The organism is Ruegeria sp. BB9, from assembly GCF_056539345.1.
Genome location: NZ_JBQFUU010000005.1, coordinates 55,711 through 166,231 on the forward strand (window position 1 = coordinate 55,711; position 110,521 = coordinate 166,231).

Annotated in this window: 118 protein-coding genes, 1 tRNA gene and 1 riboswitch (2 of these 120 running past the window's edge); of the genes, 73 read left to right on the forward strand and 46 right to left on the reverse strand. The window is 61.3% G+C overall.

All coding sequences use genetic code 11. The annotated features are described in order from the left end of the window. Positions 1-306, reverse strand: partial view of a DUF599 domain-containing protein gene (locus ACR0FC_RS15935; protein ID WP_170342504.1) — the 5' end (the start) only. It extends 405 nt beyond the left edge of the window; only the first 306 of its 711 coding nucleotides appear in the window; the start codon lies at positions 304-306; its stop codon lies beyond the left edge, outside the window. Between the two features lie 81 nt (positions 307-387). Between ACR0FC_RS15935 and ACR0FC_RS15940 the strand changes: the two genes are divergently transcribed. The 6 genes from ACR0FC_RS15940 (at position 388) to ACR0FC_RS15965 (ending at position 6,607) form a co-directional block, all read left to right on the forward strand. Next, complete coding sequence (locus ACR0FC_RS15940; RefSeq protein WP_170342502.1) at positions 388-1,836, forward strand: FAD-linked oxidase C-terminal domain-containing protein; 1,449 nt, start codon at positions 388-390, stop codon at positions 1,834-1,836. 25 nt (positions 1,837-1,861) lie between these two features. Next, positions 1,862-2,962, forward strand: a complete 1,101-nt coding sequence (locus ACR0FC_RS15945; protein WP_170342500.1) for an FAD-binding protein — start codon at positions 1,862-1,864, stop codon at positions 2,960-2,962. Positions 2,963-2,966: 4 nt separating this feature from the next. Continuing rightward, a complete protein-coding gene (gene glcF / locus ACR0FC_RS15950; protein WP_170342498.1) occupies positions 2,967-4,289 on the forward strand; it encodes a glycolate oxidase subunit GlcF in 1,323 nt (440 codons plus the stop codon). A 119-nt stretch (positions 4,290-4,408) separates the two neighbouring features. Next, positions 4,409-5,200 carry a trypsin-like serine peptidase gene (locus ACR0FC_RS15955; RefSeq protein ID WP_367646371.1) on the forward strand — a complete coding sequence of 264 codons (792 nt, stop codon included), beginning with the start codon at positions 4,409-4,411 and terminating at the stop codon, positions 5,198-5,200. Next, on the forward strand, positions 5,197-6,015 hold the full coding sequence (locus ACR0FC_RS15960; protein WP_170342494.1) for a trypsin-like serine peptidase: 819 nt from the start codon (positions 5,197-5,199) through the stop codon (positions 6,013-6,015). The genes ACR0FC_RS15955 and ACR0FC_RS15960 overlap by 4 nt, the downstream gene beginning before the upstream one ends. A gap of 124 nt (positions 6,016-6,139) precedes the next feature. Then, positions 6,140-6,607, forward strand: coding sequence for an Hsp20 family protein (locus ACR0FC_RS15965; RefSeq protein ID WP_170342492.1), 468 nt, complete (start codon positions 6,140-6,142; stop codon positions 6,605-6,607). A 142-nt stretch (positions 6,608-6,749) separates the two neighbouring features. On the opposite strand, the gene ACR0FC_RS15970 is transcribed toward ACR0FC_RS15965, so the two are convergent. Beyond that, entirely contained in the window at positions 6,750-8,225 is a 1,476-nt protein-coding gene (locus ACR0FC_RS15970) for an NAD-dependent succinate-semialdehyde dehydrogenase (RefSeq protein ID WP_170342490.1), read from the reverse strand. A gap of 289 nt (positions 8,226-8,514) precedes the next feature. Between ACR0FC_RS15970 and ACR0FC_RS15975 the strand changes: the two genes are divergently transcribed. The 8 genes from ACR0FC_RS15975 to ACR0FC_RS16010 are packed head-to-tail and all read left to right on the forward strand — an operon-like array spanning position 8,515 to position 16,156. After that, positions 8,515-9,594, forward strand: a complete 1,080-nt coding sequence (locus ACR0FC_RS15975) for a coiled-coil domain-containing protein (RefSeq protein WP_170342489.1) — start codon at positions 8,515-8,517, stop codon at positions 9,592-9,594. A gap of 6 nt (positions 9,595-9,600) precedes the next feature. Next, positions 9,601-9,975: a hypothetical protein gene (locus ACR0FC_RS15980; RefSeq protein ID WP_170342487.1), complete on the forward strand. Its 375-nt coding sequence runs from the start codon at positions 9,601-9,603 to the stop codon at positions 9,973-9,975. A gap of 33 nt (positions 9,976-10,008) precedes the next feature. Beyond that, positions 10,009-11,127 (forward strand): hypothetical protein, encoded by a 1,119-nt coding sequence (locus tag ACR0FC_RS15985; RefSeq protein ID WP_170342485.1) that lies wholly within the window; start codon positions 10,009-10,011, stop codon positions 11,125-11,127. 21 nt (positions 11,128-11,148) lie between these two features. Then, complete coding sequence (locus ACR0FC_RS15990; RefSeq protein ID WP_170342484.1) at positions 11,149-13,080, forward strand: AAA family ATPase; 1,932 nt, start codon at positions 11,149-11,151, stop codon at positions 13,078-13,080. Then, positions 13,081-13,896 carry a hypothetical protein gene (locus ACR0FC_RS15995; RefSeq protein WP_170342482.1) on the forward strand — a complete coding sequence of 272 codons (816 nt, stop codon included), beginning with the start codon at positions 13,081-13,083 and terminating at the stop codon, positions 13,894-13,896. Beyond that, positions 13,896-15,233 carry a DUF6638 family protein gene (locus ACR0FC_RS16000; RefSeq protein ID WP_170342480.1) on the forward strand — a complete coding sequence of 446 codons (1,338 nt, stop codon included), beginning with the start codon at positions 13,896-13,898 and terminating at the stop codon, positions 15,231-15,233. The genes ACR0FC_RS15995 and ACR0FC_RS16000 overlap by 1 nt, the downstream gene beginning before the upstream one ends. Before the next feature lies 1 nt (position 15,234). Continuing rightward, positions 15,235-15,501 carry a hypothetical protein gene (locus ACR0FC_RS16005; protein WP_093963662.1) on the forward strand — a complete coding sequence of 89 codons (267 nt, stop codon included), beginning with the start codon at positions 15,235-15,237 and terminating at the stop codon, positions 15,499-15,501. Between the two features lie 10 nt (positions 15,502-15,511). Then, positions 15,512-16,156: a DUF1523 family protein gene (locus ACR0FC_RS16010; protein WP_093963661.1), complete on the forward strand. Its 645-nt coding sequence runs from the start codon at positions 15,512-15,514 to the stop codon at positions 16,154-16,156. 50 nt (positions 16,157-16,206) lie between these two features. Here the strand turns inward: ACR0FC_RS16010 and ACR0FC_RS16015 are convergent, their stop codons facing one another. The 6 genes from ACR0FC_RS16015 to ACR0FC_RS16040 form a co-directional block, all read right to left on the reverse strand. Further along, positions 16,207-17,301, reverse strand: a complete 1,095-nt coding sequence (locus ACR0FC_RS16015; protein WP_170342478.1) for a flagellar basal body P-ring protein FlgI — start codon at positions 17,299-17,301, stop codon at positions 16,207-16,209. After that, on the reverse strand, positions 17,298-18,305 hold the full coding sequence (locus ACR0FC_RS16020; protein WP_170342476.1) for a flagellin: 1,008 nt from the start codon (positions 18,303-18,305) through the stop codon (positions 17,298-17,300). Before ACR0FC_RS16020 ends, ACR0FC_RS16015 begins: the two co-directional genes overlap by 4 nt. Before the next feature lie 2 nt (positions 18,306-18,307). Next, a complete protein-coding gene (gene flgK, locus ACR0FC_RS16025) occupies positions 18,308-19,753 on the reverse strand; it encodes a flagellar hook-associated protein FlgK (RefSeq protein WP_170342474.1) in 1,446 nt (481 codons plus the stop codon). Between the two features lie 32 nt (positions 19,754-19,785). Beyond that, positions 19,786-21,081, reverse strand: coding sequence for a flagellar hook protein FlgE (locus ACR0FC_RS16030; protein WP_170342472.1), 1,296 nt, complete (start codon positions 21,079-21,081; stop codon positions 19,786-19,788). Between the two features lie 97 nt (positions 21,082-21,178). Next, positions 21,179-22,018, reverse strand: a complete 840-nt coding sequence (locus ACR0FC_RS16035; protein WP_170342470.1) for a flagellar motor protein MotB — start codon at positions 22,016-22,018, stop codon at positions 21,179-21,181. 93 nt (positions 22,019-22,111) lie between these two features. Beyond that, the gene (locus ACR0FC_RS16040; RefSeq protein WP_170342469.1) at positions 22,112-23,449 is read right to left on the reverse strand and encodes a FliI/YscN family ATPase; all 1,338 of its coding nucleotides are present in this window, start codon (positions 23,447-23,449) and stop codon (positions 22,112-22,114) included. 87 nt (positions 23,450-23,536) lie between these two features. Here ACR0FC_RS16040 and ACR0FC_RS16045 point away from each other — a divergent pair, with 87 nt between their 5' ends. The 9 genes from ACR0FC_RS16045 to ACR0FC_RS16085 are packed head-to-tail and all read left to right on the forward strand — an operon-like array spanning position 23,537 to position 28,100. Beyond that, on the forward strand, positions 23,537-23,926 hold the full coding sequence (locus ACR0FC_RS16045) for a FlgB family protein (protein ID WP_170342467.1): 390 nt from the start codon (positions 23,537-23,539) through the stop codon (positions 23,924-23,926). 10 nt (positions 23,927-23,936) lie between these two features. Next, positions 23,937-24,323 (forward strand): flagellar basal body rod protein FlgC, encoded by a 387-nt coding sequence (gene flgC, locus ACR0FC_RS16050; RefSeq protein WP_170342465.1) that lies wholly within the window; start codon positions 23,937-23,939, stop codon positions 24,321-24,323. A 12-nt stretch (positions 24,324-24,335) separates the two neighbouring features. After that, a complete protein-coding gene (fliE, locus tag ACR0FC_RS16055; RefSeq protein WP_170342463.1) occupies positions 24,336-24,626 on the forward strand; it encodes a flagellar hook-basal body complex protein FliE in 291 nt (96 codons plus the stop codon). A gap of 3 nt (positions 24,627-24,629) precedes the next feature. Beyond that, the gene (locus ACR0FC_RS16060; protein ID WP_093963653.1) at positions 24,630-24,902 is read left to right on the forward strand and encodes a flagellar biosynthetic protein FliQ; all 273 of its coding nucleotides are present in this window, start codon (positions 24,630-24,632) and stop codon (positions 24,900-24,902) included. Then, positions 24,902-25,612: a flagellar hook-basal body complex protein gene (locus ACR0FC_RS16065; RefSeq protein ID WP_170342461.1), complete on the forward strand. Its 711-nt coding sequence runs from the start codon at positions 24,902-24,904 to the stop codon at positions 25,610-25,612. The genes ACR0FC_RS16060 and ACR0FC_RS16065 overlap by 1 nt, the downstream gene beginning before the upstream one ends. Before the next feature lie 24 nt (positions 25,613-25,636). After that, on the forward strand, positions 25,637-26,422 hold the full coding sequence (gene flgG / locus ACR0FC_RS16070; RefSeq protein WP_093963652.1) for a flagellar basal-body rod protein FlgG: 786 nt from the start codon (positions 25,637-25,639) through the stop codon (positions 26,420-26,422). After that, positions 26,422-26,838 carry a flagellar basal body P-ring formation chaperone FlgA gene (gene flgA / locus ACR0FC_RS16075; protein WP_170342459.1) on the forward strand — a complete coding sequence of 139 codons (417 nt, stop codon included), beginning with the start codon at positions 26,422-26,424 and terminating at the stop codon, positions 26,836-26,838. Before flgG ends, flgA begins: the two co-directional genes overlap by 1 nt. Before the next feature lie 2 nt (positions 26,839-26,840). Further along, positions 26,841-27,569: a flagellar basal body L-ring protein FlgH gene (gene flgH, locus ACR0FC_RS16080; protein WP_170342457.1), complete on the forward strand. Its 729-nt coding sequence runs from the start codon at positions 26,841-26,843 to the stop codon at positions 27,567-27,569. 12 nt (positions 27,570-27,581) lie between these two features. After that, positions 27,582-28,100 carry a flagellar basal body-associated FliL family protein gene (locus tag ACR0FC_RS16085; protein WP_254437841.1) on the forward strand — a complete coding sequence of 173 codons (519 nt, stop codon included), beginning with the start codon at positions 27,582-27,584 and terminating at the stop codon, positions 28,098-28,100. 28 nt (positions 28,101-28,128) lie between these two features. On the opposite strand, the gene ACR0FC_RS16090 is transcribed toward ACR0FC_RS16085, so the two are convergent. The 8 genes from ACR0FC_RS16090 to ACR0FC_RS16125 all read right to left on the reverse strand — a co-directional run bounded on the left by ACR0FC_RS16090 (position 28,129) and on the right by ACR0FC_RS16125 (position 35,290). After that, on the reverse strand, positions 28,129-28,515 hold the full coding sequence (locus ACR0FC_RS16090) for a hypothetical protein (protein ID WP_170342453.1): 387 nt from the start codon (positions 28,513-28,515) through the stop codon (positions 28,129-28,131). Further along, the gene (gene flhB / locus ACR0FC_RS16095) at positions 28,512-29,597 is read right to left on the reverse strand and encodes a flagellar type III secretion system protein FlhB (protein WP_170342452.1); all 1,086 of its coding nucleotides are present in this window, start codon (positions 29,595-29,597) and stop codon (positions 28,512-28,514) included. Before flhB ends, ACR0FC_RS16090 begins: the two co-directional genes overlap by 4 nt. Beyond that, a complete protein-coding gene (locus ACR0FC_RS16100) occupies positions 29,594-30,367 on the reverse strand; it encodes a flagellar biosynthetic protein FliR (RefSeq protein ID WP_170342450.1) in 774 nt (257 codons plus the stop codon). Before ACR0FC_RS16100 ends, flhB begins: the two co-directional genes overlap by 4 nt. Continuing rightward, complete coding sequence (gene flhA / locus ACR0FC_RS16105; protein WP_217358671.1) at positions 30,364-32,391, reverse strand: flagellar biosynthesis protein FlhA; 2,028 nt, start codon at positions 32,389-32,391, stop codon at positions 30,364-30,366. Before flhA ends, ACR0FC_RS16100 begins: the two co-directional genes overlap by 4 nt. Before the next feature lie 63 nt (positions 32,392-32,454). Beyond that, positions 32,455-33,159, reverse strand: a complete 705-nt coding sequence (locus ACR0FC_RS16110) for a transglycosylase SLT domain-containing protein (protein ID WP_170342446.1) — start codon at positions 33,157-33,159, stop codon at positions 32,455-32,457. 72 nt (positions 33,160-33,231) lie between these two features. Next, a complete protein-coding gene (locus tag ACR0FC_RS16115) occupies positions 33,232-33,660 on the reverse strand; it encodes an Lrp/AsnC family transcriptional regulator (protein WP_093963783.1) in 429 nt (142 codons plus the stop codon). 56 nt (positions 33,661-33,716) lie between these two features. After that, on the reverse strand, positions 33,717-35,036 hold the full coding sequence (locus tag ACR0FC_RS16120) for an MFS transporter (RefSeq protein WP_170342444.1): 1,320 nt from the start codon (positions 35,034-35,036) through the stop codon (positions 33,717-33,719). Further along, positions 35,036-35,290, reverse strand: a complete 255-nt coding sequence (locus tag ACR0FC_RS16125; protein WP_170342441.1) for a metal-sensing transcriptional repressor — start codon at positions 35,288-35,290, stop codon at positions 35,036-35,038. The genes ACR0FC_RS16120 and ACR0FC_RS16125 overlap by 1 nt, the downstream gene beginning before the upstream one ends. 132 nt (positions 35,291-35,422) lie before the next feature. Here ACR0FC_RS16125 and ACR0FC_RS16130 point away from each other — a divergent pair, with 132 nt between their 5' ends. From ACR0FC_RS16130 to ptsN, 7 genes are all read left to right on the forward strand, one after another. Continuing rightward, a complete protein-coding gene (locus tag ACR0FC_RS16130; protein ID WP_093963642.1) occupies positions 35,423-36,037 on the forward strand; it encodes a ribonuclease D in 615 nt (204 codons plus the stop codon). Continuing rightward, the gene (locus ACR0FC_RS16135; RefSeq protein ID WP_170342439.1) at positions 36,034-37,002 is read left to right on the forward strand and encodes a KpsF/GutQ family sugar-phosphate isomerase; all 969 of its coding nucleotides are present in this window, start codon (positions 36,034-36,036) and stop codon (positions 37,000-37,002) included. Before ACR0FC_RS16130 ends, ACR0FC_RS16135 begins: the two co-directional genes overlap by 4 nt. A 12-nt stretch (positions 37,003-37,014) precedes the next feature. After that, positions 37,015-37,614 carry an LPS export ABC transporter periplasmic protein LptC gene (gene lptC / locus ACR0FC_RS16140; protein ID WP_093963640.1) on the forward strand — a complete coding sequence of 200 codons (600 nt, stop codon included), beginning with the start codon at positions 37,015-37,017 and terminating at the stop codon, positions 37,612-37,614. A 3-nt stretch (positions 37,615-37,617) separates the two neighbouring features. Then, a complete protein-coding gene (locus ACR0FC_RS16145; RefSeq protein WP_367646370.1) occupies positions 37,618-38,109 on the forward strand; it encodes an LptA/OstA family protein in 492 nt (163 codons plus the stop codon). After that, a complete protein-coding gene (lptB, locus tag ACR0FC_RS16150; RefSeq protein WP_093963638.1) occupies positions 38,109-38,867 on the forward strand; it encodes an LPS export ABC transporter ATP-binding protein in 759 nt (252 codons plus the stop codon). The genes ACR0FC_RS16145 and lptB overlap by 1 nt, the downstream gene beginning before the upstream one ends. Positions 38,868-39,119: 252 nt before the next feature. Beyond that, positions 39,120-39,683: a ribosome hibernation-promoting factor, HPF/YfiA family gene (gene hpf / locus ACR0FC_RS16155; RefSeq protein WP_170342438.1), complete on the forward strand. Its 564-nt coding sequence runs from the start codon at positions 39,120-39,122 to the stop codon at positions 39,681-39,683. Positions 39,684-39,739: 56 nt separating this feature from the next. Beyond that, on the forward strand, positions 39,740-40,204 hold the full coding sequence (gene ptsN, locus ACR0FC_RS16160; RefSeq protein ID WP_093963782.1) for a PTS IIA-like nitrogen regulatory protein PtsN: 465 nt from the start codon (positions 39,740-39,742) through the stop codon (positions 40,202-40,204). A 61-nt stretch (positions 40,205-40,265) separates the two neighbouring features. Here ptsN and dalA read toward each other — a convergent pair whose 3' ends face one another. Next, positions 40,266-40,784: a divisome-associated lipoprotein DalA gene (gene dalA, locus ACR0FC_RS16165; protein ID WP_093963636.1), complete on the reverse strand. Its 519-nt coding sequence runs from the start codon at positions 40,782-40,784 to the stop codon at positions 40,266-40,268. 169 nt (positions 40,785-40,953) lie between these two features. Here dalA and ACR0FC_RS16170 point away from each other — a divergent pair, with 169 nt between their 5' ends. Beyond that, positions 40,954-41,553, forward strand: a complete 600-nt coding sequence (locus ACR0FC_RS16170; protein ID WP_093963635.1) for a L,D-transpeptidase — start codon at positions 40,954-40,956, stop codon at positions 41,551-41,553. Between the two features lie 138 nt (positions 41,554-41,691). Further along, positions 41,692-41,874: a hypothetical protein gene (locus ACR0FC_RS16175; protein WP_005979327.1), complete on the forward strand. Its 183-nt coding sequence runs from the start codon at positions 41,692-41,694 to the stop codon at positions 41,872-41,874. Between the two features lie 74 nt (positions 41,875-41,948). On the opposite strand, the gene hemH is transcribed toward ACR0FC_RS16175, so the two are convergent. Then, positions 41,949-42,998: a ferrochelatase gene (gene hemH, locus ACR0FC_RS16180; RefSeq protein WP_170342436.1), complete on the reverse strand. Its 1,050-nt coding sequence runs from the start codon at positions 42,996-42,998 to the stop codon at positions 41,949-41,951. Between the two features lie 55 nt (positions 42,999-43,053). Then, on the reverse strand, positions 43,054-43,884 hold the full coding sequence (locus tag ACR0FC_RS16185; RefSeq protein ID WP_170342434.1) for a methyltransferase domain-containing protein: 831 nt from the start codon (positions 43,882-43,884) through the stop codon (positions 43,054-43,056). Here ACR0FC_RS16185 and ACR0FC_RS16190 point away from each other — a divergent pair. Genes ACR0FC_RS16190 through ACR0FC_RS16205 form a run of 4 tightly spaced genes read left to right on the forward strand, consistent with a single transcriptional unit; the run spans position 43,865 to position 46,209 of the window. Next, complete coding sequence (locus ACR0FC_RS16190; RefSeq protein ID WP_170342432.1) at positions 43,865-44,629, forward strand: ComF family protein; 765 nt, start codon at positions 43,865-43,867, stop codon at positions 44,627-44,629. The genes ACR0FC_RS16185 and ACR0FC_RS16190 overlap by 20 nt on opposite strands. A gap of 37 nt (positions 44,630-44,666) precedes the next feature. After that, a complete protein-coding gene (gene grxC, locus ACR0FC_RS16195) occupies positions 44,667-44,924 on the forward strand; it encodes a glutaredoxin 3 (protein ID WP_170342430.1) in 258 nt (85 codons plus the stop codon). Continuing rightward, entirely contained in the window at positions 44,924-45,754 is an 831-nt protein-coding gene (locus tag ACR0FC_RS16200) for a carbon-nitrogen hydrolase family protein (protein WP_170342428.1), read from the forward strand. Before grxC ends, ACR0FC_RS16200 begins: the two co-directional genes overlap by 1 nt. Positions 45,755-45,768: 14 nt before the next feature. Further along, positions 45,769-46,209, forward strand: a complete 441-nt coding sequence (locus tag ACR0FC_RS16205) for a MarR family winged helix-turn-helix transcriptional regulator (RefSeq protein WP_005979313.1) — start codon at positions 45,769-45,771, stop codon at positions 46,207-46,209. Positions 46,210-46,212: 3 nt separating this feature from the next. On the opposite strand, the gene ubiG is transcribed toward ACR0FC_RS16205, so the two are convergent. Then, complete coding sequence (gene ubiG, locus ACR0FC_RS16210; RefSeq protein WP_170342426.1) at positions 46,213-46,959, reverse strand: bifunctional 2-polyprenyl-6-hydroxyphenol methylase/3-demethylubiquinol 3-O-methyltransferase UbiG; 747 nt, start codon at positions 46,957-46,959, stop codon at positions 46,213-46,215. 48 nt (positions 46,960-47,007) lie between these two features. Between ubiG and pip the strand changes: the two genes are divergently transcribed. From pip to infB, 6 genes are all read left to right on the forward strand, one after another. Beyond that, positions 47,008-47,985 carry a prolyl aminopeptidase gene (pip, locus tag ACR0FC_RS16215; protein WP_170342424.1) on the forward strand — a complete coding sequence of 326 codons (978 nt, stop codon included), beginning with the start codon at positions 47,008-47,010 and terminating at the stop codon, positions 47,983-47,985. Beyond that, positions 47,982-48,803: an ABC transporter substrate-binding protein gene (locus tag ACR0FC_RS16220; protein ID WP_170342423.1), complete on the forward strand. Its 822-nt coding sequence runs from the start codon at positions 47,982-47,984 to the stop codon at positions 48,801-48,803. Before pip ends, ACR0FC_RS16220 begins: the two co-directional genes overlap by 4 nt. 182 nt (positions 48,804-48,985) lie before the next feature. Beyond that, positions 48,986-49,576, forward strand: a complete 591-nt coding sequence (gene rimP / locus ACR0FC_RS16225) for a ribosome maturation factor RimP (RefSeq protein ID WP_170342422.1) — start codon at positions 48,986-48,988, stop codon at positions 49,574-49,576. Continuing rightward, positions 49,576-51,195 (forward strand): transcription termination factor NusA, encoded by a 1,620-nt coding sequence (gene nusA, locus ACR0FC_RS16230; RefSeq protein WP_093963624.1) that lies wholly within the window; start codon positions 49,576-49,578, stop codon positions 51,193-51,195. Before rimP ends, nusA begins: the two co-directional genes overlap by 1 nt. Before the next feature lie 22 nt (positions 51,196-51,217). Next, positions 51,218-51,841: an RNA-binding protein gene (locus tag ACR0FC_RS16235; RefSeq protein ID WP_170342420.1), complete on the forward strand. Its 624-nt coding sequence runs from the start codon at positions 51,218-51,220 to the stop codon at positions 51,839-51,841. A gap of 8 nt (positions 51,842-51,849) precedes the next feature. Beyond that, complete coding sequence (gene infB / locus ACR0FC_RS16240; protein ID WP_170342418.1) at positions 51,850-54,336, forward strand: translation initiation factor IF-2; 2,487 nt, start codon at positions 51,850-51,852, stop codon at positions 54,334-54,336. A 52-nt stretch (positions 54,337-54,388) separates the two neighbouring features. On the opposite strand, the gene ACR0FC_RS16245 is transcribed toward infB, so the two are convergent. From ACR0FC_RS16245 to ACR0FC_RS16270, 6 genes are all read right to left on the reverse strand, one after another. Next, entirely contained in the window at positions 54,389-55,216 is an 828-nt protein-coding gene (locus tag ACR0FC_RS16245) for an alpha/beta hydrolase (protein WP_170342416.1), read from the reverse strand. Between the two features lie 3 nt (positions 55,217-55,219). After that, positions 55,220-56,107: a tryptophan 2,3-dioxygenase gene (locus tag ACR0FC_RS16250; protein ID WP_170342415.1), complete on the reverse strand. Its 888-nt coding sequence runs from the start codon at positions 56,105-56,107 to the stop codon at positions 55,220-55,222. Between the two features lie 64 nt (positions 56,108-56,171). Continuing rightward, positions 56,172-57,200, reverse strand: a complete 1,029-nt coding sequence (tdh, locus tag ACR0FC_RS16255; RefSeq protein ID WP_170342614.1) for an L-threonine 3-dehydrogenase — start codon at positions 57,198-57,200, stop codon at positions 56,172-56,174. A 20-nt stretch (positions 57,201-57,220) separates the two neighbouring features. Beyond that, positions 57,221-58,171 (reverse strand): PLP-dependent cysteine synthase family protein, encoded by a 951-nt coding sequence (locus ACR0FC_RS16260; protein ID WP_170342413.1) that lies wholly within the window; start codon positions 58,169-58,171, stop codon positions 57,221-57,223. Then, positions 58,171-59,355: a glycine C-acetyltransferase gene (locus tag ACR0FC_RS16265; protein WP_170342411.1), complete on the reverse strand. Its 1,185-nt coding sequence runs from the start codon at positions 59,353-59,355 to the stop codon at positions 58,171-58,173. The genes ACR0FC_RS16260 and ACR0FC_RS16265 overlap by 1 nt, the downstream gene beginning before the upstream one ends. A 117-nt stretch (positions 59,356-59,472) precedes the next feature. Further along, positions 59,473-60,039, reverse strand: coding sequence for a helix-turn-helix domain-containing protein (locus ACR0FC_RS16270; RefSeq protein ID WP_170342409.1), 567 nt, complete (start codon positions 60,037-60,039; stop codon positions 59,473-59,475). Between the two features lie 117 nt (positions 60,040-60,156). Between ACR0FC_RS16270 and ACR0FC_RS16275 the strand changes: the two genes are divergently transcribed. Continuing rightward, the gene (locus ACR0FC_RS16275; RefSeq protein WP_170342407.1) at positions 60,157-61,332 is read left to right on the forward strand and encodes an acetyl-CoA C-acyltransferase family protein; all 1,176 of its coding nucleotides are present in this window, start codon (positions 60,157-60,159) and stop codon (positions 61,330-61,332) included. A gap of 95 nt (positions 61,333-61,427) precedes the next feature. Here the strand turns inward: ACR0FC_RS16275 and ubiB are convergent, their stop codons facing one another. Together ubiB and ubiE are read right to left on the reverse strand one after the other, a co-directional pair. Next, positions 61,428-62,957 carry a 2-polyprenylphenol 6-hydroxylase gene (gene ubiB, locus ACR0FC_RS16280; protein ID WP_170342406.1) on the reverse strand — a complete coding sequence of 510 codons (1,530 nt, stop codon included), beginning with the start codon at positions 62,955-62,957 and terminating at the stop codon, positions 61,428-61,430. Between the two features lie 3 nt (positions 62,958-62,960). Further along, positions 62,961-63,713, reverse strand: a complete 753-nt coding sequence (gene ubiE / locus ACR0FC_RS16285; protein ID WP_170342404.1) for a bifunctional demethylmenaquinone methyltransferase/2-methoxy-6-polyprenyl-1,4-benzoquinol methylase UbiE — start codon at positions 63,711-63,713, stop codon at positions 62,961-62,963. An 86-nt stretch (positions 63,714-63,799) separates the two neighbouring features. Between ubiE and mutM the strand changes: the two genes are divergently transcribed. The 7 genes from mutM to recF all read left to right on the forward strand — a co-directional run bounded on the left by mutM (position 63,800) and on the right by recF (position 70,425). Then, entirely contained in the window at positions 63,800-64,651 is an 852-nt protein-coding gene (mutM, locus tag ACR0FC_RS16290; RefSeq protein ID WP_170342402.1) for a bifunctional DNA-formamidopyrimidine glycosylase/DNA-(apurinic or apyrimidinic site) lyase, read from the forward strand. Between the two features lie 66 nt (positions 64,652-64,717). Beyond that, positions 64,718-65,494, forward strand: a complete 777-nt coding sequence (locus ACR0FC_RS16295; RefSeq protein WP_170342400.1) for an enoyl-CoA hydratase — start codon at positions 64,718-64,720, stop codon at positions 65,492-65,494. 230 nt (positions 65,495-65,724) lie between these two features. Then, positions 65,725-65,988 (forward strand): 30S ribosomal protein S20, encoded by a 264-nt coding sequence (rpsT, locus tag ACR0FC_RS16300; protein ID WP_170342398.1) that lies wholly within the window; start codon positions 65,725-65,727, stop codon positions 65,986-65,988. A 238-nt stretch (positions 65,989-66,226) separates the two neighbouring features. Further along, positions 66,227-66,436: a hypothetical protein gene (locus ACR0FC_RS16305; RefSeq protein ID WP_170342396.1), complete on the forward strand. Its 210-nt coding sequence runs from the start codon at positions 66,227-66,229 to the stop codon at positions 66,434-66,436. Between the two features lie 94 nt (positions 66,437-66,530). Beyond that, positions 66,531-67,922 (forward strand): chromosomal replication initiator protein DnaA, encoded by a 1,392-nt coding sequence (gene dnaA, locus ACR0FC_RS16310; protein WP_170342394.1) that lies wholly within the window; start codon positions 66,531-66,533, stop codon positions 67,920-67,922. 221 nt (positions 67,923-68,143) lie between these two features. Further along, positions 68,144-69,265 carry a DNA polymerase III subunit beta gene (gene dnaN, locus ACR0FC_RS16315; RefSeq protein ID WP_170342392.1) on the forward strand — a complete coding sequence of 374 codons (1,122 nt, stop codon included), beginning with the start codon at positions 68,144-68,146 and terminating at the stop codon, positions 69,263-69,265. Between the two features lie 59 nt (positions 69,266-69,324). Then, positions 69,325-70,425, forward strand: a complete 1,101-nt coding sequence (recF, locus tag ACR0FC_RS16320; RefSeq protein WP_170342390.1) for a DNA replication/repair protein RecF — start codon at positions 69,325-69,327, stop codon at positions 70,423-70,425. A 5-nt stretch (positions 70,426-70,430) separates the two neighbouring features. Here the strand turns inward: recF and ACR0FC_RS16325 are convergent, their stop codons facing one another. Next, positions 70,431-70,997 (reverse strand): carboxymuconolactone decarboxylase family protein, encoded by a 567-nt coding sequence (locus tag ACR0FC_RS16325; protein ID WP_170342388.1) that lies wholly within the window; start codon positions 70,995-70,997, stop codon positions 70,431-70,433. Positions 70,998-71,094: 97 nt separating this feature from the next. On the opposite strand from ACR0FC_RS16325, the gene ACR0FC_RS16330 reads away from it, so the two are divergent. Together ACR0FC_RS16330 and gyrB are read left to right on the forward strand one after the other, a co-directional pair. Next, the gene (locus ACR0FC_RS16330; RefSeq protein ID WP_170342386.1) at positions 71,095-71,667 is read left to right on the forward strand and encodes a TetR/AcrR family transcriptional regulator; all 573 of its coding nucleotides are present in this window, start codon (positions 71,095-71,097) and stop codon (positions 71,665-71,667) included. 125 nt (positions 71,668-71,792) lie between these two features. Beyond that, positions 71,793-74,210, forward strand: a complete 2,418-nt coding sequence (gyrB, locus tag ACR0FC_RS16335) for a DNA topoisomerase (ATP-hydrolyzing) subunit B (protein WP_170342384.1) — start codon at positions 71,793-71,795, stop codon at positions 74,208-74,210. A gap of 191 nt (positions 74,211-74,401) precedes the next feature. Here gyrB and ACR0FC_RS16340 read toward each other — a convergent pair whose 3' ends face one another. Continuing rightward, positions 74,402-75,316: an SdiA-regulated domain-containing protein gene (locus ACR0FC_RS16340; RefSeq protein ID WP_170342382.1), complete on the reverse strand. Its 915-nt coding sequence runs from the start codon at positions 75,314-75,316 to the stop codon at positions 74,402-74,404. A 195-nt stretch (positions 75,317-75,511) separates the two neighbouring features. Here ACR0FC_RS16340 and ACR0FC_RS16345 point away from each other — a divergent pair, with 195 nt between their 5' ends. Next, complete coding sequence (locus ACR0FC_RS16345) at positions 75,512-76,270, forward strand: DUF4956 domain-containing protein (protein WP_170342381.1); 759 nt, start codon at positions 75,512-75,514, stop codon at positions 76,268-76,270. Here ACR0FC_RS16345 and ACR0FC_RS16350 read toward each other — a convergent pair whose 3' ends face one another. The 10 genes from ACR0FC_RS16350 to ACR0FC_RS16395 all read right to left on the reverse strand — a co-directional run bounded on the left by ACR0FC_RS16350 (position 76,271) and on the right by ACR0FC_RS16395 (position 82,981). Then, positions 76,271-77,134: a metallophosphoesterase family protein gene (locus ACR0FC_RS16350; protein ID WP_367646667.1), complete on the reverse strand. Its 864-nt coding sequence runs from the start codon at positions 77,132-77,134 to the stop codon at positions 76,271-76,273. 67 nt (positions 77,135-77,201) lie between these two features. Continuing rightward, positions 77,202-78,635: a hypothetical protein gene (locus tag ACR0FC_RS16355; RefSeq protein ID WP_170342377.1), complete on the reverse strand. Its 1,434-nt coding sequence runs from the start codon at positions 78,633-78,635 to the stop codon at positions 77,202-77,204. Between the two features lie 19 nt (positions 78,636-78,654). Further along, on the reverse strand, positions 78,655-79,299 hold the full coding sequence (locus ACR0FC_RS16360; protein WP_170342375.1) for a protein-tyrosine phosphatase family protein: 645 nt from the start codon (positions 79,297-79,299) through the stop codon (positions 78,655-78,657). A gap of 118 nt (positions 79,300-79,417) precedes the next feature. Beyond that, entirely contained in the window at positions 79,418-79,591 is a 174-nt protein-coding gene (locus ACR0FC_RS16365; protein WP_170342373.1) for a hypothetical protein, read from the reverse strand. 42 nt (positions 79,592-79,633) lie between these two features. Next, on the reverse strand, positions 79,634-79,939 hold the full coding sequence (locus tag ACR0FC_RS16370; protein WP_170342371.1) for a hypothetical protein: 306 nt from the start codon (positions 79,937-79,939) through the stop codon (positions 79,634-79,636). 52 nt (positions 79,940-79,991) lie between these two features. Then, the gene (locus ACR0FC_RS16375; protein ID WP_170342370.1) at positions 79,992-80,606 is read right to left on the reverse strand and encodes a hypothetical protein; all 615 of its coding nucleotides are present in this window, start codon (positions 80,604-80,606) and stop codon (positions 79,992-79,994) included. Positions 80,607-80,661: 55 nt separating this feature from the next. After that, positions 80,662-81,024, reverse strand: coding sequence for a hypothetical protein (locus ACR0FC_RS16380; protein WP_170342368.1), 363 nt, complete (start codon positions 81,022-81,024; stop codon positions 80,662-80,664). Then, positions 80,997-81,263 carry a hypothetical protein gene (locus ACR0FC_RS16385; RefSeq protein WP_170342366.1) on the reverse strand — a complete coding sequence of 89 codons (267 nt, stop codon included), beginning with the start codon at positions 81,261-81,263 and terminating at the stop codon, positions 80,997-80,999. Before ACR0FC_RS16385 ends, ACR0FC_RS16380 begins: the two co-directional genes overlap by 28 nt. Before the next feature lie 61 nt (positions 81,264-81,324). Further along, complete coding sequence (locus ACR0FC_RS16390) at positions 81,325-81,624, reverse strand: hypothetical protein (RefSeq protein ID WP_170342363.1); 300 nt, start codon at positions 81,622-81,624, stop codon at positions 81,325-81,327. Positions 81,625-82,306: 682 nt separating this feature from the next. After that, positions 82,307-82,514, forward strand: a riboswitch (cobalamin riboswitch). A gap of 377 nt (positions 82,515-82,891) precedes the next feature. Next, positions 82,892-82,981, reverse strand: a tRNA-Ser gene (locus tag ACR0FC_RS16395). A 708-nt stretch (positions 82,982-83,689) separates the two neighbouring features. On the opposite strand from ACR0FC_RS16395, the gene ACR0FC_RS16400 reads away from it, so the two are divergent. Both ACR0FC_RS16400 and ACR0FC_RS16405 read left to right on the forward strand, forming a co-directional pair. Next, a complete protein-coding gene (locus tag ACR0FC_RS16400; RefSeq protein WP_342355393.1) occupies positions 83,690-84,475 on the forward strand; it encodes a FecR family protein in 786 nt (261 codons plus the stop codon). Between the two features lie 38 nt (positions 84,476-84,513). Then, positions 84,514-86,748, forward strand: coding sequence for a CHASE2 domain-containing protein (locus ACR0FC_RS16405; protein WP_367646666.1), 2,235 nt, complete (start codon positions 84,514-84,516; stop codon positions 86,746-86,748). A 233-nt stretch (positions 86,749-86,981) separates the two neighbouring features. Here the strand turns inward: ACR0FC_RS16405 and hemC are convergent, their stop codons facing one another. Next, the gene (gene hemC, locus ACR0FC_RS16410; RefSeq protein WP_170342361.1) at positions 86,982-87,944 is read right to left on the reverse strand and encodes a hydroxymethylbilane synthase; all 963 of its coding nucleotides are present in this window, start codon (positions 87,942-87,944) and stop codon (positions 86,982-86,984) included. Positions 87,945-88,050: 106 nt separating this feature from the next. Here hemC and hemE point away from each other — a divergent pair, with 106 nt between their 5' ends. Further along, positions 88,051-89,085 carry a uroporphyrinogen decarboxylase gene (gene hemE, locus ACR0FC_RS16415; protein WP_170342359.1) on the forward strand — a complete coding sequence of 345 codons (1,035 nt, stop codon included), beginning with the start codon at positions 88,051-88,053 and terminating at the stop codon, positions 89,083-89,085. A gap of 54 nt (positions 89,086-89,139) precedes the next feature. On the opposite strand, the gene ACR0FC_RS16420 is transcribed toward hemE, so the two are convergent. Next, entirely contained in the window at positions 89,140-90,234 is a 1,095-nt protein-coding gene (locus tag ACR0FC_RS16420) for a CaiB/BaiF CoA transferase family protein (protein ID WP_170342609.1), read from the reverse strand. 185 nt (positions 90,235-90,419) lie between these two features. On the opposite strand from ACR0FC_RS16420, the gene ACR0FC_RS16425 reads away from it, so the two are divergent. From ACR0FC_RS16425 to uvrC, 8 genes are all read left to right on the forward strand, one after another. After that, positions 90,420-91,694 (forward strand): TAXI family TRAP transporter solute-binding subunit, encoded by a 1,275-nt coding sequence (locus tag ACR0FC_RS16425; protein WP_170342357.1) that lies wholly within the window; start codon positions 90,420-90,422, stop codon positions 91,692-91,694. Positions 91,695-91,779: 85 nt separating this feature from the next. After that, positions 91,780-92,304 (forward strand): SRPBCC family protein, encoded by a 525-nt coding sequence (locus ACR0FC_RS16430; protein WP_170342356.1) that lies wholly within the window; start codon positions 91,780-91,782, stop codon positions 92,302-92,304. A 91-nt stretch (positions 92,305-92,395) separates the two neighbouring features. Next, positions 92,396-93,325 (forward strand): ABC transporter ATP-binding protein, encoded by a 930-nt coding sequence (locus ACR0FC_RS16435; protein ID WP_170342354.1) that lies wholly within the window; start codon positions 92,396-92,398, stop codon positions 93,323-93,325. Beyond that, positions 93,322-94,083 carry an ABC transporter permease gene (locus ACR0FC_RS16440; RefSeq protein WP_093963579.1) on the forward strand — a complete coding sequence of 254 codons (762 nt, stop codon included), beginning with the start codon at positions 93,322-93,324 and terminating at the stop codon, positions 94,081-94,083. Before ACR0FC_RS16435 ends, ACR0FC_RS16440 begins: the two co-directional genes overlap by 4 nt. 104 nt (positions 94,084-94,187) lie before the next feature. Continuing rightward, entirely contained in the window at positions 94,188-94,985 is a 798-nt protein-coding gene (locus ACR0FC_RS16445) for a S49 family peptidase (RefSeq protein ID WP_170342352.1), read from the forward strand. A 168-nt stretch (positions 94,986-95,153) separates the two neighbouring features. Beyond that, positions 95,154-96,104, forward strand: a complete 951-nt coding sequence (locus ACR0FC_RS16450; protein WP_170342350.1) for a calcium/sodium antiporter — start codon at positions 95,154-95,156, stop codon at positions 96,102-96,104. Between the two features lie 22 nt (positions 96,105-96,126). Next, positions 96,127-96,906, forward strand: coding sequence for an SDR family oxidoreductase (locus ACR0FC_RS16455; RefSeq protein WP_170342348.1), 780 nt, complete (start codon positions 96,127-96,129; stop codon positions 96,904-96,906). A gap of 290 nt (positions 96,907-97,196) precedes the next feature. Further along, complete coding sequence (uvrC, locus tag ACR0FC_RS16460; protein ID WP_170342346.1) at positions 97,197-99,071, forward strand: excinuclease ABC subunit UvrC; 1,875 nt, start codon at positions 97,197-97,199, stop codon at positions 99,069-99,071. On the opposite strand, the gene ACR0FC_RS16465 is transcribed toward uvrC, so the two are convergent. Further along, positions 99,056-99,955, reverse strand: coding sequence for a DMT family transporter (locus tag ACR0FC_RS16465; protein WP_170342344.1), 900 nt, complete (start codon positions 99,953-99,955; stop codon positions 99,056-99,058). The genes uvrC and ACR0FC_RS16465 overlap by 16 nt on opposite strands. A 191-nt stretch (positions 99,956-100,146) precedes the next feature. Here ACR0FC_RS16465 and pgsA point away from each other — a divergent pair, with 191 nt between their 5' ends. The 3 genes from pgsA to ACR0FC_RS16480 are packed head-to-tail and all read left to right on the forward strand — an operon-like array spanning position 100,147 to position 101,512. Beyond that, a complete protein-coding gene (gene pgsA, locus ACR0FC_RS16470) occupies positions 100,147-100,815 on the forward strand; it encodes a CDP-diacylglycerol--glycerol-3-phosphate 3-phosphatidyltransferase (protein ID WP_170342342.1) in 669 nt (222 codons plus the stop codon). 3 nt (positions 100,816-100,818) lie between these two features. Beyond that, the gene (gene moaD / locus ACR0FC_RS16475) at positions 100,819-101,064 is read left to right on the forward strand and encodes a molybdopterin converting factor subunit 1 (RefSeq protein ID WP_093963573.1); all 246 of its coding nucleotides are present in this window, start codon (positions 100,819-100,821) and stop codon (positions 101,062-101,064) included. A gap of 4 nt (positions 101,065-101,068) precedes the next feature. Further along, complete coding sequence (locus tag ACR0FC_RS16480; protein WP_170342340.1) at positions 101,069-101,512, forward strand: molybdenum cofactor biosynthesis protein MoaE; 444 nt, start codon at positions 101,069-101,071, stop codon at positions 101,510-101,512. Between the two features lie 3 nt (positions 101,513-101,515). On the opposite strand, the gene ACR0FC_RS16485 is transcribed toward ACR0FC_RS16480, so the two are convergent. The 3 genes from ACR0FC_RS16485 to ubiA all read right to left on the reverse strand — a co-directional run bounded on the left by ACR0FC_RS16485 (position 101,516) and on the right by ubiA (position 104,785). After that, a complete protein-coding gene (locus ACR0FC_RS16485) occupies positions 101,516-101,836 on the reverse strand; it encodes a hypothetical protein (protein ID WP_093963571.1) in 321 nt (106 codons plus the stop codon). Position 101,837: 1 nt separating this feature from the next. After that, positions 101,838-103,757, reverse strand: a complete 1,920-nt coding sequence (locus ACR0FC_RS16490) for an OmpA family protein (protein ID WP_170342338.1) — start codon at positions 103,755-103,757, stop codon at positions 101,838-101,840. A 65-nt stretch (positions 103,758-103,822) separates the two neighbouring features. Next, positions 103,823-104,785 carry a 4-hydroxybenzoate octaprenyltransferase gene (gene ubiA / locus ACR0FC_RS16495; protein ID WP_170342336.1) on the reverse strand — a complete coding sequence of 321 codons (963 nt, stop codon included), beginning with the start codon at positions 104,783-104,785 and terminating at the stop codon, positions 103,823-103,825. A 12-nt stretch (positions 104,786-104,797) separates the two neighbouring features. Between ubiA and ACR0FC_RS16500 the strand changes: the two genes are divergently transcribed. The 6 genes from ACR0FC_RS16500 to pheS all read left to right on the forward strand — a co-directional run. After that, on the forward strand, positions 104,798-105,523 hold the full coding sequence (locus tag ACR0FC_RS16500) for a 16S rRNA (uracil(1498)-N(3))-methyltransferase (protein WP_170342335.1): 726 nt from the start codon (positions 104,798-104,800) through the stop codon (positions 105,521-105,523). Further along, on the forward strand, positions 105,523-106,371 hold the full coding sequence (locus tag ACR0FC_RS16505) for a GNAT family N-acetyltransferase (RefSeq protein WP_170342333.1): 849 nt from the start codon (positions 105,523-105,525) through the stop codon (positions 106,369-106,371). Before ACR0FC_RS16500 ends, ACR0FC_RS16505 begins: the two co-directional genes overlap by 1 nt. Next, the gene (locus ACR0FC_RS16510) at positions 106,368-106,895 is read left to right on the forward strand and encodes a hypothetical protein (protein ID WP_170342331.1); all 528 of its coding nucleotides are present in this window, start codon (positions 106,368-106,370) and stop codon (positions 106,893-106,895) included. Before ACR0FC_RS16505 ends, ACR0FC_RS16510 begins: the two co-directional genes overlap by 4 nt. Before the next feature lie 77 nt (positions 106,896-106,972). Then, positions 106,973-108,343: a glutamate--cysteine ligase gene (locus ACR0FC_RS16515; protein WP_170342329.1), complete on the forward strand. Its 1,371-nt coding sequence runs from the start codon at positions 106,973-106,975 to the stop codon at positions 108,341-108,343. A gap of 112 nt (positions 108,344-108,455) precedes the next feature. Then, positions 108,456-109,523, forward strand: coding sequence for a Hint domain-containing protein (locus ACR0FC_RS16520; protein WP_170342327.1), 1,068 nt, complete (start codon positions 108,456-108,458; stop codon positions 109,521-109,523). A gap of 73 nt (positions 109,524-109,596) precedes the next feature. Beyond that, on the forward strand, positions 109,597-110,521 hold the 5' portion of the coding sequence (gene pheS, locus ACR0FC_RS16525) for a phenylalanine--tRNA ligase subunit alpha (protein WP_093963563.1). The gene runs 149 nt beyond the window's last position; 925 of the gene's 1,074 nt are visible here — the first part of the coding sequence; it begins with the start codon at positions 109,597-109,599; the stop codon falls past the right edge of the window.

Here is a 110,521-nt window from a genome sequence, read left to right on the forward strand (position 1 = left end):
CGACAGCCGCTCGGTATTGCCCAGAAGGGCCAGTCCCCCCCCGATGGCGATCATCGTGGTCGAGGCAAAGAACGTGCTGCCCTGACGCATCGTGCCGACGACCTGGGCGTCGAACATGCGGGGCTGACGGGTCACCATTTCGCGCATCCAGCAGCGGCGGAATTCGTCCATCATCACCGCGACCGAACGCTTGTCCGGCGCGGGGTTCTCGATCCGCCATCCGATCCATTGCCAGGCGATCAGCAATAGCAGGACGGCGGCGTAGTCGAGGGGTGAAAACAGCAGGGCGCGTTCGGTCAGTGTCATGGCGCGACAGTACGTCCGACGAAGGCAACTTGCCAGATGCAGAAATTGGTAATATTATTTTACCAAACTGGAGGATCCGCCATGGACATGCCACAGCCCAACCCCGACGTTCTGGCCCGCAAGGCCAGCGTTCTTGCCCGTCTGCGGCAGGTTCTTCCCGAAGATGCCATCATTGCCGATCCGTCCGAAACCCGCGCCTATGAGTGCGACGCCCTGACCGCCTACAAATGCGCGCCGATGATCGCGGTTCTGCCGTCTTCGACGCAGGAGGTCTCGGACATTCTGCGAATCTGCCACGACGAAAGCGTGCCGGTCGTGCCGCGCGGGGCCGGGACCTCGCTGGCCGGTGGGGCGCTGCCCACCGCCGATTGCGTGATCCTGGGCGTGGCCCGCATGAACGAGGTGCTTGAGGTCGACTATGACAACCGCTTCATCCGCGTGCAGACCGGCCGCACCAATCTGAGCGTCACCGGCGCGGTCGAAGAGGAGGATTTCTTCTATGCGCCCGATCCGTCGTCGCAGCTGGCCTGCGCCATTGCGGGCAATATCGCGATGAACTCGGGCGGCGCGCATTGCCTGAAATACGGGGTGACCACCAACAACCTGCTGGGCGTGACCATGGTGCTGATGGATGGCCGCGTGGTCGAGATCGGTGGCGCGCATCTGGATTCCGGCGGGCTGGACCTGCTGGGCGTGATCTGCGGTTCGGAAGGTCAGCTGGGGGTCGTCACCGAGGCGACGCTTCGCATCCTGCGCAAGCCCGAGGGCGCGCGCCCGGTCCTGATGGGCTTTGATGACAATGCGGTGGCGGGCGAATGCGTCTCGGACATCATCAAATCGGGTATCCTGCCCGTGGCGATCGAGTTCATGGATCGGCTGTGCATCGAGGCCTGCGAGAATTTTGCCCATGCCGGCTATCCGAATTGCGAGGCGCTGCTGATCGTCGAGGTCGAAGGCTCGGACGCCGAGATCGACAGCCAGCTGGCCAAGATCGTCGAGATCGCCAAACGCCACAACCCGGTCGAACTGCGCGAAAGCCAGTCGGCCGAGGAAAGCGCCCGCATCTGGCTGGGCCGGAAATCGGCCTTTGGCGCGATGGGGCAGATCAACGACTATATGTGCCTGGACGGCACGATCCCGGTGTCGGCCCTGCCGGACGTGCTGCGCCGCATCGGTGAACTGAGCAATGAGTTTGGTCTGCCCGTGGGCAACGTGTTCCACGCCGGCGACGGCAACATGCACCCGCTGATTCTGTTCGACGCGAACAAGCCCGGCGATCTGGAAAAATGCGAGGCCTTCGGGGCCGAGATCCTGAAACTGTGCGTGGACGCCGGCGGCTGCCTGACCGGCGAGCATGGGGTGGGTATCGAAAAGCGCGACCTGATGCATCATCAATACGCGCCTCAGGACCTTGAGGCGCAGATGGCCGTGAAGGACGTGTTCGACCCTAAATGGCTGCTGAACCCCGCCAAGGTGTTCCCGCTGGATGCTAGTGCGGCCCGGCGCGTCGTGCCGATGGCGGCGGAATGACTCCCAAGACAGAAGGGACACCGCAATGAGACCTGAATCAGAGTCTGAACTGGCCGAAATCGTGGCCGGCCTGAACGAACCGGTACGCGTTTTCGGTGGCGGCACCCGTGGTGTGACCGGCCCCGACCGGATGCTGAGCACCGAGGGGCTGCGCGGTATCACCCTGTACGAGCCCGGGGCGTTGACGCTTGTGGCGCAGGCTGGAACCCCGCTGGCTGAGATCGAGGCCGCGTTGGAGGCCGAAGGCCAGCAACTGGCATTCGAACCGATGGATCACCGCGCCCTACTGGGGTCCTCGGGCGCGCCCACGATCGGCGGTGTCGTGGCCGCCAACGTCTCGGGGCCGCGCCGGATCCAGGCCGGTGCCTGCCGCGATTTCCTGCTGGGCGTGCGCTTTGTCGACGGGCAGGGGCAGGTCATCAAGAATGGCGGCCGGGTGATGAAGAACGTCACCGGCTATGACCTGGTCAAGCTGATGGCCGGGTCCTGGGGCACGCTGGGCGTGCTGACCGAGATGTCGCTGAAAGTGCTGCCCAAACCCGAGGCCAACGCGACGCTGGCCGTACCCGCCAAGGACGCAGCGACTGCGGTTCGCGTCCTGTCCGAGGCACTGAAATCACCCTTTGAGGTCACCGGCGCAGCCTATTATCCGCAGCAGCAGCGCGCCTTGATCCGGATTGAGGGGTTTGCGGAGTCTGTCTCGTATCGCTCCGGGCGACTGCAGGAGTTGCTGGGCCAGTTCGGCGCGGTTGATCCGGTCGAGCCGTCGGACGCCCTGTGGCAGAGGGTCCGCGATGCGGCCGATTTCGCAGACACGCCTGGCGACGTCTGGCGGATCTCGGTCAAACCCGGCGACGCGTCCGAAATCGCCGCGCGGGCCGAGGCCGACCGGACCCTGTTCGACTGGGGCGGCGGGTTAATCTGGGCGCTGGTGCCCGCAAGCACCGACCTGCGCGGGCGCATTGGCGCGTTTTCCGGCCACGCCACGCTGGTGCGGGCCGGGGCCGATACCCTTGCCCGGCTGGGCCGGTTCCAGCCGGAACCGCAGGGCATTGCGGCTCTGACACAGGGGATTCGACAGAAATTCGACCCGCGCGGAATGTTCAACCCCGGGCTGATGGGATAGGGCGATGCAGACCACATTCACCGAAGACCAATTGAAAGACCCCGGCACCCGCCGCGCAAACGAGATTTTGCGCAACTGCGTGCATTGCGGGTTCTGCACCGCCACCTGCCCAACCTATCAGGTGCTGGGCGACGAATTGGACAGCCCCCGCGGGCGCATCTACCTGATCAAGGACATGCTGGAAAACGAGCGTGTGCCGGATGAAAAGACCGTCAAGCATATCGACCGCTGCCTGTCCTGCCTGGCCTGCATGACGACCTGCCCGTCGGGCGTCCATTACATGCATCTGGTCGATCACGCGCGTGAATATATCGAAAACCGCTACAAGCGCCCCTTCTCGGACCGGGCGCTGCGGTGGGTTCTGGCGCGGATCCTGCCCTATCCGATGCGGTTCCGCTGGGCGCTGATCGGGGCCAGGCTGGGGCGGCCGTTCCGCTTTCTGATGCCCGATGCGCGCCTGAAGGCGATGCTGGACATGGCGCCGAAACACATCCCGCCGGTCAGCCGCAATGACGACCCCCAAAGCTTTGCGCCCGAAGGGCAGGCGATCAAACGCGTGGCTCTGATGACGGGCTGTGCGCAAAAGGCGCTGAACACCGACATCAACGATGCCACGATCCGCCTGCTGACCCGGCTGGGCTGCGAGGTCGTCGTGGCCGAGGGCGCCGGCTGCTGCGGAGCGTTGACCCATCACATGGGCAAGACCCACGAAAGCCATGCCACCGCCGCCGCCAATATCCGTGCCTGGACGCGCGAGATGGACGGCAAGGGATTGGATGCGATCGTTATCAACACCTCGGGCTGCGGCACCACCGTCAAGGATTATGGGCACATGTTCCGCAACGACCCGCTGGCCGAGGACGCGGCGCGGGTGTCGGGCATTGCCATGGATGTCAGCGAATTCTTGATGCAGCTGGACTTGCCGCAGGGCGACGACAAGGGGCTGACGGTGGCCTATCACGCGGCCTGCTCGCTGCAACACGGGCAGCAGATCAAAACCTATCCCAAGGATCTGCTGAAAAAGGCGGGGTTCACGGTGGTCGAACCCGCCGACAGCCACCTGTGCTGCGGCAGCGCGGGCACGTACAACCTGATGCAGCCCGAGATCTCGGCCAAGCTGAAACAGCGCAAGGTGCGCACGCTCGAAGCCAAGAACCCCGATCTGATCGCGGCCGGGAATATCGGCTGCATGATGCAGATCGGGTCGGGTACCCAACTGCCCATCGTGCATACGGTCGAGCTGTTGGATTGGGCCACGGGCGGGCCTCGGCCCCCTGCACTGGATCGGGCCGGACAGCCTGCGGATACGGTGCCGATCCTGCGGTGATCGGGCCTGATGCGCCGACGCATCAGTCTGGTGCGGATTAGGTGCGGTCCGGCTCTGCCCTATTTTCGCCAAACGCCACGCGTAAGTAGATTGGCCGATACCTCATGCCGGAGAACCGCGTGCGCACATGGAGCAGGGCGATAGCGTTATGTGTTCTGCCATTGGCAGCCACGGCGCAGGATACTGGGCTGCAAAGCCTTGAAACCTCGGATTCCGGGCGCGAATGGATGGCGGTCGGACGGCTGAACATCGACGGCACCGGCTTCTGCACTGGTGCGTTGATCTCACCCACGCTTGTTCTGACTGCAGCGCATTGCCTGTTCGACCAAGCGACCCACCAACGAATTGATCCGGGCCAAATCGAGTTTCTGGCGGGGTGGCGACACGGCCGCGCATCGGCCTATCGCACGGCGCGCCAGGCGGTCATTCATCCGGAATACGAATATGACCGCGCCGCATCCGTCAGCCGCGTGCGCCACGACGTCGCGCTGATCGAGTTATGGCAGCCGATCCGAAATACGACCGTGATCCCGTTTGAAACCGGCTACAGGCCAACGCGTGGCGAGGATGTCGGAGTGGTCTCGTACGCCCACAACCGCGCAGAAGCCCCTTCGCTGCAACAGGTCTGCTCGGTCATGGCGCAGCAATCGGGGGTGCTGGTCATGTCCTGTGACGTGGATTTGGGTGCGTCCGGCGCGCCGATCTTCTCGTTCTCAGGGGATCACCCCCGGATCGTATCGGTCGTGTCCGCGAAGGCCGAATTGGAAGGCCGGCGGGTATCGTTGGGAACAGCGCTGGAAGAGTCGCTGGAGGTGCTGCGCACCGAACTGTCCGCAGGGAATGGATTTGGCGCGTCCGGCAAGACGCTCGAGCCGGGAAAGAACGTCGGCGCAAGGTTTGTCCGGCCATGATCCGCCGTATCGTGACAGCGGCCCTGATTTTGGCCGGGATTGCTGCGTCGGCGGTGGCCCAGGACAGTGGCAAGCGCCGGCTGACCGATCGGGACGACCTGTATGGTTGGGAGGCCATCGGGCGGCTGGACATCGGAGACCGCTCGTTCTGCACGGGTACGCTGATCGCGCAGGATCTTGTCCTGACCGCAGCCCATTGTGCGACGGACAAGGCCACCGGTCGGACCTACGCACCCGGCGAAGTCACCTTTCGCGCAGGCCTGAGCGATGGACATGCGCTTGCCGAAGGCACGGTCGTGCAGATCGCCGTCCTTCCCGACTATGACCCCCGGGTTGGCCTGTCACCCGAGATGGTTCGGGTTGATGTCGCCCTGATGCGACTGGATCAACCGATCCCGTATACCGTCGCCAACCCATTTGCATTGCACAGTGGCCGGGTCGCCGGGGATGAAATCAGCATCGCTTCGTACGGGCGCGGCCGGTCCGAGGCAATCACGCGCCAGCGGTCCTGCCGGATTCTGGAGCGGCGCCAAGGTCTGATCACCTTCAATTGCGATGTCACGTTCGGATCCTCCGGTTCGGCCATTCTGGCCCGAAACGGGCCGCGTTGGCAGATCCTTTCTGTGGTATCGGCGGTTGGTACCGACGGCCGTCGCAAGGTCGGGTTCGGCATGGAGCTTGAGGGGATCGTCTCGGACCTCAAGGCCATCATGCGGCGGGATGCGCCGCAGCCAAAGGCCAAGATCCGGCGGCTGCAGGTCGGCTCGGGCAAGTCCAGCTCGGGCGCGAAATTCATCAGCTCCGGCGGGTCTTGAACTCAGCCAGATCCTTTCCCATCTCATGTGTGTCGGGCAGCCAAACCGGGGTCCGACAATCGCCAACGCCCGTCCATTCGGAGGGCAAAACTCGTAAATCGCTCTGAACATGAGGATAACGAACATGCGTAGCTTTGATTTTGCACCACTACACCGTGCAACCGTCGGTTTTGACCAGATTGCCGACATCATGGATCGGGTCATGACCAGCGAAGTGTCACAACCCAGCTATCCCCCGTACAACATCGAAAAAACCGATGCCGATGCGTATCGCATTTCGATCGCAGTCGCCGGCTTTGCCGAAGATGACCTAACGATCGAAGTCAAGGAAAACGCGCTGGTCGTGGCCGGCAAGAAAGCCACCGAAGACACCAAGCGCACCTATCTGCATCGCGGCATCGCCACCCGCGCCTTCGAGCGTCGTTTTGCTCTGGCTGACCACGTCCGCGTGACCGGCGCCAGCCTGGAAAACGGCATGCTGCACATCGACCTGAAGCGCGAGGTGCCCGAAGCGCTGAAACCGCGCCGGATCGAGATCACCTCGACCAAGGCGATCGAAAAGGACGTGGTTGACGCCAAGCCCGTGAACTGAGGCTGAGACCGCCCAAGCGGCGATGATCGTCTCCTCCATCGGTTGTCGCACAACCCCGCGTTCCTCCGGACGCGGGGTTTTTTCATGACGCTTGCAAAGAATAAGGGCGCCCAAAGGCGCCCTGGTCTCTTGGTCCGTCCGATCAGACGGCCATGCAGATGTATTTCATCTCGAGATAGTCTTCCATGCCGTGGTGGCTGCCTTCACGGCCAAGGCCGGATTGCTTGACGCCACCAAACGGGCCCAGTTCCGAGCTGATGATGCCGGTGTTGATGCCGACGATGCCGTATTCCAGCGCCTCGGCCACTTTGTACACGCGGCTCAGATCCTTGGCGTAGAAATACGAGGCAAGGCCGAAGATCGTGTCATTGGCCATGGCGATGACCTCGTCCTCGTCCTCGAACTTGAACAGGGGCGCCAGCGGGCCAAAGGTTTCTTCCTGCGCGACCTTCATGTCCTGGGTCACGTCGGTGATGATCGTGGGCTGGAAGAAGGTGCCGCCCAGATCGTGCGGCAGGCCTCCGGTCAGGATCGCGCCGCCATTGGCCGTGGCATCGGCGATATGTTCCTGCACCTTGGCCACCGCCTCGTCGCTGATCAGCGGGCCGGTCGTTGTGCCATCGGACAGGCCGTCGCCGATTTTCAACGCCTCGACCGCGGCCTTGAGCTTGGCGGCAAAGGCGTCATAGACGCCAGCCTGCACATAGATGCGGTTGGCGCAGACGCAGGTCTGGCCGTTGTTGCGGAATTTGCACAGCATCGCGCCTTCGACGGCGGCATCCAGATCGGCGTCGTCGAACACGATGAACGGCGCGTTGCCGCCCAGCTCCATCGAGCATTTCATCACCTGGTCCGCGGCCTGGCGCAGCAGGATCCGGCCCACCTCGGTCGAGCCGGTAAAGGTCAGCTTGCGCACGCCGGGGTTCTCGCAGAACTCCTTGCCGATCTCGCTGGCCTGTGACGAGGGCACCACGTTGAACACACCCGCCGGAACGCCGGCCTGTTCGGCCAGCAGCGCCAGCACCAGCGCCGACAAGGGCGTTTCGGTGGCCGGGCGCGCGACAAAGGCGCAGCCGGCGGCCAGTGCCGGGCCTGCCTTGCGCGTGATCATCGCGTTGGGGAAGTTCCACGGCGTGATCGAGGCCGCCACCCCGATAGGCTGTTTCAGCACCATGATCCGCTTGTCGCGCTGATGGCCGGGGATGGTCTCGCCATAGACCCGCTTGGCCTCTTCGCCGAAGAATTCGATGAAGGACGCGCCATAGGCGATCTCGCCCACCGCCTCGGCCAGGGGTTTGCCCTGTTCGGCGGTCAGGATCTTGCCCAGATCCTCGGCGTTTTCCATCATCAGGTCGAACCACCGGCGCAGGATCGCGGCGCGCTCCTTGCCGGTCAGCTTGGCCCATTCCTTCTGTGCCGCCTCGGCCTGCGCGATGGCACCGGCCACCTGGGCGCGGCTGACATCCGCGACCTCGGCGATCACGTCGCCGCGGGCCGGGTTGGTGACGGCAAAGGTGCCGTTGTCACCATCGACCCACTGCCCGCCGATATAGGCCTTGGTGACCAGAAGGTCGGGGTTCTTCAAAAGCGATTTCAGGTCGGTCGTGGTATCCAGCATGGGTCGGCCTCCGGGAAGGGAAAGAATTTGCGCGTACCCAATCAGGTGGCGCAGAACATGTCTAGGGCCACCCGGGGGCGTCAATCAATCCAGATTTGATCAAAAAATCGATCGACGTGCGATGCAAGGGCCGGAAAGCATCAAAAGCCAGCCAGCTGTTGGTTTTGACGCCTATCTTTTTCGATAGGGTTTTGCCAAAGTTCCGGTGATTTGAGAGACCCAAGGGGATGTAAATCGTTATAACATTCCCTATCTTGTTGGGTAGATAAGAAAAACAAGGATTGGACAGATGTCGAACCAGCAATTCGAAGCATTGATCGAGGAAACTCAGGCCAAGGTGCGCGAAAGCCAGTCGCAGATCGAAGGGCTGACCTCGCGGATCGAGGCCGCACGCGCCAAGATCGGAACGGCCGAAGCGGATATCGACATCGAAAATGCCACGCTTGAAGACGTGCACGCCCACACCGAGGTGATGAACGCGAACATCGCCGAACTGATCATGGGGCTGGACGACGTCACCAGCGCGTTTTCCAAGGATTTCGACGAAATGCGCTCGAAGACCGGGTGGGAATCGTTCGTGGGCATCTTCTCGAAGGGTAAATCCGAGTCCATGCGCCAAGAACGGATGCGCTCAGCCAATATCGACGACAAACTGCAGGACCTGATCGCGAAATCAGACGTGATCGTGAAGCTGCTGGAAGGACAACTGGCCTTGCTGGAAGAGCAGCGCGTGAAGGTGGAGAACAACCTGACCGTCACGCTGGACGACCGCGAGGCGACCGTGGCTGAACTGGAAGCGCTGCGGGCCGAGATTCAGGGCATGGACCCGGCGATCATCACGCTGGAAAACAAGATCAGTGTCGAGCAGGACGCCGCCGCGCGCACCAAGCTCGAAACCGAACTGGCCGAACTGAACAAGCAATACAACGCCAAGGTTCAGGAAGAGCAGGTCAAGCTGGCCAAGTCTCAAACGCTGGAACGGTACATCGAAAAGGGCAAGACCTGGGTCGATTCACTGCAGAACCAGGCTGCGACGCAGATGGTGCTGATCAACAAGCTGCAGACAGACACGCAGCAGCGCGTTGTGCTGTATGACGCCCTGACCAAATCGCTAAAAACCGCGCAGCAGCAGGACGTGGCCCACCGCATCAACGAGATCGGTGTGCAGACCGACCAGGAGGCGCAGACAGCCATGGCCGCCATCGGCACCGCGACCAACCAGAAAATGGCCGACATGCTTGAGGCGCATGAGGACCACATGGTCTTTGCCCGCGACGTGCTGGAGAAAAAGGCCAAGGCGGATGAACGCTTTGCCCGCCGTTTTGCCTCGATTGTCGAGAAGCATGATAAGAATTTGTATGGGGGATAACCCCTAATGTGGAACTGGAAAGTTTTTCGTAAATTTGGCCTTTTAGGCATTTTGATCACGGTTGCAGGGGGATTAGTTTCACTGTTCTCTGACGACGGTGTTTCCTTGGCGAAAATTGGTGCTGACGCACCATTTCTTATCACCAGTCAGGACGGCATAAACGGAATTCTGGTCGCGATACTCTTTCTAACACTTCTGTTTATTTTGCTTGGGTGTTTCGGAAATCTCGCGCGAGCGCTGTTTTCCATGACTGCTCACACAATTAGGAGCCGAGAGCCAAAATTTTTCAATGCGCACCAATCGGAGGCCAATATGGTCTTTAGTTTCTTTGAACTCGATGTGTTAGGAAGAGTGCCTTCCGTCAAGGATGAACCGCAGTGATTTCAATAGGTGAAATGCTGCTGAGAGCCGCCAATGACTAACCCCACCCAAGACCATGTCGGTCTGACCGACACCTTCGCCTCGCGCCGCTATTTCCGCAAATTCGAGGTGATCACCGTCCACCTCCTGCGCGTGGCCGCGACGATGGAGGCGGAGGGCGCGATCAGCAAGCAAGAGGTGCGGATTATTTCGCGTTACCTCTCGGGGTTGCTCTACACCTTCCGCGCGCTGAGCATGAAATACCTGCTGGTCGGGCGTGATACCGGGCGGTTCTTTGGCAGCCTCGCCATGGACAAGCGCGACAGCGGGTTTCCGGTGGCGGCCGAGTTGCTGACCATGGCCAATGACGCGCAGCAGGCGCAGGTACATCTGGCGAATATGCCCTCGGAAGATGACCTGAAAACCGAGATGGTGCGGACCATCATCAGCGACAGGGAAATCCCCACCAAGCTGCAATTCGCGCTGTCGCAAAGACTCTATTACGAGGAATTGCTGAAAGGTCAGTTGTTCTGGGCCCGCAATGATCCGGAGTGCCATTGGATCGAGACCGAGGGCGAACGTAGGAAATTCCTGATTCATTGGGCGGTCTATGACAGCCAGATCAACCTGCCGGTCATCTACCTGATGCAGTTGGAGGACAGCGGCAAAACTGCCCTGCCCAAGGATCAACGCCGCTGGCCTGAAGTGCAGGCGCATCTGATGGCGCAATCCTTGGCCGGGCTGAAACTGGTGACCATCGCCAAAGGCTTCGATCAGGATTTCGACGACCTGCACCCCAAACACCTACGCCGCATTCATGTGGGTCCGATGTATTCCTCGGCTTATACCGAGCAGTCCGGCCCTCTGCGGCAGGTGCTGGAAGACGCGCAAGCCCCCGCGGGGCAGGACTGGGCACTGGCCTGGACCACCGAAGAGCTGCACAGCGAAGAGGTGATCGAAGAACGCGCCGGATGGTTCTCGACCGTCGAGCGCGAGGTCTTTGCGTTGGACCCCTTCGGCGGACAGGGGGCCGAGACCGGGGCCACACGCACCCAGCGCTCGATAATCCTTCCGCAGCGTCCGTTCCAGGTTCTGGCCGAACGCAATCCGCCGGGCTTTGCAGATGTGCGCAAATTCGTGGTCAGCAAGTCCGGGCAGGTGTTGCGATATTGATAATACAAAGGCGATTTTGAAATGAGTTTGACATCAGACCAGATGGAATTGCGCGAAGACGATATTCGCAAGCACTATCCTGCCGCCACCGCATTGCTGAACGGGTTTGAGCATGCGCCGCGTATAGCCAAACCCGCCGAGGCCGCCGTCGAACGGTCCCCCGGTGTGTCGACGGGGCGGCGGTTTCGGTCGACCACGCCGGGGTTGGTAACCCGCCGCACTGCCCGGGCCGATGGGGTGCATCTGGTCGAACGGATCGAGGCCGCGGATGACGGCGATGCGCTGGTGTCCCCACAGCAGGCGACCACACAGCAGGCGATCCGCCGGGCGATTGCCATCGCTTTAACCGTGGCCGAAACCTATGCCGACCAGACCCCGCTGGCCGATCTGAAACGCGCCAATCTGGCCGGAGATCTTGCCGCCGCGCGCAAGACCGAATTCTCGGATCTGCTGACCGCCGAAGCGTTGACCACCTTGCACACCTTCGGCAATGCGTTGGCCTATCTGATGTCCTCGCATCTGGGGGAGGCCACGGTCGAAATCGGTGAAATCGAAGAGGTCCTGACAGACAACGGCCAACTCGCCCTGCACGGTGCCCTGTGGGAGCTGGATCAGGTTCTGGCCAAGCACGCGCCCGATGATGCCCATCTGATCGCGGCCACCAGTGCCTATGCAGAGCAACTGATGGAAAAAGCTGCTCTGCGCGCGCAAACGGCTGGCCATCTGGCCCCGTTCCAGAACGCCGCCTGGCATATCGAGGCCGACGATCTGACGATCCGGGGATTTGAGCCCGCGTCGAAGGCCAAATCCACCACGCTCACCATGACGTTCAAGAAACCGAACGAGGTGGTGGGCAATCATATCGCCAAGTATCAGGCCATGAAGCTAGCCAAGATGCTGATGGCTTATGATTTTGACCGCCGCCTGAATCCGTTCGCGGAGCTTGGCGGATTCATCTTTACCTTCATGGGCGACGGCAAGCCGGGCACCGGCAAGACGACCCTGATCCAGATGATGGCCGGGCTGATTAATGACTACTGCCAGAACGCGGGCTATCCATTCCGCTATCAGAACCTGAGCACCGACAATATCGACAGCTATCAGGGAAAATCCGGCCAGAATGCCAAGGCGTTCATCAACACGATCATCGACCCCTCGGTCATCGGTTTTGGCACGATCGACGATATCGATCAGCTGGCGGGCAAACGGGGCGACCGGCAGTCCAGCGCGGGCCAGCTGGAAATCACCGCCGTGCTGATGGAGAGCTTTGCTGGGGCCAACACCGTGGTGCGCGGCAACTGCACCTTTGGCATGTTCTCGAACTACCCCGAGAATGTGGACGACGCCCTGCGCCAGCGGGCGGGTGCGCGGTTCCTGGTGGACGGGCCGCAAACACGCGAGGATTACATCGACATCCTGCACCTGCTGATGGGGCGCAACCACGACATCCCGCTGGGTGAACACGAAGCCTATGCCGCGCAGGAAATCAAAAAGGCCGTCGCCGCCAGTTTCGAAAGCCACTCGCGCCCGCACGAGGACGCGTTGCTGCGGGTCTATGAGCGTGTTTCTGGCCAGATCGGCCAGATGGATACGATCGCCAAGCTGGGCACCTACCTCAAGGCGATCCAGCAGGCGGATGAGCGTTTTACCGGTCGCGCGATCAAGAACATCACCGACGCAGTCAAGGTCCGCGCGATGGATTTCGAACTGCCCGACGAATGGATCGAAAACCCCGACCTGTTCCTGTTCCGCGACTACGACACCAAGAAAGCCATGATCGAGGACCTGCGCCAGCCGATCACGGTGGAAATGGTGATCCAGGAGATCAACCGCTACGCCGACAGCGAGTTCCGATATGCCGACAAGAGCGACGAGGTCGCCATCGAAAACGCCGTCCGCGAGATGGGCTGGATGGAAGAGGCCAAGCGGCGGTATCTGGAGGGGAAGGCATAAATGGACGCTACAGAACGACCCAGTTTCTGGCGTTTCGACAACCCCATCATGTGGGCTTGCATCGCTTCAATGGGTTTCATCGCATTGATAGTTTGGTTTGGGCTGGCCCCGACTTGCAATCATGAACTGTTTCCAGAAGGCGATTGCCCTCCAAAGTGGCGACACCTCTACGCTGCTCCCCCCAATGAGGTGGGAGACACATTGGCAGGTTTGGCGGGTGTTCTAGCGTTCATTTGGTTAATTGCGACTGTTTTGTTGCAATCCGTTGAGCTTGGAGAACAGCGTCGTGTTCTAGCATTACAAAAGGAGGAGATGGAAGAACAGCGAAAAGCGACTCAAGACATGGCTAGGTCGATGAGCGTACAGGCAACAATTTTCGAGGAAGAACAAGAACAGCGCAGAAGAGCCTATTCGAAAGACGAAATTACGGCGGTAGTTTCTGCAATCGTTACGCATGCTGAGATTATCGATGACGAAGTACTCTGGAGTTTCGATTTACCAAATGCGATAGGTTACGTCGTCGTCAGCCAGCCATTCAGAAGTGAAAACTCTTTAAAAGTCAGGCATTTTGTTGCTTCTCTACAAACGACACTCCAAACCCTCAGTCGTTATGTCAATGAAGGGCCACTTGTTGAGCGCCCAGAAAAAAAGCGGTTTCTGGAACTAATCGAAAACGTTCGAAGGCTGGAAGAACTTGGTAACGAGTTGGCGGGTGATCAAAAGATTCGAATTCAATACCTCCGAATACCTGAGTTTCGTAAAATTTTAGGCTCTTTGCTAGCTTTAGATATTTGGAAGCAGGAGGATACGCATTAATGATCCGCCTCATCGAAAAAGGCCTGATGTTCGGCAACCTCGTCCACATCTCCAGCCCGGCTCTGGTCGAGCGGTATAACCGCGCGCTGCAGCATCTGGCGGGCAAGACCACGGCGCTGACGGATTTCCATGTTGATATCTCGGGTTATTCGCCGGAGGTGGGGATTGAGCTGGACGACCCGCTCTACCTCAACCCCAACGGGGTTAACCGGCAGTTCATTCTGCTGACGACCGAACAGAAACGCGCGCCGCTGCTGAACGTCAAATTCTCGACCTCGCGCGATATCCTACGCGAATTCATCGAGATGAACGAGGCGCAGTTGTTCGCCCTGACCGCCACCGATGCGGTGGCCGGAGAATTGGTGAACTCTGTCTTCAAACTCACCACCCCGCGCGACCTGCTGAACCTGCGCAAGATTGAGATCGAGGCCGACACCGTGGGCGGCACTCTGCGCAAGGCCGAGCAGCTGGCGGGCATGGTCGAACAGTTCAAAACCGAAGAAGACGCGTGGTTCGACGATGTGCTGATCGCGAAGATGATCGAAACGGCGAAAGAAACCGGCGACGTCACCCGCAACCCTGTCCGGCTGCGCCACACGGTGTTTGAACAGCGCAACTTCTGGACGGCGCATTTCGGCGGCATGTATCTGTTCCCGGATCTGGATCACCCGGCGGCGATCTGCATGGGTGAAAGGCCAGAGGATTTGCCGATCAAATATGTCTTTGATCCGTCGCAGCGAAACCAGATTGCCAAATTTCTGAATTACAACGATCTGGTCGAGCCAATCGTCAAGGCCCGCGGCGTGGATGCCGCCGCGATCCTGCAACAGAAGATGGATTTTCTGACCGTTGACGCCGCCGCGGATGCGGGCATTGATCTGACCGGGCTGGACCGCAGCGACATGCGGCGTTTGGCGCGCAATCACGCGGATCGCTTGCCCGAAGCCTATCATGGCCTCGCGCAATTGTTGCGCTGGGCGACCGATGGCGGGCCTTGGCCGCGTATCACCTCGGATCATCCGGCCTATTTCTATTCGCTGCGCGCCGCCAATACCCTGAACCGCGATCTTGTGAATATGCTGCTGGCCGAGCTTGCCCCGCTGGACCCGCGCCAGATGTTCATTTGCCACAAGGAACTGTTCTACCGTACCTATGGTGGCTGGTCGGAGCCGAAAAAGGCCTATGTGGCCGAGTTTCTTGCCCGTGAATATCAAGTGGACAAGGCCGGGGCCCGCGCCGCACTGTTCGGGCATGAACCCGACATGAGCGGCGAGGACCGGGTCAGCGAGGCGGTGATCGCACGGGTCGGCCCTTGGGGCGCGGTAAGGAAAGAGTGATATGTTCGGAGCAATGCGCCTGTTTCTCGGTCTGCTCGTCGTTCAGACGATTGCCTACTTTGCCTTGTCTCTTTACTCGCGCCGTGTCCGGCGACAAAAGCTTGAGACATGGTGGGAAGAGAAGGGCAAGACCGGCAACAAGGAAGCCTTCGTCGAACGCGGATTGCACGTCTATGACAATTCGTTCCGTCGCAAACTGATCTTGGGTGTTTATATCGTGCCTTGGGTGGCGATCGCCGCGCTGATCTATGTCGTGAACTACATGTGAGGTTTTGGGAATGGTCTACATCAAATGGGCGTTCATCCTGATTTTCTGGATCACGCTGGGTGCGATCCTGCAATACTCGCTGCCGCAGCACGACATTGTCCGCATCGTGAACACCTACGAAGAGCGGCAGGATCTGACGGATTGGACCCGCATTTTCTGGTCCGAGCCCGATGATCAGTCGACCAGCCTTTCGAACCGCGATGTGCAGTTCATCCAAGCCGTGCGGGCGAACGGCAAGCCGATCGTCTATCGGAACGAAGATACCAGCTGGGGTTGGCCACCCTATTTCAAGTTCGATACCGCCAACCTTTACACCGAAGCCAACGACGCAATCTCGGACAAGGATGATCCGGATTGGGTTGTCGTGACCCACTACGGCTGGCGCAACGAGTTTCTGTCGATCTTCCCGAACGCCATTTTCATCAAACATGTCGAAGGACCGGACGTCCGCATCATTCCCTGGTTCAACATCATTTTCCTGACCGTGTTCTTTGCCATCGTCTGGGCGCTTTGGGTGCGTTGGCGCAGGTTCCGCGAAGCCCGCATCGACCCCATGCTTGAAAGCGTCGAGGATGGTCTCTACGCCGCTGGGGATGCAATCGATGAGCGAAGATCCAGCTTCCGGCGCTGGCTGGACAGTTGGAAGTCAAAATAGGTCAGAACCGGAAACCTGTCTGACCATCGGCTACCCGCCTATACGCACAGCTATCTGACGACAAACTCGGCATGAAGGGCCCCGGCCGCTTTGATGGTTTTGAGGATGTCGATCATATCCCGCGGGGACACGCCCAACGCGTTCAGGCCGGCAACCACCTGCGACAGCGTCGTCGCTTCGGGTATTTCTGCCAACCCGGTGCCGGCGTCCTCCTCAATCCCTGCGATGGTTCGTGGAACAACAACGGTCTCCCCTCTGGCAAAGGGGTTGGGCTGAACGGCGATCGGAGATTCCTCTACGCGAAGTGTCAGGTTGCCTTGGGAAACCGCGACACGTGAGATTCGGACCTCCTGCCCCATGACGATTGTGCCGGAGCGCTGATCAACAACCACGCGAGCCTTGGTTTCGGGTTCAATCAGGATGTTTTCGATCCGGCCGATCGCATGCGCGGTGGAAGGAGCCCGCGTTTCCGGGATGCTCAATTCCACCGTGCCCGAGTCGCGCATGACCGCAACTGCGCGATTGAACTCGCGGTTGATGGCCGCTTCGATCCGACCGGCGGTCGTAAAGTCCGGCTCGCGCAGGGCCAACCGCAATTGGGAAAGACCTGACAGTTCAAAATCGATCTCCTGCTCGACCCGGGCTCCGGCGGGGACGACACCGGATGTCGGCACCCCTTGAACAACCGATGCAGCGTCGCCCTCGGCGACTGCACCACCTGCCAGAACTGTGCCCTGCGCAACTGCATAGATCTGCCCATCCGCGGCGTTCAAGGGTGTCATGACGAGGGTGCCGCCCAGCAGGCTTTTGGAATCTCCGATCGCCGAAACGGTCACATCGATCTGCCCACCAACCCGCGCAAAGGGCGGAAGGGTGGCGGTGACAAGAACGGCGGCGACATTCTTGGGGCGAAAGTCCTCGCCAGTGACGTTTACGCCCAACCGTTCAAGTATGTTCGACATGATTTCTTCGGTGAACGGGGAATTGCGCAACCCGTCACCGGTTCCGTTCAGTCCAACGACAAGGCCATATCCCACCAGATCATTGCCGCGTACACCGTCAAAATTCACCAGATCCTTGAGCCGAACAGCCCCGGAAACCGCCACCGAAGGCAGCATGATCAGAAGGAAGGCCAGAAGTCTCATCTCAGGAAATTCACCAATGATAGGGTCGAATTGCGGACGGTGACCGAATAGAGGCTTTCAAGCTGGAACTGCACGGTCTGCAGGTGTGCTGCGGTTTCGTAGGGATCGGCGGCGACAAGTTCGTTGCGCGCGTATTCAAAACTGGTCCTGGCCGCAGCATTTCGTGTTTCGGCCTGTTCGATGCGGGCTTGCGCCGCTCCGATCTGAGCGCGCATCGTCACGACGTCATCCTTGGTGTTGGCCAGAGCCACGCCCAGATCGGTGAACAAGGCAGTTTGCAGGTCTGGTGGCCATCCCAGCGCGCCCTCCGTTGCCAGCGCCGCAAGCGCGACATCGCGCAATCCATCCCGAAGTTTCGGATCATTGGACGTGAACTGCATGTTCACCCGCTCGGTTTCCGAAATCTGCATAGGTGCGAGGGTCGTGTTGGAACCGTTGTACATGACCGCCTCAAACCCGGCAGGATCATTGAACCAATCTTCAGCCACCTGGCGAATATCGGTCAGGGTTGTCAGCCCCGCCAATTCGGTTCGCAGAGCAGCCAGTAGCGTGTCCGTCGACTGCAGCGGAGAGGCGTCCGTGGCGGTTCCCGCGAACAAGCTGCGGCCACCGACCCGCGTGTTCAGTGAAGAAATCATCGTGTCCAGTTCGTTGCGCGCCTGAGCCGAGGCCTGAGCATGCGATGTTGCTTGGTTGGATGTCCCAAACGCGAGCAGAGAAGCCGAAACCTCGCCAATCGAGGTTTCAAACGTCTCGAGGCTGATCTGAGTGGCATCAGCAAACAGATCTGCCTCGGCGGTCGCCGTAGAGAAGGCGTCCAGCTGTGCAATTTTTCGATCCAGGTCCAGCAAATGCGAGTAATCGCCATTGAGACGTCCAGAAATGTCAGCGGTTTTTCCCGTGGACATTTCATAGGACAGGGTTTCGATCTGCGTTTTGATCTCGGTGCTGCGCGCGCGCAAGGTCAGACCGCGGGCCAGATCACCAATCGAATTCAAGGTCATGGTTACATCCTCAGCAGCAAATCCATCAATTCGTCGACAACAGTGATGATCCGCGCATTGGCGGCATAGGCCTGTTCAATCTGCATCATGCGCTGCAATTCGGTGTCACTGTCCACGCCCTGCTCGGCCACTAACTGCTCCATTTGGAGTTGCGCGTTGGCTGCGTAGCTTTGGCGCGACAGAGCGGTATGGGCAGCTGTGCCTGCTTTGGACAAAAGCGCCGCCGACACCTCACTGGCCCGCAGGGTCCCAGTGCCGAAAGCCGGGGCAGGGCGTGGCGTGGTCAATACGGCGCCAAAAGCCTGCAGCTGGGTTGCCTCGCCGGGGTCGTTGGGTGCAACGGCCCCCAACCCCGCGCGCAGTTTCCAACTGTCGCCGCCGGCATCAGGATCGACAATCGGGTTGAGCTCAAGACGGGACGCGAGCCCCGCCGGCGCCGTGGCATCGAAACGGGCACCGGCATCGGTGAACAAGCCCAGATCAGTCGGCATCGCGGTCGGGTCCAGGCCGGCAGTTTCGAACCGTTCGATCAGATCGCGCGCGACTGCGTCGAGGTCCTCATGCGCGTCGATGGCCAACACGTCGCGAATGTCAAACTGGGCTGCCAGAGCGCCGCCGCGGATTTGTGCGGAATCACCGGATGTGCGGACTGGCCGTCCATTGAGTTCGAGCCCGGACAGCAGCCCGTTTCCCGCGGTCATGTGCGGTTTGGTATCACCGGTGACCGAGAACGCGAACTCTGCGGCTGATCCTTCCAGAAGTATCAGCCCACCGTCGGAAAACAGTGAGACGCGGTTGTTGTCGCGCGCCACGACATTGACTGGAACCAGCTGGTTGACTTGGTCAATGAGAACCTGGCGTTGATCCAGCAACCCATTGACATCGCCGCCTGCGTTCTCAACAGCCGAGATCTTGGCATTCAATGCTTCGATATCTTTCAGGGTCGTATTCAGTGTTTCGACATACGTCCCGATTGCTCGGTCCGCGTCAGAACGCATCTTGCTGAGGCCGTCGGACGCCGTATTCAGATCGGCAACCAGATACCCAGCTGCGCGCGCCGCCAGATCTAGACGCTCGACCGAGCCGGGATTGCTTGCGGCCGTGATCAAGCTGTTCTCGAATGCGCCCAAAGATACCGCGATCGATCTGCCGTCATCGGGGGTACCGACCAATGCTTCGAATTGCGAGTAAAATTCAGAGATTGCCGAGGCCGCCGCGTTATCCGCTGTTGCCGCGCGCAGGTTCGCCATCAGAACAGGGTCTTGATGGCGGGTGATTCCCACGACCCTGACGCCGTTGCCGGAAATAGAGTTGGTGGTCAGCTCCAAGGTCCGCTTGGCGTAGCCGGGCGTCAGCGCATTGGCTATGTTGCCCGAGACGACGGCGGCGCCGTGGCTGGCCGCGCCCAGCCCACCCAGCGCGTTATTCAGGGCCGTTGACATGCTCATGAGGCCGCTCCTTTCCGCTTTGCAGGTTCAGATCAGCGCTTGATGTTGGTTGTTTCCTGCAACATCTCGTCGACTGTCTGGATCACCTTTGCGCTTGACGAATAGGCGCGCTGGGTTTGGATCATCGACGTCAGTTCAGTCGCAACGTCGGTCGTCGATTCTTCGCGCGCGAAGGAAATCAATTCTCCCGTCGGACCTTCGCCGGCATCCCACAGGAAATAAGTTCCACTGTCGCGTGACGGCGCATATGTCTGGCTGTCGAGTGCGGTCAGCCCATTCGGGTTGGGGACGTCCGCCAACGGTATCTGATACATCCGACGGGTGACACCCGTGTCATACAGCGCGTAGACGTATCCGTTTTCATCGACCTGAACGCTGGACATGGTTCCGACTGCGGATCCGTCCCGGGTGATCGAAACTGGCGCAAACGTGTCAGAGAGTTGAGTGATTCCGTCGCTGTCACCGATCAGGCCGATATTGACCTCCATCGGGCCGCCGGCGACGTTGACGACAAAGCTGCCGGTGGTCGGATCATAGGTGCCACCGGACACGGTGGTCACACTGGCAAGGGTACCGCCTGCCGTTCTGCTGTCCGTAAATGTCAGCGTATATTCACCGATCACGGTTCCGCCCGAAGCCGAATCGCGCAAGATCATCGTCCATTCGTTGCTGGACCCGGTGGCCGGCACAGTCGGGATCAGTTCGATATCGACATTCTCGGGTTTGCCCAAATTGTCGAAATATTCTACGGACAAGGGCTGCGTGTCACCAGGTGCGCCGGCATCGGTGGCCGTGGCGGGCAGGTTCATGCGCAGGTTCATTGCGGTGGTCGGCGAGCCGGACAGTTGATTGACGCTGAGTTGAACCGGCTGCAATGCTGCGGGTGTGTCGCGCGAAACGTTGGGAATGGACCCATCGGCGTTGGCGGGCCAACCCAGCAGCACAAGTCCGGACTCGGTAACCAGATATCCTTCCGCATTGGTTCGGAAGGATCCGGTGGTGGTCAGAAGCATTTCGTTTGAATCGGTGCCGATCTGGGAACTTGGGCGAACCGGCAGCATGCCCCGGCCGCGCACGGCCAGGTCGGTTGAGTTGTTGGTGGTAACCAGCGAGCCGCGCTGATCGATCAGACGCTGGCTGGTGGTCCGGACGCCGCCCGCCGAATAGCTTCCGCCCTGGCCCGACGTCACCATCGAATGAAAATCCGTCTCAACCCGCTTGTAGCCGTAGGTCGAAGAGTTGGCGATATTGTCCGATATGGTCGCCAACCTGTTCGCGTTGGCCTTCAGGCTGGCCACACCGGCATTCAGCGAAGAGGAAATTGTCATCGGCACGCCCTTCTGTTGCGTCAATCGTTCCCGCAACAGCTAACGCGCTGGGCCTTAACAGCGCGCTAACAAGTAAAATGCCAGATATCCACCGATCTCAGGGATTGCGCAGAAACACGATCTCGATCCGGTTGTTGCGGGCTGCCATCGGGTTTTTTACCGCCAGCTTGCGATCGGCATGACCCGTGACCCGTTCAAGCCGTTTGGCGCCGACCCCCTTGTCCTGAAGCATCTGCCGTACCACCTGCGCGCGCGAAGTCGACAGGTCCCACGACGGATTTCTGGCCAGAACCACCGGAGAGGAATGAACGTGACCCTCGACCGAGATGGAATTCGTCACCATGTCCGATGAACGTGCAACCAGCAGAACCAGTGCACGCATCATCTGGGTTGGAGAATCGGAACCTCCCTCGAACAGCGGCTCATCTTCGGTATCGAACAGTTCGACAATCAGTCCCTCGTCCGTCACCCGAGTGACAATATGCTTCAGGGCCTTTTTGGACACCATGCTTTCGCCGGACCGCCCCAGCAGTCGCGCCTCGAGCGACGAAAAGTCTTCGAACGCGCCGCGCCCGCCGCCATCGGCATCCACACCGGTCGATCCCCGTGCGCGTTTGGCCTCGGTCGGGTTCTTGTTCGTCGCTCCCGAGCCGTCCATCACCATGGTTTTCTCCGAGAACATATTGTCACCCCCAAAGGCCCCGTCGCCCCCGCCGGAAACGGGATTGATCGGAATTGTCGGAGAGAAGTAGTCCGCCAAACCCTTGCGTTGCTTTTCGGTCGTTGCGTTCAGCAGCCACATCAACATGAAGAACGCCATCATGGCCGTCACGAAGTCCGCATAAGCGACCTTCCAGGCGCCGCCGTGATGGCCATCGCCACCCGAAACGCGCTTCTTCTTGATGATGATCGGCGCCGCATTTGATTGCGCACCCATCTAAACCACCCTTTTTCACCCACCCATTGGATTAGCAGTCCGGGGATTAAGGGCGGCTTAATATATAAAACTGTTCAGCCTTTCCCGACCCGCTCATTGGGTCATCGCGGCGCTGGCCCGACGCAGGATGACCGAAAGGCGGTTGAAACTGTTCTGGATTCCGTCTGGATCGAGTTTGCCGAAAAAGCCATCAAGCTCGTCATGGATGCGAACCGCCTGATCCAGGAGGGGGTCAGTGCCCGGCGTGTACAGACCCGCCTTGATCATCACTTCCGACTGCTCATAGCTTCCGACCAGCCTGCGGGCTTCAGCGATCAGCTTGTTTTCCTCGGGTGTCGCCGCGGCCGGTAAAGAGCGCGAAACCGACCGGCTGAGCGCGATGGCTGGAAAGCGCCCTCGCTCGGCGATCTCGCGACTTAGCACGATATGCCCGTCAAGAACGCCGCGCAGGATGTCGGCCACCGGTTCATCCATGTCCGAACCCGCGACCAGAACACTGAACACGGCGGTGATGTCGCCCTGATCGGCGGTTCCCGGACCGGCGCGTTCACAAAGTCCGGCGATGATCGGTGTGACCGAAGGCGGAAACCCCCGCAGGGACGGGGCCTCACCCATGGCGACGGCGATCTCGCGATGCGCCTCGGCGAACCGGGTGACCGAGTCGCATAGAAACAGAACGCTCAGACCCTGATCCCGCAGAAACTCGGCCGCTGCCATCGCAGACCAGGCGCAGCGCCGGCGGGCCAGTGCTGATTGGTCGGACGTGGCCGCGACCACGATCGAGCGCCTCAGACCTTCGGCGCCCAACGCGGTCTCGACGAATTCATTCACCTCGCGCCCGCGTTCGCCTACCAGCGCGACGACCACGGCATCGGCTTGCATGGATCTGGCCAGCGTTGCCAGCAAACTTGATTTTCCCAAACCCGACCCCGCAAAGAGACCGACACGCTGCCCCTGGACGACCGGAAGCAGGGTGTTCAGAATCGCCAGCCCGGTGGCCATACGGTCTCCCAGCGGTTTGCGGTCGACGGCCCGGGGTGGCGCGGACATGACGTTGCGGGCCTGCGCCCCGGGCAGAAGCGGTTTGCCGTCCAGCGGTTTGCCGAACGGATCGACCACGCGACCAAGCCAATGCAAACCGGGTGCAAAAACCGGAGTCGGCTCAAGATAGACCCGGTCCCCCAGGCGCACGCCGTCAGGGGCTGCGCCAGGCAGCATGTGAACAGCGCCGGCCTCGACCTGCAACACTTCGCCGGCCAACGGTTGGTCGTGGCGTCGCTGCAAAATCAGATGGTCGCCGATGCGCGCTTGTTCTGCCAGCCCTTCGACCTCGATCACCCCACCGGAAACACCCGCGACCAGACCCATGTGCCGCACCGGAGAAAGTCGATCGAACTGGTACTTCAGAATCGAGGGATCGAGGTCGGACATGGCGTCGGCTCCAATTGGTTTCTGAAAACGGTTTCTAAAGGAATCGGGGTTAAGCCTTGATTGAAATTGATCGAGGGAGAAGCCCCGATGTTCTCGGACCTGAACGTCTTTACAGTTGCGTACGCCTTGGCAACCCACGCCGGACAACGGCAGGCCGTCATCTCGCGCAACATGGCCAACGCGGATACGCCCGGCTACCGGGCTCGCGATATTGAGCCTTTCGCGGAAGCCTTTGAGAAATCCAGTGCCACCAGCGCAATGAGCGCGACCCGCGAAGGGCATTTGAACGGTGTCGGGCCGGGCGGCATGACTTTGGCCGAACATATGCGCGGCGGCGCAGTCGATCCCAATGGCAATGGGGTTTCGCTTGAAGAAGAAATGCTGAATGCGGTCGAGGTCAAGCGACAGCATGACCGCGCGCTGGCCATCTACAAATCCTCGATCGGGATCCTGCGCACCGGTCTGGGCAAGGCGTGAGGAGACCGTCATGAGCGATTTCTCCAAATCCCTGGCCGTCACCGCCAGCGCGCTGCGGGCGGAAGCCGCGCGCCTGCGCCATGTTTCGGAAAACATCTCGAATGCGGACACTCCGGGTTACCGGCGCAAATCGGTTCCTTTCGAGACGGTGCAAAAAGACGGCACTGAATTGGTTCTGGCCGGTCGGGTCAGGCTGGACCGGCGGGCGTTGCCCCGGATCTATGATCCCAGTCACCCGATGGCGGATGCCAGCGGGTATTACTTAGGGTCCAATGTCGATCTGATGGTCGAGATCGCCGACGCGCGTGAAGCGCAACGCAGTTACGAAGCAAACCTCAAAATGTTCGACCAGACCCGGAAGATGTCGGCCAGCCTCATGGAATTGTTGAGAAAATAAAGGAAAGCCAGAATGGATACCCGATCGATCACCGCGGCTCAGAGCTATGCGCATGCCCGCCCGGCCACCCAAGCGGATCCGGGAACAAGTGGCGCTGCACAAGGGCTGCGCGCAACCTTTCAGGACTTTGCGGCAACCCTGAAACACAGCGAAGAGGTCGCCAATGCCGCCATGATTGGCCAAGCCGACCCACATGCCCTCGTGCAGGCACTGGCCCAGACCGAACTTGCTGTCGAAACAGCGGTTGTCGTGCGCAACAAGGTCGTTGAGGCCTACCAGGAAATTCTGCGGATGCCGGTCTGAACGATGCTCAGCGAAGGTCTGTTCTATGACGTCGTGCGTCAGGCCCTGTGGATTGCCGTGATCACGTCAGTTCCGATTCTGACGGTTGCGCTGGTCACGGGTTTGGCCGTGGGCCTGTTCCAGGCCTTGACGTCCATCCAAGAGATGACCCTGACCTTCGTTCCCAAGTTGGTGGCCATCGTCATCGTGTTCTGGGTCTCGATGGGGTTCATGACGCAGACGCTGGTCACATTCTTCACCTCGACACTGGTTCCGCTGATTGCAGGAGGCCGCTGATGGATACAGCCTACGTCACCTTGTCCCGTCAAACCGGGCTGATGAACGAAATGCGTCTGGTCGCGAACAATATCGCCAATGCGCACACGACGGGTTACCGCCAGCAGGGTTTGGTGTTTTCCGAGTTTGTGCGGGACCTTCCCGGCAGCCCCTCTCTGTCCATGAGCCGTGCTCAGGCACGCAACACGTCTTTTACGCAAGGCGTGCTGACGGAAACCGGTGGGCAATTCGATTTTGCAATCGAAGGCAGTGGATTTTTCTTGGTTGAAACTCCGTCCGGCAACCGTCTGACCCGGGCGGGCAGCTTTTCACCGGACGCCAATGGCGATCTGGTTACGATGGATGGGCACCGCGTACTGGACAGCAACGGGGCCCCAGTCTTCATTCCACCGGACGCAGCAACCATTGATGTGGGCGGCGACGGGACGCTCAGCGTGAATGGGCAGGTTTTGGGGCAGATCGGGGTGATTCAGCCCGCGGAAGGCACCGAGTTGGTGCGGGAAGGCAGTACCCTGTTCAAACCGGAAGGCGAGGTCGAGCCGGTCGAGCAGCCGGTGGTTCTCAACCGGTTTCTGGAGGGTTCGAACGTCAATGCCATCGGCCAAGTGGCCCGGCTGATCGAAATCCAGCGTGCCTACGAGCTGGGTCAGAGTTTTCTGGACGCCGAAGATGAAAGGGTCCGCGGCGCCTTGAAGACCTTGATGCGCTGATCTGAAACTGCAGGAGAAACCGAAATGCGAGCCCTGAAAATTGCCGCGACCGGAATGGCGGCGCAACAAATGCGGGTCGAGACGATCTCGAACAACCTGGCGAACATGTCGACCACGGGCTACAACGCCCGGCGGGCTGAATTTGCGGATCTGCACTATCAGCAGATGGCTCGCGCCGGCACGGTGAACGCCGCGGACGGGACTGTCCTGCCGACGGGAATACAGCTTGGTCTGGGTGTTCGTCCTGCAGCCGTGACCGTCGAGTTGGCCCAAGGCGCGTTGTCCGCGACGGGCAGTGACCTGGACATTGCGATCGAAGGGCGCGGGTATCTCGAGGTGGTGCTGCCAAACGGTCAGTCGGCCTATACCCGTGACGGCAGTCTGAAGCGATCGGCCGAAGGCCTCATCGTCACGTCGGACGGGTTTGCGGTCGCCCCCGAAATCACTATCCCGGACGACGCGCGGTCGATTTCCATCAACGCGTCCGGCGAGGTCTACGCCTATTTTGACGACACCGCGGAAGGGCAACTGCTGGGGGAATTCACGCTGGCCAGCTTTTCCAATGCCAAGGGCCTCGAGGCCATCGGCAGCAACCTGTTCAAGGAAACCGAGGCTTCAGGCGCACCGATCGTGGGTACCCCAGGCGAGGACGGGCTCGGAATGCTGCGTCAAGGCTATTTGGAAGACAGCTCGGTTGATGCGGTACGTGAGGTGACCGATCTGATCGAGGCGCAGCGCGCTTATGAAATGAATGCCAAGGTGATTTCGGCCGTCGACCAGATGATGGGCGCGACGACACAGGTACGCTGATGCGGGTCGTGGGCTTCATATCCCTGTGGCTTCTTCCGGTTGCCGCCTTCGCTGACATAGTCGTGCTGACCAGAACGATCCGGGCCAAGGAGATCATTGAATCCGCTGATCTTCAGGTGAAATCCGGTGAGGCGCCCGGCGCGGTAAATGATCCTGCAGACCTGATCGGGAAGGAAGCCAAAACCGCTTTGTATCCCGGTCGGCCAATTCTGAAGGCAAGTGTCGGCCCTCCCGCTCTGGTCGATCGAAACGATCTGGTGACGCTTGTCTTCGTGAAAGGTGGACTGTCCATCGCGGTCGAAGGGCGTGCGCTGGGCCGCGGAGCCGCCGGAGATCGCATCCGCGTCATGAACCTGTCGTCACGAACGACGGTAACCGGAAAAATCCGTTCCGACGGCCAAATCGAGGTATTTTGATCATGAAACTGTCCAGATCCCTGTTGCTGGCCATCCTGTCCCTTTCCGCCTGCGGGCGTTTGGACCATCTGGGCAAACCGCCCAGCCTGTCGCCAACTACGGAAACTCCGGAACACGTGGCGATGTTGTGGCCGGGTTTGCCGTTGCACACTCAATCTCAGCGCGCCGTGGACGGCGCGTCTCTGTGGAGTGGGGGTCAGCAGTCTCTGCTGGGTGATCAGCGCGCCATCAAGAAGGGCGATATTCTGACTGTCGTGATCGAGCTTGATGAAAAGGCCGAAATCTCGAACGATACAAACCGGTCGCGCGGCAGCTCGGAAGATCTCAAGGTTCCCGGCCTCTTGGGATTGCCCCAGCGCGCAGCGAAACACCTGCCACATGGTGCGTCACTGGACGAGGCGGTTTCGATCGATTCCGCGTCAGTCAGCAAGGGCAAGGGGTCTGTGAAACGCAAGGAAAAGCTGACACTGCGCGTCGCCGCAACGGTGATCGATGTCCTGCCGAACGGCGTCCTGTCGATTTCCGGAACGCAGGAACTGAGGGTGAATTTCGAACTTCGCGAGCTGCTGGTGTCTGGTTATGTGCGTCCGCAGGACATCTCGCGCCAGAACGAGATTACCTATGACAAGATTGCGTCTGCACGGGTGTCCTATGGCGGCCGCGGCCAGATCACGGATGTTCAGCAGCCACGATACGGGCAACAGGTGCTGGACGCGCTGTTACCGTTCTAAGGTGTTCAAATGATGAAGAAACTACTCCCCGTTTTCTTTTTGATTGCAGGTCTCGGGGCCGGCGCTGCGGCTGGGCTGCTTTTGACACCGGAACCAGAGGATACCGTGGCCGATGCCAAAGCACCGGAGCCCCACGCCGAGGAGACCGTCAAGGCAGACAAGGCGAACAAAACCTCCGGCCATAGTGAGACGTCCGGCAAGGCCGGTCCCTATGAATATCTCAAGTTGACCAAACAGTTCGTCGTTCCGGTCGTCGAAGAAAACGAAATCTCTGCTCTGGTGACCATGTCGCTGAGCCTGGAAACCCGGCCGGGCATCTCGGAGGAGTTCTACGAAATCGAACCGAAACTGCGGGACGGGTTTCTTCAAGTGCTGTTTGATCACGCGAATATTGGTGGGTTCGACGGCGAATTCACGCAATCGGACAATCTCGAGGTGCTGCGAAAGTCCCTGTTGGAGGTTGCCCGAAAGAACCTTGGCGATGACGTGTCTCGTGTTTTGATCATGAGCGTGAGCCGCCAGGACACCTAACGCCAGAGGGCGGGCTTTGGCTTTCGTTTTACTGATTCATCAGTTTCCTGGCGCGTGCAATGCGCAGCGCGGTTTCTTGATCGCGCTGCAACGACTCAACCGCCTGCTTGCGGCCGAATGCTCGGCGAAGGTCCTCCATCATAGCCAGTTTCCGGGATCTGACCCGAGCCAAATCAGTGTTGAGGTCACGCCGGGTTCTGGACTCCCATCCGTGCCACAAGACGTCCGCGCCGGCGATCTGGTACCCAGGGGTTTGCGCGGCGTCCGACGCCGTTTGGGCGACCTGAGCGTTCAGCGCGCTAATCTGTGCCTGAATGCGGCTTTCGGCCTCAAGTATCGGTTTCAGTTTCTGAAACTCTCGTTCGAAAGAAGCCGCCGTGACCGCCGCTAGATCCCTTAGCTTCGCGCGCGTCATCCGAACGCTCCCTTCGCGCGTTTTCGCATGGCTTCGGCAAATCGGATGGCCGCAGCGACCGGGCGATACAGGTCTTCCGTTATCTCCTTTCCGATCTCGACGGTCGCATGCAGGGCCCGCGCCGTCGGCGGATCCGAGTGAATCGGAACTCCTGACTCCATCGCCGTTCGGCGGATTGTCGCGGCAACTTCGTCAACGCCCTTTGCGACGCAGACGGGTGCTGTTCCACGGGCGCGGGTCCATTTCAATGCCACCGCAAAATGGGTGGGATTGACGATGACCACATCGGCCTTTGGCACCTCGGCCATCATCTGGTTGGTCGCAATTTCTTGCGCGCGCTGGCGTCTTTGCTGTTTGACATGCGGATCGCCTTCCGAGTCTTTCGTCTCGTCCTGCAGTTCTTTGCGCGACATTCGATTTTTGCGCATGTGCTCGGAATACTGCCACAGGTAGTCGATGACCCCGATGGCCAGCGTGACGGCGACGACGATGAACAGGAACCGAAACAGAAGGTTCATCATCAGCGGGATAGAGGCTCGTACGGGGCTGGCTGCAGCGGTCAGGATGTCCGCCAGGTTGGATTTCAAAAACACGGCAAGGCATATGCTGTAGATCACCAGCTTGATGAAGCTTTTGAAGAACTCAAAAAGCCCGGCACGGCCGAACTTGTTCTTGGCATTGGATGGGATCGAAATGCGTGACGTCTTCGGCGTCAGCTTGCTTGGGGCAAACACCAGGGCGCGCTGCGCCAGCAAATTCAACAAGACAAGCGCCGCTGGAACCGCCAACAGAACGCCTGCGGAAACGGCAACCTTTGTCATCAGCCCGCCGACCGGTGCAGCCGCGCTGCCAGACAACAACAGTGACAGTTCCGGGGCCTGATCAATCAGGACCATCAGGGATGATCCCAAATGCTCGGTCGAAAAATGCCCGACCGCCAAAAGAGCGATTGTCAGGCCGGAATAGGCGGCAACGGCGGACAGGTCATTTGATTTGACGACCTCACCCTTTTCCCGAGCCTTCTGCAGTTTCTGCGGTGTCGCCTCGAAGGACTTGTCGGTGTCGTCGTCCGAGCCGCTCATTCCGGTGCTCCGATCGGATCAAGCAAGTACTGGAACAGGACGTCAGACCAGACCGCAAGGATGGTCGGCGCTCCCGCGAACAAAAGGAACAATCCGGCAAAGGTGATCGCCGGCGCGCCCACAAAAGCGACCATCAGTTGAGGCATGGCCCGGTTGATGACACCCAGAGCCAAGTTGTAGATCAATGATGCAATGACAAACGGCATGGCCAGCCCAAAGGCCAATGCAAAGCTGCGCGATACCTGCGACACCCCCCAACGTGACAGATCGGTCGCCATCGGGGCGGCACCCACCGGGAATAGTGAATAGCTGTCGATCAGGAATTGGGCCGCCCGGATGTGAACGCCCATCAGTGTGGCAAGGGCCAACCCGGACAGGGTCAAGAAATGACCCATCGCCGGGGCCGGGTCCGCAGCGGCACCACCCAGGATCTGCGATAACGACGTGGCTTGCGCGGCCATCGACCCGGCGGTTTGAAGGGCGAGTACCAGTAGCCGAAGCCCGATCCCCAGGGTCAGGCCGATCAGGATTTCGGTCAGTATCAATTGAACCAGCGGCATCAGGCCACTGTCGGGCTCGGCAACGGAAACCGACGGCGCGACGACCAGCGTGAATGCCATTGCGACCCCCAGCTTTACGCGGGTTGGAATGCTGCGCTCCCCGAAGGCTGGCAGCAGGGAAACCACCGCTGAAACCCTGAGAAAAACCGCAAACGAGGACCACAGGATGCCCCCCAGCTGAGCCAGCAAATCCGGCGGCAGCCCAATCACGCCGGCACCGTTCCGACCAGCGCCGGCCGCGCTTCGAGCCCAATTTCCTCGAACGACAGGACTGGATTCGAGATTCCCCGCGCGTGCATGATGGTACGCAGCAACCTGCGCCGCCGCGTCGAGGTTACCAACGCCGGGAACACACCCTGATCCGCGCTGCGTGTTATCGTCGTGACGACGCCATCGGCCAGTTTGTTGAACAGATTGGGGGGCAGCGCCACATCCAATCCAGCATTCGGAGTGTCGATCTGGTAGGTGGAGAACGTCTCCTCCCATTCCGGCGCCAACTGGATCAGGGGAATCGAGCCGTCGCCACGCTTCAGGTCCGCCACCAGCTGGAAGCCCAGTCGCTGGCGCACGATCTCACAGATCGCCTCAGGCTGCGTCGTGGTCATCCGCGCTTCGGCGACGCTCTCCAGGATCAGCGCGATGTTGCGGATCGAAACCCGTTCTTCGAGCAGCAGACGCAAAACCGCGTGCAAGGTGTCGATCGGAACCTTGTCGGGGATCAGCTCATCCAGCAGCTTTCGGTTTGCCTCGGCCCGGACCGGGTCGCTCAGGCGGGTCATCTCGGACAGGAGCCGACGCAGGGATTTCAGGGTCAGCAGGCGCGGGAAGTTCTGCTTGATGATTTCCAGCAGATGGGTCGCCAGAATCTCGGGCGGGGTGACGATGGTTGCGCCGCTCAGCGCGGCGGACTCTTGATCCTTGGGCAGGATCCACCGGGCGGGCGCGCCGTAGACGGGTTCGGTGACGTCATTGCCTTCCGGCAACAGGTCCAGCCCGTCCTGCACCAGCGCCAGGATCAGGTCGGGGTGAAGCACCCCCCGGGCCTGTTCGACGCCCTGAACACGAATGACGTAAGTGCCCGTCGGCAAGTCGGCCCGGTCTGTCAGTCGGATCTCCGGAAGGATCAATCCAAAGCTCGACGCCACGTAGGTCCGCATGTTGGCGATCCGGGCGTCCAATCCGGTGCCAGGGTTCAACACCATACTGACCAGATCCGGGGCAAATTCGAGGTGAATGTCGTCGAGGTCAAGGACGTCGCCGATGCCTTGTGATGCCTTGGGCTCGGCGTCCGAAGCCGCCATCTGTGCCGCCTCTGTGGCAGCTGATTGCTTTCTGTGAACAACGAAGGCCGCATAGCCCAGGATCACGCCACCGAGAATGAACGGCAGAAAAGGCAACCCGGGCACCAGCGCAAACAGCACCATCAGGATCGCAACGGTTGCCAGCGCAGCCGGATGCCGCCCCAGTTGCGAGAACAAGGCGGTGTCGGTTGCACCCTGCGTGCCACCGCGGGCCAGCAACAGGGCGGATGCGATGGAGATGATGACAGCCGGTATCTGCGTGACCAACCCGTCACCAACAGTCAGGATCGCATAGGTTTCAAACGCCGAGGCGACCGGCATACTGTGCACGATCACCCCCATGATCAACCCCATCACCAGGTTGAGCAGGGTAATCAGCAGCCCTGCAATTGCATCGCCCTTGACGAATTTGGATGCCCCGTCCAGCGACCCGAAAAAGGTGGTTTCCTGTTGCTCGAGCTCGCGCCGTTCCTTGGCTTGCTGATGGTCGATGGCGCCGGCAGACATGTCGCTGTCGATGGCAAGCTGCTTGCCCGGCATTCCGTCAAGGGCAAAGCGGGCCCCGACTTCGGCCATACGCGCCGCACCTTTGGTGATCACCATGAAGTTCACGATCAGCAGCACACCGAATACCACGAGGCCCAGGAAGATGCTGCCGCTCATGACGAATTGGGCAAAGCCCTCGATGACGTCACCGGCGGCGTTCGGCCCGGTATGACCCTGCCCGATGATCAGCTTGGTCGACGACACGTTGAGCGACAGGCGCAGCATCAGCGAGGCCAGCAGTATCGTTGGAAAGGACGAGAAATCCAAAGGTCGCTCGATGAACAGGGTCAGGGTGAAAATCAGGATGGCCAGTGCGAACGAGGCCGCAAGGCCAATGTCCAGTACCCAGGATGGCATTGGCAGGATCATCATGACGATCACCGTCATCAAGGCCAACGCCAGTAGAACGGTGGGTGAAAACAGGGATCGGGCGTCAAGCTTTGGCACGCGTCACTCCTGATCGAACGCGATGAAGGCAGCAGCAGCGGCTGAGGCGGGAACCAATGAGCCCAAGCGGCCCGGCCCGGTTCGGCCACGACCGGGCGGGATCAAAGGCGCGGCCGCCCGTGAAAACGGATCGCGCCCCGTGTGTCCCGGTTGCGCCGACGGTACGCCGTCGAGATTGGCCAGGATGGTTTCAAACCGGTCCGTATAAGCCTGTGCAAGGCCCGGCGTGCGCGAGTGATAGGCGCCAACCGCATGCCCCCACGAACCCTGTTCGGCATGGAGCGTCTTCAGGAACTGCGCCGCGTAGGCGGCGTTCTGGTCCGGATCAAACATAGCGTCTATGGACCGGAAGGCTTTGCCATGCCAGCGGTAGTTGATCTGGAAACAGCCAATATCAAAACTGCGGGCACCCGCTTTGAACACGTCGAAGACAAAGGCCTTGGCCTCGGTTTCGGTGGCGAACCAGTACCCTTTGCCCTCGACATTGACGGTCCAGGGCCAGGGTGTCAGGCGACCCATCATCGTGCGCCCGGTCTCGGTTCGGGTGACGGCCAACAGGATATCCTGCGGCACACCTTCGGCCATTGCCGCCCGTCTCGCGGCCCGGTCGCAGACATCAATCGCGGGGCCATCCGACCATGCCAAGGCAGCAGGCGCGGCGGCGGCCAGCCAAACGGCGATCGAGATGAAAAACTTGAGCTCTGGCATTCTGCCGGTCCGGGGATTCTTGTGTCCGGGCCAAGCTAGCCAGTTTTGGGTTTACAGAGGGTTATCGGGACCTCAGCCCCGATCGATGCGGCGGCCGAACACAACGCTGGTGTTGGTCCGCAGCACCCCCGGGATCGCCGCAAGCTCATCAACCAGAATGTCCAGATCCTCGATCCGCGGCGCTTCGGCGGACAGCAATAGATCGAATTCTCCATTGATCGACAGGCACAGCTTGACCTCTGGATAGGCTTCGAGCCGCTTGATGATGCGGGCGGTTTCTTTCTGCTGTACCTCCAGCAGGACAACGACCTGGACCTTGGGCGTGTCCTCGGCCTGGCGCAGGATCACCGAGTATCCGGCGATCACACCGTTTCTCTCCATCCGGCTGATACGTTCATGCACCGTAGTCCGGGCCACCCCGAGCGTTGCCGCGATATGGGTGGTCGAGGCGCGCGCGTTGTGTTGCAGCGCGGCAATGATGCGGCGATCAAGCTGGTCCATCGATGCTCCGTGTTCCGAAGGGATGGTTCGGGTGTATGCCAGTTTGGCGCCTGCGCTCAAGGCTGATGCGGGTAACGGGGGTGAAGGTCGTCGATGATGATCGGGTGGGCGTGCTCTGCCGATCCCGACAGGTGCGGATGGTCGATCGGCAGGTCCGGATGCTGGTGGATGACCGCGCCCGGCTCGGCGCGAGGCCATGCCAACAGGGCTCCGACCAGACCGCACAGCGACAGAACGGTCAACAAAGCCATTGCTACGGTAGCACCGAACGCTGTCATGACCCATCCGGCCAGCGGGTAGAGAACCAACCAGCAGGCATGCGACAGGGTGAACTGGGCGGCGAATACGGCCGGGCGGTCTTCGGCATGGGCCGAACGGGTCAGCAGGCGCCCCGATGGGGTTAGGGTCGCCGAGTATCCGAAGCCGACCAGTGCCCAGATTGCGGACAGCCCGGCAAGGCTCATGGGTACAGCTGCAGACAGGATCGCAGCAATCGCCATGGCCGCGGTGGCAATCGTCGCACCCGTCAGCATCACTTTGCGGTCCTCGAACCGCCGCAATACCGCCGGCAAGGCAAATGCCGCCAGCATTGACCCACCGCCGAATCCGGCCAGCGCGATGGCCACGGCACTATCGGACAGCCCCAGGCTTGCACGCACGATGACGACGGTATTGACCAAGACCATCGCGCTGAGTGCTGCGGCGCTCCAGCTCAAAGCCAGCAATCCTCGCAGGCGTGGTGTGGCCAGATAGATCCGCAGACCGCGGGTCGTGCGGTCGAAGATCCCGCGCGGCCGGACGGGCGTGGGTGAGGGAAGGGCAACCGACATGACCAACAAGGCCGAGGCGACAAAGCCGAGGCTTGTCCCCAGAAACAGGCTGTCGAAGCTGACGAAGATAAGCAGGAACGCGGCCAGCATCGGGCTCACCAGACTTTCCAGATCATAGGCCAGGCGCGACAGCGACAGCGCCTTGGTATAATCCTGCTGGTCGGTCAGAACGTCTGGTATCGTGGCCTGAAACGCCGGGGTGAACCCGGCTGAGGCAGATTGCAGAACGAAAATCAGAACGTAGACCTGCCAGATGTCGGTCACGAACGGCAGGCACAGCGCCACTGCGGCGCGGATGAGGTCCAGCGTCACAAGCAGTTTTCGCCGGTTTAGCCGTTCCGCAATGGCCGCCGCCACCGGTGCGACCGTAACATAGGCAACCATCTTTATCGTCAGTGCCGTACCCAGAACCAGGGCCGCAGAGCTTCCGGCCAGATCGTAGGCCAGAAGCCCCAGGGCCACCGTGGCAAGACCGGTGCCCGTCAAGGCCACGATTTGCGCCGCAAGCAGGTGACGATAGACCCGGTTTTGCAAAACGCTCAGCATCACAGGTACTTGGTGATGGTCTTGAAGGCGTCGACCGAGTCGGCGTCGCCCGAAGCCAGGCAATGGTCGACATGATCATGGATCAGTGTCCGCTTGGCATTCGTGATCGCCTTTTCCACGGCGAAAAGCTGCTGAGCGATATCCGGACAGGGCTCTTGGTCGTCCAGCATGGCGATGACCTTGGCCAGATGCCCATGTGCGCGTTTCAGGCGCGCGATGATCTGCGGGTGTGTTGAATGCTTGTGAGGGGTCATGTATTAACCCTATCCCCCCCATGGGGATGCATCAAGCCGGCCGGAGATCAATCGTGGCATCGGTCCGGATGGCGTTGAGTTTGCAGGCCAAACACCCTATTTCGGGGACGATACCGAACGAAGGAAGCACGTGTGGCGAACCATCTGTACAAGAACGACCTGCCCGATGGGCTGGATCTGGGCCCGATCGTGGCCATTGATTGTGAGACCATGGGTCTCAACCCGCACCGGGATCGCCTGTGCGTGATTCAGATGTCCGGGGGTGACGGCGATTGCCATATCGTGCAGGTCGAAAAGGGCCAAACCTCGGCGCCGAACCTGAGTGCCATGCTGGAAAACCCGGATGTGCTGAAGCTGTTTCATTTCGGGCGGTTCGACATTGCCGCGATGTATCATGCCTTCGGGGCGTTGGCCGCTCCGGTGTATTGCACCAAGATCGCCAGCCGCCTTGTGCGCACCTATACCGATCGTCATGGTCTCAAGAACCTGTGTCAGGAGTTGCTGGGCGTCGATATCTCGAAACAGCAACAGATGAGCGACTGGGGTGCCGAGACCCTGACCGAGGCCCAACTGGATTATGCGGCCTCCGACGTCCTGTATCTGCACCGTCTGCGTGATGCCTTGAACGCGCGTCTGGAGCGTGAAGGGCGCACCGAAATGGCGCAGGCCTGTTTTGACTTCCTGCCGATGCGTGCCAGACTGGATCTGGCCGGATGGCCTGAAACGGATATTTTTGCGCACTCATGACAGACAATGAATCCTTTCTGAAGGTTGCCCGTCAGGTAATCACCGACGAAGCCCGGGCGTTGGATGTTTTGGCCGACAGCCTTGACGACCGGTTTGCCGAAGCCGTTCAGCTGATCCTGCAGGCCACAGGGCGGATCATCATCAGCGGCATCGGCAAGTCGGGACACATCGGCCACAAGATCGCCGCAACCCTGGCCAGCACCGGCACGCCGGCCTATTTCGTTCATCCGGCCGAGGCCAGTCACGGCGATCTGGGGATGGTGTCGAAAGGAGACGTGGTTCTGGCGATCTCAAATTCGGGCGAAGCACCGGAACTGGCCAATCTACTGGCCTTCACTCGTCGGTTCGGCATTCCGTTGATCGGCCTGTCCAGCAAGCCCGAAAGCTCGTTGATGAAACAGGCGGACGTTCATTTGCTGATCCCCTCTCTTGGCGAGGCCTGCGGTTATGGGATGGTGCCGTCGATTTCGACCACGCTGACGCTGGCCATGGGTGATGCGCTGGCGATTGCACTGATGAAATATCGTGACTTCAAGCCAGAAGATTTCCGCGCCTTCCATCCGGGCGGCAAACTGGGCGCGCAGCTGAGCGCCGTACGCGATCTGATGCACAGTGGCGATGCGGTGCCGCTGGTCTCTGCCGATACACCCATGAGCGACGCGTTGATCGAGATCAGCCAGAAAGGCTTTGGCGTGGTCGGGGTGACGGACGCGGATGGCAAGCTTGCCGGCATCATCACCGACGGCGACCTGCGGCGCCACATGGAGGGGCTGCTGGACAATACAGCCGCACAGGTCATGACCCGCAATCCGACCACGATCGCACCGGATTCTCTGGCCGAAGAAGCCGTGGCGATCATGAACGCGCGCAAGATCACCTCGTTGTTCGTGGTCGACCCCGAACAGCCGGGATTGGCGCAGGGCCTTCTGCATATTCACGATTGCCTGCGCGTCGGGCTGGGCTGACAGGAGGCGCAGGTGGACCGCTATTCCCGAATGGTGCAGTTCCTGAAGGTTCTGTTGCCGCTGGCGGCGATTCTGCTGCTGTCCACGGTATTCCTGCTGTCGCGCAGTATCGAAACCAACGTCTCGGGTCCGTTCACCCAGCAGGATATCGACGAACGGCTTGAGGGGCAGCTTGTGACCCGCCCGAACTATCGCGGGACCACCCGCAAGGGCGAAGATGTCCAGGTCGAGGCGGTACGGGCCAGCCAGGGAACTGCCGACAGCGATCCAAGAGCAACGGAATTCCGTGGCCGGTTCGGCCTGTTGAACGGTGGGGTGATCACGCTGGATTCCAACTCGGGGTCGATCCGACCGGACAAGGCGACGGCCACCTTCACCGGGGACGTGGTGATCACCACCACGGACGGTATACGGGTGACGACAGACCTGTTGAATACTTCATTGGACGAGATCCGGGGCGATACGCCAGGTCAGGTGCAGGGAACGGGGCCAATCGGCAATTTCTCGGCCGGGCGGATGACATTTGGCGCTGAAAAAGAGGGTGGACCGGTCCATATTCTTTTTACAGATGGCGTTAAGCTGTTATATGAGCCGAAAAAAGCCGAAAGATAGACTGTGTTTGATTTTCGTTTCGCCCTCGTTTGTTTCGCCCTGGCCGTGGGTTCGGTGCCAGCGTCCGCGCAGGAAGCGCAGGTGGCCTTTGGGTCGGTGAAGGCCGATCCCAGTCTGCCGGTCGAAGTGACATCCGAGACACTGAACGTCAATCAAGAGGACGGTTCGGCCGAGTTTCTTGGCAACGTCATTGTCGTTCAGGGCGAAATGCGCCTGTCCGCCGGTCGCGTGTTGGTGATCTACAACCAGGATCGGTCGGGGATCGAACGCATGGAGGCGTCGGAAAACGTCGTGCTTGTCAGCCCGCCGGATGCCGCCGAGGGGGACTGGGCGGAATACACCATCGACTCGGGTGTGATCGTGATGAAGGGCAACGTTCTGCTGACGCAGGGGCCCAGCACGATCAGCGGCGACCAGATGATTGCGAACCTGACAAGCGGAACCGCGACCATGTCGGGGCGGGTCAAGACGATCCTTCAGCAGGGCGGAAATTGATGGCGGGCCCGCAACTGTCCGTTGCCGAAGGGTCTCAGGGTCTGAAGATTCAGAAACTGCGCAAATCCTATCGCAAAAAGACCGTGATCCGGGACGTGTCGATGACACTGGACCGGTCCGAGGTCGTTGCGTTGCTAGGGCCGAACGGCTCGGGCAAGACGACCACGTTCTATTCCGTTGCCGGGCTGGTGTTCCCCGAGGCCGGAACGGTCACGTTGGACGGTCAGAATGTGACCACGCTGCCGATGTATCGCCGGGCGCGCATGGGCATCGGGTATCTGCCGCAGGAAATGTCGATCTTTCGCGGCTTGAGTGTCGAGGACAATATCTCGGCCGTGCTCGACATTGCGGTGAAGCATGTGCACCGCCGCAAGGAACGTCTGGAAGAGCTGCTCTCGGACTTTTCGATCGAGCATTTGCGGCGGGCGCCTGCCCTTGCATTGTCGGGTGGTGAACGCCGTCGCGTCGAGATAGCCCGCTGTCTGGCCGCCGACCCCAAATACCTGCTGCTGGACGAGCCGTTTGCCGGCGTCGACCCGATCAGCGTGGGCGATATCCGGCATCTGGTGGCGGATCTGAAAAAGCGTGGAATCGGCGTACTGATCACCGACCACAACGTGCGGGAAACGCTGGAAATTGTGGACCGCGCGTACATCCTGCACGACGGCCAGGTGCTGATGTCCGGATCGCCCGACGAGGTGGTGGAAAACGAAAATGTCCGCCGCGTGTATCTGGGTGAAAATTTCAAGATTTCATAGGCTTAGTTGTCATTGCGCCAGGCGCATGACAGAATTCGCGTATATACACTCCTGTTTTGATTGACTCTTCTGCCGCCTCTTGGCTCAATTGGGACATGGCATTTTCGCGGTTCCAGACTGGATCTCGATCTCCCTTCTCCGAAGGGCCTTACCGAGGACAACCGCGAAACATGTCTCTACCCCCCACCCGATAAAAACAAGCATGTCACCCGACGTGACGTCATAATGGGTGTGAATTGTGAAGGAGATCACATGCGTTACCAAATCAGCGGCAAACAGATCGACATTGGTGCAGCCTTGCAGACACACGTGCAGGACGCATTGGGCGAGGTCGTGAGCAAATATGCTCAGCGACCGACGGATGCCAACGTCGTCTTTTCCCGTTCAGCGCATGAGTATGTGTGCGAAACCACCATACATATGTCCACGGGCCTGACAGCCCAGGCCAAGGCACATGCAACCGAAATCTATGCAGCATTCGAGGCGTGCTGCGAAAAGATGGAGAAACAGTTGCGTCGCTACAAGCGTCGCCTCAAGGACCACCATCGTGAACGGGCTCAGCCGGTTGAACTCTTCGGAGCGTCATCTTATATCCTCGCCTCGAACGAATCGGACGTGGCCGACGAACCCGACTCATTGCAGCCCATCATCGTGGCTGAGATGGAAACCAAGATCCCATCGTTGAGTGTCGGCGAAGCTGTCATGCAAATGGAATTGGCCGGCGCCCCGGTGCTGGTGTTCAGGAATGAAAACAAGGACGGATTGAACGTCGTGTATCGCCGGGATGACGGCAATATCGGCTGGATCGATCCGTAACAGGCAAGAATTGGGCGGGGCCCCCGGATTCTGGGGGCGTCGCCGTGGAGCAAAACATGGATTTGTCGAGCATACTGAAGCCCGAAGCGGTGCGCGTGCTATCTGCAGCGTCCAGCAAAAAACGGTTGTTTCAGGAAATCGGTGACGTCGCCGCGGGCGCACTCGGACTTGATCCGCAGACCATCGTAGACTGCCTGCTGGAGCGGGAAAGCCTTGGGCCGACCGGCGTTGGCCATGGTGTTGCCCTGCCACACGCCCGTTTGTCCGAGATCGACTCGGTTGCCGGCGTGTTCGTCATGCTGGAAAAGCCCATCGACTTCGGATCGGTCGACCGTCAGCCCGTGGATCTGGCCTTTGCGCTGTTCGCCCCGGAAGACGCCGGTGTCGAGCATCTCAAGGCCTTGGCGCTGGTATCGCGCACGCTGCGCGACAGCGCGGTCTGCTCGAAGCTTCGGGCCAACCCGGATCCGGTCAAGCTGTATGCGATCCTGACCACAGCTCAGTCCATGCAAGCTGCCTGAGACCTGTTAGAAAGAAAAAAGCCCCCGGTTTTCGGGGGCTTTTTTTTGTCTTGGGCCAAGCTTAACCGCCGGTTCCCATCTCGAGCGTCCACCAGATCTTCCCGCCGTTTTCCTGGTGCCATGCAAACCCCATCTGGGTTGCTTGCGGGTCCATGATCACCGATCGCGGACCCGGTTCCTGCATCCACGCGGCCAGGGTTTCGGTTTCGGTCTCGTAGGTCTCGGAAATCGCTTCACCCAGGAAACGCCCCGCATAACCGGCACGGGCCACCCGATCGAGTGGCGAAGATCCGTCCGAGCCGAAATGCCAGGGTCGGTTCTGCCGCGACATGTCCTTGGCGTGTGTCGCTGCCGCTGCGTTCAGCTGCGCGTTCAACTGCACCGACTGCAGTCCAGACGCCTGCCGCAGGGCGTTTACGGAATCAAGCATGCGGAACTGCAGTTTTTCGGGATTGCCCCGGATCTTGTAGGCTTTGGGCAGCGGGCGTCCATCCGCGCCAAGGGTTGAAGTGCCGCTCACGTCGGTACATGCCGCCAGTGCGACAAGGCAAATCAAGAGCAGGGAAAAAATGCGCGTCATGATGAGTCCGGTTTGCTTGTTTCCAATTGGCAATACCCTGCCAGCGGCCCATGAGCAAAGGCTCAAATGCACGAACCCGCATGATTCTGCCGGTTTGATTTGCGACTGAAGCATTCTGGCAATAACATAGAGCGGATTCTTGCACATCTTTCGCAGAGGACCTGTCACCATGGTCAAGAAACGCGTTTTCTCTTCGTCCCGCCGCGGATTCCTCGCAGGCGCATCGTCTTTGCTCGCCAGCCCGGCGATCGCCCAATACATCCCGGGCGACCCATTGCGCCCTGCACCCGAGGCTGAACCGGCCGTTCGCCGCAATGTGTCGGGCTTCAAGGCGCAGCAATGGCAGCCCTACTTCTCGAACACCCGGAACGGGGCGATTCTGGTCGACACCGTTTCCCGCGCTTTGCACTACTGGTCGGAAGACCAAACCGTCTACAAGCTGTACCCGTCGTCGGTTCCGCTGACCGAAGAACTGACCCGCCGCGGTCGCACGAGTGTCATCCGCAAGGTCGAGGGGCCCAGCTGGTCGCCGACGCCGTCGATGAAGAAAAGAAACCCGGAATGGCCGGATTACATCCCTCCGGGGCCCGATAACCCGCTGGGGACGCACGCTTTGTATCTCAGCTGGAAGTATTACCGGATCCACGGAACCCACGATACGCGGAAAATTGGCCGCCGGTCGTCGAACGGGTGCATCGGGTTGTTCAACGAGAACATCGCAGAGCTGTACGCCATGGCGAAGGTCGGGACGCAAGTGTTGCTAATTTGACGACATTTTCGCGCGCCAACCCGCTTGCACTGCAAGTTGCAATTGCATTCGTTCTGCTTTGCTGATTAGAAAAAACCACGAGGTAAGTCTTAGGTGTGTGGTTCCGCAATTGGGATCGCGCAAACTCTGGAGGTTAATATGAAGAAACTTGTACTCGCTGCTGCACTGACCGCTGCTGCTTCGACCGCATATGCTGGCAACCTGGAAGAGCCGGTTGTTGAGGCACCTGTTGTCGTCGAAGAAACCCAGGGCTCGTCGCAGGGCATCATCCTGCCGCTGATCCTGCTGGTCGTTGTTGCCGCAGCTGTTGCCGCAGGCTGAGTCCAACGGACTACGACAAAAAAGAAAGGCGGTGGATCTCCACCGCCTTTTTTCGTGCGTAATCCCGGGCCGATTCAGTCCAGCCAGCCTTTGAGGTTGTCCTCGACAACCTTGCCCAAGGCGGCGATATGCGCGTCCTCGTCGTTGAGGCAGGGAATGTAGGTAAAGCTTTCACCGCTGGCGTGCTCAAAGCTTTCGCGTATCTCTTCGTTGATCTCTTCCAGCGTTTCAATGCAGTCCGAAGAAAATGCCGGGGCAATGACGGCTATGTTCTTTTTGCCCTGCCGGGCCAGTTCCGCGACGTGTTCGACAGTGTAGGGCTTCAGCCATTCCTCGGGTCCGAATCGCGACTGGAAGGTGGTCACCAGTTGATCATCCGCCCAGCCCAGCCGCTCTTTCAGCAGCCGTGACGTCTTGGCGCACTGGCAGTGGTACGGATCACCCTGCATCAGATAGCGTTCCGGCATGCCGTGATAGGAACAGACCAGAACGTCCGGCTTGGTCTCCATGGCCGCATAGGCGCGCTCGACCGACTGCGCCAGGGCGTCGATATAGGCCGGCTCGTCGAAATAGGCCGGTACCGTGCGGCTGGCGGGCTGCCACGCCTCGTCCATAAGTGCGCGAAAGAACTGGTCGTTCGCGGTTGCGGTCGTGGCGCCGGCATATTGCGGATACAGCGGGAAGAACAGGATGCGGTCGCAGCCCTCGGCCACCATTTGGCGAACCTTCGACTTGGTCGAGGGGTTTCCGTAACGCATGCAGAACTCCACCATGACCTTGTCACCATAGCGTTCCTGCATCGCCTCACGCATCTTGGCAGTCTGGTCCTTGGTGATGGTCATCAACGGGCTTTCGCCCTTGTCGTGGTTCCAGATCGACTTGTACGCCGCGCCTGAGCTGAAGGGACGTTTGGTCAGGATGATGGCCTGCAGGATCGGCTGCCATTTCCAGGCCGGATAGTCGATCACCCGCCGGTCGGACAGGAACTCGTTCAGATAGCGGCGCATCGGCCAATAGCTGTAGTCATCCGGCGTGCCGAGATTGGCCAGAAGAACGCCGACGCGGCCCATCTTCACTTTTGGGTGGTCTGCCGGAGCGTGTTCCGGGCGGGTGGCATCGAACATTGTAAGCTTCCTGAATTTTGGTTTAGAGGCTGACATAATCGGTTCCGTCAGCGGGTCAATCGGACAGTTTGCCTTCTTTCGTGCCAAGGGCGTCGGCCAGTCTCATTTGGGCCGAGCCGGGGCGCAGTGGCTTGGGCTGGCTGGCATCCGGCGCCCAGCCCGTCAGGCAGATCAGCTCGAACGTGGCAGCCAGCCGGCCTTCGGGCGACGTGAAATGCGCGGCGTAAACCTCTTGGGCCCGGGAAAAGAGCGCGCGGCGCGACGGGTGTTTCAACCGCTGGGTCATGGCGTTGGTTTCACCCATCGCGCGCAGGTCCCGCATCAAGTGCCACAGGTCGCGGTACGTCGCGGTCAGGGGCACTTTGTCCGCAACAGGTAATGCAAAACCCGCACGCTGCAGCAGCGCGCCAAGATCTCGCAACTCGGCCATCGGCGCGACACGGGGGCTGAGACCGCCGGTCACCTCGACCTCGGCCTGACCCAGCGCTGCCCGCAATTCGTGCAGGGTTTCACCGCCCAGACACACCACCAACAACAAACCGTCGGGCTGCAGCGCGCGGACACATTGAATCAGCTGGCCCACCGGATCGTTGGCCCAATGCAGGGCCATCGCATGAACCACCAGGTCATGCGTAGCGGGTTTGAGATCCAACACGTCGTCATCGGCCACGACCCTGGCGCCCGGCAGGACCGGCGCCCAGATGTCGGGGCAGGGGGTTACGATCGCTGGCGCGGTAAAGGATTTGTTAACCATGGAAAGGCGATCCTGCACCTCGTCCATGGCGGCGTGGTGAAGAAACAGGGCCTCGTCGCTGATCCGCGCGCGGTGTGCCGCAAGCGCTTTGCGATCGAACAGCGAGGGTGCATTGGGTGCTGGCAAATCCATAGGCCGCAATTATCGCATATGGCAGCGGATTCAAACCGCGATCGAGGTCGTATATCCCCCACGCTGCATCGGCTGCGGCGAGATGGCGGCCTCGGATTTTGGCTTGTGCGGGCCGTGCTGGCGCGAAACCCCGTTCATCGGCGGAACAGTCTGCCACAGTTGCGGTGCGCCCGTTCCTGGCAGCGATGATGGTCACCGAATCGACTGCGATGATTGCTTGCGCCGCCCGCAACCGTGGGCCGAGGGACGCGCGGCATTGCTGTATCAGGGGCGGGCGCGGTCACTGGTTCTGGCCCTGAAGCACGGGGATCGTTCCGAACTGGCAAAACCTGCGGCGCGTTGGATGGCGCAGGCAGGTCGCACGCTGTTTCGACCGGATACGGTGATCGCTCCGGTGCCGCTGCATTGGTCGCGGCTGCTGAAGCGCCGGTACAACCAGTCCGCGCTCTTGTCGCTCCACTTGGGAAAGGAGGCGGGCCTGCCGGTCTGTCCGGATCTGTTGAGACGCAAGCGGCGCACCCCACCGCTGGAAGGCAAAACGGCGGCCGAGCGTGCCGAAACGCTGCGCGAAGCAATCACATTGCATCCGCGCCGCGGTCAAGTTCTGCGCGGGCGGTCTGTTCTGCTGGTGGATGATGTCATGACGTCGGGCGCGACGCTGGCGGCCTGTAGCCGGGCCTGCCAAGAGGCCGGTGCGGCTCATATTTCCGTGTTGGTACTGGCGCGCGTTGCCAAGGATGCCTAATTCCCCCTAGATTGCGCGAAATCCAAGGGAACGGACCATGAAACCGGTTGTCATCTATACCTCGCCGCTGTGCGGCTTTTGCCACGCGGCCAAACGGCTGCTGAACCAGAAAGGCGTCGCCTTCGAGGAAATCGACGTTCTGATGAACCCCAAACGCAAGCCCGAGATGATCCAGCGGGCGGGCGGACGGCGCACGGTGCCGCAGATCTTCATCGGCGACACTCACGTCGGTGGCTGCGACGACCTGTACGAACTCGAACAGGCCGGCAAGCTGGACCCGCTTTTGGCCGCCTGATGAGAACCGCCCTGCTGCAGATCACCTCGTCGGACGACCCGGCCGCGAACCTGGACATGGTGCGCACCATGATGGCCGAGGCCGCGAGCGGGGGCGCGAGGTTCATCCTGACGCCCGAGGTCACCAACTGCGTCTCCACCAGCGGAACGCGCCAGCGCGAGGTGTTGCAGCACGAGGAAGACGACATCACCTTGGGGGGCCTGCGCGAACAGGCGGCGGAATCGGGCGTGTGGCTGCTGATCGGATCGCTGGGGCTGAAGACACATGACGCCGACGGGCGGTTCGCCAACCGGTCTTTCATGATCGACCCGCAGGGCGGGATCGTGGCGCGCTATGACAAGATCCACATGTTCGACGTGCAGGTCACCGAGACCGAGACCTTTCGCGAATCGGCCAGCTATCGCCCCGGGTCGCGGGCGGTGATCGCCGAGACCGCCTTCGGCAAGGTCGGCATGACGATCTGCTATGACATCCGGTTCCCGCATCTGCACGCCGCGCTGGCGCAGGGCGGGGCCACGATCCTGACGGTTCCGGCGGCGTTTTCTCCGGTGACCGGCGCGGCCCATTGGGAACCGCTGCTGCGCGCCCGCGCAATCGAGACTGGCTGTTGGGTCATTGCCCCCGCGCAGACCGGAGAACACCTCAAGACCCGGGGCAAGACGCGCCATACCCACGGGCACAGCATGGTCGTATCGCCCTGGGGCGAGGTGCTGATCGACGCAGGCACTCAGACCGGCATTCACTTTTTTGATCTGGATGATAGGTCTGTTACAGAGGCACGGCGGCGCGTGCCGTCCCTGACACATGTTCGCCCGTTTGACGGGCCCTGATCCAGAACCGGGTAATGACTGACGAAACCAACGCCCTGGCGGTCGCGCTGTTCAGCGAGATCCTGACCGCGGACCAATTGCTGCGGAACCGGCTGAGCCGGGTTCTGCCCAAGGGCATGGAAATTTCGCATTTCTCGGTGCTGAACCACCTGGTGTTCGTGGGGGGCGAGCGGACGCCTGCCCAACTGGCCCGCACATTCCATGTGACCCGTGGGGCGATGACAAACACCTTGGCCAAGTTGGAATGGGCCGGATACATCCACATCCGACCCGATTGGGACGATGCCCGCCGCAAGATGGTGGCGATCAGCCCGGCCGGCCGCCGAGCGCGTGATCAGGCGATCTCGGCCATCGCGCCTCTGATCAACCGTGTGGTGGGCGAGTTGGGCCTTGAGCGTGTACGCACGACCCTGCCGGTTCTGCGCGACCTGCGCATGAAGCTGGAAGAGGAATAGGCCTCAGCCCGGCTTCACGCTGGCGGTGACATAGTTCACGCTCAGATCCCGGTCCGAGATCGACCAGCTCCAGGTGATCGGATTGAACACGAATCCCTTACGGTCCACCGGGTCCAGACCGGCCTGACGCAGCAGGTCGAACAGCTCGTCCGGGGTGATGAACTTGGACCATTCATGCGTGCCGCGCGGCAGCCAGCGCATGACGACCTCGGCCCCGAAAATCGCCATCGCATAGGATTTCGGGTTGCGGTTGATGGTCGAGCAGATTTCCAGCCCGCCGGGTTTCAACAGCTGTTGCGTGGCGGTCAGATAGGCCAGCGGATCGGCCACATGCTCGACCACCTCCATGTTCAGAACCACTTCGAACTGTTCGCCCGCGTCGGCCATCGCCTCGGCGGTGGTGTGGCGATAGTCGATCTGCAGGCCGGATTGCTCGGCATGGATGCGGGCGACGGGCAGGTTGCGCTCGGCGGCGTCGGCGCCAACGACCTCGGCCCCCAGCCGCGCCATCGGCTCGCTCAGCAGCCCGCCGCCGCAGCCGATATCCAGCAGGCGCAGGCCCTCGAACGGTTTCGCAGCCGTCAGATCCCGGTCAAATTCGCCCGCGATCTGCTGTGTGATATAGTCCAGACGGCACGGATTGAGCATGTGCAGAGGTTTGAATTTCCCGTGCGGGTCCCACCATTCAGCGGCCATGGCCTCGAATTTTGCGATCTCGGACGGGTCCACCGTGTTCGGATGCGCTTGCATTCCTGTCTCCGTGTGCTCTTTTACGCTGTAAGACTATATAGGGCCATAATGGACAAGTACCCGGACCAAAAGCGCGCAGTGCAATATCTTTACCCGCCGGTCGATCCGTTCGACCAGCGCGTGGTGGATATGGGCGACGGGCACCGCATCTATGTGGAGCAATGCGGCAATCCCGACGGGATTCCCGTGGTGGTTCTGCATGGCGGCCCCGGCGGCGGCTGCAGCCCGGCCATGCGGCGTTATTTCGACCCCGAGGTCTACCGGGTGATTCTGTTCGATCAGCGCGGCTGCGGCCGGTCGCGGCCCACGGCCTCGGTCGAGAACAACACGACGTGGCACCTGGTGGCCGATATCGAGCGCCTGCGGAAACTGTTCGAGATCGACGACTGGATCGTGTTCGGCGGCAGCTGGGGCGCCACGCTGGCGCTGATCTATGCCCAAACCCACCCCGACCGGGTGACCCGCCTGGTTCTGCGCGGCGTGTTTCTGGCCACGCAGGCGGAGCTCGACTGGTTCTATGGCGGCGGGGCCGGCAAGTTCTGGCCCGAGCAATGGGCGCGCTTCACCTCCCTGCTGCGCGACGCGGAACTGTCCGACACAATCGGCGCCTACAACAAGCGGCTGTTTTCGGGCGATCGCGCGACTGAGATCCTGTACGCCCGCGCCTGGTCGCACTGGGAAAACGCGCTGGCCTCGATCCACACGAACGGGGCCGTCGGTGAAAGCCCCGGCGAATATGCGCGCACCTTCGCGCGGCTCGAGAATCACTATTTCATCAACAAGGCGTTTCTGGAACATGACGGCCAGATTCTGGACCGGATGGACCGGATCGCGCATATCCCCGGCCATATCGTGCAAGGCCGGTACGACATGATCTGCCCCCCGCAGGCGGCTTGGAGCCTGGCCGAGAAATGGCCCGAGGCCGAGCTGAAGATGGTGCGGCAGGCCGGTCACGCCCTGTCGGAGCCTGGGATCAGCGCCGAACTGGTGCGCATCATGGACCGAACCGCGCAGGAGGTGGCATGACCCGCATCGACCGCCGTGCCCTGTTCACCTCGGGTGCCGCCGCAGCCCTGCTGGCCGCGACCGGGGCCTCGCTGGCGGATACACCGAAATCGGGCGGCGTGCTGCGCATCGCCGTACCGCGTGACGACAGCCTGGACCGGCTGGCCCGGGGTGCGGTGTTCGACACCCTGACCGAGATCGCGCCGGACGGCACTCTGCGCGGCGAGCTGGCGACCGCATGGCAGACCGATTCCGAAGCCCGTGTCTGGACCTTCGACCTGCGTGCCGATGCGGTGTTTCACGACGGTGTGGCGCTGACGGCCGGAGATGTTCTGGCGGTCCTGTCCGAGGTCGGGCGCGCCGAAGCCCTGGCGCCGGACCGCATCCGGATCGAACTGGCCGAGGCCAACCCCGGCCTGCCTTTCCTGCTGGCCGATACCCGGTTCGTCATTACCCGCGACGGGCAGAGCGTTTCGCCGCTGCAGCAGGCGAACGGCACCGGGAGTTACCGGGTCGAACGGGCCGAAGACGGGCGCCATTTCCGCGGCCGCCGGGTCGCGGGCCACTACAAGGATGGCCATGCTGGCTGGTTGGAGGCGGTCGACATCATCGTGATCCCCGACCCGGCCGTGCGCGCCGAGGCGCTGCGTGATCGATACGTGGACGTGTCGGTGCTGCCGGCGGCGCAAGGGCTGCGCGGTCTGGGTGGCGTGCGGTTCTTCCCCAGCGAATCAGAGATGTCGCTGGCGATCTCCGGCTCCGTGGGTCTGCCACGCCGGATCGGGAGAGGCGCGCCGTTGGACGATGGGCGCATCGCGGAACGCTGGTGGATGGCCTGAAACTGGCCTGAAAACCGACGCGGATTGTCCGTTGGTTGACGGCAGGGGTTGCAGACTCGGGGCGTCCTGCGTATATGCAGTTGCAACAGCGGCGCGTCGGACTTCTGGTCCGAGGCTCCACCGGAAAATTCGACGGGCCGCGCGCCCGTTTTTTTGTGCCCGATCGAAGGGTAGAGCACCATATGACAAACGACCTGATAGCCAAGGCGGCGATCGACCGACGACTGGCCGAGATCATCACTCCGGTGATCGAAGATCTGGGGTACGAGCTGGTCCGCATCCGCCTGATGAGCGGCAAGCAGACCACGCTGCAGATCATGGCCGACAAGCCCGATGGCGGCATCGAGGTGGATGATTGCGCCGAGATCTCGAACGCGGTCAGCGCCACGCTGGACGTCGAGGACCCGATCCTCGACGCCTACACGCTCGAGGTGTCCAGCCCCGGCATCGACCGCCCGCTGACGCGGCTGAAGGATTTCGAGATGTTCGAGGGCTACGAGGCCAAGCTGGAAACCACCGAACTGATCGACGGCCGCCGACGCTTCAAGGGGGAACTGGCCGGTGTCGAAGGGGATGAGGTTCTGATCAACATCCCCAACGGCGAAGAAACCGTGACCATCGGTCTGCAATTCGACTGGCTGAGCGATGCCAAGCTGGTCCTGACCGATGACCTGATCAAGGAAATGCTGCGCCAGCGCAAAGACGCCGGTGCCCTGAACGAAAACGCTTTCGACGAGATTGAGACCGAAGGGTCCGAAGAGGAGACGAACTGATGGCAATCACCTCAGCCAACCAGCTGGAGCTGCTGCAGACCGCCGAGGCCGTGGCCCGCGAAAAGATGATCGACCCCGGTCTGGTTGTCGAAGCGATGGAGGAATCGCTCGCCCGTGCCGCCAAGAGCCGCTACGGCGCGGAAATGGACATCCGCGTGTCCATTGACCGCAAGACCGGCAAGGCGACCTTTACCCGCGTGCGCACCGTGGTCGCGGATGACGAGCTTGAGAACTATCAGGCCGAGATGACCGTCGAGCAGGCCAAGCAATACATGGAATCGCCCGAGATCGGTGACGTCTTCGTGGAAGAGGTCCCGCCGGTGGAAATGGGCCGGATCGCGGCTCAGTCGGCCAAGCAGGTGATCCTGCAGAAGGTTCGTGAGGCCGAGCGTGACCGCCAGTACGAAGACTTCAAGGATCGTGTCGGCACCATCATCAACGGCGCCGTCAAGCGCGAGGAATTCGGCAACGTGATCGTCGATCTGGGTGGGGCCGAGGCTGTTCTGCGCCGCAACGACAAGATCGGCCGTGAAAGCTATCGCCCCAATGACCGGGTGCGCGCCTACATTAAGGAAGTGCGCCGCGAAACGCGTGGTCACCAGATCTTCCTGTCGCGCACGGCGCCCGAGTTCATGGCCGAGCTGTTCAAGATGGAAGTGCCGGAAATCTATGATGGCATCATCGAGGTCAAAGCCGTGGCCCGTGATCCCGGTTCGCGTGCCAAGATCGCGGTCATCTCGTATGACAACTCGATCGATCCCGTCGGCGCCTGCGTTGGTATGCGCGGCAGCCGCGTGCAGGCCGTCGTGAACGAGCTGCAGGGCGAAAAGATCGACATCATCCCGTGGAACGAAGACCAGCCGACCTTCCTGGTGAACGCGTTGCAGCCCGCCGAGGTTTCCAAGGTGGTTCTGGACGAAGAAGCCGGCAAGATCGAAGTCGTCGTGCCCGAAGAACAGCTTTCGCTGGCGATCGGTCGCCGTGGTCAGAACGTGCGCTTGGCCAGCCAGCTGACCGGTCTGGACATCGACATCATGACCGAGGCCGAAGAATCGGCACGCCGTCAGAAGGAGTTCGAAGCCCGCACGCAGCTGTTCATGGACAGCCTGGACCTGGACGAGTTCTTTGCCCAGCTGCTGGTCTCGGAAGGCTTCACCAACCTGGAAGAAGTGGCCTATGTCGAGCTGGACGAACTGCTGGTGATCGATGGCGTCGACGAAGGCACCGCAAACGAGCTGCAAGCGCGTGCGCGCGAATTCCTCGAGGCGCAGGCCAAGGCGGCGCTGGACAGCGCCCGCAGCCTGGGTGCCGAGGACAGCCTTATTGAATTTGAGGGTCTGACACCCCAAATGGTTGAGGCACTTGCCAAGGACGGCGTCAAGACGCTGGAAGACTTTGCAACCTGCGCTGACTGGGAACTGGCCGGAGGCTGGACCACGGTTGATGGCCAGCGGGTCAAGGATGACGGTATTCTCGAACCCTTTGGCGTGACGCTGGAAGAGGCGCAGGATCTGGTGATGACCGCTCGGGTCATGTTGGGCTGGGTCGACCCCGCCGATCTGGAGCAGCCCGAGGCAGACGTCGAGGACGAAGCAGCAGACGAGGAGGCCGAGGCCTGATTCCAGGCCTCGGGTGGCACACATGGGTCGCGGTGGCGTCCAAAAGGAACGGTCCGAAGGGCCAGAGCGGAAATGCATCGCCACGGGCGAGGTGCAGCCTCGGTACGGGCTGATCCGCTTTGTAACCGGCCCGGATGGGCAGGTTTTCCCGGATGTCGCGTCCAAGTTGCCGGGTCGGGGCGTTTATGTCTCGGCGGATCGCAAGGCGCTGGACACGGCCATCGGCAAGAAGCTGTTTGCACGCGGGTTCAAGGCGCAGGTGACTGTACCGCAGAACCTTGTCGACGAGGTGGAGCGTCAATTGTCGCGCCGCGTGATCGAGTTGATCAGTCTGGCGCGAAAATCCGGCGATGCGGTCGCCGGGTATGAAAAGGTCAAGTCCTGGCTTGATCGCGAAGAGGCCTGGGTTCTGATTCAGGCGGTCGATGGTTCCGGGCGCGGCAAGTCCAAGCTGAGCACGCCGCATTTCGGGAAATTCATCGGCTGGCTGACCGCAGACGAGCTTGGGGCGGCATTTGGGCGCCAAACGGTGATTCATGCGGCGCTCGCCTCTGGCGGACTCGCCAAACGTGTTGTAGAGGAAGCGCAGCGCCTGCGTGGCTTGCGCGATATGGATGACGGCGGCAAGGGCCGCGCGGAAGGGTAAGAAGCTTTATGAGCGATAGTGACGGCAAAAAGACATTGGGCCTTCGTGGCGGGGCACGCCCCGGGAATGTGAAACAGAGTTTCAGCCACGGACGTACCAAGAATGTCGTGGTGGAAACCAAACGCAAGCGCGTGGTGGTTCCCAAGCCGGGAGCGTCCAAGCCCAGCGGTGGCGCTGCGCCGTCGGGTGATCCTTCGCGCCGGCCAGCCGGGATTTCCGATGCCGAGATGAATCGGCGCCTGAAGGCATTGCAGGCGGCCAAGGCCCGTGAGGCCGAGGAAGCCGAACGCCGCGAGGCCGAGGAAAAGGCGCGCGCCGAAGAGCGTGAACGCCGCCGCGCCGAACAGGAAGCCAAGGAGCGCGAACAGCGCGAGGCCGAGGAAAAAGCCCGGCAGAAAGCCGAGGAAGAAGAGCGCAAGCAGAAAGAGGCCGAAGAAGCCGCTCAGCGCGCCGCAGCAGAAGCCGCGGCTGCGAAAGAGGCACCCAAGGCCAAGGCCCCCGCGGCCAGCAAGCCTGCGCCAGCGGAAACGCCGCGCAAGACCGACCGCGAGCGCGAACAGCGCCAGACCCGCGGCAAGGGCCGCGACGACGGCCGTCGCTCGGGCAAGCTGACGCTGAACCAGGCTCTGCGTGGTGGGGAAGGTGGCCGTCAGCGGTCCATGGCCGCGATGAAACGCAAGCAGGAGCGTGCGCGGCAGAAAGCCATGGGCGGTTCGGTCGAGCGTGAAAAGGTGATCCGCGAGGTTCAGCTGCCCGAGGCGATCGTCGTTTCGGAACTGGCCAATCGTATGGCCGAACGCGTCGCCGACGTCGTCAAGTCGCTGATGAACATGGGTATGATGGTCACGCAGAACCAGACCATCGACGCCGACACTGCCGAACTGATCATCGAAGAATTCGGCCACAAGGTCGTGCGGGTTTCGGACGCGGATGTCGAGGATGTAATCTCGGATGTCGAAGACAAGGATGAAGACCTGCAGCCCCGTCCGCCGGTCATTACCATCATGGGTCATGTCGACCACGGGAAGACCTCGCTGTTGGACGCGATCCGCGACGCGAAAGTCGTTGCGGGCGAGGCCGGTGGCATTACCCAGCATATCGGCGCCTATCAGGTGCAGACCAATGACGGCACCACGCTGACCTTCTTGGACACGCCGGGCCACGCGGCCTTTACCTCGATGCGCTCGCGCGGTGCTCAGGTAACGGATATCGTGGTGCTGGTGGTTGCGGCGGATGACGCGGTGATGCCGCAGACGGTCGAGGCAATCAACCACGCCAAGGCCGCCGGTGTTCCGATGATCGTGGCGATCAACAAGATCGACAAGCCCGATGCGAACCCGGACAAGGTGCGCACCGACCTGCTGCAGCACGAGATCGTCGTCGAAAAGATGTCGGGCGAGGTTCAGGATGTCGAAGTTTCGGCCATCACGGGACAGGGTCTGGACGATCTACTGGAAGCCATCGCGCTGCAGGCCGAGATTCTGGAGCTGAAGGCCAACCCGAACCGCGCCGCGCAAGGTGCTGTGATCGAGGCGCAGCTGGATGTGGGCCGCGGCCCGGTCGCGACCGTGCTGGTCGAGAAGGGCACGCTGCGCCAGGGCGACATCTTCGTCGTGGGCGAGCAGTACGGCAAGGTCCGCGCGCTGATCAACGACAAGGGCGAGCGCGTTCAGGAGGCCGGTCCTTCGGTTCCGGTCGAGGTCTTGGGTCTCAACGGTACGCCCGAGGCCGGTGACGTTCTGAACGTGACCGAGACCGAGGCGCAGGCCCGCGAGATCGCCGAGTACCGCGCGCAGGTCGCCAAGGACAAGCGCGCCGCCGCCGGTGCCGCGACCACGCTGGAACAGCTGATGCAGAAGGCCAAGGAAGACGAGAACGTGGCCGAGCTGCCCATTCTGGTCAAGGCCGACGTGCAGGGCTCGGCCGAGGCGATCGTGCAGGCGATGGAGAAGATCGGCAACGACGAGGTGCGCGTGCGCGTGCTGCACTCGGGCGTCGGCGCCATCACCGAAACCGATATCGGCCTGGCCGAAGCGTCGGGTGCTCCGGTCTTTGGCTTCAACGTGCGGGCCAACGCATCGGCGCGCAACACCGCCAACCAGAAGGGCGTCGAGATCCGCTACTACTCGGTGATCTACGACCTGGTGGATGACGTCAAAGCCGCTGCCTCGGGCCTGCTGAGCGCCGAGATCCGCGAAAAGTTCATCGGCTATGCCGAGATCAAGGAAGTGTTCAAGGTCACCGGCGTCGGCAAGGTTGCCGGCTGTCTGGTCACCGAGGGCGTTGCCCGCCGTTCGGCCGGCGTACGCCTGCTGCGCGACAACGTGGTGATCCACGAAGGCACGCTGAAGACGCTGAAACGCTTCAAGGACGAAGTGGCCGAGGTTCAGTCGGGTCAGGAATGCGGTATGGCGTTCGAGAACTACGACGATATCCGCCCCGGCGACGTGATCGAGATCTTCGAGCGCGAGGAAGTCACGCGCACGCTGGATTGATCCGGTCGAAATTGAAAGAAACGGCGGTCCTTTGGGGCCGCCGTTTTCGTTTTCAGGGGTGGTCGTTCAGAAACGTCCCGTCCTTGAGGATGATGTCGAAATGGTGCGTGCCCGGCTGCAGATCAAAGCTGACGGCATGCCCGGCCTTGCGCAACGCTTCGGCATAGTCGCGGCTCTGGCGGATGAACTCGCCCGTGTCCCGCTCGCCCACCGTGACCCGATAGCGTGGCCCAGGCGCGGGCAGGTTCAGGATGGGGGACAGGTCGTGCAGCTCGACCGGGGTCAGCTGCAGCGGATCGTTGACCGGGGTCAGGCTGATCGGTTCCAGGTCGTAGACGCCGCTGATCAAGATGACTTCGCGCACCCGCAGGCCGATCCGGGCGAATTGGTCGGCCGAGGTCGCCATGACCATCGCTGCCAGATGCGCACCGGCGCTGTGCCCGGACAGGGTGACATGCGAGGCGTCGAATCCCAGCGACTTGGCCCGGGTGGCCAGCCACATCAGCGCGGTCCGGCATTCATCGACCATCTGGCCCAGCCGCGCGTCGGGGGCGAGCGTGTAGTTCACCGTTGCAAAGGCCTGCCCGCCTTCGACCAGCGCGGGCGCCATCATCGCCGAATCGCGCTGGCTGAGCGCCTGCCAATAGCCGCCATGGATGAACACGTGCAGCGGCGCATTGGGCGTGCGGGCGGGAAAGAATTCCAGCACCTGCGCGGGCGTGTCGCCATAGCCGAGGTTCTCTTGCACCGTCAGTTGCGCCCGCGCCTGCGCGCTGAGCGCCGAATAGGCCGCCAGATAGGGCGCAAGGTCACCGCCAATCATCGAACTGGGCGCGTATTCGCGTTCCAGCTGTTCTTGGGTAAATCCGCGATACAGCATGGCTCAGCTCTGTCCGCCATACATCAGGTCGCTGCGAACGTCATAGAGATCGTGGAAGAATCGCAGCTCCAGCGCTTTGCGCAGGAAGGCCACGCCGCTGGAGCCGCCGGTGCCGGGCTGCATGCCGATCACACGTTCGACGGCGGTCGCATGGTCGAAGCGCCAACGCTGGAACAGCGATTCCACATCCATCAACTTTTCACCCAGCGCATACAGGTCCCAGTACCGGCTTGTGTTCCGGTAGACCTCGGCCCAGATCTTGACGATGCGCGGATCACCGGAATAGGTCTTTGAATAGTCCCGGTCCAACAGGTCTTGCGGTACGTCAAACCCCTGCCGCGCCAGCATGTGCAACACCTCGTCATACAGCGACGGCTTGACCAGGGCGGCGGTCAGCATCTCCATCACTTCGGGGTCGTGTTCATGCACCTTCAGCGTGGCGGTGTCCTTGTTGCCTAGGATGAACTCGATCTGGCGATAGCCGTAGCTCTGGAAGCCGGATGAATTGCCCAGCGCCTTGCGGAAGGTCATGTAGTCGGCGGGCGTCATGGTCAGCAGGGTTTCCCACGCGGCGATCAGCTGCCTCTGGATCGCCTTGATCCGGTCCAGGTTCTTTATCGCGGGGCCGAACTCATCCTGCTGCAGGAACCGGCGCACTTCGACCAGCTGATGGTGCATCAGTTTCAGCCACAGCTCGCTGACCTGGTGGATGATGATGAACAGCATCTCATCGGGCTGAGCCGGGTCCTGAAAGGTTTTCTGCAGGTTCAGCAGGCTCTTGAGCTGCAGGAAGTCGCCATAGCTTTTGCGGTGCGTGTCCGCGAAATCGGTCACCAGCGTGTCTTCGACTCCGCGTTCCAGCGGGCGGTCGCCCTTGGCATTGTCGGCCATTTCATGTCCTCCCCGGCATGTGTGCGCACCTGTCTAGAAGGTGCGTTTGCAACTATCCAGAGGGTCAGGCCCAGTCCAGCACCACCTTGCCCGATTTTCCCGACTTCATGGCGGCAAAGCCCTGCGCAAAATCATCGACGGCAAAGCGATGGGTGATGACTCGGCTGACATCCAGCCCGTTCTGCAGCATCGCGATCATCTTGTACCAGGTCTCGAACATCTCGCGGCCGTAGACGCCTTTGATGGTGATCGCCTTGAACACGATGCGGCTCCAGTCGACGGGCGATTTGCCGGGCGGAATGCCCAGCAGGGCGATCTTGCCGCCCATCACCAGCGCTTCAACCATCTGGTCCAGCGCCGCCTGCGAGCCCGACATTTCCAGCCCCACGTCAAAACCCTGGCTCATGCCCAGGTCGGAAATCACCGATTGCAGCTCTTCCTCGGCCACATTCACGGCCCGGACCGACGGCACGACATGCTGCGCCAGCGCCAGCCGGTCTGGGTTGATGTCGGTGATCACCACATGCCGGGCGCCTGCGTGGCGGGCCACCGCGGCGGCCATGATCCCGATCGGGCCGGCGCCGGTGATCAACACGTCCTCGCCCAGCAGATCGAAGCTCAGCGCGGTGTGCACGGCATTGCCCAGCGGGTCGAGTATCGCGCCGATCTCGTCGGGGATGTCGTCGGGCAGGGGCACCACGTTGAAGGCCGGCAGCTTGAGATATTGGGCAAAGGCGCCCTGTTCGTTCACCCCGATCCCGCGCGTGCCCGGGTCCAGGTGGAACTTGCCCGCGCGGCTCTGGCGGCTGTCGGTGCCGATCAGGTGGCCCTCGCCCGAGCAGCGCTGGCCGATCTTGAACCCGGTCACATTGCGGCCCAGCTCGACGATCTCGCCGGCGAATTCGTGACCGGTGATCATGGGGACGGGCACCGTGTGCGACGCCCATTCATCCCAGTTCCAGATATGGATGTCGGTTCCGCAGATCCCGGTCTTCTTCACGCGGATCAAAACCTCGTCGGGGCCGATTTCGGGGACCGGGGCCTGTACCATCCAAAGCCCTTCCTCGGGCCTGGACTTTTCCAGCGCTTTCATGGTGTTGGGTCGCATCCGGATCACTCCCACAAATCGGTCGACAGGTATTTCAAGCCGCTGTCACACATCACGATCGCGATGCAGCCACCCCGTTCGGGGCCACGCAGCAGGTCGATGGCGGCAGCCAGGTTCGCCCCGGCGGAAAAGCCCGCAAAGATGCCTTCGGTGCGGGCCAATAGGCGGGCGGCGTCGCGCGCTGATGCGCCGGTGACGGACAGATGACCGGCCAATTGCACTCCGTTCAGATGCGTCAGATCCGACATAGCATAACCGCCGCCCTGGATGGGATGATCGGTCGCACGGACGGGTTCACCGGCCAAGGCACGAGCGCCGTCGGGTTCGACCGCATAGCACCGCACCCCAAGGGGTGACAGGTAGTCAGAGACCCCGGAAAGTGTGCCGCCAGAGCCGGCAAAATCACAAAAGGCCGTCACGGCACCTGCTGATTGGGCCCAGATTTCCGGGCCTGTCCCAGCGGCATGAGCCTTGGGGTTGCCCGCGTGGCCGAACTGATCGGCGCGGAAAGCGTTGCGCTCGGCGGTGATGCGGCGGGCGGCGTCATCCACCAACGCCAGGTCGGCGCCCGAGACTTCGCCCGGTTTGCCCCCTTCGGCCTGGGGGACGATCACCACCTCGGCGCCTAAGGCGCGCATCATGCGGGCGCGTTCGACCGAGTTCCCTGCGCTCATGACCGCCACAAACGGGTGCCCCAGAATGCCGCAGACAATCGCCAGGCCGGTGCCCATGTTGCCTGAGGTCAGCTCGACCACGGTCTGCCCCGGGATCAGGCTGCCATCGGCGCGGGCCTGTTCGATGATGGAACGGGCGGCCCGATCCTTTTTCGAGAAGCCCGGCAGCAAATAGTCCAGCTTTGCCAGAATACGGCCGTCCAGATCCAGTGTTTGGCAAACCCGGGACAGCTCGACCAGGGGCGTATCGCCGATCGCGTCGATGACCGAGTTCAGAACCATCAGATGACCCCCAACGCCTTGCCGACCTTGCCGAAGGCGGCCAGCGCGCGGTCCAGCTCGTCGCGGGTCAGCGCCGCGTTCATCTGGGTGCGGATACGGGCCTGGCCCCGCGGGACCACCGGGAAGAAGAAGCCCGAGACATAGACGCCTTCGTCGAACAGGCGGGCGGCCATGTCCTGCGCCAGCTGCGCCTCGCCCAGCATCACGGGAATGATCGGATGTTCACCTGGAAGCAGGTCGAACCCCAGCTTTTCCAGCCCGGCGCGCCAGTATTTGGCATTGCCGAACAATTGCTTGCGCAGCATGTCGCCGTCTTCGACCAGGCGGATCGCCTCGAGCCCGGCTGCGACGATGGAGGGCGGCAGCGAATTCGAGAACAGATAGGGCCGCGCCCGCTGCCGCAGCAGGTCGATCACTGGCTGCGGCCCGGCGATGTAACCGCCGATTGCCCCTCCAAGTGCCTTGCCCAATGTCCCGGTCAGAATGTCCACGTCCACGCCGAAATGATCCGGCGTGCCCGCGCCGCGCGGCCCCATGAAGCCGGTGGCGTGGCAGTCATCGACCATCACGACCGCGTGGTATTTGTCGGCCAGTTCGCGGATCCTGGGCAGGTTGGCCAGGTAGCCATCCATCGAGAACACGCCGTCGGTCGCGATCATGATGTGCCGTGCCCCGTCCTCGCGCGCCTGTTTCAGCCAGGCTTCGAGGTCGTTCATGTCATTGTTCATGTAGCGATAGCGTTTGGCCTTGCACAGCCGCACCCCGTCGATGATCGAGGCATGGTTCAGACTGTCCGAGATGATGGCATCCTCGGGGCCCAGCAGGGGTTCGAACAGCCCGCCATTGGCGTCGAAACAGGCCGCGAACAGAATCGAATCGTCCTTGCCCAGAAACTTGGCCAGCCGCTGCTCCAGCTCGCGGTGGATGTCCTGCGTGCCGCAGATGAACCGGACCGAGGCCATGCCGAACCCCTTGGGCTCCATCGCGTTCTTCGCGGCCTCGATCAGCGCCGGGTGGTCGGCCAGACCCAGGTAATTGTTGGCGCACAGGTTGATGACCTGACGTCCGCCCACCGTGATCTCGCCGCCCTGGGGCGAGGTGATCATTCGTTCCGTCTTGTACAGGCCTTCCGCCTTGATCAGCGAGAGGGTGTCCGAAACGTGGGACAGGAATGCATCAGCCATGGCGATCTCCTTCTTCTGAGTCGCGTATCTAACATAACGGACGCGCGTCCCAAATAGGAGATTTTCAGTATGGCGGAAAAAAATCCGTGAAGGCGGAAATCGGCCGATGTGCGCGGATCAGGCGTTCTTGACGATCAGGAACACGCGGGCGGGTCCGTCCGGCGCCGCGATGGCGTGGGCCACGTCGGCCGCATACCGGGCCGTGTCGCCCTGGCACAGTTCCATCGTCGCGGCGCCCGAGGTGACGCGGACGGTCCCTTCCAGCACGGTCAGCTGTTCGAGCGCGCCGCGGGCGTGGGGCTGGCTGTTCAGCGCGCCACCCGCGTCGAACCGGATATCATAGACCTCGTGCCCGCCGGCCTCCTCGGGTGGCGAGAGGATGCGGATCCGGCAGGACTGGCCCATATTGTCGATGCTGGGCACTTCGGCGCTGCGCAGCACTTCGATCTGGTCGGTGGTCTCCGACTCTTCCAGAAGACCGGCGAAATCGACCTGCAGCGCACGGGTCAGGTTCCACAGGGTCGAGATCGTGGGGCTGCTTTCGCCGCGTTCGATCTGGCTGACCATCGACCGGGAGACGCCGCTGAGATTGGCCACCGCTTCCAGTGACAGGCCCTTGGCGCGCCGGGCCTCTTTCAGGCGGGCGGGCAGGCGTGTCAGGATATCGTCTGAATTTTCCGTCATGGCGGAATTTCTTGCGCGTCCGGGCGCGAATTGTCAATTCCGCCGATGACGGAACGTCCCGCGCGACAGGCCCATGCTGCGAGTGCATACTGCGCGCAAATCCAAGAGGAGAGAGACATGACCGACATCGTGATTTTGGATGGTGCCCGCACCGCAATCGGTACGTTCGGAGGGTCGCTGGCCGCGACCGCGCCGATCGATCTGGCCACCGTCGTGACCAAGGCCGCGCTTGAGAGATCCGGCGTCGAAGGCGACCAGATCGGGCATGTGGTGTTCGGACATGTCATCAACACCGAGCCGCGCGACATGTACCTGTCGCGCGTCGCGGCGATGCAGGCGGGCATTCCGAATGGCACTCCGGCGATGAACGTGAACCGGCTGTGCGGGTCGGGCGCGCAGGCCATCGTATCGGCAGTTCAATCGCTGATGCTTGGGGATGCCGAATTTGCCGTGGCCGGAGGCGCCGAGAGCATGTCGCGCAGCCCTTACATCGTTCCGCAGGCGCGTTGGGGCGCCAAGATGGGCGACATCAAGTCGCTGGACATGATGCTGGGCGCGCTGAACTGCCCCTTTGGCACCGGGCATATGGGCGTCACCGCCGAGAACGTGGCCGATGAACACCAGATCACGCGCGAGGAGATGGACGCGTTCGCGCTGACCAGCCAGCAGCGGGCGGCGGCCGCGATTGAGGCGGGCTATTTCGACAGCCAGATCGCGCCGGTGCAGGTCAAGGTCAAGCGCGACATGGTCGATTTCAAGGTCGATGAGCATCCCAAGGCCACCACGGCCGAGGTCTTGGCCGGGTTGCGTCCGGTGTTCCAGAAGGACGGGCGTGTGACTGCGGGCAACGCCTCGGGCATCAATGACGGCGCGGCGGCGATGGTTCTGGCCACGGCCGATGCCGCCGAGAAAGCCGGCCTGACGCCCAAGGCGCGCATCCTGGGCTATGCCCATGCTGGTGTTCGCCCCGAGGTGATGGGAATCGGCCCCGTTCCGGCCGTGCGCAACCTGTTGGAGCGGACGGGCCTGTCGGCGGGCGATTTCGACGTGATCGAAAGCAACGAGGCCTTTGCCGCCCAAGCGCTGGCGGTGAACAAGGAACTGGGGCTGGATCCGGCAAAGGTGAACCCGAATGGCGGGGCTATCGCCCTGGGTCATCCGGTGGGGGCCACCGGGGCGATCATCACCCTGAAGACTCTGTACGAGTTGGAGCGCATCGGCGGGTCGAAAGGGCTGATCACCATGTGCATCGGTGGTGGGCAGGGGATTGCCATCGCCATCGAGCGGCTCTGACCCCGGGCTGGGCAGGGGGGGCTGTCCGCCCCCCATCGCGCCAAAGCGCGATTCCCCCCGAGGATATTTTCTGCCAGATGAAGCGTGGGCGCCTTTCAGCCCAGGCCCGAAAGGATCAGGACGGCCACTGCCCCGGCGGCGGCCCCGATTGCGGCGGGAATGGCCTTGGGCCAGAAATCTGAGCCGGATGGATCATCCTTGCGGGTCTGGGCGATCAGGGCATTTTCGACCAGATCAGGCAGGCGGGGCCCGAACCGCGCAAGAACCAGCGCTGTTTTTCCAAAATCACGCAGGGCGGCGCGGGGGCCGATGGACTGCTTGATATAGTCTTCGACCACGGGGCGGGCGACCTCCCAGATGTTCATATGCGGGTCGAGCGAGCGGGCGACGCCTTCGACCACCACCATCGTGCGTTGCAGCAGGATCAGTTCGGTGCGGGTCTCCATGCCGAAGCGTTCGGTCACCTCGAACAGGTAGTTCAGCAGGCGGCCCATCGAGATATGGGTGGCATCCATGCCGAAGATCGGCTCGCCCACCGCGCGCAGGGCGCGGGCGAATTCATCGACGTCCTGGTCAGCCGGGACGTAGCCAGCCTCGAAATGCACCTCGGCCACGCGCTTGTAGTCACGGCGGATGAAGCCGAAGAGAATCTCGGCATAGACGCGGCGGGTGTATTCGTCGATATGGCCCATGATGCCGAAGTCATAGGCGATGATGTCGCCGTTCGCGGCGACCTTGAGGTTGCCCTGGTGCATGTCGGCGTGGAAGAAGCCGTCGCGCAGGGCGTGCAGCAGGAACAGGCGCAGCACCCGCTCGGCCAGATCGCGGCGGTCGTGATTGGCCGCGTCCAGCGCGGCGTTGTCGCCCAAGGGGATGCCGTCTGCCCAGCTGAGCGTCATGACCCGGCGCGCGGACAGGGACCAGACCACGGGCGGCAGCCAGAAGCCTTCGTCATTCTGCGTGTTGGCGGCAAATTCCGAGGCTGCCGAACTTTCGAGCCTGAGATCCAGTTCGCCGCGGACGACGCCGTCGAAATGCTCGATCACTTCCATCGGGCGCAGTCGGCGCGCACCGGGGGCGAAAAGCTGGACGATCCGGGCGGCGAAATAGAACGCATCCACATCCTTGCGGAACGCGCGTTCGATGCCGGGGCGCAGGACCTTGACGGCCACATCCTCGCCGGTGCTGGCCAATTTCGCCTTGTGGACCTGCGCGATCGAGGCGGCCGCGATCGGTTCGCTGAATTCCGAGAACATCTCATCCAGAGGTTGGCCCAGCTCCTTTTCCACCTCGGCCATGGCCACGTCGCGTGGGAAGGGGGGCAGCTTGTCCTGCAAGACCCGGAGCTGTTCTGCCAGCTCTTCGCCCACGACATCGGGGCGCGTGGACAGGACCTGACCGAACTTGATGTAGGCCGGGCCCAGGGCGGTCAGCGCCCGGGTCGCCGGCGGCATGGACGGGTCGCCCTTGTAGCCCAGCCATTGGAACGGTTTGCCTAAGGTGTGGGCAAGGATCCGCAACGCGCGCGGGGCCTCGAACGCGTCCAGCACCACGTTCATGGCGCCGGTGCGCTCCAGCGTGGCGCCCGTGCGGATCAGGCGGATGATGTTGTGGGGGCCGCGCATACGTCAGATCTTCCAGCCGGAATGCAGGGCGGCGATGCCCATGCTGAGGTTGCGGTATTTCGCGATCTCGAAACCGGCGGCGCGGACCATGCCCAGAAAGGTATCCTGATCGGGGAATTTGCGGATCGATTCGACCAGGTATTGATAGCTGTCATAGTCGTTTGCGATCAGCTTGCCCATTCGTGGTATCACGTTGAAGCTGTAGAGGTCATAGAGCTTTTGCAGCCCGTCATTGGGCAGTCGGCTGAACTCCAGCACCATCAGGCGGCCGCCGGGTTTGAGCACGCGGTAGGCCTCGTTCAGGGCCTCTTGCGGGCGGGTCACGTTCCGGATGCCGAAGGAAATGGTGTAGACGTCGAAGGTGTTGTCCTCGAACGGCAGGGCCATCGCGTCGCCCACCACCCAGTCCAGGCTGTCGGCCATCTGCGCGGCCTCGGCGCGTTTGCGACCCTCGATCAGCATCGGCTCGGTCAGGTCCAGAACGGTGGCATGGCCGTGGCCCGCCCGCTTGAGGAAGCGGAACGAGATGTCGCCCGTACCGCCAGCCACGTCCAGCAGGCGCTGGCCGGGGCGTGGCGCCAGCCAGTCCATCATCGCGTCCTTCCAGACCCGGTGGATGCCCATCGACATCACGTCGTTCATCACGTCGTATTTCGACGCGACCGAGTTGAATACGCCCTGCACGCGCCCGGCCTTTTCGGCCTCGGGGACGGTTTCGAAACCGAAATGAGTGGTCTTGTCGCTGTTGTCGGACATAAGCCTTGCCGTTCGTCGAATTTCGTCTCTGTTATAGGGCCTGGAAACCGGGGCACAATGCGGCCCTTTGGAATAGGAGCCGTCTAATGCCCGAATTGCCCGAGGTCGAGACAGTAAGACGCGGCCTTGCCCCAGCGATGGAAGGTGTGGTGATCGAAAGGGCGGACGTGAACCGCCCCGATCTGCGCTGGCCCTTCCCTGAGCGGATGGCCGAACGGCTGACCGGCCAGCGGGTCGAACGTCTGCGGCGACGGTCGAAATACATCCTGGCCGATCTGAGCGGCGGCGAAACCCTGTTGATTCACCTGGGCATGTCGGGCCGCATGACCGTGTCGGGTGATCCGCTGGGCCAGTTCGTGTATCATCACTCGATGCCGCAGAAACATGACCATGTGGTGTTTCACATGGCCAACGGCGCGCGCATCACCTTCAATGATCCGCGCCGGTTCGGGGCGATGGACCTGATGCCCACGGCTACCGCCGAGCAGCACAAGCTGCTGACCGTGCTGGGGCCGGAGCCGCTGAGCAACGATTTCAACGAGACCTATCTGATCGAGGCCTTCCGCGGCCGGGCCTCACCGGTCAAGGCGGCGCTGCTGGATCAGAGAATCGTTGCCGGGCTGGGCAACATCTATGTCTGCGAGGCGCTCTACCGCGCCAGAGTGTCGCCACGTCGCAAAGCGGGTCAGATCTCGGCCGGGCGGGTCGAGGCCCTGGTTCCGGTGATCCGGACGGTGCTGGCCGAGGCCATCGAGGCCGGCGGATCCTCGCTGCGTGATTTCCGGCAAGCCGATGGAGAGCTTGGATATTTTCAGCACAGTTTCGACGTCTACGGGCGCGAGGGCCAGCCCTGCCGGACCGAGGGCTGCGGGGCCGAAATCCGCAGAATCACCCAGTCGGGACGCTCAACCTTCTATTGCGCGCAATGCCAAAGATAGCTTGATCCGAGTTTTTCGCGTGATAAGGAATTGGACCTGAACGGAACAACCGAAAGCTCAGACCTCATGGCTTTTGAGACGATCATCGTCGAAATCGAAGACCACGTCGCCCTAATCAAGCTCAACAGACCCGATGCGTTGAACGCGCTGAACACTCAGCTTCTGGGTGAGCTGTGCGAGGCGCTCGAGGACGCGGACACCAATGACAAGGTGCGCTGCATCGTCATCACCGGATCGGAAAAAGCATTCGCCGCGGGCGCGGACATCAAGGAGATGTCCGAGATGAGCTTTGTCGATGTCTACACCACCAACCTGTTCGCCGACGCCAACGACCGGATCACCGCGATCCGCAAGCCGATCATCGCGGCGGTCGCGGGCTATGCGCTGGGCGGCGGGTGCGAGCTGGCCATGATGTGCGATTTCATCATCGCCGCCGACACAGCCAAGTTCGGCCAGCCTGAGATCAATCTGGGCGTCATCGCCGGGATGGGTGGCAGCCAGCGCCTGACGCGGTTCGTGGGCAAGTCCAAGGCGATGGACATGAACCTGACCGGGCGTTTCATGGATGCCGAAGAGGCCGAGCGCTCGGGCCTCGTGTCGCGCGTGGTGCCGGCCAAGAAGCTGATCGAAGAGGCGGCCGGCGCAGCCCAGAAGATTGCCGAGAAATCGCTGCTGACCGCGATGGCCGCGAAAGAGGCTGTCAACCGCAGCTACGAGGTGCCGCTGAGCGAGGGCATGCTGTTCGAGCGGCGCGTGTTCCATTCGATGTTCGCGACCGAAGACCAGAAGGAAGGCATGGGCGCATTCCTTGAAAAGCGCGCGGCCCAGTTCCGCGACAAATAACCGGCGCCGACAAGACTGCAGGATCAGGCGGGCGTTGCCCGCCTTTTTTCATGGCGGGCAACAAAGCCAAGAATCGGCTTGGCAAAGTCTGAAAACTTGGCTATTGACCGCCACCATACATGCGCGTGCGGCCCGCTTGGCCCGATTCACACTCGTGATTTCTGATCCGGTGCGGGTAATTCCGTGACGTGCAACCCTAGACAAACGTACCGAACAAAGGTCAGAGACACATGGCAAACTCGCCCCAGGCAAAGAAGCGCGCTCGTCAGAACGAGAAGCGTTATGCAATCAACAAAGCCCGTCGCTCGCGCATCCGCACCTTCCTGCGCAAAGTCGAAGAAGCAATCGCATCCGGCGACAAGGACGCGGCAACCGCCGCTCTGCGCGCGGCCCAGCCCGAGCTGATGCGCGGCGTCGCCAAAGGCGTGTTCCACAAGAACACCGCAGCCCGCAAGATGTCGCGCCTGTCGGCGCGCGTCAAGGCGCTGGGTTGACCTAGCGTCAACACTTGCTGGTTCATTCCAGTTTCGAAGGCGTCGCCCTGTGCGGCGCCTTTTGCGTTGTTGCCAGAATGCCGCGCCTTCACGAAACCGAGAGATTCTTTCGCCCAAAGACCCGAGTCAATATCAGAGTTTCGTTGCCCGGCCCCACTGCCTCTTGCTACGACAGTTTCAGCGATTCACTCGCTTGGGGGGACAGGCTGTTCCTGCGATCGGACTGACGGGCATCAGAATGATCCAGGGGCGAATGTCGGCAACCGGTGCCAACCGGTTTGACGATCTGCTGCGGATCTCGGCTGCTCCGATGATCTTGGCCCTGTCGAAAACTGGAACTGCGTGGCGCAAACCGCGGTTTGGGCGGCTGTACTTTTTGGTCGTCGTCAAACAGGCAAGCGTCGTGACCACTGATATTCCCGCCGATTCTTGGGGTTTCGGCGACTGAATATCTGCGCGCGAGTGAACGCATAAGAACCGGGATACCGGTCACAATCATAAGGCCGATTAGGTCAAAAATATTGGGATGCGTGAGGCGCTGGATGACACAAGAAAAATGGGGACAACTGCGTAACAAATTGCTGAAGGCCGTGGGCCGGAACAATTTTACGACTTGGATTGAACCACTGGAATTTCAGGAATTGAAGGGAGGCGTGGCCGTATTTTCGGTTCCGACCAACTTCATGGGGAACTACGTCAGTCAAAATTTTGCAGACCTCATTCTGTACGAGCTGAACACGGCCGGAGAGTCGGTTCAGCGCCTGGCCTTCCGGGTGGCCGCCAACTCACCAGCGCGTCCCGCCGCCGCGGTCCAGCCGGTCGAAGACCAGCCCGAGCCGGTCAATATCGAGCTGGCACCGGAAAGCAACGGAACCAATGAGGCGCTCGAGTCGCTGCAGGCCGCGCCATTGGATGCACGTTTTACCTTCGACACCTTCGTCGTCGGCAAGCCGAACGAACTGGCCCATGCCGCCGCGCGCCGTGTTTCCGAAGGCGGCCCCGTCACATTCAACCCGCTGGTTCTGTACGGTGGGGTTGGGCTCGGTAAAACGCACCTGATGCATGCCATCGCCTGGGAGCTGAAGACCAAACGCCCCGAGCTCAACGTGCTATACCTGTCGGCTGAACAGTTCATGTACCGCTTCGTGCAGGCCCTGCGCGAGCGCCGGATGATGGATTTCAAACACCTGTTCCGCTCGGTCGACGTGCTGATGGTCGATGACGTGCAGTTCATCGCCGGCAAGGATTCGACGCAGGAGGAATTCTTTCACACCTTCAACGCGCTGGTGGATCAGAACAAGCAGATCATCATCTCGGCCGATCGCGCGCCGGGTGAGATCAAGGATCTGGAGGAACGGGTCAAGTCGCGTCTGCAATGCGGACTGGTAGTTGACCTGCACCCGACCGATTACGAGTTGCGCCTGGGCATTCTGCAGAACAAGGTGCAGCAATACGCCAAGACCTATCCCGACCTGAAGATCGCCGATGGCGTGCTGGAATTCCTGGCCCATCGCATCTCGACCAACGTGCGCGTTCTGGAAGGGGCGCTGACCCGGCTGTTCGCCTTTGCCTCGCTGGTCGGCCGCGAGATCGACATGGAGCTGACGCAGGACTGTCTGGCCGACGTGCTGCGCGCCTCGGAACGCAAGATCACCGTCGAAGAGATCCAGCGCAAGGTTTCCGACTATTACAACATCCGCCTGTCCGACATCATCGGTCCGAAACGCCTGCGGTCCTACGCCCGCCCGCGTCAGGTGGCGATGTATCTGTGCAAGCAGCTGACCAGCCGGTCGCTGCCCGAGATCGGCCGCCGCTTTGGCGGGCGCGACCACACTACCGTCATGCACGGCGTCAAACGCATCGAAGAGCTGAAGCTGACCGACGGTCAGATCGCCGAAGATGTGGAAATGTTGCGCCGGGCGCTCGAAGCCTGAGCCCCTGCAATTCGAAAAACCGTCCCGGCCCTGCGCGGGGGCGGTTTTTCTGTGCGCATTTTTCCACGATTTCCACGGAACTGGGGCGCAGGGCCGCTCGGGACCTTGACGGTTTGCGCGTTCCGACCCAGAAATCGGTAAAAAATCCTTGTGCCTCAGGGCTGAACCGCTAACTTGCCAGTCCCGCCCATGTAAGCACTCAAATCAGAGGAATTGAGGGTATGAAGATCAGCATCGAACGCGGCACGCTGCTCAAGGCCGTTTCGCAGGCCCAATCCGTTGTGGAACGCCGCAACACGATTCCAATCCTGGCCAACGTGCTGATCGAGGCCGAGGGCGATCAGGTTCTGTTCCGCGCGACCGATCTGGATATCGAGGTGGTCGACAAGGCCCCCGCGCAGGTCGAAAAGGCGGGTGCAACCACGGTTGCGGCAACGACCCTGCACGAGATCGTGCGCAAGCTGCCCGATGGCGCGCTGGTCACGCTGACCGCCGACAGTGCGGCTGGCCGGCTGACGGTCGAGGCGGGGCGGTCGAACTTCTCGCTGGCGACCCTGCCGAAAGAGGATTTCCCGGTGATGGCGTCCTCGGAATACCAGTCGAACTTCACCGCTTCGGCGGCCCTGCTGCGGCGGTTGTTCGACAAGTCGAAATTCGCCATCTCGACGGAAGAGACCCGGTATTACCTGAACGGCGTCTACATGCACGTGACGGATGGCCCCGAGGGCGGCAAGGTGTTGCGCTGCGTGGCCACGGACGGGCATCGCCTGGCGCGGATTGACGCGGATTGCCCCGACGGGGCCGCCGATATGCCTGGCGTGATCGTGCCGCGCAAAACGGTGGGCGAGTTGCGCAAGCTGCTGGAAGATGACGACATGGACATCGCGGTTTCGGTCAGCGAAACCAAGGTGCGCTTTGCCACACCCGACATCACGCTGACCTCGAAGGTGATCGACGGGACCTTCCCCGACTACACCCGCGTGATTCCGCAGAACAACACCCGCAAGATGGAAGTGGACGCGGCCGAGTTCGCCCAGGCTGTCGACCGGGTGGCCACCGTGTCGTCCGAGCGGTCCCGTGCGGTAAAGCTGCAGCTGGACGGCGACAAGCTGGTCCTGTCGGTGAATGCGCCCGACAGCGGCGCCGCCGAGGAGGAGCTGGCCGTGGCCTATGGCGACGAACGGCTGGAAATCGGCTTCAACGCCAAGTACCTGCTGGAAATCGCAAGCCAGGTGGACCGCGAGAACGCGGTGTTCCTGTTCAACTCGGCGGGCGATCCGACCCTGATGCGCGAAGGCAATGACCAGAGCGCGGTCTATGTCGTGATGCCGATGCGCGTCTGATCGCGCGGGCGCGGGATGCGTCCGGCGCGCGTGTTTGTGCAAGGATGAAGGGAGGGGTCATGGCTTTGGCCCTGACCGAATTGACGGTCTCGCATTTTCGGTCGCACAAGCTGGCGCGCATGGCGCTGGACGGGCGGCCGGTGGCCTTGTACGGGCCGAATGGGGCCGGCAAGACCAATATTCTCGAGGCGGTATCCCTGTTTTCACCCGGCCGCGGCATGCGCCGGGCCAGTGCCGCCGAGATGACGCGTCGGCCCGAGGCGCTGGGATGGAAGCTGAGCGGGTTGCTGGACGTTCAGGGCCGCCGATCCGAGATCGAAACCTGGTCGGAAGCCGGTGCAGCGCGGCAGGTTCGGATCGACGGAAAGGCAGCCAGCCAGATCGATCTGGGCAAGCTGGCGCGGGTCGTCTGGCTGATGCCCGCGATGGACCGGCTTTGGATCGAAGGCGCCGAAGGCCGGCGGCGGTTTCTGGACCGGGTGACGCTGAGTTTCGACCCAAGCCATGCCGAGGCCGCCTTGACCTACGAAAAGGCCATGCGCGAACGGAACCGCCTGTTGAAAGAGCAGGTGCGCGATGCGCCTTGGTACGCCGCGCTCGAGGCCCAGATGGCCGAAACCGGGCATCGCATTCATACTGCGCGGCTGGGTGCTCTGGCGCAGTTGCGTGCGGCGCAGGAGCAAGCCGAGACCGCATTTCCCTCGGCGGAACTGGAACTTGTTCAGTCCGAAGGGGACATGCCCGAAAGCGCGCAGGATCTGTTCGAGGCGCTGGCCGAAAGCCGGTTCCGCGACCTGTCGGCGGGGCGCACATTGGTGGGGCCGCACCGGTCGGATCTGTACGGGGTTTTTGCCGCAAAAGGCGTTGCGGCCAGTGAATGTTCGACCGGAGAGCAGAAGGCGCTGCTGGTGTCGTTGATTCTGTCCAACGCGCGGGCGCTGGCCGCGCAGGTTGGAGCGCCGCCGATCCTGTTGCTGGACGAGGTGGCGGCCCATCTGGACGCGGACCGGCGGGCAGCGCTGTATGACGAAATCTGCGCGCTGGGGGCGCAGGCTTGGATGACCGGAACAGGCCCCGAGTTGTTCGCCGAACTGGGCGACCGGGCGCAGTCTTTCGTGGTCAATGACGCGGGTGACGGCTCGACCGTCACCCCCGACTGAGCGGATCAGGCCGGCTCGCTGGCTTTGCGTTCCCACAGGAAGGGACGCATCACCTCGTCCACCGGCGTCTGGGCCATGTGGTTGACGTAGTTCGACATGGTTTTCTGTGCCAGGCCCAGGATCACGTCCAGAACGGCGCGGTGCGAATAGCCCGCGTCGAAAAACGCCTGCAACTGCGCGTCGGTGACGTTGCCGCGCTGGTTCATCACCTGCATCGTGAACGTCCGCAGTGCTTCGAGCTTGGGCGAGGGCAGTGGGGTTTCATTGCGTAGCGCTTCGGTGATCTCATCCGAAACCTTCATCATCTTGGCGATGCCGGTATGGGCCGGAACGCAATAGTGGCATTCGTTTTCCACGTTGATGGTCTGCCAGACGACGGTTTTTTCGTCATTGTCGAAATCGGTCTGCAGGAACAGGTGGTGCAGGACCTGGTAAGCCTCAAGGTGCTGCGGGCTTTCGGCCATGACCTTGTGCAGGCCCGGCAGGCGGCCAAACGCGGCCTGCGACTTCTCGAGCAGGGGTTTCGAGCCTTCGGGGGCGGTGTTCAGGTCATGCGAGGGAAAATCGGCCATTTCGGGTCTCCTTTTCTGGCGGCTAAATCCGAAATAGGCTTTATTGAGTGATCGCTCAAGTATATATTTGAGTAATCGTTCAAGAATTGGTGATTACATGCCCCGCAAACCTGCCTATGACCGTGACGCGCTGATCGCGCAGGCCCGAGACCTGTTCTGGCGTCAGGGTTGGGCGGGCACGTCCCTGAAGGATCTCGAGCGTGCGCTGAAGTTGAAGCCAGGCAGCTTTTACGCCGCCTTCGGGTCAAAGGACGCCTTGTATGCCCTGACGCTGGAACGCTATGCGGATGAAGGCGTTGCCCGGCTTGAAGCCCTGGCCCGGGAACTGGGGCCGCTGGGTGCGCTGAAGGCCCAGCCGCGTTTGGTTGTCGAGGCCGCGAACGCGCCCGCAAAGGCCTGCATGCTGGCCAAGACCTATGCCGAGTTGAGCGCAAAGAATCATAACTTGGCGCAACTTGCTGCAGCCCATCTGTCACGGATGAAAACCTGCTTCGCCGATCTGTTCCGACAAGCGCAGGCGCAGGGGCAGATCGGCGCTGACCATGATCCCGAACGGCTGGCGGCGCGCTACCAGTCCGACTTGTTGGGCCTGCGCCTGTCGGCCGAGCGCGGCGATGTCGATGCCCGCCAAATCGCTGCTGATATTGCCGCCGATCTGGATAGATTGTGACCGTCTGAGGTCGGCCGATCAGCTCGGCCTGCGCCCGAAAGAACCGGCACAAAATCTGGGGGGATGACGTGACATTCCCCACCAGAGAACGTATAACTTACCAAAATAATATAGGTACTGACGGCATGTCCGAAGACGCACAGGCAAATCAGGAATACGGCGCAGATTCCATCAAGGTTCTCAAGGGGTTGGAGGCTGTCCGCAAACGCCCCGGAATGTATATCGGCGACACCGACGACGGGTCCGGTCTGCACCACATGGTGTACGAGGTCGTGGACAACGGCATTGACGAGGCTCTGGCCGGTCACGCCGACCATGTGACTGTCAAGATTCACGCAGATTCCAGCGTCTCGGTCAGCGACAATGGCCGCGGGATTCCGGTGGACATCCACCCCGAAGAAGGTGTCTCAGCGGCCGAGGTCATCATGACCCAACTGCACGCCGGCGGGAAATTCGACTCGAACTCGTACAAGGTGTCGGGCGGTCTGCACGGCGTGGGCGTTTCGGTGGTGAACGCTCTGTCCGATTGGCTGGAGCTGCGCATCTGGCGCAACGGCAAAGAGCATTTCGCCCGGTTTGAAGGCGGAGAAACCTCGGAGCATCTGAAAGTGGTCGGCGAATGCGGCGACCGGACCGGGACCGAGGTGCGGTTTCTGGCTTCGACCAATACGTTTTCGAACCTGGAGTATTCGTTCGAGACGCTGGAGAAGCGGTTGCGCGAACTGGCCTTCCTGAACTCGGGCGTTCGGATCATCTTGATTGACGAGCGGCCGGCCGAGCGGCTTGAGACCGAACTGTTCTACGAGGGCGGCGTCAAGGAATTCGTGAAATACCTCGATCGGTCGAAAACTCCGGCCATGCCCGAGCCCATCTATATCAAGGGCGAGCGCGACGATATCGGGGTCGAGATCGCGATGTGGTGGAACGACAGCTATCACGAAACCGTCCTGCCATTTACCAACAACATCCCCCAGCGGGATGGCGGCACGCATGTCGCTGGCTTCCGTGGAGCGCTGACCCGCACGATCAACAACTACGCACAGTCCAGCGGGATCGCGAAAAAGGAAAAGGTCAGCTTCACCGGCGATGATGCGCGCGAAGGCCTGACCTGCGTGCTGTCCGTCAAAGTACCTGACCCGAAGTTTTCCAGCCAGACCAAGGACAAGCTTGTCAGCTCGGAAGTGCGACCAGCTGTCGAAGGGTTGATGAACGAGAAACTGGCCGAGTGGTTCGAGGAGAACCCCAACGAGGCCAAAACCATCGTCGGCAAGATCATCGAGGCCGCCTTGGCGCGCGAAGCGGCGAGGAAAGCCCGCGAACTGACCCGACGCAAGACGGCGATGGACGTCAACTATCTGGCCGGCAAGCTCAAGGATTGCTCTGAGAAGGACCCGGCCAAAAGCGAAGTTTTCCTGGTCGAGGGGGACTCGGCCGGTGGATCGGCGCAGACCGGTCGCGATCGTCTGACGCAGGCGGTTCTGCCTTTGCGCGGCAAGATTCTGAACGTCGAACGTGCGCGGTTCGACCGAATGCTGTCCAGCCAGGAAATCGGCAACCTTGTGATGGCGCTTGGCACCGGTATCGGCCGGGACGAGTTCGATATCTCGAAGCTGCGCTACCACAAGATCGTCATCATGACCGATGCTGACGTGGACGGTGCACATATCCGGACCCTGTTGCTGACGTTCTTCTACCGCCAGATGCCCGAGTTGATCGAGGGTGGATATCTCTACATCGCGCAGCCGCCGCTGTACAAGGTTTCACGAGGAAAGTCAGAGGTTTACCTGAAGGATCAGGCGGCGCTTGACGACTATCTGATCAACCAGGGTGTCGAGGGCGCCGTGCTCAAGTTGGGCTCGGGTGAAGAGATCGTGGGTCAGGATCTGACCCGTGTGGTGGACGAGGCGCGTCAGCTCAAGCGCGTGTTGGATGCCTTCCCGACGCATTACCCGCGGCACATCCTTGAACAGGCCGCCGTTGCCGGGGCGTTTGTGCCCGGGGCGGTGGATGCCGACCTGCAGGGTGTGGCCGACAAGGTCGCGGCGCGGCTGGACCTGATTGCGCTGGAATACGAGCGCGGCTGGCAGGGCCGGATTACGCAGGACCACGGTATCCGACTGGCGCGCATCCTGCGCGGCGTCGAGGAAGTCCGCACGCTGGACGGTCCGATGCTGCGTTCCGGCGAAGCGCGCAAGACAGGCAGCTTTACCCAAAGCCTGCAGGACGTCTACAACCTGCCGGCCACATTGGTCCGCCGCGACCGGTCGCAGGTCATCCACGGCCCGCTGGATCTGCTGCGCGCCATCTTGGAAGAGGGCGAAAAAGGCCTGTCGCTCCAGCGCTACAAGGGCTTGGGCGAGATGAACCCCGATCAGTTGTGGGAAACTACGCTGGATCCGGATGCGCGGACACTGCTGCAGGTGCGTGTCGATGACATGGTCGAGGCCGATGACTTGTTCACCAAGCTGATGGGCGATGTGGTCGAGCCGCGCCGTGAGTTCATCCAGAAAAACGCGCTGAGCGTGGAAAACCTTGATTTCTAGTCGCTTCGAAAGACGACTGAACTGGCCAAACTGACGGCAGTTTTTTACTCGGGACGCTCCTACGGCCAAGAACGTGGCCTGGGAGCGGACCTGAACGAGCAGTTCTGAGTGGTGCGGATCAAGGAAGTTGGACCCAATGCGGGCTTGCTTGGCTAAGTCATCCCTTCTGTGTGAGTTCCGTACAATAGCGATCAAAACTCAGGGATATTGAAAACGTACAGGCGCGACTTATCGCCATCGTCTGTGAGGATGTAGAGAAGCCCTTTGGCCTCATCCAAGGCGATCCCTTCGGGGTGCTTTACGACCTTTCGGTCTCCGTTTTTCATATACGTCAGTTCGATCGTATCTGCTTTTCTCGTCTCTGGATCGTACAAAAAGATCTGGCGTCCCTTGTCGCTGAGAATCCACAGCACACCTGACACGGACCAAGCCAAACCGCTTACATCCAGTTCATCGTCATTCACGCGATCCGAGAGAAAACCAGATCCACGATCCAAAGGGATGACTTCCTGAATTTCAGTCAGGTCCGGTGAGACGACCAGCAACAGACGCGGTTGTCCTTCAATGACAACGAATACTCGCCCAGTGTCCGGATCGACGGTGATGCCCTCAGGCCCCTTGTTCAGTGGGTTGCCGACAAGCAGTTCGGCAGCGGCCGGGTACCCCTTGAGGGAGGCAAGTGGGACCCTTGTCAGTTGGATAGGGTCGGTTGGTTGAACGACCAATATCGATCGATCGGTTTCCTGAAGGAGCAAAACCGACCCATCTCTTCGCGACGCGACGCCCTCCAAATCTGATCCGGCCAAAGACGGCAACTGGAAGGAGTTTCCCAATACTCCGTCGATTCCAAGGAGGTGCAGTTTGGGCTCAGCGTCGCTTACAGACCACAGGAAGCCTTCAGCGTTGGACAGCGACAAACCGGAAGGTTCGGAAAATCCTTTTGATTTATCCGCCACCTTGAATCTATCGACCAGAACCAGATCAGCACTTTTTGCATAGGCAGAGCCAGACAAAGGCAAAAACGCTGCCGCTAGGAAGCTGGCCGCAAGAGCGGATCTTCCAAATTTGCAGAAGCGCCGTGAAACTTCAGGCTTTGACGGAAACACGTGCTTTCTGCCCTTCGATTTTCTCGTGTGTGTGACACACCCCTCTATCGCATTCGTATCACAACTTATCTGCGATGTCGGAAGAATGCGCTTTGAACTCTTTACCTGATCCTCCTTGTTGGGATTGACTTGTAAGGGGCGCGATTTGCGCGTGATGACGTGTACTGTCTGGGCACAAGCAGGAAGGACGACGATTTGAATACGATTTTCCCGTTTGTGACTGTGTTGTTGATGCTGCTGTTGCCCGCTGCGGCGATGTCGCAAATCGACCCGGCAACGATGCTTGCCGGGGCATCGGAATCGGAAATTCTGATCGAACGCAGATGGATCCAGTTTCGCGGCAAACAGGAACTGTATTTCTTTTCTCTTGATGTGCTGGTCACGATCATTCTGGCCGGCTTGATCGTCTATCATCCGGTGCGGCGTAAAGCCCGTAGAAGTGTCGGCGACATCGTCATGCCCAGGCTCTTCTTCCTCTATGCGCTGATCGGCATGGCGGTGGGATTCCTGGTCGTCCAGCACGGGTCCATGATCGGGTTCGTTATCTTCGGCATCGGCGCATTGCTCAGATTTCGCTCCAATTTGGATGATCCGATAGACACTGTCGAATTGATCGTCGTAACCGTTCTTGGGCTTGCGGTCGGGTTGGGCCTGCCGCTGATGGCCACATTGGTGGCGGTTGTCTGTTGGTGTTTCATTTGGCTCGGAGGGCGAAACAAGGGCGTTGAAATATCGCTTAAGGCTTCGGACGAAGAGCACTCATTGAACGTCAGCAGCGCCATTGAAGCCATGGCCGCAGATGCCGGCTGGAAGCTGATCAGAAAACACCATGTTCCCGGAAAATCCCGAATTTCGTTGCTTTTCATTACCTCGGGTGGGCTTTCCGAGGCCCGCATCGAAGAGATGATAAACGATTTGGTCCCCGAAAAAGTCGAGTTGAAACTCAGCTTCTAGTCATTTCACAAGGTCTAAACGTTTCAACACCGCATTCGGGGATCTGATCTCTGTCGGGAGCGACTTGAAGTCGACAGACCTTTCGAAATCCGGCCCTCGATATACTGCTATCCCAAACTCTCCGTTCGGCTGGAGGGTGACATGCGTGAAACTGTGAGGTGACCTGGCGCGATCACCGATTAGCCGCCGCGGGCCACCACCCAAGCAAGCTTGCGAGACATAGGCCACGCCGTCTTTCCAGCCAGGGTAGAAGGCATGATGGTGGCCAGACAGGTGCAGAACGACGCCGCTTTGCAGATAGATTTTTTCAAGCGCCGGGTCACCGATGATTTCGCGTTCGCGCTGGATCGCAAACGGCCACAGCGGGAGGTGGCTGAACGTGACAATCGGGTCTCCACCAGCCCCAAGTTGCTCAAGTTGGTCCTGCTGATCCCCGGATAGTGGTCCAAGGGTCGTGGCATCCAAGGACGCAAAGGTTATCCCCTGCATTTCAAACGCGTAGAAGAACGGATAGTCATCCGACATCAGGAAGTTGACGTCTGGTTTTCTGGGGCCCCATTCCTCGGCGTATATTTTTCTCTCGCGCTCAAACCCGCGATAGGCCGAGGCATCATGGTTTCCCGGCGTGACGGCGAATGGAATTCCGGCAGCCTCCAGCGGGTCGGATACCGCCTTGTGAAACGCTTTCCACATCTCTCTGACCTGCTTGTCTGAAAGGTTTGGGATGCGTTGCCCGGCGACCATGTCGCCCGTCGAAATCACCAGATCGGGATCAATCTCAATTATCCGTTTGATCGCCTTTTCGATGCGCGCATCGTATCTGACCGAGCCATAGCTGCCGTTCAGATCCGATATGACGATCACGTCCAAAGCGGCCGCTTTGCAGGCGAGCACGACCGTCCAAACGAACGCCGCGACAGTGATCGAACGCTTACGGATCATTGCAGTCCAGGCCCTCCGCCTCGGTAATTTTGTTCAAAAAGAAAGCGACAGGGTCCAAGTCAAACACCAGATCGCCTTTGGCACAATTGCTCTTGAGGATGGATGTTGCCAGCGCGGTGTTTTTGACGACCTGCGCAATCTGACGGTCCGACAGCCCAAAGCTTTGTGACAACCAGCCGTAAACCGGGCCTTGCGTTTGAAGGTCGCTGTTCAACGCAACCAGGCGCCGGTACGTGTTTGGAGAGAAATGCCGCATTTTCTCCAGCATCTGAGTGGATTTCGCGAAGTTGGCATATTCGACTCGCCCACCGGCATCGTTGTCGTTCAGATTGCTGCGTCGGATCAATATCGCATCGGCGGGAACGTCTCCATCATTCGGCTGATGGTGTTTCGTTTTCTTGTTCTTCAGTTTTCCGTCTTCGACCCAATACCAGTAGGGTGTGAAATCAATATTTCCAACACGGTCCTGCTGGCTGAAGATGAAGTCGAGCAGTACAATCTCGGTAAGCTCCTGCATCCAGAATGCCATCTGCTGGTCGCTGACATCGGGTCCGAGGTCCTTGTTGATCTGCCGGTCTTTTCGGCCTTCCCTGACACCCTCTGCAATGGCCTCGGGCAACGGTTTTGAAGACCGCAAGGCCAGGAAAGCGGGTGTTTCCTGAAAATCGCGATTTTGGCCTTTGCCCCAACCGGACTTGCGGGTGCCGTTGATTTCCGAGCCGTAGCGATGACCGGGGCTATCTAGCAGGACACCGTAAATCTGCGTTCGATCCGCGGTGAACAGATCATCCGTCGGTTGGTACGAGTTCGGGTCGGCATCCGCAGCCACGAAGACCCGCCAGCCTTCATGGTTCATGCGCCCGCCATGAGATCCACCGGAAATCGCAAGGCCGGGCTCTGCAACCTCGGTAAGATGCGCCTGAGCGTCCATGCTGCGCCAGACCGCCACCGGAACTTTCACCGTCGCGTCGAAATACCTTGAGAAATGGTAGTAGAGCAGCGACGAGGTGGAAAACGTTCCGCTTGTACCCTTCTGGTTCATGGTGGATTTGAATTTGGCCACTCTGCCCTTGGCCAGTTCTTTTGCCGACTTGCCCTCTTTGCAAGCGTTTCTCTCGAACTCAGAGCGGTTCCGCACGTAGGGTCCTTCCGAAATATCGTAGACGGCCATTCCTGGGCTGGTGCTCCAGGTTTTTGGACAAATAGCGATTTCGGGTGCATAGAAATCGATCTCGCAATAGGCAGTTTCTTCCTCAAGATCGCTGTTCTTGTACTCGCCCATTGGGACTTTTTCGATCCGAATGCAGCGTTCCGTAACACCATTGGGGCTAAAAAATGTCGTGGCCTCTCCGCGAACATCGTCGCTCGCCCACGAGGCAGTGGGTGCAATTAAAGCCAGTAACCCCAGAAGATTGAACCTCATTTAGTTAGTCCTCCCGATATCATTTGGGGCAAATCGCGGCCTGTTGTTCGGCGGAGATCTTCAAACTGGGGTCGACACTGAAGTTGGAGAATTTGGAGTCAATCCACTGGTCACACCCGCCCGAACATGGGGCCCCGTTTCGGGCATCATTCCAATACTCCTTGGCCCTTTCTTCCGTCCAACCGCAAAACTGAACAAGTGCCATTGCCGACAACGCGCCTGAGGAATGAACGCCCCACATACAGTGCACCAGGACAGGACCCTTTCCAGGATTCTCAATCACCTCGTGTATGGTGGCCATGACAGTGCTAGGTCGGGACGATCTGGCGCTCTGATAGTCAAAGGCTCCGTTCCCACAGCTGGTGCGGCCGTATTCGGTGTTCTTGCCGAAATCCGCGTAAAACCCGGTTGAAAACCCTTCATCGCAAAGTGTTTCGCGCTGAGCGTCACTCAGACCCGTTCGACCCTTGTCGCCGCCCTTGAAGCCAGAGCGATACAAAACCCCGCTTAGGACTGGGCGAAAGAAAGCGATGCCATCGACGCCTCCGTCGCTGCCCTTAGAAAGCATCTGGCTGTTGCTTGGGCCACCGTTTCGACTGGTGACGTCAGAATTCGCCGCGGTTGCCAGAACACCGATGAATATGAGGGACGTCAAAAACCGCATGCGTATTCCTTTCTGTTTTCAGCCAGCGATGCTCACGCTTTTCCTGCCGGCAGTCCCGCCGAGAGGCGCGTTCACGGTAACCAGGTCAGATCGGCGGTTGGCTTGCCGCCCTGAAGCCTTAGATCGGCCACACCAGATTGATGATAAATATGACCACGAAGTAGGCCAGAAAAGCTTTCCAGTTCCATTGGTGTTTGTTTTCTTCGTTGATCACGCCGGCCGATTTCAACGCCAGGTTGGTGATGATCAAGGCGACAACGATAACTGCCGCATGTGCCAGATCGAAATGCAAGTTGAAGCTCCTTTTTGCAGATTTGGGATTGATGAATGCGTGTCAGCAGTCACCTGACGGCAGCATCGCTACGTCCGAGTATCTTCCCTCAGATGTCGTGATCCGAGCACAAGCACCGGTCTCCTTGTTGAACCAGTACGAGGTCAGCCCTTCGCTTCGGATGAGTTCAAACCCGAGACTTTGAATGCCCATTTCAGCCTGACCTGCTCTTGCCCCTTCAAATGACGAAAGATCGCTGGAGCTGCCCACAACCGGTGCACTTGCGTCCACTGATCCGCCACTTTCGTCGCATCCTGCAAGCACAGAGGCACTGACCGCGCCGATCACCAATAGGATCTTGGATTTCATCTGTTCTTCCTGATTGTTTTGGAAATGCGGTTCAGGGTTTCAGGTCGATCACCTACTCAATTCCAAAAATGACGTTGTAGTCGACGGCAGAGTTGCCGCGGTTGATGACCTCGACAACATGATCGCCGGATTGCCACAGCTGTCCGCGATACTCCTTGTCCGCAGACATTAATCCCAACAGTTCCGACCCATCGGGGTTGCGAATGACGTAGTCCAAAGAGCCATTTCGCGGAGCAACGCGGACGTAAAGAAACTGTTCGTTCTTCGCGCCAAGAACGTATTGCTGCGATTCCCCTGGCGCGAGTTGGCCGACGAGCTCGGCGCCGGTGGACCCGGCATCGAATTTTACGCGCTGGCTACCTGTCGACCCGGCAGCGCCGTCCATGGCTCCGCCACCATCGTCCATCGCCTCGACAACCGACATCTCGCCAATGCTTCCGTCCTTGTACGCAATGCAGCGCCAAAGTGTTCCGCCCGCGTCACGCAGCATGACGAGCGTGCCGGCTTCCGAGAACTGTGAGCTTTCGATCGTGCCGGATTGGCCGTCCGGTCCACCGACCTGCCGCAGATGGTCGATACACGCGTCGTCGGCGTCTGACATGGCCAGGGCGGCTGTTCCGCTGATCGCAAGGGCGGGAGTTAGAAGGTTCAAAAAACTGCGTTTCATAAGCAGGTCCTCTGTCGGTCTATCGTAAATGTTATGTTTCCGGTGAGCAGAAACCTCACTGCGCTTCCCGCAACTCTGCCAGAAACTCGTCGCATGCCTGTGCGCTGCCGACGATCTCGTCAGTCGTTTCAATTCCTTGCAATGACGCCATTTCGGAATTCACGCGATTGAGGATCTGATCTGCTTGCTCGGCGGTGATCAGGTTCTCGGCCTGGGCTCCCTTCAATGTGGTGCACACACCGGCGGACAAGCCTGTCGCAACGCCGACACCCATCGCGGCCCCGCCGCCCAAGGTCATCGCTCCAACCACGCCGAGGATGAGCCCGATCACAAGCCCCAAGATCACTTTTCCCATGTTTTCCTCCAATTTTGCGGGAAAGAGTTCCGCCTTCATTCCTGGCGCAAACCGCGTGCCCATCTGCATATCAAAACCAGTGCCAACAGGTTGAGCACCGGTGCAGTTGCCGCGAGCCACGGTTTGGCCGACTCTGAGAAAAAGTCCACGGCAAGTACCCAGGGCAGTCCCAGCGGCAAAAGGAACACGCCGGACAACGGGTCTCGTTCCTGTCCGAACCAGCCAAAGGTACCGGTCAGGAACGCAAACAACGCCAACAGGTAAAGGGTCGCAAACGCGATGATGGTTATTCTGCAGACCATGCCGGACCTCAGAGTATCAAGCCAGCGCTGCGCAGCCGATTTCGGCTACGCATCAAACCGGTCACAACGCGCCTTCGTCGCCCAGGAACTCAATACCGGCTGTCGCGCCATCACTGTAGGCAATACAATTCCACGGAGCCCGATCCTCTCCAACCCCAACGGTGACTTGTGTTCCAGCCTCGCTGAACGCGGATGAGAGCACGACCACCTGCGAATTGTTTGTTGTTTTGGCCACGTCTCGCAGACACGCCTGTTGAGCGGGCGTCAGTTCGGCGGATGCACTTGACGTGCTCGTATCGTCACAGGCCGATAGTAGTGCGAAACACGTCGCGCCTGAAATCATCATGACTTTGTTAATCACTTTCTTCTCCTCTTGGGTTTGTCGATACATGTGGAATAGGTGGCCTCTTTTTCGCGCTCTCACGTCTATGCAGTCATTCGAGCATACCCCGGTCTGGTAATTCCCGTTCCAAAAAAGTCTGTCGCCAATGACGTGGCTGGCAGACAGGATTTCTGCTGATCCCCGGGACCGTGAACAAAGCGTGCTGACGCAATGACGTCATGGGCAAAAGCCGGTGCGAACTTTCGAGGGAGGGATCGTACGTTAAGTCCGGGCACCGCGTCCTCCCAACGCTGATCTTCGTGAAATGCCTTCCGACCGCCAGCACTCACTCCAGCAGCCGGAAGGGCCCGACGAAACGGGCGACAGCGACAACAACGGAGGTAAAGCTAAAGTTGTGTCGAATTCGTATTTTTGAATCAATCACAGGATAAATCAATGATTTTTCCGCGCGTAAATTTCGTACGCTTGCCAACGACAGGCTACTGCATTCAAAGGGAAAAGGCGAGGTCGCTCACAAAGGTTTTGCAATCTACCCGCTTGCGCCGCTGCATCTCCGGACCTTCCGGGCTATCCGAATCCACTTGGTTGAAACACCGTAGTTCGCTGCACGGCCTATCGCTCAGCTGGTGCTGAACGGGCGCTTGGATTCCTCGATCACGCAGCCGCTCAGAACGTCGTTGACAGTGCAGCCCGATTCATTGATGAGATTGGTGCTGATGGTTCCCGATCGTTTTGGCGGTCGGGTAAAAGGGAATACGGTGCGGCGCCGTTCTGACGCCAATTCCGTGACTGCCCCCGCAACTGTAGGCGGTGTGCGACCCCCGGATGCCACTGGGCCGATAGGTCTGGGAAGGCGGGGCAAGCCATACACCGCGAGTCAGGAGACCTGCCATCATCAAACGCAACTCAACCCGGGCGGGGTGTCTCGGAAGGAGGCCAAGATGGCATTTTCGGCTTACGCCGCTGACATGACTGGTTCCCTGTCCGGCCCGCGATTTCGCGGAGGGCGAAATGAACCGACAATCAACACATCACATCTCGGTTTGCCTATCTTGCCGATCCAAGGGTGCAGCCGTGCGCCCCGGGCCTGACCTGATCGGACGATTGCGCGCCGCGCTGGCCGAAGACGACGGTTTGACAGGTTTTGACGTTTCCGGTGCCGCCTGCATGGCCGGATCACCAGCCAAACGGTGCTTGAAGCTGGCGGAGCACCGGCGAAGGCGCGCAGCAAAAGTGTAGAACTTGCAAGCAAGCCCTTCACTATCTTAGCCGTATCAATGGGTAATGGCGGAGACGAAGGGATTCGAACCCTCGAGACGGTTTCCCGCCTACTCCCTTAGCAGGGGAGCGCCTTCGACCACTCGGCCACGTCTCCGCCGACGGGTATAGCCGTGCAAGCGACGGAAATACAAGGCCAATTCCTGCGCCACCGGAAATTTTTGCCGGATTGGGCGAAGCCCTTGAAAACGCTTGGAATCGCTTAGGTCTGCACCCGCTTGGGCTAAGGCGTGGTCACCATGTCTTGCTGTTGGATTTTCAAGAACTAGGCGTGGATTCGCGTTCTGCTTCGATTTGGTTTCGCTGTCCCAACGTCGGTTGGCCTGAGAATGCACGCGCGGTCAGAGTACGTAATCGGACACAAAAATTATGGCGAGCCAGGTGCGGTGGGGAACTGCATCTGCAAAATGATGGGTGTCGCAAACGGCTGAACCAATTGGAGAGGTTGCCTGCCTTTGGCGTTGGAGCGCGCTCTTTTGGATCACCAGTGTCAGGTGGTTTGACCTGCAGAAAAGGCCGTTTATTTTGACTAAACTCGGCGGCTCAGCTTCTCCGCCGAACAGGCATAAGAACAGAAAACTTGCCAATTACATGCCAATGGATGCATATTTGCTAAGATTTAATTCATTTTGATTGATCCAAAAAACAGTTTCAGAGGCTGGCCGGGCAGTGAGCGCATCCGCGCTCGACAGTAACCTTTGGGGGAAGGGCTGGCATTTTGGCTTGGTTGAAGATTGTTCTGGTTGGTTTTTTCGTTCTTTGCGTTCCTGCCCTCAGTTGGGCAAATATCGGAACCGTAATCAGCGTGAAACAGGGGGCGGACGTGACCCGTGGCGGCAAAACGCTGCCCCTGCGTAATGGGATGGAGGTGTTGTCCGGCGACTCGATCGTCACGGATGCGAATGGCGTGGTTCAGCTTGTCTTTGTGGATGACACGAAGATCGCGGTTGGTCCCAATGCACGGATGGTTCTGGACGTGAAGATGTTGCGCGGCAACCGCAAGGCCAAGAGCTTTGCGGTCGAGGCGCTGGGCGGAAGCTTCCGGTTCATCTCAGGCAAAAGCAGGAAACGCGCCTACTCCATCAAGACGCCGACGGCCACCATGGCGGTGCGGGGCACGGTATTTGACATGTGGATCGCGCCGGGAAACCAAAGCGCGATGCTCGTGCTGCACGGCACGGTTCAGATGTGTGGCCTCGGCGGCTCTTGCCGATCGACTGGCCGGATTTGCAGCTTGTATGCAACCAGCCAGCGCGGTGCGGTCGGGCGACCGGTCGATCAGGCGATGTATGACAAGGCCGTGGTCAGCGGTTTTCCTTTCATTCAGTCGCAGAAAGACCTCAAACCGCCTTTGCAGGTGGATGTCGAAGGTTGCTCGGGTGAATCCCAACCTGCGCCGCGCGCAAAATCGGACGCGCCCGAACCGCGCCGGTCCGCACCACCGCAGAGGCAGGTCAAGGCAGCGGTTGCCGCGCCGCCCGAACAACCGGATCCGGTTGGGCAGTTCGACAGGCCGGGCGACCGGCCCGAAACTGTCGATGATCGGCGGGATGCTGGCGGCGGTGTCTTTGGGTCCGGCGGCGATGGCTAGAGCGTTGTCCATGTCGTTGCCGGCGAGCAGAGGTTGACGTGAGCGTCAGGCAGCACGAGAAAGCTGGACGGCGCCGTGCTTTTCGGCTGGTGGGCTTGGGTCTGATCCTGTTTGGTTGTCTGCTGCGGGTACTGGACCCTTATCCGGTCCGCATGTCCCGGCTGATCTTTTTCGACGTGTTGCAGCGGTTGTCCCCGCGCGCCTTCGATCCCGATTTGCCGGTCCGGGTCGTCGATATCGACGAAACGTCGCTCGAGAATTGGGGCCAATGGCCCTGGCCCCGGACCCTGTTGACGCAGATGGTCGAGCGTTTGGGCGAGTATGGCGCCGCTTCAATCGCTTTTGACATGTTGTTCGCCGAGCCCGATCGGTACTCACCGTCGCGGCTGCTGAGTGATCCGGCCCTAGCTGACATTCTCAGCGCCAAAAAGGAAGCCGCCCAGCTGGACAATGACATCTTGTTCGGGGCCGAGGTTTCGAACTGGCCCGTCGTGATGGGTGTGGCGGCGCGATTGACCGGAGGGGATCAGGACATTGCCCCGAAGGCCGGGATCGTGGAGATCGGCGAAAACCCGGCCGCCGGGCTGGTGTCCGTGCCCCACTGGACTCCGCTGGCGCCACCGCTGGACCGGGATGCAACCGGGATCGGCGGTGTGAATGTTTCACCTTTGGGCGGCACGGGCGTGGTGCGTCGGGTTCCGGTGTTGTGGCAGGGGCCAAGCGGTGTTCTGCCCGGACTTGGGCTGGAGGCTCTGAGGGTCGCGACGGGCGAGCCGGTGATCTTCATCGAAGGGGCTCAGGGCGAGGCCGGCATCGTGCTTTCGGTCGAATTGGCGGGTCTGGTCCTGCCCACAACGGAAAACGGAGAGGTCTGGGTCAGGTACAGACCGGATGATCCCGGGCTCTACCTGTCGGCCAATGACATACTGCAATCCGCAGATGATCCGGTTCTGCGCAGCCAGATCGAAGGTCGGATCGTATTGATCGGAACGTCGGCGGCAGGTCTGTTCGACATGCATCAGACTGCGTTGGGAGAGTCCGTTCCAGGCGTCTCCATCCACGCCCAAGTCATCGAGCAGGCGCTGCTGGGCGACATGCTGACCCGGTCGGATGTCACCGCCGCCCTCGAACTTCTGGCTTTCATCATCCTTGGAGTCGTCGTCACGGTCGTCATGTCCAGTTTCGGGGCCGTTGCCTCGTTCATGGCAGGCGGCATCGCGGCGGCCGTGGTTGTCGGGGTCAGTTGGTTGGCGTTTCAGAACCAGTCCGTGCTGTTCGATGCAACCTTCCCGCTTGCCGGCGGGATGGCCAATTTCGGGCTGTTGTCCGGTTATCTGTTCATATCGACCGAGCGGGAAAAGCGGGTGATCCGGCGGATCTTCTCGCACTATGTCGCGCCAGAGATCCTGGACGAGATGGACGCAACCGGGCACGAACTGCAACTGGGTGGTGAAACGCAGGAAATCACGGTCATGTTCTCGGACATTCGCGGGTTTACACCGTTGTCCGAGCGGGTGTCGGCCACGGACCTGGTTGCGCTGCTCAATGAACTGTTCTCGGTCATCGGAGACCGGATCCTGCACGAAAAAGGCACCATCGACAAATTCATCGGGGATGCGGTCATGGCGTTCTGGAACGCGCCGGTTCCGGTGGAGCGGCACCCGCTTCTGGCGGCGCAGGCTGCGCTGCAGATGCGGCGAGCTCTGGCCGAATTCAACGCATCGGACACGATGCGCGGGCATCCTCCGATCGCATTGGCGACAGGATGCGCCACGGGAATGGCCTGTGTCGGCAACATCGGCTCGCGGCGGCGATTCAACTACACGGTGATCGGAGATGTGGTCAACGTCGCCGCTCGAATCGAGCAGAGTTGCCGCCAGGTCGAATATGACATCCTGATCTCAAGCTCAGTCTCAAAGGCCGCTGGCGCCGATCTCGCGATGCTCGAAGCAGGGCTTGTTCATCTGAAAGGCAAGACCGAACTGGAGCCGATTTTTGCATTGGTCGGTGACAGCGCGTTGGCCCATAGCGCGGATTTCCGGAAGCTGCAGGAGATGCATCAGGATCTGATCATTGCGATACGTGCACGGCGGGCTCACGACGAAATACAGCGGTTGAGCGAAGCCTGCAGCGCCCAAGCGGGCTTGGTCGAACCGGGCCTGCGCGCGTTCTATGCGGCCTTGCCGGGACGGTCGGCTGATTTCCGGTTCGACATCCGCTCGGGCCAGGCGATGTTCAGTCATCATGGCAACGTGCACCGGTTTCCCGGATGACAGGGACCCATTGCGGGCCGCAGAGTCAAAACGGGCCGCGCCTTTTTTCAAAAGCACGACCCGTTTCGATCGGACAGGGTTCTCAGTCTCGCCCCCTCGAATACTATCTACAAAATCACGAACTAAAACTTCGATACATTCGAGACTGATCCACATTCCCAATCGGGATGACACATTGATGCCCGATTTCAACCGGGGCGACAGTGAAGCAGTTCACATTCGCAGAAACTTTTTTACATATTTCTCCACTCGAAGAATCCGGGCCCGGCACGGTGCAGCAGTTTTGCCGCCATGGTCCGGCCCATTTCCGCTGCGTCCTCCGTCGAACCGGTCTCGCTCTCACTGATGGCATCCGATCCGTCCGGGCGCAGAACTTCGCCGCGTAGGCGCAACTGCCCATCGGCAAGTTCGGCCAGACCGGCAATCGGAGTTTCGCAAGACCCATCCAGCGCGGCCAGCAACGTGCGCTCGGCCGCCAAACGACAGGCCGTTTCAGAGTGATGAATGGCCTCCAGCATCTCGGCGGCCCTGTGGTCGTCCGCGCGGCGTTCGATGCCGATCGTGCCTTGCGCGATGGCCGGCAGCATGTCGTCGGGCGAGATCGCGGTGGCAGGCACGTCCCGTATGTTCAGGCGGCGGATGCCGGCCATGGCTAGGAACGTGCATTCGGCCACACCATCGGCCAGCTTCTTCAGTCGGGTCTGTACGTTGCCCCGGAACTCGACCACGTTCAGATCGGGCCGGCGGTGCAGCAATTGTGCCCGCCGCCGCAGCGACGAGGTGCCGACGACCGCGCCTTCGGGCAGGTCATGGATCGAGTTGAGGCGGGGCGAGATGAAGGCATCGCGCACGTCCTCGCGCGGCAGGAACGTGTCCAGCACCAGCCCCTGCGGCTGTTCGACGGGCATGTCCTTCGTCGAGTGCACGGCGATGTCGATGTCCCCACCCAGCATCGCTTCTTCGATTTCCTTGGTGAACAGGCCCTTGTTGCCAATCTCTTTCAACGGGCGGTCCGCGTCGATCATGGCTCGGTTGTCGCCGGTGGTCTTGATCACCACGATCTCGAGCGCCTGTTCCGGCAGGTCAAAAGCATCACACAGCCGCTGACGGGTTTCATGGGCCTGGGCCAGCGCCAGCGGCGAACCACGGGTGCCGATCTTCAGCGGCGATGCGGGGGTGGGCAGGTTCAAAGTCATGGGCACAGCTTTAGTCGCGTCACATTGCCCTGACAATGGGGGCCGCGCTTGACATTTTGCCGCTGAAGGCGGACCCGTTGCGCGAACCGGAATAGTGGGGGCTGACATGGCCGAGAACAAAAAACTGCTGCGGGCGCTGGCGGGCGAGGTACTGGACACGCCGCCGATCTGGATGATGCGACAGGCCGGACGCTATCTGCCGGAATACCGCGCGACGCGGGAACAGGCGGGCGATTTCCTGTCGCTGTGCTACACCCCCGATCTGGCGGCGGAGGTGACGCTGCAGCCGATCCGCCGCTATGGGTTCGATGCCGCGATCCTTTTTGCCGACATCCTGCTGGTGCCGCAGGCGCTGGGCGTCGATCTTTGGTTCGTCACCGGCGAAGGGCCGCGCCTGTCAACGATCACGCAGCAATCGGATTTCGATGCACTGAAACCAGTTGATGCGATTCACGAGACACTGTCACCCGTCTATGAAACCGTGCGCATCCTGTCGCGCGAGTTGCCGTCCGAGACGACTCTGATTGGCTTTGCCGGCGCCCCGTGGACCGTTGCGACCTATATGATCGCCGGGCGTGGCACCCCTGATCAGGGCCCCGCCCACGCCCTGCGTGAGGAAAACACCGCGCTGTTCGAGGCGTTGCTGGACCGGATCACTGCGGCCACGATCGAATATCTGTCGGCTCAGATCGAAGCGGGGGCCGAGGTGGTCAAGATCTTCGACAGCTGGGCTGGATCGCTGAAAGGCGAGGCTTTCAACAAATACGCGGTCGAGCCGTGCCGGATCATCACTCAGGCGCTCAAGGAACGCCACCCGGGCATTCCGGTCATCGGTTTCCCGCGCGAGGCGGGCGAGGGCTATGTCGGTTTCGCGAAGGCCACCGGTGTCGATTGCGTGGCGCTGGACAACTCGGTTGCGCCGGAATGGGCCGCCGAACATGTGCAGGTGGATGGCTGCGTGCAAGGCAACCTGGCCTCGTCTCACATGGTCACCGGTGGACAGGCGCTGGTGGATGAGACCCGCCGCATCCTGCGCGCCTTTTCCAAGGGGCCGCATATCTTCAATCTGGGTCACGGGATCACGCCGGATGCCGACCCGGAAAATGTGCGGTTGATGATCGACACGGTCCGCGGCGGGTAGGCGGCGTGCGAGGGGGCCAGCCCCCTCTTGGCCGTTGGCCAGATGAAGGGTGCGTCAGGTCTTTTTGGAGCCTTGGAGTTCGATCAGAATATCGGTCGTGTGTTGGCCGCGGGTCGGGCTGGGTCTCGGCTGCCATTGATGGGTGGAGAAGCGCGGGGCGGCCGCGGCCTGCAGTGCGCCGTCTGTTTCTCGCCAGGTTTGGCGGGCGGTGTTCATCGGATGGGTTGCGGCCTCGTCGGGGCTGAGCACCGGGGCGACGCAGGCGTCTGATCCTTCGAACAGTTTGGCCCAATGGTCGCGCGGCTTGGTTGCGAAGACTTCCGCCAGGTGCAGGGTCAAATCTGGCCAGAGCGTGCTGTCGTATTGTTGCTGGAACGCCGGGTCTTGGGACAGGCCCAGGATTTCCAGGAATTGGGCATAGAATTTCGGTTCGAGGCATTGGACCGAAACAAAGCCGCCATCCGCGCAGGCGTATGTACGGCTCCAGTGCGGGCCGTCCAGCAGGCTCTTGCCGCGCGTGTTGGACAGGTTGCCTGTCTGGCGCAGGCTCATCAGCAGGTTCATCATGTGGGCCGAGCCGTCGTAGATGGCGGCGTCGACCACCGTGCCCGTGCCGGTTGCGCGCGCGTTCAGCAGCCCGGCCAGAATGCCGGTGACCAGATACATCGCGCCGCCGCCGATATCGCCGACCAGCGTGGCGGGGGTCATCGGCTCGATGCCGGGTGGTGAGCCGTACCAAAGCGCTCCGGACAGGGCGATGTAGTTCAGATCATGTCCTGCGGTATCGGCAAGCGGGCTGTCCTGGCCCCAGCCGGTCATCCGGCCATAGACCAGCGCCGGGTTCAGGGCGTGGCAGGCTTCGGGCCCCAGACCCAGCTTCTCCATCACGCCGGGGCGGAAGCCCTCGATCAAAGCATCGGCGGTTGCGATCAGGCGCCGAGCGGTTTCGAGGTCGTCGGGGTCCTTGAGGTCGAGCGCGATCGAGCGCTTGCCCCGGTCCAGCACGGATCGGTCCGGCATGCCGGGTGTGACGGCGCCCCCCTTGCGGTGGATGGTCACGACGTCGGCCCCCAGATCCGCCAGCAGCATGGCGGCGAACGGGCCGGGGCCGAGACCCTCGATTTCGACAACACGGATTCCGTTCAGCATGAGCAGCACTCCCTCGCGGCGATGCTGGCCGGGGCCCAGCCGGAATGCAAGACCGACCGGCAGCGACGCGGCGTCTGGCATCGGTCTGATCCGGAACGGGAAAAACCAACAAACACATCGGAATACTTGTCAGCTTGGGGCCAGCGGCGTAGCGTGCTGTCCGGGGTGGATCAGCGAGGGGTAGGATGCGTCTTTGGATCACGATCAGTGCCGCCATGGTCTTGGCGGTTCTGGTGGCAATCATCCTTCTGCTGCACCCGCCCGGCGACCTGCGCATGGCAGCCGGACCGGCGGGTGGCGCCTATATCGAAGTGGCGCAGGACTATTCCGATGTCCTTGCCGAGGATGACATTCGGCTCGAGATCGTCGAAACCGCAGGGTCGGTCGAAAATGCGCGTCTCCTGGAAGACGGGGCTGTGGATGTGGTCTTCTTGCAGGGCGGCATCGAAGTTGACCCGGATCGGGCGCAGGCCATCGGGACCGTGTTTTTCGAGCCGATGATTTTCATGGCGCGCGAGGATGCGTGGATTCCGCCCAATCCCGCGTTATGGCGTGGGTTGAGCATCAACAGCGGTGCGCCCGGGTCCGGCACCGCGGACGCATTCCGCGACTTCGAGCGCGCGGTCGGGCTGGCCCAAGAGGATAACGTGCATGTTGCACTGCCCTATGACCAGGCGGCCGACGCCTTGTTGGACGGAACGTTGGACATCGCCGTCTTTGTCGCCCCGATCGAAGCCCCCTACCTGCTGGCCGCCTACGAGGTGCCGGGACTGAAGGTGCTGAACCTTGAACATGTCGAGGCGATTTCACGTCGTTTGTCCTATGCCACTGTGGTGACCGTACCGACCGGAGGCATGTCGCTGAACCCGGTTCTACCGCCGCGCCCGGTAGATCTGATCGCTCTCGAGGCGCGACTGGTCGTGCGGCCGGGACTGCATCCGGCGTTGGTCAACCGGCTGACGATGGCGGCGATCGCCCTGCACGAGGCTCAGGGCATCATCAATGACCCCGGGGCCTTTCCGGGGATCGAAGGGACCGCATTGCCCCTCAACAACACTGCGCGGCAGCTGATACTTGAAGGGCCATCCACGTGGCATGATTGGTTGCCTTATTGGGTGGCGGCGCAGGTCAATCGGGTTTTCCTTCTGTTCCTGCCGTTCTTTTTCATCGTCCTTCCACTGGTCCGGTTGTTGCCGCGCATCTACGCCTATTTCCAACGATGGCGTGTTTGGCAGCACTACCCGGAAATTCGTCTGATCGAACAGGACCTGGCCGACAACCCTTCCGCGGAAGACCTCGTGCGGATGCAGGGACAGTTGCAGGTGCTGGACGAAAAGCTGGCGGACCTACGGCTGCCAGCGGCCTACAGGCAAGGGCAGTATGATGCCCGTCTGCATCTGGAACTGGTGCAGAAACGGATTGCCGACATGCGGGCCCAGGATTCCGGGGGCGGCGGATAATGTGTGGAACACGGTTGCCGCAACGGCAGTTCGTGGATAGGTCTTTGGTCGAATATCAGGCATTTTGAAAAAGGGGGGTGGTCCCATGCAAATGAGTGACACACGTGAAATTCAGGCGGCGCCGTCCGATGTCTATGCGGCCCTTCTGGACCCCGAGGTGCTGAAAGCCTGCGTACCCGGTGCGCAAGAGGTCTCGGGCAATCCGACGGACGGTTACGAGGCGACCGTGGTGCAGAAGGTGGGGCCAGTAAAGGCCACGTTCAAAGGCACCGTCACGATGTCCGATATGGTTGAGGGTCAAAGCCTGACCATCGCGGGTGAGGGCAAAGGCGGGGCCGCGGGTTTTGCAAAGGGCAGCGCCAGTGTCACGTTCAGCTCCAGTGACAGCGGTGGAACGCTTCTGGCCTATGACGTGGATGCCAAGGTTGGCGGTAAGCTGGCGCAGCTTGGCAGCCGGTTGATCGACGGCTTTGCCAAAAAGATGGCTGACCAGTTCTTCTCGAACCTTCAGCAGCATTTCGAAGGCCCTGCAGCGCCGGAAGAGGACAGCGAAGGCAACCCCGAGGGGGAAAAGAAAGGCTGGCTGGGCCGCCTGACCGGGCGCGAGTGAAACCTGCGTTTGCGCGCAGAGGACTGTGCGGATTTGGTCTGTTCGGCAATCCTCTGCCGCGATACTGTCCCGGCCAGAACTGGGAAAACGCATGACGACAATTCTTTCGATCAAGGATCTGCGCAAAACCTATGCCGGCGGGTTCGAAGCGCTGAAAGGCGTATCGCTGGACATTGAAGAGGGCGAGATCCTGGCCCTGCTCGGCCCGAACGGAGCGGGAAAGACAACCCTGATCTCGACGGTTTGCGGGATTACCACGCCCACGTCTGGGACTGTCACCGTAGGGGGGCACGACATCCTCACGGACTTTCGTGCAGCCCGGCGCATGATTGGCCTCGTGCCGCAGGAAATTGCGCTGGAGCCGTTCGAGAAGGTCTGGAACACCGTACGGTTTTCGCGCGGTCTGTTCGGCTATGGGCAGGACAGTGCCCGGATCGAAGAGATCCTGCGCAAGTTGTCGCTGTGGGACAAGCGCAAGAACGCGATCAAGGAACTGTCAGGCGGCATGAAGCGGCGGGTTCTGATCGCCAAGGCGCTGGCGCACGAGCCGCGGGTGCTGTTTCTGGATGAACCCACCGCCGGCGTGGATGTCGAACTGCGCAAGGACATGTGGGCCATCGTCGACGAGTTGAAGGCTGCCGGTGTCACCATCATCCTGACCACCCACTACATCGAAGAGGCCGAAGCCATCGCCGACCGGATCGGTGTGATCGACAAGGGCGAACTGATGCTGGTGCAGGACAAAAACACCTTGATGGCGCAGATGGGCAAGAAGCAGATCGAGGTCATGCTGACCCGCAAGATCTCGGACATTCCCGGCAGTTTGGCCTACCACAATCTGGTGCTGAATGGGCAGGGCGATGCGCTGATCTATACCTACGACACCAATGCCGATCGCACTGGCATCACCACTTTGCTGAATGACGTGGCCGAGGCGGGGCTGGTGTTGCGCGACGTGCAGACCCGGCAATCGAGCCTGGAAGAGATTTTCGTCAACCTCGTGTCCGGAGATGCCGCATGAACTGGTCCGCCATCGCCGCCATCTACCGGTTCGAAATGGCCCGGTTCTTCCGTACCCTCGCGCAGAGCTTCCTGTCACCGGTTCTGTCGACCTCGCTGTACTTCGTGGTGTTCGGCACCGCCATAGGCAGCCGTATCCAGGAGGTCGAGGGCGTCTCCTACGGTGCCTTCATCGTGCCGGGGCTGATCATGCTGTCGGTGGTGATGCTGTCGATCTCGAACGCGTCCTTTGGCATCTATTTCCCCAAGTTCCTGGGCACGATCTACGAACTGCTCTCGGCTCCGGTGAATTTCATCGAGATCGTGATCGGCTATGTGGGCGCCGCCGCGACCAAGGCGTTGTTCGTGGGATTGGTGATCCTGACCACCGCCACGTTCTTCGTGGACATCCGCATCGAGCACCCCTTCGCGATGGCCGCCTTTCTGATCCTGTCCTGCCTCAGCTTTTCCCTGCTGGGCTTCATCATCGGGATCTGGGCCAGCAATTTCGAACAGATGTCGTTGGTACCGCAGCTGGTTGTGACGCCTCTGATCTTTCTGGGCGGCACGTTCTACTCGATTTCGATGCTGCCGCCGGTGTGGCAGACGATCTCGTTGTTCAACCCGGTGGTCTATTTGATCTCGGGCTTTCGCTGGTCGTTTTACGGGCTTTCGGACGTGCCCATTCTGCTTAGCCTTCTGGCGATCCTGGCCTTTACCGGCTTCTGCCTGGCGGTCATCGGTTGGATCTTCAAAACCGGGTGGCGCATCCGCAGCTAGGGCGTTGCATTTTTGCCGTGGCTGAACAGGATTTTGGTTCACGTCACGTTCATGGCAGGTGGGGTCCCTTGTTTAAGGGGCGGGCGCACTCTACATCGGCACCCATGAAACTCAGCCTGCCGTTTCTCAACAAGCAGCCAACCGTGGCTGTCGTTCGCCTGTCCGGAGCCATTGGAATGGCTGGCCGAGCCTCGCTGAACGATGCCTCTTTGGCACCGGTTCTGGAAAAAGCCTTCCGCAAGGGAAAACCTGCCGCCGTCGCGCTCGAGATCAATTCGCCGGGCGGATCGCCGGTGCAAAGCTCGCTGATCGGTGCGCGGATCCGACGGTTGGCCGACGAGTTCAAGGTGCCAGTCCATGCCTTTGTCGAGGACGTGGCGGCCTCGGGTGGTTATTGGCTTGCGGCTTCGGCGGACGAGATCTGGGCGGATGACAGCTCGGTTCTGGGGTCGATCGGGGTCATCTCCTCGGGGTTCGGAGCCCATGTTTTTCTGGCCCGTCAGGGGATCGAGCGGCGCGTGCACACCGCCGGGAAATCCAAATCGATGCTGGACCCGTTCTCTCCGGAGAAAGAAGAGGATGTCGCGCGTCTCAAGGGGCTTTTGGAGGACATCCACCAGAATTTCATTGCCTATGTGAAAGCTCGGCGCGGCAGTCGCTTGGACGAGGCCGCCGATCTGTTTACCGGTGAAATCTGGCTGGCGCGGCGTGCGCATGAACTTGGGCTGATCGACGGCATCGCGCATCTGAAGCCAAGGATGCAGGAAGTGTTTGGCGACAAGGTCAAATTCCGGCGCTACGGGTTGCGCCGACCGATCTGGTCGCGTTTCGGAACGGACATGGCGCAGGACGCCATTTCCCTGCTCGAGGAGCGCGCGGCCTACGCGCGCTTTGGTATGTGACGTGATCGTCAAGGTCGTCATTCTGTTTCTGGTTGCCATGGGGGTCCTGGCGATGTTCGGAAAGCTGCGCTTTCCCGGCCAACAGCGATTGAACTCCGCGAAATGTCCGCGCTGCGGTCGATTCCGGATCGGCAAGGGCCCCTGCAAATGTGAGCAAGGAGGGCGTCGATGACGGCCTGGCTGCTTTCCGGTCTTGGCTTGTTGATCCTGCTGTTGGCCGGTGACGCGCTGGTGCGGGGTGCGGTGAATCTCAGCCTGCGTCTGGGTGTTCCCGCCCTAATCGTCAGCCTGACGATCGTGGCCTTCGGCACCTCGGCACCCGAGCTTCTGATTGCCATCAAGGCCATCGAGGAAAATGCGCCCGGTATCGCGTTGGGCAATGTCGTCGGTTCGAACACGGCCAACATCCTGCTGGTCTTGGGTTTGCCGGCCTTGCTGGCCACGATCCACAGCAGCGAATGCAACACGCGCAGAAACTACATCTTCATGTTGCTGGCCTCGGTTCTGTTCATCGGTTTGGCCTTTTGCGGGGAATTCAACCTGTTCAGCGGGGCAATCCTGCTGGCGGGATTGGCTCTGATCCTGCTCAACGCCTTCCGAGAAGCGCACGCGCATCGCAACTCCTGCTCGGAAGAGCAGGACCTGGAAACGCTGGAAGAGGCCGACCCGGACATGCCGTACTGGAAGGTGTCGCTGTATCTGGTGCTGGGGCTGATTGGCCTGCCGATGGGCGCGCACCTTCTGGTCGACAACGCGACCATCATTGCGCGGACCTACGGGGTCAGTGAAACGGTGATCGGGCTGACGCTGGTCGCGGTCGGAACCTCGCTTCCCGAACTTGCGACCACCGTCATGGCCGCGTTGCGCCGGCAGGCCGATGTTGCTCTGGGCAACGTCATCGGTTCGAACATGTTCAACCTTCTGGGCATTGTCGGTATCGCCACGCTGTTCGGGCGCATCCCCGTGGACCCCGAATTCCTGCAATTCGATCTTTGGGTCATGCTGGGCTCGTCCCTGCTGCTGATCCCGTTCGTCTTCTTCAAGCAAGACATCACCCGGGTCTGGGGGTTCATCTTGACGCTGCTTTACGTCACATACGTCGTGATCCTGTTGGCCTGATCTGACTGAAAGGAGCCCCTACATGACCCGAGCACTGGTGACCGGCGCCGGCATTCGACTGGGGCGGGCCATGGCGTTGTACCTGGCGAAACGTGGCATGGACGTTGCCGTGCATCACGCAACCTCGGGCGCTGCCGCTGCCGAGACCGTGTCCGAGATCCAGTCGATGGGCCGCAATGCCGTGGCGCTGCAGGCCGATCTGCTGGACGAGGATCAGGTGCAGACCCTTTTGCCGCGCGCGGCCGAGGCGCTGGGCGGTCCGATCACCTGTCTGGTCAACAATGCGTCGATCTTCGAATACGACAACATCCGCACTGCCACCCGGCAAAGCTGGGATCGCCACATGGACAGCAACCTGCGCGCGCCCTTCGTGCTGACGCAGGCCATGGCAAGCCAGGGTCTGGAACCCGAGATGGATGAGAATGACGAACCCGTCGCGACCGGCTTGATCGTGAATATGGTCGACATGCGGGTGCGCAAACTGACGCCTGAGTTCATGTCCTACACCATCGCCAAGATGGGGCTATGGGCATTGACCCGGACGGCGGCCCAGGCACTGACGCCGGCCATTCGCGTCAATGCCATTGGGCCGGGTCCAACCCTGCAGGGACATCGGCAAAGCCCCCAGCACTTCAAGACGCAACGCGAAAACACGGTCCTGGAACGCGGTGCAAACCCGTCGGATATCAACGCGGCCCTTGGGTATTTTCTGGACGCACATGCGGTCACGGGCCAGCTTTTGTGCGTTGATGGCGGCCAGCATCTGGGCTGGCAAACGCCTGATGTAGTGGGCCTTGAATAGGTATTGCCCCTGCAAGTTTTGCACCGCTCTCGATCCTGTTACAGGTTCGTTACAAAAATGTCTTTTTTTTCATACACTTGTAAAACGAGAATAAAAATATCTTTTATAATCAATGTGTTGAAATTGTGCCTATTTATTGTGCAACGCAGTGAAAACACAAGGATTCAAGGAAAAATCACAGTGCAGGGAAAGTTGTCCGCACAGTTATCCACAAGAATCGTGGATTTGTTTTCTCTTGATCTGAGGCGCGCAAGATTGCAGCCACGGTCAGAGAATCGTATCTCTCTCTCATGACCGCCGACAGCGCCCCTCAATCCCAGCCTCAGCCGACCGGCTATGCCTGCATCCAGAAATACGTGAAGACGCTGGACAGTTCGCCTGGCGTGTACCGGATGCTGGATGCGGACAGCCGGGTTCTGTATGTCGGTAAGGCGCGCAACCTGCGGGCGCGGGTGTCGAACTACACCCGCCCGGGACATTCCGGCCGGATCGAGCGCATGATCGCCTCGACCGCGTCGATGATGTTCCTGACCACCCGGACCGAGACCGAGGCGCTGCTGCTTGAGCAGAACCTGATCAAGCAGCTCAAGCCCAAGTACAACGTCCTGCTGCGCGACGACAAAAGCTTTCCCAACATTCTGGTGGCCAAGGATCACCCGTTTCCGCAGATCAAGAAGCATCGCGGGGCCAAGAAGGAAAAGGGCGCCTATTTCGGCCCCTTCGCCAGCGCGGGCGCGGTGAACCGCACGCTGAACCAATTGCAGAAGGCCTTTCTGCTCCGGAACTGCTCGGATTCGATGTTCGACAGTCGCACCCGGCCCTGCCTGCTCTACCAGATCAAGCGCTGCTCGGGGCCGTGCGTGGGCATGATTTCGCAGGCCGACTATGCCGAAAGCGTGCGTGACGCCGAGCGGTTCCTGTCCGGACGCTCGACCCGGATCCAGGAGGAACTGGCCGCGCAGATGCAAGAGGCCTCGGACGCGATGGAGTTCGAGCGCGCCGCCGCCCTACGCGACCGGATTCGCGCGTTGACGCAGGTGCAGACGGCGCAGGGCATCAACCCGCGCGGTGTGGCCGAGGCGGATGTGATCGGCCTTTATATGGACAGCGGTCAGGCCTGTGTTCAGGTGTTCTTCATCCGCGCCAATCAGAACTGGGGCAACCGCGATTTCTATCCGCGGGTCGGCCCCGACGTCTCCCCGGCCGAGGTGATGGAGGCCTTTCTGGGCCAGTTCTACGACAACAAGGAACCGCCGCGGCAGCTGATCCTGTCGGACGGAATCGAAAACGCGGATCTGATGCAGCAGGCCCTGTCGGAAAAGGCCGGCCGCAAGGTCGAGATCCTAGTGCCGCAGCGGGGCGAAAAGCTGGAACTGGTCTCGGGCGCGCTGCGCAACGCGCGCGAGGCGCTGGCCCGCCGCATGTCGGAAAGCGCGACGCAGGCCAAGCTGCTGCGCGGTCTGGCCGAGGCCTTCGATCTGGACGCGCCACCCAAGCGGATCGAGGTCTACGACAACTCGCATATCCAGGGCACTAACGCGGTGGGCGCGATGATCGTGGCCAGTCCCGAGGGGTTCATGAAGAACGCCTATCGCAAATTCAACATTCGCGGCGACGACCTGACGCCGGGCGACGATTTCGGCATGATGAAAGAGGTGCTGACCCGCCGCTTCAGCCGCTTGTTGAAAGAGGACCCCGACCGCGACAAGGGCCTGTGGCCCGATCTGTTGCTGATCGATGGGGGTGCAGGGCAGGTGAGTGCCGTGCACGAGATCATGCAGGCGCACGGGGTCGAGGACATCCCCATGGTCGGTGTCGCCAAGGGCGTCGATCGCGACCACGGCAAGGAAGAGTTCCACCGCATCGGCCAGCGCCCCTTTGCCCTGAAACGCAACGACCCGGTTCTGTATTTCATTCAGCGGCTACGGGACGAGGCGCACCGCTTTGCCATCGGCACCCACCGCGCCAAACGGGCCAAGGCGATGGGCGCGACGCCGCTCGATGAAATCCCCGGCGTGGGCGCGGCCCGCAAACGTGCCCTGCTGGCGCATTTCGGCAGCGCCAAGGCGGTCAGCCGCGCCAATCTGGCTGACCTGAAGGCGGTGGACGGGATCTCGGCCGGTCTGGCGCAGAAGGTCTATGATTTCTTTCACGAAAAGGGCTGAGGCCGCTGGCGCCCGCGCCACAGGATGTAAAGCCCCGAGGCCACGATCAGCGCGCTGCCCAGCCTCATGGTCTGGTCCAGATGCTCGTCGAATATCAGCACGCCCAGCCCGATGCCGAACAGAAGGCGGGTATAGCGAAACGGAGTTACGGCCGACACTTCACCCGTCCGCATGGCCAGCATCAGCGAAGAATAGGCCACCGCGCCCATCACCACGGCTCCAGTCAGGTGCAGGGCGGCTCGGGCGTCCACCGGCACCGCGGCGGCGCCTTCGAAAGCCCGGTACAGTCCACCGGCGACGACAATTGACAGAAAGCCATAAAACCCAAGAACGGTGGTGCCCAACGTGGCGGGGGCGGCGCGGCTGGCCAGATCGCGGCCGGCAAAGCCCAGCATTCCCAGTACCGCAAGAATGGACAGGGCCGAGAAACTGTCTCCGGTCGGCTGGATGATGATCACCACTCCGATCAGTCCGACCAGAATGGCACTCCAGCGCCGCCAGCCGACGGTTTCCCCGAAAAACAGCGCGGCACCCGCCACCACGACCAGCGGCGTGGCCTGCAGGATCACTGTGGCCGAGGACAGCGGCGTCAGGGCGATGGCCAGCACATAGAACAGGCGGCCGAAGACTTCGAACAGCACTCGGATCTTCATCGGCTTGGATAGGACATCGGGGTGCAGCAACCGCCGCCCCTGAATCAACGCGACCCCGGCGAAAATCAACGCCCCGCCCAGTCCGAACAGAACCAGAACCTGCCAGATGGGCAGCACCTTGGCGGCACTTTTCAACAGCGCGTCCTCCAGGGCGAACCCGGCCATGGCCGCGATCATCCAGGCGCCGCCGATCAGATTGGCGCGCGCATCGGTTCTGATATGTGAGGTCACGGGGCGGATCTTTCCTGATGTGCCGATACCCGCGCAACCTGACCCGTTCTTCGCGCCGCGCCAAGGGGGAAACGGTCGTCGATCCTCCGCCTGCGACGGTCTGACCTGTCGTGGTCCAAACACCTGTGTTCTTGGCAGTTTTTTGTCGTGCCGTCTTTTCTGTTCCCGGCCATGGTTGTAGGGTCCAGCGCATGAAGTGGAACCTGCCGAATATTCTGACTTTGCTGCGCCTACTGGCCGCGCCCGGCCTGGCGGTGATGTTTCTGTATTTCACACGGCCCTACGCGGATTGGTTCGCGCTGATCCTGTTCCTGTCGGCGGCCATAACCGATTGGTTCGACGGCTATCTGGCGCGCGCGTGGAAGCAGGAAACCAAGATGGGCGCGATGCTGGACCCGATCGCCGACAAGGCGATGGTGGTGATCGCGCTGATGATCTTGGTCGGCTATTCGACCGAGCACTGGACGCCCTGGCTGGTGCTGCCCGCCACCGTGATCCTGTTCCGCGAGGTCTTCGTCTCGGGCCTGCGCGAGTATCTGGGCGACGTGGCTGGAACGCTCAAGGTCACCAAGCTGGCCAAATGGAAGACGACCGCGCAGATGGTGGCGATCGCCGTGCTGTTTTCGCAGGGCATATTCGAGCACTATTTCGTCATGTCCACCTTCGGCATGGATGCCGCGCTGATCGACCAGATCCTGTCGGGCCAGGTCGAGGACATCTCGGGCCTGCAATGGAAGCTGGATGGCATGTTCTGGTCGGGCCGCATCGGGTTGTGGTTGCTGTGGATCGCGGCGACGCTGACATTGATCACCGGCTACGACTACCTACGTAAAGCCATGCCCCATCTGAAGGAGGGCTGACGCATGGATGTCTTGTATTTCGCCTGGGTCCGCGAGCGGATCGGCGTGCCGAAGGAAAAGGTCGAAACCACCGCGGCCACGGTCTCCGATCTGGTGGCTGAACTCAGCGCCCGTGAAGACCGCTATGCCGCGGCCTTTGCCGACGTCTCCGCCCTGCGGGTCGCGCTGGATCAGGAACTGTCGGATTTCGACGCGCCGCTGGCCGGCGTCCGCGAAGTGGCCTTTTTCCCGCCCATGACCGGCGGCTAGGGCGATGCGGATTTCGGTGCAGCAAGAGCCGTTCGATCTGGGGGCCGAGGCAAATGCCTTTGCCGCGGGTGACACGGCCAATGGCGCTATCGTCACCTTTACCGGCGTCGTGCGCGATCTGGCCCAGACCGATCTGGCCTGCATGGAGATCGAGCATTATCCCGGCATGACCGAACGCGCCATCGCCAAGATTGCCGAGGAAGCCAAAAACCGGTGGTCGCTGGGCGATGTGCTGGTGATCCATCGCCATGGGCGGCTGGCCCCGGGTGACCGGATCATGATGGTCGCAACGGCAGCCCCGCACCGCAAGGATGCGTTCGAGGCTGCCGAATACCTGATGGACTACTTAAAATCCCGCGCCCCGTTTTGGAAAAAGGAAATCACCGCGTCCGGGGCCGATTGGGTTGCCGCCAAGGACGAAGACGAGGACGCGCTGTCGCGCTGGTAAGCCTCAATCGGCGTTGTTGATCCGGCCGCGCAATTCCTCGGCTTCCTGGCGGGCAGCGCGCAGCCCGTCCATAGCCGCGGCCAGCTCGGCCTCGGTCTGGGTCAGCTGGTTGGTCAGCTCGGCCTCACGCTGCTGCAAATAGGTGATCGCCTGATCGCGGGTTTCCTCGGCCTCGTGCAACTCCTGGCTCATGCGGTCCAGATCGGCCACGTCGGATTGGCGCACGCGCGACAGGCGGTGCACCAGCCAGTTGGCGAACCAGCCCATGCAGAAAGCGGCGAACAGGATGACGGCGGTGGCGATGATGAATTCGGTTCTGTTCAACTTACTGGTCCCCTGCATCCGTTTCGGATGCTTCTTCTTCTGTTGGCGCAGGTTCGGTTGCGCTTGTCTGGGTCTCCAACGCTTCCAGACCGGTTTCCTGATTGGCGACCGGCTCGGGCCGGATCAGGCGGAATTCGATGCGCCGGTTTTTCTCGCGCCCGTCTTCGGTGTCATTGTCTGCAATCGGCTGCGTCTCACCATATCCTGCGGCCGAGTAGCTTTTGGTCGGCACCCGACGGGCGCGCAATTCGTTCAGGATAGACTGGGCGCGTGACTGGCTCAGCTGCTGGTTCATCTCTTCACGGCCCTGGCTGTCGGTATGACCCTGGATTTCGATCCGGATCGGTCCGCATTCGCGCAGGATTTCGGCAATCTGATTCAGACTGTCGCGGGATTCAGACGAGACCGTAGCCGACCCGGGCTCGAACGTGATCTTGCGGGTTTCCTGAACCTCGGCGATGCGACTTTCACACTGCTCGGGGTCTGGCAGCGCGTCTTCGGGTTCGGGCGGGGGCTGATAGGTGATCGAAAGGTCAAAGTCCTGCGCATCGCCCAACTTGTCGGACAGCAGGCCCGCGATCTGTGCCTTGGCGTCCTCATCGTGGCTGACGCCAGTCAACTCGACCTTGTCAGGCGTTACGGTCAGCACGCCGTTGTTCAGCCAGGACAGGGATTCCAGCCCCGCCAGAACGCGCACGGGCCAGTCCTGCGGCATCTGGTCGACCACGCGGGCGGCACTGTGAACCTGATCGGATCCAAAGGCAGCCCGGGCATAGCTGTCGATCATGTCGCGCTGTAAATCATCGCCCAGACGGCCGCGCAGTTGTACCAGACCTTCCGGGCTGCGGGTGGCGGTGAATTCCACAGGTCCGGCCTGTTCGTTGTTTTCGGGTTCAGGCAGAACCGCGTGCAGGGCAAACACTTCGGGCAGGGCGTTTTCCAACTCGCCCACGACCTTGTCGAAGGTGGCCGGGCTGGTGTTCGGTTCAGCAATCAGCGTGATGTCGGCATCCGACATCGTGACCGATCCTCGCCCGATCTCGGACAGAGCCCGGATACTCAGTTCAGCGGCCTGCGCCCATCGGGGCGATGGCACACCCAGGCCGATTGTGCAGGTATAGGGCCCTGACAGCCCGGCATCCTGCGCGGCGGCAACAATGGTGTCGCGCGCCTTTTCATCCTGCGCCGAACAGGCGTCGAACTGGCCGCCATCCTCCGAAATCAGATAGCGCAGGGTGAACGGAGTGATCACCGGGCGCGGTGCCGAAATCGCCAGACCGATGCGCAAGCTGGGCGGCGCGGCGCGTGTCAGTTCCTGTTCCAGCCGTTCTTTTTCCTGCTGGCTGTCGGCGATGGCAGTGATCTTGACCAGGTCGGGGCTGGCGGAAATCTTGGCTCGCGGCAGCTTGGACAGGGCAAGGATGGCATAGGAAATCGCGTCGTCCCAACCTTTGGGTTTCTTGTAATCTGCAGTTTCCAGCAGGTCCGACACCCGCGCCTGCGGGTCCAGCTTCTGCAGCCGGTCCATCAGAGCGTCGCGATCCACGCTGGCCGGAACCAACCCGATCACGGAAATGCCGCTGTCGTTCCGGAGAATTTCAGCCGAGAATTTGGGCGGAGTCAGGTCAGCCGTCGGGGCAATGTCCATCTCATCGATCACCCGAGAGGTGTCGACCTGTGTACCGGCCGCTGTCAGCGCGTTGAATCGGGTGGCCTCGTCCGGGGCAGTACCGGTCAGCACAACGCGCAGCCCATCCGCCTGCACTTCGGCCCACTCATGGCCCTGCATGCTCAGTGCATTTCGAACGGCAGTTTCCGAGGTTTCTTCGATCTTGGTCACCGCGAATCCGGCGGCCAGCAGACAGACCCCCGCCGACACGACAAAGATCAGGGCTGATGTCAGGAAATACGGCAAGCGCATGAGCGGTTTCTTATCTCCTCGGGCCATTGGGCGGGACTCTTACAGGCACCGGTACCGAGGTGCAATCAGAGGAGCAATGCGACGCAAAGGAAGATGAGCGGAATAAGGCCGGTGTCCCGGTTGGCGCGAAACAGCTGCAGCAGTTTCGCGTTGTCTTCGATGTCCAGCCCGCGCAGTTGCCACGCCATGTGCCACCCCATTGCCCAAGGTCCACCAATGGCCACGACCAGCGCCAACACGCTGGAATTGGGCAGCGCGGCCTCGACGATGGCCAGACCCATTAGCGCCACGGTCGCCACAAGGAAATACTTCAGCCATTTCGCGGTGTCGGTCCCGAACAGGCGCGCGGTGGACTTGATGCCGATCAGCTCGTCATCCTCGGCGTCCTGGTGGGCATAGATCGTGTCGTAGAACAGCGTCCAGGCGATGCCTGACAGGTATAGCAGGATCGCGGGCCATTCGACCGTGCCGCGATGCGCCGCCCAGGCCAGCAGGGCGCCCCAGTTGAAGGCCAGCCCCAGAAACACCTGCGGCCACCAGGTGAAGCGCTTGGCATAAGGGTAGATCGTCACCGGCAGCAGCGACAGGACGCCCATCGCGATGGCCGCCTGGTTGAAGGTCAGCAGGATCGCCAGCGCCAGAAGGCACTGGATGCCCATCCAGATCACCGCCTGCCGCACGCTGACCTGACCCGAGGGGATGGGCCGCGAGCGCGTGCGTTCAACCTTCGCGTCGAACTTGCGGTCGGTGATGTCATTCCAGGTGCAGCCCGCGCCGCGCATCAAAAAGGCCCCGGCCGCGCACCCAACGGCAATCCACAGGTCGCCCCACCGCGGCTGACCGTCATGAAGGATCGCCAGCGCCAGGCCCCACCAGCACGGAATCAGCAGCAGCCACGTCCCGATCGGCCGGTCCGCGCGCGACAGCCGCAGATAGGGGCGGGCAAAGGCCGGGGCGCGGGTATCGACCCAGTTGCCGGTAACGGCGTCGGCGACCTGACCGTCTGGTGTTGGGGCATTGCCTTGCATATGTAGGGTCTCATGAGTGCGAAGATCAGGCTGTATGTAGATCACCCTTTGGGTGCGGGGCAATCGGTTCCTTTGACGCGCGAGCAGGCCCATTACCTGTTCGGCGTGATGCGTCTGGCCGTGGGCGGGCAGGTGGCCCTGTTCAACGGCCGCGATGGCGAGTGGCTGGCGCAGGTGGTCGAAGCGGGCAAGCGGGGCGGTGTTCTGAGCTGTCTTGAACAGACCCGGCCACTGCAACTGCCGCCGGACCTGTGGCTGCTGTTTGCCCCGATTAAGAAGGCCCGGACCGATTTCATCGTCGAAAAGGCGGCCGAGATGGGAGCCGCGAAGATCATGCCGGTGCAGACTGCCTTCACCAATTCCGAACGCATCCGGCAGGACCGGCTGCAGGCCCATGCGGTCGAGGCGGCCGAGCAATGCGGCGGCACCTTCGTGCCCGAAGTCTGCGACCTGCAACGGCTGGATAAGCTGTTGGACAACTGGCCCGACGGCCGCCAACTGATGTTCTGCGACGAGGCCGAGGCCGGGTCGACCCTGCGCCTCGCCGCGCAGGACAAGGGCCGGCCCTGGGCCATCCTGATCGGCCCCGAGGGCGGGTTCTCCAATACCGAGCGCCAGCGGCTGAAGGATCTGCCGTTCACGCATGTGGTTAGCCTGGGGCCGCGCATCCTGCGGGCCGATACGGCGGCGGTGGCCGCGATGACCCTGTGGCAACAGGCGCTGGGGGATTGGTCCTGATGTGGCGTCCGGCGCAGCAACAGGACATTCCGGCGATCGAACGGTTTCTTCTGGATCATGTGCAAAGCTCGATGTTCGCGCTGGCCAACCTGCGAGAGTTCGGCCTGAACGCACCCGCGCCGCGCGCGATGAGCATGTGGATGCTGGGCGACCCGCTGCGCGGCGTGTTCGGCATCACCAACGAAGGCATGATCCTGCCGCAATGCCCTGATCTGCCCGAGGCCGACCTGACCGCGGCAGCGGACCTGATCCGGGGCCGCACGGTCATGGGGCTGGCGGGCGAGGCTTCGCAAGCCCGCCGGTTTCTGCGACAGGCCGGATGGCAGGACCGCGCCGCGCATCTGGACCGGGACGAACCGTCCTTTGCGCTGGATCTGCGCGACCTGATCGTTCCGCCAACGGAAAACGCACGGCTGGTGCCGCTGTCGGATGGCGACCGAAGCCTGTTGATCCGCTGGCGCGAGGCCTATCATCTGGAATCTTTGGGCACCGACCCGGGCATGGCCCGCAAGGCTGCGCAGAAGGACATCGACGGATATATTCAGCGCGACTCGCACCGGCTGCTGAAGGTCGACGACCTGCCCGTCAGCATGACAGGCTTCAATGCCACGCTGCCCGAGATCGTCCAGATCGGCGGCGTGTTCACCCCGCCCGCGCTGCGCGGTCGGGGTTATGCCCGCACCGCCGTCGCCCTGCATCTGGCCGAGGCGCGGGCCACCGGCGTTCGCAAGGCCGTTCTGTTTGCGGCTTCAAACGCCGCCGTGCGTGCTTATGTTGCTATTGGGTTTGCCCCTGCCGGGACCTTTTCACTGGTCCTGTTCAGCGATCAGATGGAGGCCGCGTCATGAGTTTCATCCGTCCCGAAGCCAAACTGGCCCTGTGGCGCTGGCGCGAGGTGCTGGCCGCCGGGTTCGTTCTGATCCTTGGCCTCAGCTGGATCGGCGGTCCGGGCGGGTTGCTGGGCTGGCTGGGCTGGGTACTTGTGGTGGTCTCGATCGCGCTGGCCGTGATCGGGGTACAGCGGGCCCGCTTTCGGCTGGGCGCGGGCGGGCCGGGCGTGGTGTCTGTGGATGAAGGGCAGATCGCCTATCTGGGGCCGCTGGAAGGCGGCATCGTCGCCACCCGCGAAATCGAGAGCCTGACGCTGGACCCCACCGCCAGCCCCGCGCATTGGGTGCTGCAGCAGCCCGGCCAGCCGCCGCTTCACATTCCCGTGAATGCCGAAGGTGCCGAGGCACTGTTCGACGTTTTCTCGGCCCTGCCGGGGCTGCGGACCGAGCGGATGCTGTCGGAACTCAAGGGCGGGGCGTCGCATCCGGTGGTGATCTGGGAACGCCACCCCTCGCGCCCGGCGCACATCCGGTTGAACTGACGGTGCATTGACACCGGGGGAGATTGCGACCACCACTGACCCCCACGACTCGACACATCAGGATCGGAGCACGGTTCATGTCCATTCCTCAGTCCGGCGGCGGGCCGATCGAACGCCACGAACAACTGGCCGAATACCTGGCCGATGGCTGCAAACCCAAAAGCGAATGGCGCATCGGGACCGAGCACGAGAAATTCGGCTACTGCAAGGACACGCTGAAACCGCTGCCCTATGAGGGCGAACGCTCGATCCTGGCGGTGCTGCAGGGGCTGCGCGACGGGCATGGCTGGACCCCCGTGGAAGAGGCGGGCAAGCTGATCGGGCTGGAAAAGGACGGAGCAAACGTCTCGCTGGAACCGGGGGGGCAGCTGGAGCTGTCGGGCGCGCCACTGGAGACCATCCACGAGACCTGCGACGAAGTGAACGCGCATCTGCGCGACGTGAAGGACATCGCCGACAAGATCGGCGTAGGCTTCATCGGGCTGGGCGCCGCACCGATCTGGAAGCATGAGGACATGCCGCTGATGCCCAAGGGCCGGTATGTCCTGATGAACGACTACATGGAAAAGGTCGGCGACATGGGCCGCGCCATGATGCGCCGGACCTGCACGGTTCAGGTCAACATCGACTTCGGGTCCGAGGCGGACATGGTGCAGAAGCTACGCGTGGCGCTGGCCCTGCAGCCGGTGGCGACCGCGCTGTTTGCCAACTCGCCCTTCTTCGAGGGCAAGCCCAACGGCCACAAAAGCTGGCGCAGCTACATCTGGCGGCATCTGGATGACGCGCGCACCGGCATGCTGCCCTTCGTGTTCGAGGACGGCTTCGGGTTCGAGCGCTACGTGGAATATGCCTTGGATGTGCCGATGTATTTCGTCTATCGCGACGGAAAGTATATCGACGCGCTGGGCATGTCATTCCGCGATTTCCTGCAGGGCAAGCTGCCCGCGCTGCCGGGCGAGACGCCGACGCTTTCGGATTGGGCCGATCACCTGACCACCGCCTTCCCCGAGGCGCGGATCAAGAAATTCATGGAAATGCGCGGGGCCGACGGCGGCCCGTGGCGCCGTCTGTGCGCGCTGCCCGCCTTCTGGGTGGGGCTGACCTATGACCAGTCCGCGCTGGATGCCGCATGGGATCTGGTCAAGGGCTGGGACGCCGAAACCCGCGAGGGGTTGCGCGTCGCCGCGGCCCGGGACGGGCTGCAGGCGCAGGTCGGCGGTATCAACATGCACGATCTGGCGCGCGAGGTGGTGGCCATCGCCGAGTCCGGCCTGAAGGCGCGGGCGCGGCCGGGTGCAGGCGGGCTGGTCCCGGACGAGACCCATTTCCTGAACGCGCTTAAGGAAAGCATCCAGTCCGGCAAGGTGCCGGCCGACGAACTTCTCGAGCATTACCACGGCGACTGGCAGGGCGACCTGACGCGGATCTACCCCGAATACAGCTACTGACCGCGACCTGTTGCAATTAGGGGCCTGTTAGCCACATTCCCGGATCGCGCCTTGTTCGGCGGTGGCGTTTGCGCGATACATTCGGGTCAGGTTTTCCGGTCGTGGTGCTTTCATGGCGCGTATCAGTGAGTTGCATTATTCCAATGCCTATGCCGCGAATTCGGGCGTGTCCGAATTCCTGGAGGTGTCCCTTCGCCCGGACGAAGACCCGGCGGATTTCACCGTGTCCTTCTATCAGGCGAACGGGCAGGTCGGGATCGAGATCCCACTCAACGATCCCTCCGTTCAGGTCACCGTGGACCCCGACAACAATGAGATCGTCTATGTCATCTCGGCCGATGATTTTCCGATCTTCCTGACCGATCCGGATGGTGGCGGCCCAACCAATTACGAAGCCTATGCGCTGACCAACACCGCCACGGGTGAGGTGATAGATTTCTACGACATCGGTGGCGGCACGCAGAACATCGTAGCGGTCGATGGGCTGGCAGCCGGGGAAACCTCGGTCAACCTGCCGGTGCTGGTCGGGCCGAACCAGACCACGACGACCCTGCAGTTCAACCAACCCGATCCTGACACGCTGACATATGGTCCCTTGTCGCCCGGGGATACCGGGGCCGCCTGTTTCACGGCAGGAACCCTGGTGGATACCCCCGAGGGGCCGCGCCGGATCGAGACGTTGCAGCCCGGCGACACTGTCCTGACCGTCGATTACGGCCCTTGCCGGGTTCGCTGGATCGGCGGCCGCACGGTGCGCGGCGTGGGCCGGTTAGCGCCGGTGCGCATCCGCGCGGGTGTTCTGGGCGCCACGGCAGACATTCTGGTCTCGCCCCAGCACCGCATTCTTGTCGGCGGCTGGCAAGCCCAGCTTCTGTTCGGCGAGGATGAGGTTCTGGTTCCGGCCAAGTCGCTGGTCAACGGCGACACCGTCACCGTGCAGCCCTGCGACATCGTCCGCTATGTCCACCTGTTCTTCGACCGGCACCAGCTGGTCACCACTTCGGGTCTTGTGTCCGAGAGCTTCTTTCCGGGGCAGGAGGCGCTCTCGGGGCTGGAACAGGAGGCCGCACGCGAACTGTTTGCGCTGTTCCCCGACCTGCGGACCCATCCGCAGGGCTATGGCCCCACGATCCGCCCGGTCCGGTGTGATCGACAGGCAGCGGTTCTGCGCGCGACCTGATCGCGCGGCCCGGCCCTCTTGCTTTCGCGCGCTGCTGTGATAGCAGGACAGCAACAGAATTCAGGGGACCGTCATGGACGATCTTAAGGCAAAATACCTGGGTCAGATCGCTGACGCAGGCGACGAAAGCACGCTGGAAGCGATCCGCGTGGCCGCGGTGGGCAAAAAGGGCGAAGTGGCGCTGAAGATGCGCGAACTGGGCAAAATGACGCCCGAGGAACGCCAGGTCGCCGGCCCCGCGCTGAACGCGCTGAAGGACGAGATCAATTCGGCGCTGGCCGCCAAGAAGGCCGCATTGGCCGATGCCGCGTTGGATGAACGTCTGCGGACCGAGTGGTTGGACGTGACGCTGCCCGCGCGCCCGCGCCGCCAGGGCTCGATCCACCCGGTCAGCCAGGCGACCGAGGAACTGACCGCGATCTTTGCCGAGCTGGGCTTCTCCGTCGCCGAAGGCCCCCGGATCGAGACCGACTGGTACAATTTCGACGCGCTGAACATCCCCGGCCATCACCCGGCGCGGGCCGAGATGGACACATTCTACATGCACCGCGCGCCGGGCGACAATCGCCCGCCGCATGTGCTGCGCACCCATACCTCGCCGGTGCAGATCCGCTCGATGGAGAAGCAGGGCGCGCCGATCCGCGTGATCTGCCCGGGCGGCGTCTATCGCGCCGATTATGACCAGACCCACACGCCGATGTTCCACCAGGTCGAGGGCCTTGCCATCGACAAGGATATCTCGATGGCAAACCTGAAATGGGTTCTGGAGGAATTCGTCAAAGCGTTCTTCGAGGTCGACGACGTCGAACTGCGCTTCCGCGCCTCGCATTTCCCGTTCACCGAACCCTCGGCCGAGGTCGATATCCGCTGTTCCTGGGAAGGCGGCCAGCTGAAGATCGGCGAGGGCGATGACTGGATGGAGATTCTGGGCAGCGGCATGGTCCACCCCAAGGTGATCGCCGCCGGCGGGATCGACCCCGAGGTCTATCAGGGCTTTG

Excerpts from the sequence above, each read along its gene's own strand:
- ACR0FC_RS16490 (WP_170342338.1), bottom strand. The coding sequence starts at position 103,757 with ATGCGCTTGCCGTATTTCCTGACATCAGCCCTGATCTTTGTCGTGTCG.
- ACR0FC_RS16040 (WP_170342469.1), bottom strand. The coding sequence starts at position 23,449 with ATGTCCGACCTCGATCCCTCGATTCTGAAGTACCAGTTCGATCGACTT.
- ACR0FC_RS16455 (WP_170342348.1), top strand. The coding sequence starts at position 96,127 with ATGACCCGAGCACTGGTGACCGGCGCCGGCATTCGACTGGGGCGGGCC.
- ubiG (WP_170342426.1), bottom strand. The coding sequence starts at position 46,959 with ATGCAAGCGCATCCGAACACGGTGGACCCGTCCGAGATCGCAAAATTC.
- ACR0FC_RS15965 (WP_170342492.1), top strand. The coding sequence starts at position 6,140 with ATGCGTAGCTTTGATTTTGCACCACTACACCGTGCAACCGTCGGTTTT.
- ACR0FC_RS16355 (WP_170342377.1), bottom strand. The coding sequence starts at position 78,635 with ATGAGGTTCAATCTTCTGGGGTTACTGGCTTTAATTGCACCCACTGCC.
- nusA (WP_093963624.1), top strand. The coding sequence starts at position 49,576 with ATGGCAATCACCTCAGCCAACCAGCTGGAGCTGCTGCAGACCGCCGAG.
- ACR0FC_RS16015 (WP_170342478.1), bottom strand. The coding sequence starts at position 17,301 with ATGAGACTTCTGGCCTTCCTTCTGATCATGCTGCCTTCGGTGGCGGTT.
- ACR0FC_RS16435 (WP_170342354.1), top strand. The coding sequence starts at position 92,396 with ATGACGACAATTCTTTCGATCAAGGATCTGCGCAAAACCTATGCCGGC.
- ACR0FC_RS16090 (WP_170342453.1), bottom strand. The coding sequence starts at position 28,515 with ATGACGCGCGCGAAGCTAAGGGATCTAGCGGCGGTCACGGCGGCTTCT.
- ACR0FC_RS16265 (WP_170342411.1), bottom strand. The coding sequence starts at position 59,355 with ATGGCTGATGCATTCCTGTCCCACGTTTCGGACACCCTCTCGCTGATC.
- ACR0FC_RS16360 (WP_170342375.1), bottom strand. The coding sequence starts at position 79,299 with ATGCGGTTTTTGACGTCCCTCATATTCATCGGTGTTCTGGCAACCGCG.
- ACR0FC_RS16385 (WP_170342366.1), bottom strand. The coding sequence starts at position 81,263 with ATGGTCTGCAGAATAACCATCATCGCGTTTGCGACCCTTTACCTGTTG.
- ACR0FC_RS16235 (WP_170342420.1), top strand. The coding sequence starts at position 51,218 with ATGGGTCGCGGTGGCGTCCAAAAGGAACGGTCCGAAGGGCCAGAGCGG.
- ACR0FC_RS16010 (WP_093963661.1), top strand. The coding sequence starts at position 15,512 with ATGGTCTACATCAAATGGGCGTTCATCCTGATTTTCTGGATCACGCTG.
- glcF (WP_170342498.1), top strand. The coding sequence starts at position 2,967 with ATGCAGACCACATTCACCGAAGACCAATTGAAAGACCCCGGCACCCGC.
- ACR0FC_RS16065 (WP_170342461.1), top strand. The coding sequence starts at position 24,902 with ATGGATACAGCCTACGTCACCTTGTCCCGTCAAACCGGGCTGATGAAC.
- ubiB (WP_170342406.1), bottom strand. The coding sequence starts at position 62,957 with ATGCGCGGCCCCCACAACATCATCCGCCTGATCCGCACGGGCGCCACG.
- flgK (WP_170342474.1), bottom strand. The coding sequence starts at position 19,753 with ATGAGCATGTCAACGGCCCTGAATAACGCGCTGGGTGGGCTGGGCGCG.
- hemH (WP_170342436.1), bottom strand. The coding sequence starts at position 42,998 with ATGTTCGATGCCACCCGCCCGGAACACGCTCCGGCAGACCACCCAAAA.
- ACR0FC_RS16045 (WP_170342467.1), top strand. The coding sequence starts at position 23,537 with ATGTTCTCGGACCTGAACGTCTTTACAGTTGCGTACGCCTTGGCAACC.
- ACR0FC_RS15980 (WP_170342487.1), top strand. The coding sequence starts at position 9,601 with ATGTGGAACTGGAAAGTTTTTCGTAAATTTGGCCTTTTAGGCATTTTG.
- ACR0FC_RS15940 (WP_170342502.1), top strand. The coding sequence starts at position 388 with ATGGACATGCCACAGCCCAACCCCGACGTTCTGGCCCGCAAGGCCAGC.
- ACR0FC_RS16125 (WP_170342441.1), bottom strand. The coding sequence starts at position 35,290 with ATGACCCCTCACAAGCATTCAACACACCCGCAGATCATCGCGCGCCTG.
- ACR0FC_RS16450 (WP_170342350.1), top strand. The coding sequence starts at position 95,154 with ATGACGGCCTGGCTGCTTTCCGGTCTTGGCTTGTTGATCCTGCTGTTG.
- ACR0FC_RS16030 (WP_170342472.1), bottom strand. The coding sequence starts at position 21,081 with ATGACAATTTCCTCTTCGCTGAATGCCGGTGTGGCCAGCCTGAAGGCC.
- ACR0FC_RS16000 (WP_170342480.1), top strand. The coding sequence starts at position 13,896 with ATGATCCGCCTCATCGAAAAAGGCCTGATGTTCGGCAACCTCGTCCAC.
- dnaN (WP_170342392.1), top strand. The coding sequence starts at position 68,144 with ATGAAGATCAGCATCGAACGCGGCACGCTGCTCAAGGCCGTTTCGCAG.
- fliE (WP_170342463.1), top strand. The coding sequence starts at position 24,336 with ATGGATACCCGATCGATCACCGCGGCTCAGAGCTATGCGCATGCCCGC.
- recF (WP_170342390.1), top strand. The coding sequence starts at position 69,325 with ATGGCTTTGGCCCTGACCGAATTGACGGTCTCGCATTTTCGGTCGCAC.
- ACR0FC_RS16060 (WP_093963653.1), top strand. The coding sequence starts at position 24,630 with ATGCTCAGCGAAGGTCTGTTCTATGACGTCGTGCGTCAGGCCCTGTGG.
- ACR0FC_RS16085 (WP_254437841.1), top strand. The coding sequence starts at position 27,582 with ATGAAGAAACTACTCCCCGTTTTCTTTTTGATTGCAGGTCTCGGGGCC.
- rimP (WP_170342422.1), top strand. The coding sequence starts at position 48,986 with ATGACAAACGACCTGATAGCCAAGGCGGCGATCGACCGACGACTGGCC.
- ubiA (WP_170342336.1), bottom strand. The coding sequence starts at position 104,785 with ATGCAAGGCAATGCCCCAACACCAGACGGTCAGGTCGCCGACGCCGTT.
- hemE (WP_170342359.1), top strand. The coding sequence starts at position 88,051 with ATGGCCGAGAACAAAAAACTGCTGCGGGCGCTGGCGGGCGAGGTACTG.
- ACR0FC_RS16270 (WP_170342409.1), bottom strand. The coding sequence starts at position 60,039 with ATGACGGAAAATTCAGACGATATCCTGACACGCCTGCCCGCCCGCCTG.
- ACR0FC_RS16245 (WP_170342416.1), bottom strand. The coding sequence starts at position 55,216 with ATGCTGTATCGCGGATTTACCCAAGAACAGCTGGAACGCGAATACGCG.
- flhB (WP_170342452.1), bottom strand. The coding sequence starts at position 29,597 with ATGAGCGGCTCGGACGACGACACCGACAAGTCCTTCGAGGCGACACCG.
- ACR0FC_RS16115 (WP_093963783.1), bottom strand. The coding sequence starts at position 33,660 with ATGGACCAGCTTGATCGCCGCATCATTGCCGCGCTGCAACACAACGCG.
- ACR0FC_RS15975 (WP_170342489.1), top strand. The coding sequence starts at position 8,515 with ATGTCGAACCAGCAATTCGAAGCATTGATCGAGGAAACTCAGGCCAAG.
- dalA (WP_093963636.1), bottom strand. The coding sequence starts at position 40,784 with ATGACGCGCATTTTTTCCCTGCTCTTGATTTGCCTTGTCGCACTGGCG.
- ACR0FC_RS16205 (WP_005979313.1), top strand. The coding sequence starts at position 45,769 with ATGACTGACGAAACCAACGCCCTGGCGGTCGCGCTGTTCAGCGAGATC.
- pip (WP_170342424.1), top strand. The coding sequence starts at position 47,008 with ATGGACAAGTACCCGGACCAAAAGCGCGCAGTGCAATATCTTTACCCG.
- ACR0FC_RS16295 (WP_170342400.1), top strand. The coding sequence starts at position 64,718 with ATGGCTTTTGAGACGATCATCGTCGAAATCGAAGACCACGTCGCCCTA.
- ACR0FC_RS16200 (WP_170342428.1), top strand. The coding sequence starts at position 44,924 with ATGAGAACCGCCCTGCTGCAGATCACCTCGTCGGACGACCCGGCCGCG.
- ACR0FC_RS16170 (WP_093963635.1), top strand. The coding sequence starts at position 40,954 with ATGGTCAAGAAACGCGTTTTCTCTTCGTCCCGCCGCGGATTCCTCGCA.
- flgC (WP_170342465.1), top strand. The coding sequence starts at position 23,937 with ATGAGCGATTTCTCCAAATCCCTGGCCGTCACCGCCAGCGCGCTGCGG.
- ACR0FC_RS16420 (WP_170342609.1), bottom strand. The coding sequence starts at position 90,234 with ATGCTGAACGGAATCCGTGTTGTCGAAATCGAGGGTCTCGGCCCCGGC.
- uvrC (WP_170342346.1), top strand. The coding sequence starts at position 97,197 with ATGACCGCCGACAGCGCCCCTCAATCCCAGCCTCAGCCGACCGGCTAT.
- lptB (WP_093963638.1), top strand. The coding sequence starts at position 38,109 with ATGGCGGGCCCGCAACTGTCCGTTGCCGAAGGGTCTCAGGGTCTGAAG.
- ACR0FC_RS16175 (WP_005979327.1), top strand. The coding sequence starts at position 41,692 with ATGAAGAAACTTGTACTCGCTGCTGCACTGACCGCTGCTGCTTCGACC.
- rpsT (WP_170342398.1), top strand. The coding sequence starts at position 65,725 with ATGGCAAACTCGCCCCAGGCAAAGAAGCGCGCTCGTCAGAACGAGAAG.
- ACR0FC_RS16510 (WP_170342331.1), top strand. The coding sequence starts at position 106,368 with ATGAGTTTCATCCGTCCCGAAGCCAAACTGGCCCTGTGGCGCTGGCGC.
- ACR0FC_RS16135 (WP_170342439.1), top strand. The coding sequence starts at position 36,034 with ATGACAGACAATGAATCCTTTCTGAAGGTTGCCCGTCAGGTAATCACC.
- ACR0FC_RS16110 (WP_170342446.1), bottom strand. The coding sequence starts at position 33,159 with ATGCCAGAGCTCAAGTTTTTCATCTCGATCGCCGTTTGGCTGGCCGCC.
- flgG (WP_093963652.1), top strand. The coding sequence starts at position 25,637 with ATGCGAGCCCTGAAAATTGCCGCGACCGGAATGGCGGCGCAACAAATG.
- ACR0FC_RS16520 (WP_170342327.1), top strand. The coding sequence starts at position 108,456 with ATGGCGCGTATCAGTGAGTTGCATTATTCCAATGCCTATGCCGCGAAT.
- mutM (WP_170342402.1), top strand. The coding sequence starts at position 63,800 with ATGCCCGAATTGCCCGAGGTCGAGACAGTAAGACGCGGCCTTGCCCCA.
- ACR0FC_RS16445 (WP_170342352.1), top strand. The coding sequence starts at position 94,188 with ATGAAACTCAGCCTGCCGTTTCTCAACAAGCAGCCAACCGTGGCTGTC.
- ACR0FC_RS16380 (WP_170342368.1), bottom strand. The coding sequence starts at position 81,024 with ATGGGCACGCGGTTTGCGCCAGGAATGAAGGCGGAACTCTTTCCCGCA.
- ACR0FC_RS16370 (WP_170342371.1), bottom strand. The coding sequence starts at position 79,939 with ATGAAATCCAAGATCCTATTGGTGATCGGCGCGGTCAGTGCCTCTGTG.
- ACR0FC_RS16185 (WP_170342434.1), bottom strand. The coding sequence starts at position 43,884 with ATGGATTTGCCAGCACCCAATGCACCCTCGCTGTTCGATCGCAAAGCG.
- ACR0FC_RS16325 (WP_170342388.1), bottom strand. The coding sequence starts at position 70,997 with ATGGCCGATTTTCCCTCGCATGACCTGAACACCGCCCCCGAAGGCTCG.
- ACR0FC_RS15970 (WP_170342490.1), bottom strand. The coding sequence starts at position 8,225 with ATGCTGGATACCACGACCGACCTGAAATCGCTTTTGAAGAACCCCGAC.
- ACR0FC_RS15985 (WP_170342485.1), top strand. The coding sequence starts at position 10,009 with ATGACTAACCCCACCCAAGACCATGTCGGTCTGACCGACACCTTCGCC.
- ptsN (WP_093963782.1), top strand. The coding sequence starts at position 39,740 with ATGGATTTGTCGAGCATACTGAAGCCCGAAGCGGTGCGCGTGCTATCT.
- ACR0FC_RS16505 (WP_170342333.1), top strand. The coding sequence starts at position 105,523 with ATGTGGCGTCCGGCGCAGCAACAGGACATTCCGGCGATCGAACGGTTT.
- flgA (WP_170342459.1), top strand. The coding sequence starts at position 26,422 with ATGCGGGTCGTGGGCTTCATATCCCTGTGGCTTCTTCCGGTTGCCGCC.
- ACR0FC_RS16330 (WP_170342386.1), top strand. The coding sequence starts at position 71,095 with ATGCCCCGCAAACCTGCCTATGACCGTGACGCGCTGATCGCGCAGGCC.
- infB (WP_170342418.1), top strand. The coding sequence starts at position 51,850 with ATGAGCGATAGTGACGGCAAAAAGACATTGGGCCTTCGTGGCGGGGCA.
- ACR0FC_RS16480 (WP_170342340.1), top strand. The coding sequence starts at position 101,069 with ATGCGGATTTCGGTGCAGCAAGAGCCGTTCGATCTGGGGGCCGAGGCA.
- hemC (WP_170342361.1), bottom strand. The coding sequence starts at position 87,944 with ATGACTTTGAACCTGCCCACCCCCGCATCGCCGCTGAAGATCGGCACC.
- flhA (WP_217358671.1), bottom strand. The coding sequence starts at position 32,391 with ATGACGGTGATCGTCATGATGATCCTGCCAATGCCATCCTGGGTACTG.
- ACR0FC_RS16260 (WP_170342413.1), bottom strand. The coding sequence starts at position 58,171 with ATGGTTCTGAACTCGGTCATCGACGCGATCGGCGATACGCCCCTGGTC.
- ACR0FC_RS16220 (WP_170342423.1), top strand. The coding sequence starts at position 47,982 with ATGACCCGCATCGACCGCCGTGCCCTGTTCACCTCGGGTGCCGCCGCA.
- ACR0FC_RS16005 (WP_093963662.1), top strand. The coding sequence starts at position 15,235 with ATGTTCGGAGCAATGCGCCTGTTTCTCGGTCTGCTCGTCGTTCAGACG.
- gyrB (WP_170342384.1), top strand. The coding sequence starts at position 71,793 with ATGTCCGAAGACGCACAGGCAAATCAGGAATACGGCGCAGATTCCATC.
- ACR0FC_RS16020 (WP_170342476.1), bottom strand. The coding sequence starts at position 18,305 with ATGACCTTGAATTCGATTGGTGATCTGGCCCGCGGTCTGACCTTGCGC.
- ACR0FC_RS15995 (WP_170342482.1), top strand. The coding sequence starts at position 13,081 with ATGGACGCTACAGAACGACCCAGTTTCTGGCGTTTCGACAACCCCATC.
- ACR0FC_RS15945 (WP_170342500.1), top strand. The coding sequence starts at position 1,862 with ATGAGACCTGAATCAGAGTCTGAACTGGCCGAAATCGTGGCCGGCCTG.
- ACR0FC_RS16440 (WP_093963579.1), top strand. The coding sequence starts at position 93,322 with ATGAACTGGTCCGCCATCGCCGCCATCTACCGGTTCGAAATGGCCCGG.
- ACR0FC_RS16035 (WP_170342470.1), bottom strand. The coding sequence starts at position 22,018 with ATGGGTGCGCAATCAAATGCGGCGCCGATCATCATCAAGAAGAAGCGC.
- moaD (WP_093963573.1), top strand. The coding sequence starts at position 100,819 with ATGGATGTCTTGTATTTCGCCTGGGTCCGCGAGCGGATCGGCGTGCCG.
- ACR0FC_RS16275 (WP_170342407.1), top strand. The coding sequence starts at position 60,157 with ATGACCGACATCGTGATTTTGGATGGTGCCCGCACCGCAATCGGTACG.
- ACR0FC_RS16425 (WP_170342357.1), top strand. The coding sequence starts at position 90,420 with ATGCGTCTTTGGATCACGATCAGTGCCGCCATGGTCTTGGCGGTTCTG.
- ubiE (WP_170342404.1), bottom strand. The coding sequence starts at position 63,713 with ATGTCCGACAACAGCGACAAGACCACTCATTTCGGTTTCGAAACCGTC.
- ACR0FC_RS16305 (WP_170342396.1), top strand. The coding sequence starts at position 66,227 with ATGATCCAGGGGCGAATGTCGGCAACCGGTGCCAACCGGTTTGACGAT.
- hpf (WP_170342438.1), top strand. The coding sequence starts at position 39,120 with ATGCGTTACCAAATCAGCGGCAAACAGATCGACATTGGTGCAGCCTTG.
- ACR0FC_RS15990 (WP_170342484.1), top strand. The coding sequence starts at position 11,149 with ATGAGTTTGACATCAGACCAGATGGAATTGCGCGAAGACGATATTCGC.
- flgH (WP_170342457.1), top strand. The coding sequence starts at position 26,841 with ATGAAACTGTCCAGATCCCTGTTGCTGGCCATCCTGTCCCTTTCCGCC.
- ACR0FC_RS16375 (WP_170342370.1), bottom strand. The coding sequence starts at position 80,606 with ATGAAACGCAGTTTTTTGAACCTTCTAACTCCCGCCCTTGCGATCAGC.
- ACR0FC_RS16515 (WP_170342329.1), top strand. The coding sequence starts at position 106,973 with ATGTCCATTCCTCAGTCCGGCGGCGGGCCGATCGAACGCCACGAACAA.
- ACR0FC_RS15960 (WP_170342494.1), top strand. The coding sequence starts at position 5,197 with ATGATCCGCCGTATCGTGACAGCGGCCCTGATTTTGGCCGGGATTGCT.
- tdh (WP_170342614.1), bottom strand. The coding sequence starts at position 57,200 with ATGAAAGCGCTGGAAAAGTCCAGGCCCGAGGAAGGGCTTTGGATGGTA.
- ACR0FC_RS16430 (WP_170342356.1), top strand. The coding sequence starts at position 91,780 with ATGCAAATGAGTGACACACGTGAAATTCAGGCGGCGCCGTCCGATGTC.
- pgsA (WP_170342342.1), top strand. The coding sequence starts at position 100,147 with ATGAAGTGGAACCTGCCGAATATTCTGACTTTGCTGCGCCTACTGGCC.
- dnaA (WP_170342394.1), top strand. The coding sequence starts at position 66,531 with ATGACACAAGAAAAATGGGGACAACTGCGTAACAAATTGCTGAAGGCC.
- grxC (WP_170342430.1), top strand. The coding sequence starts at position 44,667 with ATGAAACCGGTTGTCATCTATACCTCGCCGCTGTGCGGCTTTTGCCAC.
- ACR0FC_RS16250 (WP_170342415.1), bottom strand. The coding sequence starts at position 56,107 with ATGGCCGACAATGCCAAGGGCGACCGCCCGCTGGAACGCGGAGTCGAA.
- ACR0FC_RS16120 (WP_170342444.1), bottom strand. The coding sequence starts at position 35,036 with ATGCTGAGCGTTTTGCAAAACCGGGTCTATCGTCACCTGCTTGCGGCG.
- ACR0FC_RS16500 (WP_170342335.1), top strand. The coding sequence starts at position 104,798 with ATGAGTGCGAAGATCAGGCTGTATGTAGATCACCCTTTGGGTGCGGGG.